We start from the raw sequence: 85,541 nt of genomic DNA on the forward strand, positions 1-85,541 counted from the left end.
AAGAAGATCGTGAAATACGATGCACCATCCAGCATAGCTGATTCATCCAGTGACTCGGAGATAGAATCCAAGAATTGCAAGAAGATGTATACTGCGATGATATCCGTACCTAGATAAAGCAGAATTGGTGCAAAACGCGTATCAACCAGGTGCAGGAAGTCGATAATCTTAAAAGTAGCTACTTGTGTAGTTACGCTTGGAATCAGGGTTGCAAGCAGGAAAGCGCCCATGAGCAGCTTGCTTCCGCGGAATTTGAAGCGACTTAAGATGAACGCGATCATGGAACCGATCAGGGTTGCGCCTACAATGGATACAATAACGATGATGACGGTATTCGCGAAGCCTAGCAGCATTTTGCCATCAACGAAGGCTTTCTTATAGTTAGCAAAATTCAGCCAATCCGTTGGGGGCTGCAGCGGGCTTGAACTCGCATACTCTTGCCCTGATTTGAGAGAAGCGAACAAAACGACCACGATAGGAATAAGGACGACGATAGCAGCTATAATCAAGGAGAGGTACTTAAATATGCTTGCAGTCGTGTATTTGAGTTTGTACATATTTAAGCCTCCTTCTTGGATAGCATGTTCTGAAGCACCGTTACAATAACCACGATGAAGAGCAGTACTACCGCCATTGCGGATGCAAGTCCAAGCTTGCTGTATTTAAATGCTACGTCGACAGTCTGGATTACGAACGTGTTACTTCCGTTGGATCCGCCTGTCATAATGTATGGAATATCGAAGGCGCTGATCGCACCACTAATGCCGAGAATTAGGTTAAGCTGAACGATACGCTTGATGCTTGGAATAATAATGTGGCGGAATTGATGCCATTTATTTGCTCCGTCGATATCGGACGCTTCATAGACATCTTTACCTACTGAAGAGATTGCCCCAAGGAAGATAATGAAGTTGAAGCCCATGTATCTCCAGACCGAAGCTCCAGCAAGTGAGATGTTGATAATATTCGGATTCAGCAGCCATCCTTGTGAGAGACTACTTAGACCAAGGAAATTCAGAATCGTATCCAGTGTTCCATCCGGTTTGAAGAAGAAGAGAAAGATAAATCCAATGGCAACCCCATTAAGCAGTGAAGGGAAGAATAGAACGCCTTTGAAAAAATTCTTGCCGCGCACCTTGAAGCTTAGTATGGTCGCGAAATATAATGCCAGGCCCATTTGTACAAAAGTTGCTACAAAGTAGTACAAGCTGACTTTAAATACAGTGAAATACTTCGGATCTGTGAAGATCGTTTTGTAGTTCTTGAAGCCGACCCACTTATAGTGGTCGCTATATCCATTCCAGTTCGTAAAGCTGTATTTGAACATGTTGATAACCGGCAAGTAAGCAAACGTAAATAGTAGAACAACCGGTATCAGGGAGAAGGCTATAATAATTATTTTTCTCTGATTTTTATAGCTCATATTCTTAAACACCACTCACACCTCCAATAGTCCCTGCGTCCCTATAAGGTAGAGAAGGAAAACGAACACGCAGCTCGTTTTCCTCATCTCCTCATGAGAAGCTATTTCTCTTAATTCCTCTTATTCACTAGCAACAGATGCACGTGATGCTTTCCATCTATCATTCAGATCTTTCATAATGTCATCGAAGGATTCCTTCTTGTTACCAATAGCCGCTTCGATGATACGTTTCTTGAAGTCAGGCTGCCAGAGACCAATTTCGGAGTCCTTGTCGATTTTGTCTACAAGACCTTCTTGACCTGCTTTAGCAGGAGTCTGGAACTTGAATTCAACGCCTGTACCTTCGAATTGCTTAAGAACCTCAGGAAGCTCGGCGCCAACAGCAGGGCTCATACCGCCACCCGCACCTTCAGTTGTTGGATATCCGGACTTGTTAATGAACCAGTCAACCCATGCTTTAGCCGCTTCCTTGTTGCTGCTCTTAGAGCTGACACCAACGGTATAGTCATCCGAAAGTGGAACGATAACTTTCTCCGCATTGGTTGGGAAAGGCATAAATCCGATATCATCAGGAGTCTTGCTGAGTGCTTTTACTTGTCCTACAGCCCAAGATCCAAGAACCATGGTACCGATTTTGCCGTTAGCCAAATCAGCCTTGGAGGATTCCCAATCTGTTGTTGTCGGGTCTTTCTCGATCAAGCCTTTTTGAGCCGCATCGAACATTACTTTGTATAGCTCATAGTGTGGTTGACCTTTAACAAAGTTGTCGTCGGTGTTCGGCTGAGTCACGTTAACATAGTCAACATTACCAGCAACCGTTGTCAGAGCTGCTTCCCATTGAGTCAAAGTCCAGCCAGCCGCATAGTTAGTGTAAAGTGGAACTGCAGCGCCTTTGTCTTTGATCTTCTGTAGAGCTGCCAGGAATTGATCAGGAGTTTTCGGAACTTCTGTCACTCCTGCATCAGCGAATACTTTCTTGTTGTAGACAAGACCGGAATAGTTGATCGCTGTTGGAATCCCGTATACTTTCCCGTCCACTGTTCTTTCTTCAAGACCGGTATACTGCTTACTCAGATCCTCGAAGTTACCAAGCGGTTCGAAGAATTGTGGCAGGTCAGCTAGTGGAACACTGGTTGGCAGCAGAAGCACATCACCGTAATCGGAAGAGTTCATACGAACTTTGATTTGACCTTCGTAGTCAGAGAGTGCCTGGAATTTAACATTGATATTCGGGTACTCTTGTTTGAATTTCGTAGCGTAATCCTTGAATACAGTATCCACGATATCTGTTTTTTGCGTGATTACTGTAATGTCCCCTTTAATGTCTTTGCCTGTTGCAGTAGTTCCGGTTGTACCGGCGTTTGAGTTGCTAGGTTCCTCAGTCTTGGCGGACGAACAACCTACCATTGCGAAAACCAGGAGAGCCGACATAAGTCCCAATAACATTTTACGTCTTTTCACTTTATGAAACCCCTTTCCTTAACCTTGATAAAGTTATCGTTTAAGTTACGACTTGATCTTACAATGATACCGCTTTCTCGTCAATCCATTTTTTTAGGTTTTTTGTTAGGTCCTTTAAAAAAATGAAAAAACCCTTGTAAATAAAGGGTCAATGCTCATCCACATTTATGCCGTGAAATTGTTCTCTGGTATACTCTCATGTAAAAATATACCTATATTTATGATCTCTCCTTTCATTGACAAGGGAATTAAGGTTCTTTAAAATTAAGTAATAAGTTAACGGTAAACATTATTAAGCAAATTAGCACACAACAAATTAAATTATTAACTTTATATGAAGCATTATTAGATAAACAAGGATGGATTATCCTTTATATTTAACAAGTAAGCTAGTATACTAAAGAATGGTTACTTACACGGTTCTTGAATTTGAATACAGGAGTGATTAGGTGGTGATTGAATGAAGAACAATGTTACCATGCGGGATATAGCCTCCAAGCTCGGTGTAAGCAGTGTTACGGTCTCCAAAGCCTTAGGGGATAAAGATGGGGTTAGCGAGGAACTAAAGGCTAAGATCAAGCAGGTTGCAGCCGAGATGAACTATCGGTACAATACAGCGGCTAGGTCGATGAAGGAGGGTCTCTCTTACAATATTGGTGTCATCATTCCTTCACGATTTGTAGGGCTGGCTCAATCCTTTTACCTGAGAGTGTACCAGCAGATTTCCAGTCTGCTTGACAGTTACGGTTACTATGGCATTCTGAACATATTAACGAACGAGGATGAGGAGCAGCTTATTCCCCCAAGAATATATTCCGAGAAGAAGGTTGACGGCATCATCGTCCTTGGCCAGATTAGCAAAGAGTACATTGAAGTTATTGAAAGCATGGACCTGCCCAAAATCTTCACTGATTTCTATGACGAGCACTCGGATATTGACTCTGTTATTACGGATAACTTCTATGGTTCCTACGAAATAACCAATTACTTGATCCATAATGGACACAATAATATCGCTTATGTCGGGAATCTGCATTCCACCAGCAGTATCCAAGACCGCTTTCTGGGCTACTACAAATCCCTGCTTGAGCATAATATTCCATTAAATAACAAATACATTATTAATGACCGGGATGAACGCGGAAGATATATTGACTTTGAACTCCCCGATCCGTTCCCTTCAGCCTTCGTCTGCAACTGCGACCAGGTCGCCTATTTGTTAACCGAGAAGCTGAAGTCAATGGGTTACAACATTCCATCTGACTGTTCTGTGGTAGGGTTCGATAATGATATTTTTGCCACATTAACGGTTCCGCCTTTAACTACGGTTGAAGTCGATATTGAACAGATGGCGACTACCTCAGTGAATTCGATTATGCAAAAGGTGAACAATCCGAACAAGCGGTTCGGTCGTGTGCTTGTTCAAGGCAAGATCGTGTACCGTGAATCGGTCAGCTCATTGGGCGAGAATCATGGTGAGAAAGCTCAATCTATAGTTGTATAGAGAAGCCTTGTTAGTAAAAGTAGAATCAACATAAACAACCGGCCTTGGTCCTGTATTTAATGGACCGAGGCCATTTGTTTGTGCTGGATGTCCGCTTGATGCTGAATAGTGGACAATAGGCATCATATTTTGTCGTGAGCCTCCAAAGGCTCATCAGAGCACCTACTTCCGCTCTTGGGATGGACATACTGAAGAAGGAGCTGTCTCCCGCAAGTAGAGTAACTACTTCGAAGACAGCTCCTGATGGTCAAATTCCTATCTCACCGCTACTCGAGGTCTACACGATTAATTTGCAGGTTCTGTTGGGCTAGCCGCAGCACCAACAAGGTTAACTTCGTCTACATAGACGACCGAATCTCCCGTTCCGGTAAAGTTCTCAAACTTGAGACCCATGGATTTGATCTGATTCAGATCCGTCACCTTATCAAGCGACAGCGTTATTGTGGCAAATCCGGAATCATCCACATCTACCATCCCACTGTCGAACCAAGCCCAGGCGCTGCCTGTCTTAATATACAGACGTGCCTTGGCCGTGCCGGCAGACAGCTTCACCTTGAGGGTAATAGCTTTAAGACCTGTCAAGTCAAGAGCAGTGTCATTTTTGATCTCAAATGAGGTTCCACTAAGCTTGAACGTGGATTGCAGAGCCTTGTCTCCATGTGTATACACATCGGAAGTAACAGTTGGTGCTCCTGCGCTGGCATTATTCTGATCAATAACCCACCCTTGGGTATCTGTCTCGAAATCATACAATATTCCTGGTGCATGGGCCGAGCTGTCTGACCCGCTGCCTCCATTAGAAAGCGCTGGAGCGTTCCCATCATATACAGCCTTGATGTCATCGAAATACATGGTGCTCGTACCTTTATATCCGCTAACCGAATTCGTGTAAATGGAGAACTTGCTTACCTTTTTCAATTTAGCCTTAGTTAAAGTACCCACTGTACCATGTACAGGCACAAAATCAGCAAAATTCATCTTCTCCAGATGACCTGTATCGGTTGCAGTATCTGGGTAAAACTCATAAGTCCCCCCATCTACACTGATCTGGATAACCAGCTTCTGTCCTTTGCCATCCGGCTTTATCCAAGCCTGCAGCTGATTGAATCCTGACCAATCCACTTCATTCAGCGTTTTGGACACCCCGGCATACGTCTGTGATCCAAGGGTGTACTCATAGGCGACCCCGTAGTTGCCATTTTGCTTGTTGTTGGTTACAAGAGCTACCTTTGCACCATCACCTTGAGAGATGTACTTCGCAGCTGCAGAGGCAGATACTCCTCCATACCCTTCAAAGTCATCCACAACTGCTGGATCAGAGGTTGGTTCCTGATATACACTGTACAGCCCAAGATCATCCACATAGATAGAGCCAGAACCGTTAAGTCCGCTTCCGACTAAGGAGAACGCTAGTTTTTCGGCTTTTTCTGATATTTCTGGATCAGTAATATCAATCGATACCGGGTACACATAATATTGTCCATCCTGAGTCTTAGCCAATTCAGATAACTTCTTCGCGGTTGAATCCATGCCGAACTTACCTTTATCTGAGTAATTAGGCGGCAGTTGGACAACAGCCCGCATACTCGCTTCCGCATTGCCTTCTCCAAGGCTGACTGGGATATAGGCATTGAACTTCACTCGTCTTACAAGCGTTGGAATACTGCTGCCCAGATTAGTAAGCTCCAGCTTCAGTTCCTGCCATGTGTCGGCTTGTTCCAGATCAGTAACGCCTAGTTTGAGCGCTCCATTACCATTATACTCAGCCTGAGCTGTGGTCAGCCCAATCGAAGCAGCATCACCCTTCAGCCCCGACCAGGTTCCATTGTTCTGAATGCCATTAATATCCGCATCAAAAGTATACTGCTTCAGCAAGGCTTCTTCGACTTTAACAAATACCGTATTCGTCTGACTAAGCTCAGGTTGAAGAAGACCTTGTGCATCATATACATGTACGGTAAATGTCGCTGTCTTGCCATTGAGAGAAGCGTCCGGTGTCCAATCAGCGGTATAATACTTTTCCACGCTGTCCCATACCATTGGGATTTCGGTAGTTGAATCCCCTACACTGTAAGTGACCTTGGAAGGCTGCTCATTCAGCACTCTTGCCCGGATCTTCGTAGTACTCGATTTTACGCTAGAGCCGTTAACTGGTGACGCAATATGCATGAACGGCTTCTCGGTACTCACATTCACCGTTCTAGCAGGCACGTTCTTGATTTCTTTGGCAAATGCAGTATAAGGATCCTCGTAGAATTTGATAAAGTCAGGAAGGAGCTCATGACTGCCTAGACTACCCGCATCTTTGTAAGGCACGAACAGATTTCCGTTCAAATTAAAGTTCGCCCATGTCAGCATATAAGCAATCCTCTTCGCATCCGGATCATTCTTAATCGCATTCAGAAGCTTGGTGAACCACTCCAAATCTCCATTTCCCGTTGTCTTCATCCCGCTCGGGCTGTAACCGAACTCAGAGAATGTAGCAATTTTGCCCTTGGAATCCGCAAGCTTCGAGATCATGGCCAGGTCGCTAACCAGCCCTTTCAGGAAGCCTTCAGTGCCCGGCGTCGCTTGATTATCGTACTGATCCATACCCAGAATATCTACATAGTCATCCCCCGGATAGGTCTCCAGGTATTTGGATGCAGACCCGCTAAAGGTACCGTTCGGTGAATATACATAGAGCAGATTGTGAACATCTCTAATATCGCGTAGATATTCAACTGTATATCTGAAGATCTCCACATATTCACTCTTGGTTGTGGTCATATTTCCCCACCAGAACCATCCGCCACTCTGTTCATGGAACGGACGGAACAGGATTGGAATCAGCTTATCATTATCATCCTTCAGATTAATGGCGAGGTCAGCAACCTGATCCAGGTAAGCATTGAACTCATCATTCTTATCTCCGCCCGGCAAGATATGCTCGACAACACTGCCCTTAGTATCGTTGAAGCTTCCGCCCGTTACAAAATTCGGCATATGCGCACTAAGTGTTATAATTCCGTTCTTTGCATGAGCCTTCTTCATCAGATCAGCCAAGTTCTCCCGGCTCTTAACAAGATCGCCTTCAACACCCGGCTTCTCTTTCCCTTCCAGGCTAAGCGTATCCCATCCATATACAGCCGGCATGTCACCTACCGAGTTCAAGACATCCGACTTCTCGCCGGAGATGGTGGCCTCATTGAAAGAAAGCCCTACATCAGTGGAGTGCTGGTGTCCGAAGAGCACCTGCTTTCCACGGGTATCCGACAAATAAGTGAACAAAGAACGTGTAGTATCTGAAGCCTGGGCATCTACCAGATCCAGGGTATTCAGAACAGGCCCACTTCCCCCTCCATTATTGCCACCATTATTGCCACCATTGTTGCCACCAGTCCCTGGAGCTGTACCGCTTACACCTCCGGAAGTTCCTCCGCTGCCAGCCACCACCTGACCATTATTGATGCTAAAGTTTCCAATCACGCCTGGCTTTCCGTTCACTACTACATTACTGGCCTGAAGTGTCGACTCCGTAATCGTTCCTTTGGAATCAATCGTACTGCCTGCAGCCGTGTTCAAGACTTCAAGCTTCTTGATGGTCGTTCCGCTGTCCGCGGTCAGATTCAAAGCTTGATTAGCAACAACGTGATCAATGGCAGTGCCTGCTTTGAGCTCCAGCTTGGACTTACTACTTGCAATTAACTGCCCAATTGTACTTGTGCCTGTAGCGAGCACTCTTACACTGCCTTCCTTACGATTTACTTCAACATTGCCGAGTTTGGAGTTATGTACAACAACCGTATGATCTCCCCCACCGGCAACAAATGTTGTTCCTTGCACCGTTACGTTATCGAGTGTAACTTCACCATCGGCAATCCCGGATGCTAAATATAAATTCCCGCTAATCGTCGTATCCTTTAAGGTTATTCCCTCATGGTTAATAACCACATTTCCTTGAATGCTGCCGCCTTGAACAGTTCCGGGAGCCGAATAATATCCTGCGACAAGCTTGTCTATTAGCGTAACCAGCTCGGCCCGGGTGATTGGAGCATGCGGCTTGAACGACCCATCCGGGTAACCGTTTACAACTTTAGTTAAAGCATCAACTGATTCTTTGGCATAGGCAGCAATATCTTGTTGATCGCTAAAAGATGCCGGATTCGCACCCTTGAGCACAAATGCCCGAGCCAGCAAGGTTACAGCATCCTGCCGTGTGATCTGAGTATTCGCTCGGGCTTTATTGTTCTCAAAGCCTTGATAATATCCGGCTTTCTTCGCGATGGACAGGACATCCGAATACCAGGCATCTGCGGATACATCCGAGAAGGACACGCCTGATTTCTCATAATAGCCGAACACCTTGTTAAGGATAGTTGCAAATTCAGCTCTGGTGATAGGCTGATCCGGGCGGAACCCGCCATCTTGATAACCACGGACCAAGCCGTTTGATTTCCACTTCTCGATACTCGCATTAGCCCAGTGTGTACTGGATACTGATGATACGGCAGTTCCATTTCCTGAAGCGGCATAAGCTGAGCCCGAAGTTGACAGCATAGAGACAACCAGAAGAGCTACAGTGGATGCGGATAACATTTTCCCTTTCTTCACGAACATACCCCTTTCAATACGATCCATTAAGTTAACGGTAAACTTACGAAGATTTTATATTGACAGCGCTTACTAGTCAACAACGGAATTAAAAATTAGTTAATTTTTCACAATTTCCGTAAAACAACCTCGTTTCAGCGCTTCGATATGAATTGACATAAAGATTTTAGGCATTTAGAATTAAGTTATTAAAGTTATCGTTTACTTTACTTTCAGGAGGTGTGATTTCTTTTGCAAAAACTCAAACAAGAAGTATCTCAAGAATTGCACGAACACATCCTGCCCTTCTGGTCTGCTTGTATCGATGAGTCCCATGGCGGATTCTATGGCGAAGTGAATTACGAACTTCAAAGCAATAAGGAGGCAGACAAAGGGGGAATTGCCACTTCCAGAATTCTGTGGGCTTTCTCTTCTGCTTACGTCATCACGGGGAACGAGAAGTACCTTCCTTATGCCACACATGCTTATAAATTCCTGCGGGACAAGGTTATTGACTCAGAATTCCGCGGTTTGTACTGGATGGTCGATTATAAGGGAGACCCTACAGACACCAGAAAGCACGTCTATACCCAATCTTTCGGTATCTATGCTCTTAGTGAATATTACAAAGCCTCCAAAGATCCGGAAGCACTTGAGCTTGCCAAAGAACTCTTCCTCTTGATCGAGGATATCGGCTTTGACAAAGAGATTAATGCCTACAAAGAAGAATTCGACCGGAAGTGGACAGAAACTCCAAATGAGATGCTCAGTGAAAATGGGGTTATGGCCGACATCACGATGAACACGCATATTCACGTTTTGGAAGCGTATACGAATCTCTTCAAAGTCTGGCCGGATGCCCGGGTAAGAGCTGCGCTTGAGAACTTGCTTGAGATCCTCTACTCCAAGATCTATAATGCCAAGACCAAGTATCTGGGCGTGTTCTTCGATAAACAGTGGAACTCCCTCATTGATCTCAAGTCATTTGGCCATGACATTGAAGCCAGCTGGCTGATCGATCAGACACTTAGAGCGCTCGGCCTTGAGAAGCCTGAATATATTCAAATGGTGGTCGATATTGCTTACAATATCGCGGACCATGCCATGCAGGAAGACGGCTCCATGATGAACGAACAAGAGAACGATCATCTGGACAAGACACGCATATGGTGGGTTCAGGCAGAAGCTATCGTAGGCTTCTACAATGCCTATGAGCGGACCCAGGATCCAAGGTTCCTGGAGCTTGCGGACAACCTCTGGACTTATATCAAGAACAATCTGATTGATAAGCGCACAGGTGGAGAATGGTACTGGTCTATCGCGCCGGATGGGACACCAACACCAAGAGAAATTAACGGCGCGTGGAAATGTCCATACCATAACGGCAGATTTTGCCTCGAAATTATCGAAAGGGTGAACTAATACAATGATACATCCCAAATACAAAGAGGTTCTTGCCAAGCAGGAACAATTAATTACCCGCAAGAACGAACTGAATGAAGAATTCTACAACGGAGTATATGACCGTTATAAGTACCCTGTGATTACCCGTCACCATGTACCTGTTCACTGGAGATTTGATCTGAACCAAGAGACTAATCCCCACTTCATGGAGAGACTTGGAATTAACGCTACGCTGAATCCAGGCGCTATTTATTTTGAAGGTAAATATTATCTGGTTGTCAGAACTGAAGGTCTTGACCGTAAATCGATCTTCGCCTTGGCCGTCAGCGACAACGGGATTGATAACTTCCGCTTTATCGATACTCCGCTGACATGGGAAGATATCGATGCAGCCGAGACGAACATGTATGACATGCGTCTGGTCCTGCATGAAGATGGATGGATCTATGGCATCTACTGTTCTGAGAGCAAAGATCCGGAAGCCGCTCCATTTGATACTTCAAGTGCTGTTGCCCAAGCCGGCTTTGTCAGAACGAGAGACCTCAAGACTTGGGAGCGTCTGCCGAATATCCAGACTAAGTCTCCACAGCAGCGTAACGTTGTGCTTCACCCTGAGTTCGTGGATGGTAAATATGCCTTCTATACTCGTCCACAAGATGGATTCATCTCTACAGGCTCTGGTGGCGGTATCGCATTTGGACTCTGTGATGATGTTCTGAATCCGGTCATCGATCGAGAGGATATTATTGATGAGCGCAGATATCATACCGTATATGAAGTGAAGAACGGTCAAGGTCCAGCTCCGATCAAGACCGACAAAGGCTGGATTCATGTCGCTCACGGTGTGCGGAATACGGCTGCAGGCCTGCGTTATGTACTGTATACCTTCGCTACAAGTCTTGAAGATCCAACGAAGATTATTGCGAAGCCAGGCGGACACTTCATTGCTCCTTATGATGATGAGCGTGTCGGCGATGTATCGAACGTAATCTTCTGCAACGGGGCTGTGGTGAACGAGAATAACGATGTGTTCATCTATTATGCATCCAGTGACACACGTATCCATATTGCGACTACAACTATTGAGAAGCTGATCGACTATACCTTTAATACCCCTGAGGATCCTTACCGTTCTCTTGATAATGCCCTTCAGCGGAAGAGCTTGATTGAACGCAACGAAGCCTTGCTGAACAACAACTAATTGAAATAACAAAAAAGCAATTGAGGGTCCTCCCTTCAATTGCTTTTTTATGTGCTGGTCCACAGTATGAGAAAGCCTCACATCTTACTGCTTGTCGCATAACTCAAGACTTAATTCTTAGTTACTGGAAGATGTCCCAGCCGCTCATACCAAGGCACTTATCCCTAATCCCTATTGTCTTCCCATCCATCCTCAGTCCTCAGTATAGCTAGCCGTTCGCTCCTGTACTCTTGGACAGCAGACTGTTAAGCTCCTTCATGAACATATTGATATCCTTGAACTGACGGTACACCGAGGCAAAACGGACATAAGCGACTTCATCGACGGGATAGAGCTGCTCCATCACCAGCTCGCCAATATAACGGCTCTCCACCTCGGCGTTGGCGGTATGACGGAGTGACCTTTCCACTTCCGATACCATAGTCTCAAGCTGCTCGACTGAGACAGGACGCTTCTCACAGGCACGGATTAATCCGCGCAGCATCTTATCCCTGCTGAATTCTTCCCGGCTTCCATCCTTCTTGACTACAATCAGTGGAGTCTCTTCCACCATCTCGAATGTAGTAAAGCGGCGGCTGCACTGCTCGCATTCTCTTCTACGACGAATAGAGCGATTATCATTGGCAGGCCTCGAATCCAGCACCTTTGTCCCCAAATAATCGCAATAAGGACACTTCAAATGAACACTTCCTTCTTCTCTAATATTCCCATAATATTCATGCTGATTGCAGTAATGAGATTGCAAGTCACGAGACATAATAGTTGTACCAACCGGAGGGAGGTGAACAACAATGGCTCAAAACAACAACAGCAGCAGCAATAATCTGGTTGTAAGACAAGCTTCTGGAGCTCTTGAACAAATGAAATACGAAGTTGCTCAAGAACTGGGTATTTCTTTCCCACAAGACGGTTATGCAGGTAACCTGACTTCCTATGAGAACGGTTCAATCGGGGGTACGATTACTAAACGTCTGGTGACTCTTGCTGAACAACAACTGGCTGGACAATTCCGCCAATAGTACTCTTCTTAAGATGAGCATTCGGGCAGGGGAACCTGCCCGGGTGCTCTTTTTCACTCATGCTGCGCAAGTCTCCTAGAACTCCTTATAAATGCTTACATACTGCTCGTAGTAATGGGTAACCCGCTGAACATAATGCCGGGTCTCCCCAAAAGGAATGTCTTTGGAGGTGTCAAGATGGCCATCCCACTTTCCACTCTTCAGCCAGCTCCTCACCTTCGTCGGGCCCGCATTATAAGCTGCAATGACCGCGATCTGATTGCCGTCGAATTGTTCGTACAACGACTTCAGGTACCAGCTTCCAATCTGTATATTTTTATCCGGCTCTTTCTTCAGGCTATCAAGCGAGACATCTTCAAAATTTGCTTTGTCGATGACCCACTGCGCTGTGTCCGGCATAATTTGCATAACTCCGAGCGCCCCTTTGTGCGACTCCTGATTGGCCTTGTAATTCGTCTCTACACGGATAATAGCCGCAATCATGAATGGATCAATCTGATTCTCCTGGGCATATGCCCTGATCTCGTCTTTGTAGTGAATAGGATAGAACAGCTTTAGCCATCCACTATTGAAGAAGACAAGCAACGTGAACCCCAGGAACAATAAAAGCAAGACTCTCTTCTTACGCAGCCACTTCATAGCAAGCCTTTACGAAGCAAGTATTCATCAATCTGCCGCTCAGTATACTCGATCCCCATACTATTATCAATCACGACATCAGCCTGCTTCCGCTTCTCTTCGATATCCATTTGCGCCGCGATTCGGGCCGAGGCTTCTTCCTCCGTGAGTCCATTCCTGCTCATTAACCGGCTTAGCTGCAGAGCCCGGGGGATATAGACAACCATAATCTCCTCAAAGGAAGATCCCTGACCCGTCTCATAGAGAAGCGGAATATCCGAGACAACAAGGCGATCCGGGTATTCCTGTTCATAAGCGGCAGCCCGCTTGCGCATCTCCGCACGAATAGCAGGATGGGTAATGCCTTCTAGAACCTTTCTCTCCTCTTGGTGTGTAAAAATATGCTCTCCCAGCTTCTTCCGGTCCAATGTCCCATCAGGCAGAAGCATAGCTTGTCCGAAGTGTGCGATGACGGCTTCCAGTACGGGATGGCCGGGCATCATCACCTCTCTGGCTACGACGTCCGCATCGATCAGCAGCGCTCCCCGCTTCACAAGCATTTGCGAGACCGTACTTTTCCCGGTTGCAATTCCACCGGTCAGTCCGATATTCATTTCTTCACCTCATTATTGCTTCTTCTTATCCTTCTTGATCTCGATCAGCTGACAGCTTGGACAATAATGCGTTCCCCGTCCCCCAACAACAGACTTCTCGACAGGAGTGCCGCATACTACGCATGGCGCTGCCTTGCGCCCATATATCCGGAGCGAATGCTGGAACATGCCCATCTCTCCTTGTCCATTTACATAAGACTTGATGGATGAACCGCCTGCTTCCACCGCCTCACTCAAAGTGAGCACGATGGCCTCATACAGACGGATGAGCTCCTCCTGATTCAGATCATTACACAGTCTCTCGGGATGAATACCTGCCCGGAACAGAGCCTCATCCACATAGATATTCCCCAGCCCAACCACATATTCCTGATTCAGCAGAGCCGGCTTGATCTTGGTCTTACGGGATGCAATAACCTGCTTGAATGCTTCATAGGTAAAAGACTCATCCAAAGGCTCCAGTCCAAGCTTAAGCAGCGGCTTCAGCCCAAATTCTTCGCCAGGAGCGAACAAATGCATCGTACCGAACTGCCGAACATCCCTATAACGGAGCTCGGTCCCATCTGTGAAATGGAAGATCACATGAGTATGCTTCTCCACAGGCTCACCATGGTTATATACCCCGTACCTGCCTTCCATCCTCAGATGGGAGACAAGTACAAGCCCGTCCATAATGATGCGGAGAAATTTGCCTCTTCGTCCAACTTCCACTATAGTGTGGCCTTGAAGTTCAAGCCTGAACTGCTCTATATCATCAGGTCTCTGGATAATCCTTGGCAGAGAGACCGTAACGTCATGAATAGTCTTGCCTGTAATCAGCTGACTAAGTGTTCTTCTGACTGTTTCTACTTCCGGCAATTCCGGCATCCTCAATCACCTCGGGTATTTCCTGATTGTTAGGGTACATCCATCCTGTATCTGCGGCTGTTACTTCGCTTCATACCAGTTAAGCCCACTGCTCACTTCAGCTTTAAGCGGAACAGACAAAGACAGCGCCTTCTCCATCGTCTCCGGAACCAGCTTGGTCATGATCTCCAGCTCATCTTCCGGCACTTCGAACACAAGCTCATCGTGTACCTGCAGAAGCATGCGGCTCTTCAGCTTATGTTCTCTTAAGGTATCACTCATCAAGACCATAGCCAGCTTGATAATATCCGCCGCAGTTCCCTGAATCGGGGTATTCATCGCTGTACGCTCGGCGAATGAACGCAGGTTGAAATTCGAAGCATTAATCTCCGGCAGATACCGGCGGCGTTCCAGCAAAGTCTTAACATATCCGTCGCGCTTCGCTTCCTTGACGATATCGTCCATATACCGGCGAACCCCTTGGAATACCTCAAAATACTGGTCAATGAACTTGGCCGCTTCTTTGCGTGTAATGTTCAGATTCTGGGATAGGCCATAGTCGCTGATTCCATACACGATTCCGAAATTAACAGCTTTCGCGGAACGGCGCATATCCGAATCCACCTGATCGGCGGGCACACCGAACACATCGCTGGCCGTCTTCGTATGAATGTCCATGTCATTCACGAACGCTTCCTTCAGCCGTTCATCACCTGAGATATCCGCCAGAACACGGAGCTCGATCTGGGAATAGTCTGCCGCCAGAATATGCCATCCGGACTCGGAAGGAACGAACACCTTCCGGATCTTGCGTCCTTCTTCCATTCGGATCGGGATATTCTGCAGATTCGGGTATTGGCTGCTTAGCCGTCCCGTAGCCGCAATGGTCTGACGGTAATACGTATGGACCTTGCCCGTCTCCGGGCGGATCTCTTTGAGCAGACCTTCCACATAAGTCGACTGGAGCTTGGTTAACTGGCGGTATTCCAGGATCGACTGCACAATATCGTGATAGGGCGCGAGCTTCTCCAGCACTTCAGCATCCGTAGAGTATCCCGTCTTGGTCTTCTTGATTACCGGAAGTCCAAGCTTGTCGAATAGAATTTCACCCAGCTGCTTGGGCGAGTTAATATTGAATTCCATACCGGCCAGCTCATAGATATGCTGAGCCAGTCTGCGGATCTGGATCTCGAACTCTTTGCCAAGCTCCTGAAGGTCTTCACGGTTCACGGCGATGCCCTGCTTCTCCATGTCTGCTAGAATACGGGACAGGGGCATCTCAAGCTCATAGAACAGACGGTTCATCTCGTTCTTCTCCAGCTCCTGCTCCTGAAGCGGAATAAGCTTCTGGGCGGCTGCCGATTTATGAGCTAAATGAAGGCTCAGCACCCCGGTATCGGGCACCTTGTATTTCGCTCCCTTGCCGAACACTTCATCATCCGGAGCCAGGAAGGATAATTCATACTTGGACGCCAACCCGCTTAGCGTCTGGTTGTTCTCGGTTGGATCCAGGAGATAGGCTGCAAGCTGAATGTCAAATGCCGCTCCCTCAAAAGCGATCCCCTGCCAGTGAAGAGCCAGGTCGATCCTGTGAAGATCATAGCCCTTCTTGGGAGCCTGGGCATCCGCAAGCCACTGCCGGACAGGCTCGCCCGCCTGCTGCTTCAGCAGTTCAAAGGGAATATAGTAATGGTTCTCCTTGGATGATAGAACAAGTCCGATGATATCCGCATGATGAGGATTATCCCCGCGAGTCTCGACATGAAGCACTTCAATCTCTCCGAGCTTGGCAGCAAGCGCGTCAACCCCATCCACATCAACCACCGTGACGTCAATGGGCTCGGCCGTCTGTGCCTGACCTGAACTTCCTTCGCCCGGGTTCGGACCCGCCGCATAGGATAGGCGCTCAATCAAGGATTTGAACTCGAGCTTCCTCAGCATCGGAGCCGCCTTTTCTTCCTGAATCCCGCCGAATACCATGTCATCCCACAGATGCTCAAGCGGCACCTCGCGGAAGATCGTGGCAAGCCGCTTACTCATACGCGCATCTTCAGCGTGGTTAATGAGGTTCTCCTTCTGCTTGCCCTTTAGTTCATCCGTACGTGCAAGCACCTCTTCCACAGAGCCGAATTGATGAAGCAGCTTAAGCGCCGTCTTCTCGCCAATACCCGGTACACCGGGAATATTATCTGAAGTATCCCCCATAAGCCCTTTGAGATCCACAATCTGAGCTGGAGTGAGGCCATAGCGCTCCTGAATCTCCTGTACGCCGTAAGGCTCCACTTCGGAGACCCCTTTGCGCGTTAATGAGACCTTGACGTTGTCCGAGACGAGCTGCAGCATGTCCTTATCTCCAGTGACAACAATAACCTGGCGTCCTGATTCATCTGCCTGTCTGCTCACCGTGCCGATAATATCATCCGCTTCGTAGCCCTTAAGCTCAAACCGGGTTATTCCGAAGCTATCGAGCAGCTCCTTAAGTATAGGGAATTGTTCAGAGAGCTCTGGAGGTGTCTTCTCCCGGCCTCCTTTATATTCTTGGTAGCCTTCATGCCGGAAAGTCTCTTTCCCCGCATCGAAAGCCACCATGATATGTGTGGGCTGTTCCTCCTGAATCAAACGCAGGAGCATATTCGTGAAACCGTACACGGCATTCGTATGCATTCCACTGGAATTCGTAAGCGGAGGCATCGCGAAGAACGCCCGGTAAATAATGCTGTTGCCATCAATCAGAATCAATTTCTCCATACTGCACCTCGTTCCTTTGTACTACTGTCTAACTCTTATGATAACACAAGGGCTGTCCTATTAAGAAATTAAAAAGAGCGCCAGATTTCTCCGGCGCTTCACGAGTATAAGATTCTATTATTGATTAAGATCCGGACGCTGCCCTGTAGCGAGATATACAGCGCTCTCCCCAATGTTGGTGGCATGGTCGGCAATACGCTCGATGTAGCGGCCAACCAGAGTCAGCAGCATCGCCTGCTGCACATTGTCCGGATTTGCCGTCATAAAGGCATACAAATCACGGATGATCTGACTGTACAAATGGTCGATTTCATCGTCATCCTGAGCCATTTTGTAAGCTAGATCCGTATTCTCATCCAGGTAAGATTCCAAGGATTCCGCTACCATAATGCCCGCAAGCTCCGCCATCCGCGGAATATCAACCAGAGGCTTAATCAATTCCTGACCGCCGATTCGCAGCGTTACTTTGGCAATGTCAACCGACAGATCGCCCATACGCTCCAGATCGCTTGAGATCTTGAACGCCACAATAATCCGGCGCAGATCCTTGGCAACCGGCTGCTGGGTAACAATCAGACGGGAACCGATCTCCATAATCTGCTCTTCCATAAGATTGAGCTCGGCATCCCTCTTAATAATGACCTCCGCCTTAGCGATATTCGAGGTCTGAAGTGTGTCAATAGCCCCTTGGAGCGCCTCCTGCACGTGGTCACCCATCGCGCGGAGCAAGTTCCGCAGCTCCTCCAGGTTTTGATCAAATTCTTTTCTACGTATCATGAACTAGAATGCCTCCTTCTACTTAACCAAAACGACCGGAAATATAATCCTCTGTTCTGGAATCCTGCGGGGTTGAGAACAGCTTCTGGGTATCGTCTGCCTCAACAACTTCCCCATTAAGGAAGAACACGGTTCTCCCTGAAATCCGGGCTGCCTGATGCATGTTATGCGTAACCATGACAATGGTATACCTGTCTTTCAGCTCTTGCACCAATTCTTCTATCTTCAGCGTCGATATCGGATCGAGCGCAGATGTAGCCTCATCCATAAGCAGGATGTCAGGCTGGACAGCCAATGCCCTGGCGATGCACAGACGCTGCTGCTGTCCACCCGACAGACTTAGTGCGGAGCGCTTCAGGAAATCCTTAACTTCGTCCCAAAGCACGGCCTGTCGAAGACTTTGCTCCACGATCTCGTCAAGCTCTGACTTGCTGCGAATCCCGTGCAGACGCGGGCCGTAGGCAATATTATCATAAATTGATTTCGGGAAAGGATTCGGCTGCTGAAATACCATTCCAACCCGCTTGCGCAGGGCTTCAACGTGAACATCATCACTATAAATATCGGTTCCGCCAATCTTCACGGCGCCTTCGATCCGGGTACCAGCGATCATATCATTCATCCGGTTAAGGGTACGCAGCAAGGTGGATTTCCCGCAGCCTGACGGTCCAATAAAGGCCGTGATTGCTTTCTCCGGTATGTCCATGGATACATCCTTAAGCGCATGATAAGAATCATAGTACAAATTCAACTTGTCAATATTGATGATCGCTTCCATGTCTCTTCTCCTTCAATTAACACCTTTATGGATGGAACTAATGATGATGTGATCCATTTCTATAGTTCATTCCATACAGCTAATAAGATAAAAGAAGCCCGCAGGCTTCAGTACTCAAGCATACATGCTGTTACTTATGAACATACATGTTGATCTTACCTTTTTTGTGTAAAGGTGAATGTACACTATTGTAAACGCAGTGTAAAATATCCTGCCAACTGTGAACGATGTCACCCGCCCTAGCCGCGTATTGTCATAGGATTAGCAGCGCTCTTGAGCTCTACCAGCCGTTCAAGCTCTTTCATGACAAGCCCGGCCCTGTGAGCGGCTTCATCCGATGATTCATGCATATCCCGTCCACGAAGCTCGGCGCTCTGTACTGCTTCAACCAGGGATTCAAAGGTGGTATCGGCTTCGGCCACCCGTCCCTGGCTGCCCTCCACTTCCGCTGCCGAGGAAGCTGCCATGCTCGCAGTCTCGCTCACCATTTCGCTAATTATCTGCAGCGTACTGCCGATTTCTTCCGAGAACTGCTTCGTCTGCGCCGAGAGATTACGCACCTCATTCGCAACTACCGCAAATCCGCGTCCATGCTCCCCGGCATGGGAAGCTTCAATGGTCGCATTCATAGCAAGCATACCACTGCGATCCGCAAGTTCCCGGATACTCCTGGTTACCTCGGAAATCTTGGCAGTCCGCTGCAGCAGCTCCTTCACCTGCTTCTCTTGGTTATTCGTGATGCTCAATACGCGGTGGAACGAGTCGCGAACCTGCTGCAGCTCCGATCTCCCGGCTCTGACCAGACGGCTCATCGTCTCAGCCTCGCGCAGACTCCGTTCCGCTGCTTCCGACACCGCATGAACAGACCGTTCTATGCGCCCAAGCAGGTCATGACTCTTCCGGATTGTGATGACCCTTGTCTTATCCGCTTTTTGCTGCAGGCTTCTGGACATCATCATCAGATCCTGAATGGTTAGCACTCCCCTCACCTTACCTTCATCGGTGAGGATCATGCACGCATAGAAGTGGGAAGTATTACGGCTTAACGCGGCATCAATTAGCCGCTTGGTCGCCTCGGTAATCTCACGGACCAAGGGCTCCCGCTCTGCGAATCGGATGGCAGCCTTCTCATAGAACAAGTCGGATGCGAACCGCCCGGCGAATAACCGGTAGAAGGCATCTCGCATGATCAGAGCACAGGTATCTCCCTGTCCTGCCTGATCATCCGCAAGGATAATGCAAGGAATCTCTTCATCCTCCTGGAATCTTCGCAGAACTTCACCGCAGATTTCCCGAGAATCCATTATCGGGACCTCCCGGCAGTATAGATCTGCGGCCACCTTGAATTCGCTGGTGACAGCGGTCTCGGCTGCTGCAAATTCGGCAGCTCCTTCAGTATCCATATTCATATGTACAGGCCCAACGTCTACCCTAACCGGTCTCTCAAGGACGGCAGAGGCTTGATTACTCACGGACTTCACTCCTATGACTATATTCCTATACTCAGAAATATAGGATAGTACTGTTCGAAGAGTGTTAACCTAACCCTGCCACTTTGTAAAATGCGTACATGCATAAAAAAACCACCATTTTTATCCAAAATGATGGGCAATTCTCTTCTTATTCACAACCAGCTTGTAACCGACCCCACGGATCGAATCGATATGAACAGACTGGGGGTCAAGCTCAAGCTTCTTACGAAGCGAGCTTACATGCACATCCACCGTGCGCTGTCCTCCGATATAGTCGAAGCCCCATACCGCATTCATCAAGTCGTCCCTGGTCATCACCACACCCGGCTTTCTGGCCAGATACAGGAGCACCTCGAATTCCTTGGGCCGAAGCGTAATATGCTCCCCTCCCAGGGTAACCTCATATTTCTCCGGATAGATTGCCAGTTCGCCAAGACTGATCTGCGACTCAGGCTGAAGCTGGGGCTTATCCCGCTCATCCTGCCCGGTGGATCGTCTAAGAACGGCTGCGACACGGGCTAATAGCTCAGCCACGCCGAAGGGCTTGGTAATATAATCATCCGCCCCTGACTTAAGTCCCTGAACAACTTCTTCTTCCGCATTCTTGGCTGTCAGGATGACGATAGGTGTCTTCACACCCTCGCTCCGCAGCTTGGACATAATCTCGAATCCGTTCATTCCGGGCAGCATCAAATCCAGCAGAATCAGATCAAATTCTGATTTGAGCGCAGCATCGCAGCCGGTCTGTCCATGCTCTTCCACAGTAACTTCATATCCCTCATTAGAGAGGTTATAAGACAATAATCTGGATAAGGTCGGCTCATCCTCAATAACCAATAGTCTATGTGTCATATATACCCTTAGTACCCCCATTTTTTCAAATCGGAATAAATGTTCACCATTTGTTGACTTGTCTCAGCATATCACGAGAGTGTTAACGGCGTGTAAAATAGATAACTTTCTTCTTATACTACTCTACATTATGCAGCAGAGGTAAATCCAGGATGAATACCGTTCCCTCTCCCACCTTGCTCTCGACCCGGATGGTTCCATGATGAAGCTCGACCAGATGCTTCACAATCGACAGGCCAAGTCCTGTTCCACCTGAGCTGCGCGAACGGGCCTTATCCACCCGGTAGAAGCGTTCGAATATCCTTGGCAGGTCTTTCTTCGGTATGCCGATTCCGGTATCACTGATGACAAAGCGGATCTTCTCCTCCTCGCCGGATGACTCCAGGCTTTCGACCGTAACTTTCACCCTGCCTCCGTCCAAAGTGTAACTGATCGCATTGGACAGCAGGTTCATGAATACTTGCCGCAGGCGGTCCTCATCCGCCTCCATGAACAACTCTTCAGGAACCTCAAGCTGCATAGTAATAGATTTCCTCGCCGCCGAGGACTGCAGAACTTCAAAGATACTCTCCAGCAGGCTATGCACATGGACAGGCGAATACTCCAGCGGAACCCGTCTGGATTCGATCTTGGACAATTCCAGAATATCACCAATCAGCCGGTTAAGCCGGTCTCCTTCATCAAATATGATCTGAAGGAAGGAACGGCTGGTCTCCTCATCCTTGACCCCGCCTGACAGAAGCGTCTCGGCGAAGCCTTTGACCGCGGCGACCGGCGTCTTAAGCTCGTGGGATACATTTGCGACGAATTCACTCCGCATTACTTCCAGCTTGCGGATCTCCGTCACATCCCTAAGCAGGAACAGCATTCCGTGGTAAGATCCATCATCCTCGAACATAGGCACGCTATCAAAATGAAGGATCTTCTCTTCCGGATCATAAATCGTCCGTTCCTCACTCATTTGTTCCATGCGGGTAATCCCTTCATCCATGAACCGGGTCAGCTCATAACTTCGCTTGATTTCGTGATATAGCTTACCCAGCATATGCGTATCTTTGAGACGCAGTATCCGCTCGGCCTCCCGGTTCACAAGCGCAATTCTTCCATTCGTATCCACCATAAGGATCCCGCCGGTCATATTGGACAGCACGCTCTGCAGCAGGTCTTCGTTGTCACGAATACGCTTTAGCTGGAGCTGAAGGCTGTCGGCCATGCCATTGATGGCACTTCCGAGCTGCCCGATCTCATCGTGACGCTGGATATCCACACGGGCATCATAATCAAGCTTGGAGATCCGGTGAGCTACTGTCGTAATATGCTCAATGGGTCTCGTAAGACCCTTGGCAACCCGGTAACTGACCAAGGCCGCAGCCAGGAAGAGCACCGCAAGTCCCCCGATTGTCAACGCCCAGCCTTTCCACAGACCTTCCTCCACCGTCTTAAGGCTCATAGACAGCCTAATATAGCCGTCAAATCCCTGCTTGGACACCACATGCCTGGCAACGTACAGCATATTCTCATGCATTGTGTTACTATAGCGGATGGATGTTCCTGTACTCTCGTGCTCTATCGCAGATATGATCTCTTCACGGTTGCTATGATTACTCATTTTGGAAGGATCGCTTTCCGAGTCGCCAATAACTTTTCCATCCAGGCTTATAAAGGTAACCCTTGAGTCCGTAAGCTTATCAAGCTCTTGCGCCTTACTGGTATAGTAGGCCATTACACCTGAGTCGCCATCCACCTTAGGCAGTTCAAGAGTACTTGATATCAAATTTATTTCCCGGGCCATATTGCCCTCAAGCACAGTAAGGTGGGAATCCTTGAACACTTGGGCCATGATCAATCCCGCGGCGAGCATCGATATCCCCACAAGCCCCATTAGAATCAGGGTTAAACGCATTCGAAAAGTTTTCATGATTTCTTCCTTTTATGTAATTTGGTAGGATTGCTGCGCAGAACTTGCTTCAGTCTGTCAGATTTCGTTAACATTGTTAGTATTATAATAACACAATGTAATCGCAGTATTATCTCACCCGCATCCCATTTTATTAAGTTCATATTAATACTTCCGGAAAGAGGTCTAGTTCATGAATTATCACTTTTCAGCTTACATGTACAGACTGCGGGCCATCCACCGCTGGAGTCTGATGCGAAGCACCTCCACAGAGAATGTCGCCGAGCATTCCTACCATGTGGCAATCCTGGCCCATCTCCTGTGTGAAATTGCCAACCAGCTCTACGGCAAGCATCTTCAAGCTGACCGAGCGGCCACGCTGGCCCTGTTCCATGACGCCACAGAAGTATTCACAGGAGATATTCCCACCCCTGTGAAGCACCATAATCCGAGGCTCCTCTCCAATTTTAGAGAAATGGAAGCCATCGCCGCTGAGCGCCTTGCCTCCATGATCCCTGAGCCGCTTAAGCCGATATATGCACCTCTGCTCGATCCTGCTTCTGAGACCGACCAAGAGCTCCGCAAGTATGTAAAAGCCGCTGACAGCCTGGATGCGTACTTAAAATGCGCCTGGGAGGTTGCCTCGGGCAATCGCGAGTTTGCTGCTGCCAAAGATCAGCTTCAGAGCAAGCTTGAGAGCCTGGATATGCCGGAAGTCTCCTACTTCCTGGAACACTTGGCCCCAAGCTTTGAGTTAACCCTGGACGAGCTCTCTGAAGACTCCGCAGATTAATCCAACATCATTACAAACATGCACATAAAAAGGCGGTATCTGAGTCTACAGACAACAGATACCGCCTAATTGATCTTACCCGTTCACAATCTCGCCGCCATTCACATGAATGACTTGTCCGCTGATATAGGAAGAATCCTCGGAAGCCAGGAATACATAGCTCGCAGCCAGCTCTTCCGGCTGACCCGGACGCTGCATCGGCGAATCCGCGCCGAACTGCTTCACCTTCTCTTCATCGAACGTTGATGGAATCAACGGGGTCCAGATTGGGCCAGGGGCAACCGCATTGACTCGGATCCCCTTCTTGCCGACCAGATTCATCGAGAGTGCGCGCGTGAAGCTGACGATAGCTCCCTTAGTCGACGAATAATCCAGCAGCGTTGGGTTTCCTTTATAAGCCGTTACGGAAGCCGTGTTAATGATGGTGCTGCCCTTCTTAAGATGAGGCATTGCCGCCTTGGTCAAGTAGAACATCGCAAAAATATTTGTACGGAACGTACGCTCCAGCTGCTCTGAAGTAATATCCTCGATATTCTCCTGCGGGTGCTGTTCCCCCGCATTATTGACTAGAATATCCAGTCGCCCCAGCTCGCTGACCGTCTTCTGGACAGCCTCCTGAGCGAAGGCTTCATCGCCGATATCTCCAGGAATAAGCAGGACCTTGCGTCCGGTCTTCTCCACCTCATCCTTGGTCTTCTTGGCATCATCATGCTCATTCAAATATACAATCGCTACATCAGCGCCTTCTTTGGCATATGCGAGTGCAACGGCGCGTCCAATTCCGCTGTCGCCTCCCGTGATGAGCGCTACCTTATCTTTCAGCTTGCCGGCAGGCAAGTAGTTACCCTCATACTGCGGAAGTGGATTCATTTGCTCCTCAATACCCGGTCTCTGGGTCTGGTGCTGTGGTGGCAATGTCTGCTTAGGCTGTTGATTACTATCTGACATGAATAAGCTCTCCTTCCTTGGGCTAAAGTGGATTCATGGCCACGTCTATATGGAATGAACCATTGCAGTTCAATTCATATAGAATGCCAAGAATGCCATAGGCATTATACCTATAGATACTTACCACCAACCCGCTTGCGGCAAACATCACCTGGAGAAAGCCGAAAGACTGAACTAAATAAGCCGCCTCAATAATTGCTGCCAATAAGCAAGGGTGAGCTAAGACTTATTTTAGAATTCAATATTATAACGTTCAAAGAACCAGCTGTCATCGAACCTCCGGTTAGTCATGTACTTCTCTCTATCCGAAAATGCCCCCGAATCTTTAATTTCAGACTCCCAGCCCGCAGTTACTGCGTTTCTGCCCACGGTCTCCCATGTCTTCCGCAATCTCTCTTCGTTAAAATGTAATACAGCCATTCTAAGCAGATGATACCCACTGTAATCAGCTGGAGGAACATAGGGGAATATCGTGCGCTCAACCAATAATATACGGAGGCCTGGATTAATTCGGCAGCAATATCCGAATAACCTCATCCGCAAGGAGAATTCCGCTGCAATCGCAGAACCCTCCCTGAAGCCTCTGTCAAAGCCCCGCAGGCTGCGAAAGCTCTCCAGCTCGGCAGCTATACATTCCCATGGCATAACGGCGGCATCATAGGGTGAGGGCAAATCATACATCCAGCTCGCACGGAATTCCGGCAGACACAGCCATTGTCCATAACCCACTTGTCCCGACGGGTCCTTCAACCTGGATATCCCGGGACTGGAGCAGTTCACATCACCGTTAAGGATGGGTGCAATTAATGCCTCGATCCAGTAATCCTCGAAATACAGATGACCGGCGCAAAATATACCCACCTGCCCTTTAGCCATCTCCGCTCCCCGGTTACGGGCCTCAGCCGGCCCAACGCTATAAGTCTTAATATAATGAATTGGGACCGGCATACGGTACCCGAACAGGAACTCGCAACAGCTGTCTATCGATCCGTCATCCACGATAATGACCTCATAGGGAAGAGCAGTCTTCGAGACCTTCAGTGACTCCAGCGTGGTTAATAGATTAATTCCTTCATTTCTGACCGCAATTATAATCGACACCATGGGCTGATCCGTGGTCATAACGTTTATCCCCTCTTACTTTGGTCATACTTGAAGCATTGCTATCTCATTCTCATTTCCATAATAAACCAAATAAAACTATAAGTAAATATTTATAAAACTGTCAGTATATTAAGTTTGCCTCTCATATTATCTACTTTTATACTAGGAGGGGTTCTATGAACTATGATTCGCTCGGCAAAAGACTGCGGCAGGAGCGCCGCAAGATGCATTGGACTCAAGAGAAGCTGGCAGAGAGAGTCGATGTCTCTGACGCATACATAGGACAAATTGAACGAGGCGAGCGAAGCCTGTCGCTGGACACGCTTATCAGACTGGCTAATGAACTTGGTGTCACTGTTGATTATCTGCTTCACGATTCTATAGAGATCACAGAGGACCAATTCGTGAACCAGCTTCGCCAGATTATGATGAACCGATCTCCTAAAGAGAAACAAATGGCTCTCGATATGATTAAGCTCATGTTCACGCATCTGGATGATCTTTCGAGAACAGAGGAGTAGCATACCAAGCAGTCCTCTTCAGAAGAATGTGTTCGATTCTTCTGAAGAGGGCTGTCTGATTCTCTGGAGGCACTAACCAAAAGCTAAAAAAGCTGTATCCCCGAAATCCGGAGATACAGCTTTATGTATAGTTGAACTTAGATTACGTAGCGGAAGACCATGAAGTACACAATAACAACAATCACCACTGCAAGGACAGAGCTGAGTGTACGGACCTTCCCGATATGTTCGGTTACTTCGTTCTTGGCGCGAATTCCCTCTACAGCCAGGCGAAGGGGCTTGCCGATAATTCCACTAAGCGCTCCTGCCGCAAGGAAGAGCACAAATACAACAACCATCCAGGGTACTGAATACTCCCCTTTACTGATCAGATAACCTCCTGTAATGAACTGCAGGATCAGTCCGTACTGACCGAAGCGGTTAAGCGTTCTTACTGCAGAGACAGTTCCTTCCTGAGCGGAGAGAGACAGACTGCCAAGACGTCCCAGAACAAAAGGCAGCAGAATGTAGAAGCCCAGTGCCAAGGATCCGAGTACGTGTAAAAAAATCATTGCGTTTGTCACAACTGTACCACCTTTCATAAATTAGATTAATTATAATCTATTATATCCATAATTCAGAGCAAAGAAAAGGGAAGCCTGGTTACAGGCACAGTATTGCGCTGACTCGAGTGCCAATGGATACCTAATCACAAGAAAAAACGGCCTCTACCCTGCTATCTCTGCAGGTAAAGGCCGTCTCTTCCAGCGGCTCGCAATTAGACTAGCCTTGAACAACCTTAATGACACTCCGCACCGATTCAGCGGATTGATCAAGCGCTGCCTTCTCTTCGGCTGTTAATTCAAGCTCAAACAATCTTTCAACTCCGTTACCGCCCAGTACAGCGGGAACCCCAAGGAACAAGTCATGATACCCATACTCACCTTCAAGCAGTGTGATAACCGGGATAATGCGTTTCTTATCCTTCAAGACAGCTTCTGCCATCTGGACAAGCGATGCCGCAGGTGCATAATACGCACTGCCGTTCCCGAGCAGGCTTACGATTTCTCCCCCGCCTACACGTGTACGCTGAACAATCGCATTAATACGGTCTGGCGGGATCAGGGTATCGATAGGAATTCCACCTACGCTGGAATAGCGGACCAGCGGCACCATATCATCACCGTGCCCACCCAGAACGAAGCCGCGGACATCTTCTACAGATACGTTAAGCTCCTGAGCTATAAAGGTGCAGTACCTCGCCGTATCCAGCACTCCCGATTGACCGATTACACGATTCTTGGGGAAGCCAAGTGCCTGGTACGCCGCGTAAGTCATCGCATCAACCGGGTTGCTCAAGATCATTACGATAGAATCAGGGCAGTATTTCTTCACATTCTCACAGACGGAAGCTACAATCCCCGCATTCGTACTCACCAGATCATCCCGGCTCATACCCGGCTTACGGGCTATGCCAGCCGTAATAATCACGATGTCAGAGCCCGCGGCGTCCTCATAACTGGAAGTACCTGTAATCTTGCTGTCGAAGCCCTGAACCGGGCTTGCTTCAAGCATATCCAGAGCCTTGCCTTTGGTCGGGTTCTCAAGCTGCGGAATGTCCAGCAGGACAACATCGCCAAGTTCCTTTTGCGCAAGCATCAGAGCTGTAGTCGCACCGGTGAAACCGGCACCCACAACCGTAATTTTTTTGCGTTGGATTCCCACTATGGACAGCCTCCTACATGTTACTAATAACTTGATCCGCGAACTCCGAGCACTTCACTTCTGTAGCGCCTTCCATCAGGCGGGCAAAGTCATAAGTAACGGTCTTGTTATTAATAGAGGTCTCAAGCCCTTTGTAGATCAGGTCTGCGGCTTCCTGCCATCCCAAATGCTCAAGCAGCATAACGCCGGACAGAATAACCGAACCCGGGTTAACTACGTCAAGATCAGCATATTTAGGCGCTGTTCCATGGGTAGCTTCGAAGATCGCATGGCCTGTCAGATAGTTGATGTTCGCGCCCGGGGCGATACCGATACCGCCTACTTGAGCTGCCAGGGCATCAGACAGATAGTCCCCGTTCAGGTTAAGGGTTGCAATGACATCAAAGTCAGTCGGACGGGTCAGAACCTGCTGCAGGGCAATGTCGGCAATCGCATCCTTGATGAGGATCTTGCCTGCATCGAGAGCTTCCTTCTGTGCCGCATTCGCCGCGTCCGCACCGGATTGCTCCTTGATCTGGTCGTACTGTGCCCAAGTGAACACTTTATCACCGAACTCCTGCTCAGCTACTTCATAACCCCAGTTCTTGAAGGCACCTTCTGTGAACTTCATGATATTGCCTTTGTGAACAAGCGTTACGCTCTTGCGTCCATGATCAATGGCATATTGAACTGCTGCGCGGACAAGGCGCTTCGAGCCTTCTTCAGATACAGGCTTGATGCCGATACCGGAAGTCTCCGGGAAGCGGATCTTCTTCACGCCCATCTCATTCTGCAGGAAGGAGAGAACCTTCTTCACTTCCTCAGTACCTTCCTGGTACTCAATACCCGCATAGATGTCCTCTGTGTTCTCACGGAAGATAACCATGTCAACCAGCTCCGGACGCTTCACCGGAGACGGCACACCGTCAAAGTAGCGGACAGGACGAAGACATACGTACAGGTCCAGCTCTTGACGCAGCGCCACGTTAAGAGAGCGGATTCCTCCGCCGATTGGCGTAGTCAAAGGTCCTTTGATGGCTACGATATATTCACGAATCGCGGTTAGCGTGTCGGCCGGAAGCCACTCGCCATATGTATTGAACGCTTTCTCGCCCGCGAACACTTCATACCAGGCAATTTTCTTCTCTCCGCTGTAAGCTTTCTCTACAGCTGCATCAAGAACACGAACGGATGCTTTCCAGATGTCGCGGCCTGTGCCGTCACCTTCGATAAACGGGATAATTGGACGGTTCGGCACCTGCAGCTTTCCGTTCTGAATTTCAATTTTATCACCTTCGGTAGGCAGGCTGTATTTCTCAAAGTTAGGCATAATTACATGTTCCTCCTTAACGATTATAGGTTCCGTCTCCGGTATTCAGACATGAAGAGGGGGACCACCGCTAAAGCTGCCGGCTCCCACCTCTTCCGCTTATTCTATCATAACTTGCCAGACTATCTTAATTCAATCGGGATATATCTCTGATTATATAGGCCCGTGTACTCCGCGCGTGGACGAATAATCCGGTTATTGTCCAGCTGCTCCACGATGTGGGCTGTCCATCCGGACAGACGGCTGATTGCAAAGATCGGTGTGAACAAATCTTTCTCAATTCCCAGCATGGTGTATACAGAGGCAGAGTAGAAATCAACATTCGGCTTCAGGCCCTTTTGCGAGGTGACCAGGGATTCAATCTTCACCGACATCTCATAGAGCGTGGAGTCTCCCTTCAGCTCACTAAGCTCTCTGGACATTTTCTGCAGATGCTTGGCACGCGGGTCGCCATTTTTGTATACGCGGTGACCGAAGCCCATAATCTTATCTTTGTTATCCAGCTTCTGCTGGATATATTCCTCTGTCTTATCCAAGGAGCCAATCTCCGAAAGCATATGCATCACCGCTTCATTGGCACCCCCGTGCAGAGGCCCCTTCAAGGTCCCGATTGCCGAGGTCACACCGGAGTATATATCCGATAGCGTTGCCACGGTAACCCGTGCGGAGAAAGTAGACGCGTTAAGCTCGTGATCCGCATGCAGAACCAAGGCTTGATCCAAAGCCTTAACCGCAACAGAATCCGGCTCTTCGCCAGACAGCATGTACAGGAAGTTGTACGCCAGGCTTACACCCTGCTTGGGCGCAATGGGCTCTTTCCCTTTACGGATACGGTCAAAGGCCGCGATCAGTGTCGGTATTTGAGCTTGCAGCCGGATTGCCTTGTCCTGAGTGGATTCATGACTGATATCCCCTGCCGTCTCGTCATATAGAGCCAGTGCGGATACACCCGTGCGAAGTGCAGCCATGGTGTTCGCATGGCGAGGATACAGTTTGAGCTGTTCCATTACCTCGGAAGGGATGGCCGCATATTCGCTAAGCTGCTGCTGAAGTGCGCCAAGCTCAGACTGCGTCGGCAGCTTGCCGTACCAAAGCAAATAAGCCACTTCTTCAAAAATGGCATGTTCAGCTAGCTCATCGATATTAATTCCACGGTAAGCCAGTACGCCGTCTTCGATAGAGCTGATAGAAGAAGCCGCAGCCACAATACCTTCCAGGCCTTTGGTAGCTGTCATAGTACATCTCTCCTTTATGGGGCATATTAAGCCGTAAATAGCCAATGTAAACATTTACATTTTAAAATATTATAAGATTACGATGTGCAATGGACCCTGTTACACCAGATGAAACCTTATTTCATCATACTGGATTTTAGGGAGCAAGGGAACAACTTAAAGTCCTGACTCTGAATTAAATTGTTTTATCGCAACAATAAAGATTTTTTTGTAAGCGATTACATCATTGTTGGATCGTCCTTCTATTGCCATTGGGCGGTCTTTTCCTGCATACTATAACATAATTAATAGATAAGAATGAAAGGCTGGCCTCAGGCCTTCGTGTTCATTCGCAGAGTAGTCAACCCTACTTGAAGGAGAATGATTTCTTGGACAATATTATACTCAAAAGGTTACTTCGGGGGATCTGGGTTATTGCGGCTCTCGTTCTAATCGGACTAGCATTCTATTGGCTCATTCCGCTGGTATATCCCTTCCTGATTGCCTGGCTGATCGCCTATGCGATGAACCCATTTATCCGCTTTCTGCAAAAGAGAGTCAAGATGCCAAAGTGGCTGGCGGTCACACTCGGCCTTCTGGTCTATTTTGGCGGGGCCTTCATTATCCTCTCCGCGGTAGTGACCCGTTCGGTGAAAGAACTGATTCACCTTACCCAGTCATTCGATCTGCATATCGAGAAGTGGAAATCTTTCTTTATCAATTGGGCTCAAAGCGATGGAATCCAGAATATTATTGGAGAGATCAACAAGTTCATTCGGAACAATCCAGATTACCAGCATACCATTAACCAGAACATTAACCGGACCACAGAGACGATCAGTTCCATGGTGACCCGGATTGTCTCCGGATTCCTGAACGGGATTGTGAACCTGCTGACATCCCTGCCTAACCTGGGTGTGATCCTGATCGTGGTCATGCTGGCTACCTTCTTCATCAGCAAGAACTGGGAACGGCATATGCGAACCATGACAGGCTGGGTTCCTCTTCCGTTCCGCAAAACAGCCAAGGATGTATGGGGAGATCTTCAGAAGGCGCTGTTCGGTTACCTGCGTGCCCAATTCATCATGATCTCGATCACCGCTGCCATTGTCCTCATCGGGCTGCTGATTCTCGGAGTAGACTCCGCATTCACCTTTGCCTTGTTAATTGGCTTTGTCGATCTTCTCCCTTATCTTGGCGTGGGAACAATTATGGTCCCCTGGCTTACATACGCCTATCTCTCGGGAGATATCCGACTTGGGATCGGTCTGTCTATACTTTATGGTATTATCCTGGTTGCCCGTCAGTTAATCGAGCCAAAAGTATTGGCCAGCAGTGTGGGACTTGATCCCCTGCCTACGCTGATTGGCATGTTCGTGGGTCTCAAGCTCTTCGGAGTTCTCGGCCTGATTATCGGCCCCGTCGCCTTCGTTGTGATTTCGGCGGTGAACCGAGCCAATGTATTCAGGGATCTGAGGAACTATATTGTCAATGGCCGGCTTCACTGAGACCTTTTCATCAAGATGCCGCACAAATGGAACTATCCTTGGTGAGCCCTTCCTTTGTGCAGGCATTCAGCTTGTTACTAGGGGGGCTCCGAGAACTAAGGCTGCTCCCCTCGCTGCTGGTTCTAAATTTCTATAAAACACAAAGAAACCGTCCCCTGATAGAATGGAAGCACCACCAACCATCTATGAAAGGAACGGTTTCTTTCTTATTTGGAGCAGTTGCTCTTCTTAACGCCGGAAAAATGTTATCGAGCCATCCTTCATTTTTTTGGCGACCCATTTAACTAGAAATACTTTGTAGATAGGCCGGGTTAAGGGGAACACCATTGTGAAACCGATGGCATCCGTCACAAATCCGGGAATGAGCAACAGCAGCCCTCCGAGTAATATGCATAGTCCATCCACAACCGTACGGCCAGGAACCTGGCCATTATTCATCTGTCCTTTAACCGACTCCAGAACCTTACGGCCTTCAAATTGAACCATAAGCCCACCGATTATAGAGGTCGCCACGGTTAGAAAGATCGTCTTGCCAACCCCGATCCGCCCGCCTACTAGGGAATACACCCAGAACTCAACAAATACGATCACTAAAATCCATAAGAATGCCCATTTACGCATGAGATTGCCCCTTCTCCTGAAAGCCAGACTTCTTACATGAGTTATACCCATCTATTGAAGCTTACGCCCTTGTTAATATGCTATCAAGAGCATTGTACAGGTTCGGCAGCTTTTTATCCAGCCGCACCGGCTTCCAGTCCAGATCGACCCATACGTGGCTTGTAGAGCCTGTTACGAGCAATTCACCGGGCAGCTGATCCGAATCCCCGATTATTTCGCCTGAGCCATTCCCAGCGTTCCGGAAGCGTCTTATTTCATAAGCGTACCCCAGCCGGAGCGGGGAGAAAGAAGTGACTCTCGTGAAGACGGAAATCTGATCATCATAATGTGCAGGAAGCTTGAACTGCAGATTCGCATCAATAACCGGGAGCAGAACACCTTCCTGCTCAATGGCTCTGTAGTCATATCCCAGCTGGCGGATCATCTCGGTCCTTCCAATCTCGAACCAGCCCAGATAGTTGCTGTGGTAGACAACTGACATCTGATCCGTCTCCTGATACCGTACCCGAAGCTCTGCCTTGAACCAGCGGCTGCTTTTATCCGCGCCTCGATGTTGTGTGCCCATTTCGCTCTCCTATCTGATTGTTCTCAGGTTTAGTTCCATATCCCCACTATAACAAAAAGCAATGGTTCGCCGCTGCCGGTTGCTCCATTGCTTTGTGTATGTTCCCAATTTAATTAGGGATTAGCCTTGAATTTGACTGATTTTCACCAAGTTGGTTGAACCGGAACGACCCAGTGGAACACCCGCAGTAATAACTACCAGGTCTCCCTCTTTAACAAGGCCAGATTCAACTCCACCTTGCATAGCATAGCCAAACATCTCGTCTGTAGATGAGGCTTGTGTGCCTTTAACCGGGGTAACGCCCCATGCAAGTGCAAGACGACGCATAGTCTGGTCAACGGTAGTTACCGCAATAATTGGCGATTTCGGACGATACTTGGATACCATACGTGCTGTATATCCAGTCTCTGTGGAAGTGATGATCGCCTTCGCGTTCAGATCAAGAGCGGAATTCGCCACAGCCTGGCTGATCGCTTCCGTCACCGTAGTTTGTTGAGCATGGCTCTGCTTCTCGAAAATCTCGCGATATTTCAAAGCAGATTCTGCTTTCTCAGCAATACGGGACATGGTCAGCACAGATTCAACCGGATATTTACCAGCAGCCGTCTCACCTGACAACATAATTGCATCCGTACCATCAAAGATCGCATTCGCCACGTCACTCGCTTCCGCGCGTGTTGGTCTCGGGTTGCGCTGCATGGAATCCAGCATTTGGGTTGCTGTAATTACAGGCTTGCCTACACGATTACATTTCTCGATCATGGTCTTCTGAGCCAGAGGCACATCTTCCGCTGGGATCTCAACACCAAGGTCACCACGGGCTACCATCAGTCCGTCGGACACTTCCAATATTTCATCCAAGTTATCGACACCCTGCTGGTTCTCGATTTTGGAGATGATTTGAATATATGTGGCGTTGTGCTTCTCAAGAAGCTCACGAATTTCAAGAACGTCACTGGCTTTACGTACAAAGGAAGCAGCGATAAAGTCGATACCTTGCTCAATACCGAAAACGATGTCATTCGCATCCTTCTCAGTAATACCCGGCAGAGAGATATGTACGCCCGGTACATTGACACCCTTCTTGCTCTTGATGGTTCCGCCATTGACAATGCGGCATTTGATCTCAGTGCCTTGAATGTCTACAACGGTAAGGCCGATCAGACCATCATCGATCAAAATAGTGGACCCTACTTCAACGTCATTTGGAAGTTCACTGTAAGTTACTGAGATGCGATCCTTGTCTCCAAGAATTTCTTCAGTAGTCAAAGTGATGAACTCATCTTGTACCAATTCAATCGGCTCAACAGCCAATTTACCGGTACGGATTTCTGGACCTTTGGTATCAAGCAGGATGGCAACAGACTTTCCAAGCTCTTCGCTGGCTTGACGAATAGTCTTAATCCGGTTGCCGTGCTCTTCAAAATCTCCGTGGGAGAAGTTGAGACGGGCCACGTTCATACCCGCAAGAATCAGTTTCTTCGTGTTCTCCAAAGACTCACTGGAAGGACCGATAGTACATACAATTTTCGTTTTACGCATTTGGGTTTCCTCCGTTTTAGGGTTTCTCTCTTTATCTTCTTTTTCCAACAATTAAATCTACTACATAATTGATAATTTGTATAGGAACTTTGTCATATTAATCATTACCCAGCTGGACAAAATCTATAATAAGTTTAGCTTTATTTCTTTGCTATGCCAAATTTCCCGATTTTGCGGAATTTCTGGTAGCGCTCTTCGCGGAGCTCGTCCGCTGTCTTGGCTCTCAATTCGTCAAGATGACGTACAATTGAAGCTTTGATGCTGTCCGCAGCAGCCTCATAATCCTTATGGGCACCGCCCTTTGGTTCAGGCACAATTTCTTCAATCACTTCCATCTCAAGCAGATCCTTCGCTGTAATCTTCATGGCTTCTGCTGCCTGATCGGCCTTGGACGCGTCCTTCCACAGAATAGATGCGGCTCCATTAGGAGAGATCGCGGAATAGATGGCATTCTCAAGCATCAACACGCGGTTCCCTACACCCAGAGCGAGCGCGCCTCCGCTTCCCCCTTCACCAATCACCACACAGATGACAGGCACGCGAAGGGACGCCATGTCCCGCAGGTTGCGGGCGATCGCTTCGGACTGGCCTCTCTCTTCTGCCGTAATTCCGGGATAAGCCCCTTTGGTGTCAATAAAGGTAATAATCGGACGACCGAATTTCTCAGCCTGCTGCATCAGACGCAGCGCTTTGCGGAACCCTTCCGGGTGCGGACTGCCAAAGAAACGGGCAATGTTATCTTTGGTGTCCTTCCCGCGCTGTTGACCGAGAACGGTGACAGGCGTGTCATTCAGCTTGGCAATACCGCCTACAATGGCAAGGTCATCCCCGAATATCCGGTCTCCATGAAGCTCAATGAAATCGGTGAAGATCAATTGAATGAAGTCAAGTGAAGTCGGACGCTGATGATTTCTGGCCAGATGCATCTTCTGGGAAGGGGAAATCGCACTGTAAATTCCCTCTTCGAGCTCCCGGTACCGTTCTTCCAGGCGAGTGATCTCATCGCTGAAATCAATTCCCTTCTCGTCCCCGAACTGCTTCAGCTCGTCAATCTTCTTGCGCATCTCCACAAGAGGCGTTTCAAAGGGCATTTCTCCCGCCACCTATACTCCTCCTTTCACATTGTGCAGCTCCAGCAGCTTGGCTAGTGTGCTCTTCATTTCCTTGCGGTGCACAACCAGGTCAAGCTGGCCGTGCTGAAGGTTGAATTCCGCTGTCTGGAAGTCATCCGGCAGCTTCTGGCGAATGGTCTGCTCAATAACGATCCGGCCGGCAAAACCAAACACGGCCCCCGGCTCGGCGATGATGATATCTCCAAGCATAGCAAAGCTGGCGGAAACGCCTCCGGTTGTCGGATCCGTAATCACCGAAATATACAGACCGCCCTGCTCATTGAACCGGGACAGCGCCGCGCTTGTCTTGGCCATCTGCATGAGGCTGAGTATGCTCTCCTGCATCCGGGCCCCGCCCGAAGTGGAGAAAATAATAAGCGGAAGTCGGCTCTCTGTCGCAGCTTCAATAGCCCGGGTAATCTTCTCCCCAACAACAGAACCCATACTTCCGGTGAAAAAGTCAAAGCTCATTACAGCCACAACAACAGGCAGTTCCGAGATCGTGCCCTGTCCGGTCACTACGGCTTCGCGCAGTCCTGACTTCAGGGTCTGCTGCTCCAGCTTCGTTGCATATCCCGGGAACCCGAGCGGGTCCTCTGACACCAGATCTTCATCGTATTCCACAAAGCTGCCTTCATCGAGAACGTATTGAATCCGTTCCATGGCGTTCAGGCGCATATGATAGCCACAGTTAGGACACACCTTGAGATTCTTGTCCAGCTCTTTGCTGTACTGAATAACTCCGCAGCTGCCGCATTTATTCATCAGCCCTTCAGGAATTTCACGTCTCGGGCGTTCTCCTTGATCTGCAGCCGTGTCACGACCTAGTCTTTCTGACGGAAGGGTCGCGTACTTCCTCTTTTTCTGGAATAAGTCTTTAAACACCACTACACCTCTCCAGCCATTAATTTGCTCTGCCGCATCTTGCACAGTAAATCCTATATAGCATCATCCTGCCTCACCCTAATCTCATGGACGCAAGATGGAATTGAGTACTTCTTGCACTTCTTCAAGTTCCCCGGAAGGTACCAGAATTTCAAACTGCTGTTTGGATAAATTGACAGGACGTGTTTGGACAAGAAAGCCTTCTTCCATAAGCTTGTGTTTAATCCTTTCCGCAATCTTCGCGGTAGGCGCAATATACATTACTGTCCACATGTCCTCTTCCAAAGCCCCCTAGCGTTCAGTTTTGAGCCCGTATAATAGAGTAATGATAACATAATCTTCAATTTTCCCGCAACAGAGGGGTACAGCGGCTGAGCCCGGTATAAGGGTCCAGGCTCCACCACCCATACAGCTGCACGAGCCATTCTATGCCGGCTTGGCCGGGATATATTCCTTAAGCACAGCCTGATCCGCAGCCTGCATACAGGCGCTACACTCCCCGCCCCTACCTCACTCTTACGGTCTGCGGACCGAGCAGCTGCTCAATCTCTCCGAAGAGCTCAGGCGAAGGCTTGATCTTGTAGCGATCGCTCAGCGCAAGCAGCTTCTGTGAGCTCTCATAGAACAGCACCGTGGCCATAGGCCCCGGGTGCTGCTGGAGCAGCTCCTTGAGCTGCTCCAGCATGGCCGCGTGCTCCGCCGCGGCCGCAATCTTGATGAAGACCCGCTGCCCCGCAGGGGTCTTCCCGGAGCTGCCCGGCGCCTGCGCGGCGGCGCCGGGAGAACCTGCCGCGGCCGCGCTGCTGCGCTGCGGCTGCGGAGGTTCAGGGCGCCGCGCGGGCTGCGCCGCGGCGCTTGCGCGCGCGGACGCCGGGGCCTTGCCCGGCGTCCGCGCGCCCTGCTGGGCGCGGGCCCGCTGGCTGCGCCGGAGCTGCTCGAGCGCCTCCTCGCCCAGCGGGGCGATCTCGTCAGCGAGCAGCTTGAAGCCCTCGTCCTGCTGCTGCACGGTGGCGCGCAGGGCAAGCAGAGCGCCCTTCTCAATCAGGGCGCGGCTGCGGCTCCACACCTCCGGGAACAGCACGACCTCGCAGCGCTCGATCTGGTCTTCAAGCTCCATGAAGGCCATCGCTTTGCCCTGCTTGGTCGTGATGGTCTTGACCGATACGACCATGCCCGCAACGACTGTCTTGCTCTCATCAGGCGCTTCCACGAGGTTCATCAGCCGGTCGACGCCGTCCGCGTCCAGCAGATGATCATAATCATCCAGCGGATGGCCTGACAGATACAAGCCCAGCAGCTCACGCTCGAAGTCCAGCTGCTGCACAATGCTGAATTTCGGAATATCGGGATACTCAATATCCCAGTTCGGCGTCTCCACGAAATCGAACAGCTGGATCTGCAGATCATCCCGTTCTTTGCGCCATTTGAGCGCGGCTTCTACAGTCTCATCCAGCATCGCAAGCAGCTGGGCCCGGTGACCTGGCAGGGCATCGAAGGCGCCGCCCTGGATCAGGGATTCAATAACGCGCTTGTTGCATACCCTCAGGTCTACCCGGCGGCAGAAATCAAGCAGGCTGTCAAAAGGACGTTCCTTACGGACACGCAGAATACTTTCCATAGCCTGGGTGCCCACATTCTTGATGGCCGCGAGTCCGAACCGGATAACTCCATGCCCTCCAGGCTCTTCCGCAGGCTGCGGGGTGAACAGCACCCCGCTGTAGTTCACATCCGGAGGCAGCACCTTGATGCTCATTCTCCGGCATTCGACGATATACTCAGCCACCTTCCTGTGGCTGCCCATCACCGCGGTAAGCATGGATGCCATGAGATGAACGGGATAATGAGCCTTCAGATAGGCAGTCTGGAAAGCAAGCACTCCATAAGCGGCCGCATGGGCGCGCGGGAAGCCATAGTCCGCGAACCGGACAATCATATCGTAGACCGCATTGGCATCCTCCGGCTTGTAGCCCATCTTCAGACTGCCGGAGACAAAGTGCTCCCGCTGCTCGTCCAGCACTTCACGTTTCTTCTTCGAGACAGCCCTGCGGAGCAGGTCCGCTTCCCCGAGAGAGAAGCCCGCCATAGAAGAGGCGATCTTCATAATCTGCTCCTGGTATACGATAATCCCGTACGTATCGGCAAGCAGCGGCTCCAGATCCGGATGCGGATACTCCACCTCCACAAGGCCGTGCTTGCCGCCAATATACTTGGGGATGAACTCCATGGGACCCGGGCGGTACAGGGCCAGGACCGAAATAACATCTTCAAATTCCGATGGCTTCAGCTCTCTCAGCACCCGCCGCATCCCGGCGGACTCCAGCTGGAACACTCCGGTTGTCTCTCCGCGGCCAAGCAGCTCATAAGTCAGGGGATCATGATCCGGAATGAGGTGGAAATCCAGCTGTTCACCGGTCTGCTCCTGAATCCAGCGCAGACAGCGCTCAATAATGGACAACGTCCGGAGACCCAGAAAATCCATCTTCAGAAGCCCGATTGATTCCAGACTCTCCATTGAATACTGGGTCAGCGCCGTTGTCTCACTGCCTTCCTGCAGCGGGACGGCGTCCGTCAAGGGATCACGTGAAATCACGACACCCGCCGCATGAGTTGAGGCATGACGCGGCATGCCTTCCACCTTCTTGGCCATATCCAGAAGACCTCTCACCCGGGGCTGCGATTCGTACATTGCTTTCAGGTCGGGACTCATCTCCAGAGCGCGCTGAATGCTGATACCCAGATTTCCGGGAATCAGCTTGGCCGCCTTGTCGACCTCCCCGAACGGAACGTTCAGAGCTCTGCCCACGTCTCTGACCGCCGCGCGGGCTGCCATCGTACCGAAGGTAATAATCTGGGCCACATGTCCCGTACCATACTTGTCCACAACGTAGGCAATGACCTCGTCCCGGCGTTCGTCACTGAAGTCAATATCAATATCCGGCATGGTTATCCGCTCCGGGTTAAGAAAACGTTCGAAGAGCAGATGATACTTCATCGGATCCACATCTGTAATCTTGAGGACATAAGCCACCAGACTGCCTGCGGAGGATCCGCGGCCCGGACCGGTAGCGATGCCGTTACGGTGCGCGTAGGCGATGAAATCCCACACAATCAGGAAGTAATCCGAGAATCCCATGCTTTCAATTACACCAAGCTCATATTCGAGCCGCTCCTCAAGCTCTCTTTTCAGCCCGGCATCGGTCCATCGCTCTGAATGGCGATAGCGGGCGGACAGACCTTCTTGACAAAGTTCAGCCAAGTAACTCCCGGCTGATCTCCCTTCCGGGATTGGACGGTAAGCGGGAAGAATGTGACGCCCGAATTCAAGCTCAAGCTCGCATTTCTCTGCGATAACGGAAGTGTTCCTGATCGCTTCCGGGATATGCGGGAACAAAGCCTGCATGCCTTGGGAATCCTTCAGATACAGCTGGTCCGTAGGAATCTTGAACCGTTCTTCGTCATCCACCGACTTTCCTGTACCAATACAGATGAGCACGTCCTGGACCTCGGCATCCTTCTTCTCCAGATAATGGACGTCATTCGTCGCAACCAGCTGGACGCCCGTGTCTTCCGCCAGCTGCACCAGCAGTGGATTGACCTTCTTCTGTTCAGTCAGTCCATGATCCTGAAGCTCTAGATAGAAGTCGTCGCCGAAGGCAGATTTATAGCGAAGGGCGGCCCTTTTGGCCTCCTCGTATCTTCCATGCAGCAGGTGCTGGGGGACTTCTCCGCCAAGACAAGCGCTTAGCGCAATGATTCCCTCGCTGTATTCACTAAGAACCTCCCAATCGATTCTAGGTTTGTAATGGAAGCCTTCCAGATGGCCAATCGAGACCAGCTTCATCAGGTTCTTGTAACCTGTCATATTCTTGGCAAGCAGGATCAGATGATAGATGGGCTGATCCTTGCGGCTGCCCCGCTCCTTACGGGAGCCTGCCGTGAAGTATACCTCACATCCCAGGATCGGCTTGATCCCATTTGCCTTGCATAATTTATAAAAGGGCACAGCCCCATACATCACGCCATGATCGGTCAGCGCAAGTGCCTTCATTCCGAAGCCTGCTGCCGTCTTGACCAGATCTTCCACTCTGGCCGCGCCATCCAGCAGACTATATTCACTATGCACATGCAGGTGAACAAAATTGTCCATACGCAGGTTTCCTTCCTCCGTCACATCAGGCGGGTTCTCTTTTCTTCTCAAAAAAATAATATTTATAATCAATATTTTATCATAGACGGCTTCGAAGCGCCCATACAATGGTAAGGGAACTGCCGGACAAGCGAAGCTCTACCAAGAGCTCTGAACATGGATAAGAAAGCGGGGCGTATAGGCGTGAGTACTTTTATTAGTAAAGCACTGCTGGACTTTTTTATAGCATTCGGAATTGTGCTTGGCGGATCGCTGTTAGGGGGCATCGGAGCCGTTGTCTCGCTTCAGCCGCCCACTCAGACGATGCTGGATGTATCGGACCGGATCAAGATTTGGGCGCTGGCCGCGGCGATCGGCGGAACCATTGACCCGATGAGAGTCATTGAGAGTAACTTTTTTGACGGGAATCTATCTCCGGTAATCAAGCAGATTCTCTTCCTGCTGTTTGCTTTTATCGGGGCCCATCTGGGATCTGAGCTTGTGAAATGGGTCTGCGGCGGGGGGAAAGGATGAGGGCTGGATGAGCGGGAAGCCGAATGAACGTGTCCGGACCTTTGCCAGGATGACCTCTGTTTTTATCATCGGAATGGTGGTTGGCGCGGTCATCTATAACAGCATTTTTCACCTAAGCTACAACCAGCTGTGGATTGAGAACAAGGATCTCCAGATCGAATTGAGCCAGTCTCTGGATGAACTGAAGACGATGAAGAAATTCAGCAAGCGCCAGACGGTGATCAAGTCTATCAAAATCCGGGTGGAGGATGGCGAGCATCCACTTGATCCGGTGGCGGCCAAAGGGATCGTCCAGAAGCTGCAGCAGGAGCTGCAGGTCCTACGCGGACGGAGCATGTATGAGATTGACACAGACGCCAAGATGGCAAGAACCTTTCTTAACCGCAAAATCTATATGGTTCGCGACAAGGAATATGCCGTGCAGATCAAAACCATGCTGGTCAGCGAAGGCATTCTCCAGATCTGGATTGAGGTGAAGCCGCATATCCGTATCTAGCAGTATTCCAACATCTCTAGTTCATCCCCCGATCATTCATGTTACAATCAATACAGAATGTCCACTTATAAAGGAGCTGCTCTACGACATGATTGAGGTTATTGAATACATTCTCTATGCTGTACTGATCGTTGCTTGTGTATGTTCTGTCTATTTCAGCTTTCGCTCCCGGCGCTCTACAGAGCCGAATGTACGGGGCCTGAATGCGGCTAAGAACAATGTCAGCATGGGCGTGATGCTTATTGTGCTGTCGGTCATCCAGATGTTCATGTTCACAGGCTCCACCCTGCGGGTAGTCATTGGAGCCTTGTTCATGGTGCTTGGCGCGTTCAATATTTTTGCGGGACTGCGCAATATCAGTGCCTACACCCGCAGATCTTCCTAGAGCTTACGCATGGTCAATAGACTGGAGCGTCATCACCGCCTTGGCGACCAGACTGTCCTGATGGGTCATGGCGATCTCCAGCTTGCATGCCCGCCGGCTCACCTCAAGAACAACGGGAGAGATAACAACCGGGTTCTCAATCTGAACCGGCCGGATGAAATAGGTCGTCATGTTGTCTACAATATGGTCATTCCCGCTTACATCCTTCGCCGCACTAAGTCCAGCTTGACTCAGCAGCGCCGTTAACACGCCTTGCGAGATGGTCCCCAGATCCGTGGACATTTGGGGTGTGATCATCCCGTGGAAAAATAACCGTCCATCCTCTCCCCGCTCTTCAGCGAATCCATTCCACATTAAGTGCTCAAAGGTCTCGCCAAGCTGAGGCTGATTGCGCGCATCACGCATCGCCTGCAGCACTTCCTTCCGGGTGACGGAGGAGATCAGCTTGCGGTTACGGTCCACGATCGGCAGGAAGTCGATCCCTTCCCACATCATAATCTGTGCGGCTGAGGCGAGTGAAGTCTGCATGCCTGCTGTTATAGGGTGCCGGGTGAGCAGCTTCTCAATACTTGATTCGCCGGGCATATCTTCCACATCCTTGCGGCTGATAATGCCGATAACCCGGTTCCACTCATCCACAACAGGAAATCTCTGATAGCCAGTCTCCTTGGCCAGCTCTTCGAAATCAGACACGTTGCTGTTCACCTTCAGCGTGCTGACTCTGACTCTGGAGGAGATAATATCCTCGACGAGCATAATCTTTTTCTTAATCAGACGGTCAAAGATCGCTCTGTTAATCATGGAGGCTACCGTGAACGTGTCGTGCCTGGAAGAGATAATCGGCAGCGACAGCTGATCAGCCAGCTGCTTCACCTCGCGGCTGGTCCCGAAGCCGCCGGTGATAAGCACTCCTGCTCCCTGCTCCAAAGCGAGGAAGTGCGCATCCTCCCGGTTCCCCACGATGAGCAGGCTGCCCGCGTCGATATAACGGGCCATGGCGTCAATCTTCATGGCGCCGATCACGTATTTATGAAGCGTCTTCTGCAGTCCCTGCTCCGCGCCTCCGAGCACATGGCCCTCCACAATATCCACCACGTCGCCGAACGAGAGCTGTTCCGAGATATTCCGGGGCTTCTTCTCCACCCGGACCGTCCCGATCCGCTCCTTGGTAATCACGATCCCCAGATTCTCGGCTTCCTTCACAGCCCGGTAAGCTGTGCCCTCGCTCACCCCGAGATGCTTGGCCAGCTTGCGAACCGAGATTTTGGTCCCGATCTTAAGTCCTTCTATATGCTGAAGCAGCTGCTCATGCTTGGTAATTGACTCTTCATGCCCTTCCAACTGTTATACCCTCCGATCAAATCTGTACTATTCTGTATCTATTATACAACGTTATTTTATAAAATACACACCGCTGTGCGTGTACAAAAAAATGACTCCGTAAGAAGTCACCTATGAACTCTGCTGGAAATATCCCGAATTCACGCCAGCACCGCTTTTGTGGAACAACAGGCTGCTATCAATATATACTAGATACGTATGCTTACAGCGGTGGCATACATAGCGAAGACATAGAGAAATTATATCAAGTCAAATCATCATCGGATGCCAATAAATCCGTCAGCCTACTTACAGAACCACTTAATTGGAGGTTATAAAAGATGCGTAGAATCAAGAAAAATATTGCCATAGCAGTTTGTGCGGCTGTCGTACTCACTGCCGGCTTATCAGCCACAAGCATTTCCACTGCCGATGAACTTAGCAATAAAGAAATATTGGCAGATCTCAAGCAGGCAGAAGCGGCTGTCAAATCCAAGTTAGAAGCTATGCCAGCTCAGACACCTGAAGACATCAACGCGGCCGTTGAGCAGGGACGCAAAGTAAAGGAAGCGGGTTTGGAAGCTGCAGCTCTGGAGTCCACAATTAATCCCGTAGATTCCAGAATTCAGCTTGAGGAGGATCTAAGAGCCCTGAAAGATGTTCTGGCTACCAAAGGGTACTATGCAACCCTGAGTAATGATCCGAAGTACGGTGAAGAGTACGCCAAAGCCGCTGAGATTCTTGCGGGGAAAAAGATTAAGTTGGCCCAAATAGAAAAGGACCTCAAAGAAAATAAAAATCCCGTTGATCAGCTCATTAAAGAATACGAGGAGCTTAGAGCTCAAAGGGAATTAAACATTAACAATTAACTTTTTTTATTAGTATCAAAAAGAACCCTGCGAAGGGTGAAGTGCACCCCTTAGAATAGACATTGGAAAAACCCCTGGTTATTCCGATGAATTCTAAGGGGTGCATTTTTATGGCGATTAAAGGACAGAAACTCAAACAGTATTCGGAAGAATTAAAGTTAGAGGCGATTCGGCTTCACGTTGAGGAGAAATGGACATATCGGGAAATCAACGAACATCTGGGCATTCAGGACAAAGATCGAATGAAGCGGTGGATGCGAAAATACCGGGAACTAGGTGAGTATGGCCTGTTAGATCAGCGGGGAAGGCGGAAAGAATATATCGATCAAGACCGGTATGTCCAAAAGCTCAAGCGGGAGAATGACATGTTAAAAAAGTGCTTGGAAATCTGGATGCAGGAGGCAAGGAAGAACGCTTTAAGCTCATCGAGAAAGCGGCAACTCTAGGGAAAATTGCAGACTTATGCCAACTCTTTGGCGTCTCCAAAAGCGGTTACTATGCCTATTTGAAGCGAAAGGGAAACGACCGCGACGCCGAAGCCAAACAACAAATCCGTAAAGTCTACAAGCGTTACGAAGGAAAATACGGGTACCGCCAGCTCCAATTGTTCTTGTGGAAGGATGACGGCATTTGGATGAACCACAAGAAGGTATTGCGTCTTATGCAAAAACTCGGCATTCAGGCCAGTATTCGCCGTAAACGCCGGGTAAGCCCTGCGTACCAAACTGGGGAACGAGTAGCAGAGAACTTACTGAAGCGAGACTTTACAGCGGAAAAACCAAACCAGAAATGGGTGACGGATGTGACCCAATACCGTGTAGGTGAACGCTGGCTGTATCTTTCAGCAATAAAAGATCTGTTCAACAACGAAATTGTTGCCTACCAGCTGAGCGAACGTAACGACAATGAGTTGGTTCTACAGACGTTTGCCAAAGCATTTGCCAAGCAAAAAGACGTGACCGGATTGGTCGTTCACAGCGACCAGGGATTCCAGTACACGTCTCATGCTTACCACGACATGCTGCCAAAGGTTGGCGCCCAAATCAGCATGTCACGCCGGGGCAATTGTCTAGACAACGCCTCTATGGAGAGCTTCTTCTCGCATCTCAAAACGGAAGGACTCTATCCTTATGATATCCGAAAAATGGCTGAGGCACAAAGAAGAATCGAGAAATACATACGATTTTACAACCGAAGACGACCACAGCGTAAATTAGATAAACTGACGCCGGTAGACTACCGACGCCAGTTTGCAGCCTAGGTGTTTTTTTAATGTCTACTAAATGGGGTCTTGACCAGGGCTCTTTTTGGTACAGGCTGGTTCAGTTCACCGGATCGAGCCGTCTTGCTTACAACCCTTGACTTTCTTCCTTCTCCCGCGGCCATTTCCGCTGCCATTCCATCAGCTTCGCCTTGCGGACCTGATCCAGCGCCCGCTGCTTCTCGGCATCCACACCCAGAATGAAATGCAGATGGGCACCAATCACCAGAAAGGCGAACGCGGCCCAGACCATGCCGAATATGGACACCCAGCCCGCATCCGGTTTGAATGAAATCATAGGCAGGGCATAGAGAAGCATCCCCAAGGCGACCATCAGATACAACACATTCTTCCACTTGTTCTGTCTCATCATTACAGCAGCATCTCCTTCGTCTCTTAATCTATATTTCTACTCTATGAAGGAGATGTCCGAAATATGAGACTAGCTGCACAAAAAAATTACATGTGAGCGCCGTACAAATGCTGCAGGCTGTCAGCGATAATCTTGTTAACATCCTGGATAATCACGCTCAGACGACGTTCCGCATCGAACAAGCGGCGGATATTCAGGTTGAGACTGAGCACCTCGAACTGCTTCTCCATGTTCTCCATCTCTTCAGGCGAAGGCATATCGCCAGACATCATCCGCTGCTGAAGCTCATTCTGACGGTTACGGAACTCATCAAGCATCCGCTTGCTCTCCGGATCAGCATCAATAAGCTTAACTGCCGCAGTAATCTCCTGTACTTCCTGGCTGTCCTTCAGAGCTTGTGCCAATTCGTGTGCCTTATCGTAAATATTCATCTGTTCATTCCTCCTGATTGGTCTCTAATTCTCAACTTCGTCTTACATAAGTCGTATAAATGCAAAACAGTTCGTCCTTGGAAAAAGGCGCAATCACCAAGGGATATATGTCCTCATATAGTGAATTACATGCATTCCGCAGAACCCCTTCTCCGGCAGAATGAATGAAGCATATTCCATACATTCTGTACATTCATCTAGTTGCGGTTGGAAGGAGATCCACTTCATGTCCTCCAAAAAAGTATTGGTACAGATCATGAATCCAGGCCTGCTGGACGAAGATACCATAATCCTAGGGGAAATGATGGTTAGGCGGTGGAAAATCCCAACAAACCGTTATCTTCAGCTTTCCTTCGGATCGTTCAAGCAGGGCGTCAAAGTTCTATCTCTCCCCAGGTATGCCGGTATCCGAATCAGCCAAGGGCTGGCGTATAGAATGGGCATCTTCTCAAAGCCTGCCCTGCAGCTAACCTTCAAGCGCAGTGCTTCGCTGCTGCGGCTCGGACCGCTCATCGGCGTACTGATCAGCCGGGATTATCCAGATTCACCCGAGAGACCCTTTGGTTCAATCACGATGTTCTGCCGGGAAATGATCCATGCCTGCAAGAAGCAGGGGGCCTATGCTTACTTCTTCACCACAGATCACATCGGACCCGACCCGGATCATATCAAGGGCTGGGTATACAGTGACGGCTGGCGCCAGGCGGAGCTTCCCGCAGCCGATGTCTTCTACAATCGGTTAACCTCCCGCAAGCTCGAGAACAAACCTAGCGTACAGCATTTCTTGAAAGAAGTAAAATCCCGTTACGGCAGCCACTTTTTCAATGAAAAGTTTCTGGACAAAACCGAAGTCTTCGATGCATTGAAGACCGATCCGGCCTTGCTGCGTTATCTTCCAGAGTCTCACTTGTTCCGCAATTACGCCATGCTGAAGAGTATGTGCAGCCGTTACCCCGCCGTATTCCTTAAGCCGATTAGAGGCAGTCTTGGCAAAGGAATTATCCGGATCTCCAGAAATCCTGAAGGAACCTATCAGACACTAGCAACCCAGGTCGGAGGAACGCGCAGACAGAACTTCGAATCGCTGTCGAAGCTCTTCTCCTCGCTCTCCGGCAAGATGAAGACCACCCGCTATCAGATACAGCAAGGGCTTACGCTCATCAATCTGACAGGTAGACCGGTTGACTTCAGGGCGCTGGTTCAGAAGAACCGGCTTGGCAATTGGGAGATTACTTCCATTGTTGCCCGGATCGCGGGGAACCAGCACTATGTGTCCAATCTTGCCCGGGGAGGTACATTAAGCACCGTCAAAGAAGCGGTTGCCAAAACATCACTTCCGGCAGACATCAAAGCGAAAGCCGGCGTCCGTCTGAAGAAGGCCGCTCTGGATATTGCCGCAGGGATTGAAGCCCACATCCCCGCTCATTTCGGAGAACTCGGAATCGATCTGGCCATGGATACAGCCGGGAAGGTCTGGCTGCTTGAAGTCAATTCCAAACCATCCAAGAATGACAACACTCCGCTTGCCAGCGGTAAAGTTCGGCCATCTGTCAAGCGGATGATTGATTATGCCACCTATCTGTCCAGCTCTTAAGGGAGGGAACCTGTTATGAAGCAGCTGTTCACTCCAGCAGCAAGCAGCATGACCAGCATGATGGGTGTGATGGTGTCCGCGAAGCCGAATCTGTCACCCCCTTTTGGCGAGACTGCTTTCTGCCGCAGGCTTACCCTGGCTGGAGCCCGTCATCACTTAAAGGTCTATGTATTTACCGAGGAAGGAATCCTTGACAGCGGACCGGGCATCGAAGGGTATCAGTACATCAGAGGGAATTGGCTGAGCGGTTCTTTTCCAGTGCCCGACATCATATATGACCGGGTAAGCCACCGGGATCCCTGCCAGCTTCAGCTCACACGCCAAAGGCTGGACCGACTGACCGAAGACGGCCGGCCGCTGCAGTATCTGGCCAGAGGCTTATCCGGGAAATGGAATGTCTACCAAAGCCTGAAGCGCCAAGAGAGCTTCCTGCCGCATCTCCCCAGAACGGCCAAGTATAGCAGCTCCATTCAGCTTGCAAGATGGCTGCTTCAGCATAATAACGAGGTGTTTCTCAAGCCACACAGCGGAACACATGGCAAGCTGACCCTGCATGTGCGTCTCGTGAACGAACATCAACATCTGATGCTGACAGGCAGGGACAGGAATAATGTTCTATTTCATAAGCATTTTCAAGATTGGGAGACAGGCGCGGCCTGGATCGACCGTTTCATAGGGAAGCGTACCTTTATCATCCAGCCTTACTTGCAGCTGACCAGCACGGATGGCAGACCCTTTGATGTGCGTGTCTTGATGCAGAAGAACGAATCCGGCCGCTGGAGCTTAACCGGCATGGCAGTGCGGCTGGGTGAGCAGGACTCAGTAACTTCCAATCTGCATGGGGGCGGAACAGCGGTGCAGGCAGACCGTTATTTGACCCGGGAATTCGGGGAGTCCGCGTCTGCCTCCATACTCGGTACACTCCGGCGTCTGTCCGCTGACATTCCCGAATATTTGGAGAGCTGCTTCGGCCGTCTGGCTGAGCTAGGCATTGACTTCGGGATCGACCGGGAGAGCCGCGTATGGATTATCGAAGTGAACTCCAAACCCGGACGTTCCGCTTTTTTTCAAATCGGGGACCAGATGAGCGCCTTCAAATCGATAGAAAATCCGATTTTGTACGCCCGCTATCTATGGCTCCGGCAACTTAGGAGGGTAAATTCATGAGCATGACCTTTTGTAATGTTCATTTCACGCAGCAGCCCCAAAAGATTGTCTACGTCTCTGGCGCATTGATGAAGAGCCTTAAGCTATCGGGCAAAAAGTCAGTGAAGCTCAGACTCGGGGGCGAACGCATTCCGGCTCTCGTTAAGCCGATTAACAAACAGGGGAATCACCTGTACCTTGCTTCAGGCGTAAGAAAGGGGATTAAGGTGCCGATGTCGGGCGGGGTCTTTCTCCGCAATCTGGATGCCGGGGAAGTCCAGCTTGGGCCGCTTATCGGCATACTGTCAGACGGCAGCAGCTCGCTGATCAACCCTTTTGGCTCACGAACCGGGTTCATCAAGCAGCTGCTGCGTGAAGGCAGCAATCAGTCTTACATTTTCGCCTTCACCCCACGTGATATTGATTGGCAGGATGAGACCGTCAACGGTTATTTCCTAACCGAGACAGATCGGTTCACGAGGAGACGGGTGCCGCTGCCTGATGTGGTCTACAACCGTCTCCCGAGCAGACGGGCCGAGACAACCTCTCCGATCAACCAGCTGAGGGAGCGGTTCATCCGCAAGAGAATCCCCTTCTTCAATTGGAGCTTCTTCAACAAATCAGATATCTACCGTCTGCTCGAGAACGATCCTTTGGCTGCCCAGCACATCCCCGAGTCTCATATGAATCCGGCTCCCGAACAGATCAAGGATATGCTGGACCGGCATTCCTTCGTGTATTATAAGCCTTCGGCTGGAAGTCTCGGAAAAGGAATATACAGGTTATCTTATGTACCCAAACGAGGGTATTATGCCCGCTACCGCAATACGAAGGGAAATGTCCTGCAGCGTTTCGCCACTTTTGGCAGCCTGATCAAGACCCTGCAGAGCCGGCACGGCCGCACACTGCGCAGTTATGTGGTTCAGCAGGGAATCCGCCTCATCGAGATTGATGCCTGCCCGCTCGATTTTCGTTTTCATATGCACAAGAACGGCAAGAATCAGTGGGTTGTCGTTGGCATTGGCGCCAAGAAAGCCGGGAAAGGCAGTGTAACCACCCATCTCAAGAATGGGGGATCCCTGCTCACACCCCAGCAGGCACTTAGCCGTGTGTTCGGTCCTAAAGGCGAGGAGGTGCTGAACAAGGCCAAGAAGACCGCCATTACGATAGCCGAGGCCATCGAGAGCCGCGACCAGCATTTAATTGGCGAGATCGGTTTTGACTTCGGTATTGATAAAGACGAGAACATCTGGATGTTCGAAGCCAACGCGAAGCCTGGACGCTCGATCTTCCGTCATCCTCTGCTCCGGGCAGAAGGCAAAGCTTCGGTTGAGCACATTCTGGAACACTGCTTGTACTTAAGCAAATTCCGCCGGAGGGAAGGCGTATGATTGGCTGGCCGCAGCAGGAACATACACCGATCCTCGCTATTCTAACGAGCTACGACAAATACAAGCGATTCCAGGGCAACCGCAAGAACTTCCGTGATATCGTCAAGACAGGCAAGGATCTGGATATCCCCGTTTTTGTCGTGACGACAAAAGATCTGAAGCTATCCGGCAATAAGGTGCTCGGTTATACCTTTATACAGGAGAAGAAGCTCTGGGAAGAGCAGTGGTTCCCTCTTCCGAATGTCATCTATAACCGGATCCCGCAGCGCAAGAACGAAGAGAAGCCAGCGGTCCGCAGAAAAATAGAAGCCTGTCTCGCCCACCCCGATATTCATCTGTTCAATCCGTTCTTCTTCAATAAGTGGGAGCTGTTCGCCTGGCTGAGGAAATCTCCCTCAACCAAGTCGTTCATTCCTGCCACCAAGAAGCTGACCGGGTACAGGTCTCTATCAAGCATGATCCGGAGCTATCCGAATCTGTATCTCAAGCCTGTGAGCGGCAAGGCAGGCAAGGGCATTATGAGACTGAAATATGTGGATAATGAACCGAGTCCCCTGCAGCTGACCATCCAGTCTCCCCGCAAAATAATGGTGATCAAATCCTCCTCTCTCTCCGTAATCTGGAGAAGAATCAGCAGCGAGATCGGGCTGACCAACTATATTGTCCAGGAAGGAATCGAGCTGGTGTCCCATAATGGACGGCAGTTCGACCTTCGCGTCCTCGTACAGAAGAACGGCAAAGGGCAGTGGCTTGTCACCGGAATCGGAGCGAGGCAGGCAGGTCACCGGAGAATTACAACCCATGTGCCTCAAGGCGGGAGCGTCGAAGATCCTGAAGAGCTGCTGACGCTTGTCTTCGGCCGTGAGCTTACACCGGGTATGATGAACCGGGTCAAGTCAGGCGCCCTGCTTATGGCGCGGCAGATCGAGCGTGGAGCGGGTCATGTGCTTGGTGAGATGTCGCTGGATCTCGGCGTGGATATGGACGGCAAGATCTGGTTCTTCGAGGCGAATGCCAAACCGATGAAATTTGATGAGCCTCATATCCGCAAGAAATCGCTGGAGCGTATTTTTCAATACAGCCAGTATCTCGTCAAGCAATCCAATAATTCTTAAGAGGATAACGATTATGGAGATTACATTAGTAGTGCCGGATCAGGTTAACTCCTGGAGCCGGATGCACAGCTCCATTCTGGGCTTTATACGGAAGTACGGAGGCCAGCGGATTACCAGGGACGCCTACCGGCAGATTCAAAAGCTCACCCCGGTTACTCTTCGGCAGCCGGGGTGCGCACTGTTCATCGCAACGGTCCACACCGAGGATGGCACCCGCCTTGCGGGGCTGTCCCTGGTCGCTGGTTACGGCGATCAAGCCGGCATTGTAGTCGTCCATCCCCTTTACCGGGGCCGGCATATCGGGACCAAGCTGCTTCAGGCGCAGCAGCTCCAGATGGGCAGGCTCAGCTGCCGGGTGGCTCTGGATAATCCCTCAAGCCTCAAAATGTGCTTCAATGCCGGGCTCTCTGCCAGAAGAATGGTCCTGGGACCAACAGGCAAGCCGACTTTGGTGCTTGAGGATGATCTGAGGTATGCACATGGTGCGGCGCCAGCACCCACAACTTGATCTGAAGAAGGTGAGCTTAGTTGTCACAACCTACCTTAGGCATCTTAACTTTATATCTTAATGAGAAGAAGCATCTGGAGGAGCGGCCGGTCTATCAGCGGATGATAGCCGAAGGCCGGAAGCTTGGGCTCGATGTCTTCGTCTTCACTCCTTCGGATGTTCATCAGAGCAAAGATTTAATCCACGCCATGATCTATGACCCCAAGAGCCGGAAATGGACCAGGGCTTGGCGCAAATTTCCACATCTTATCTTTGACCGGTGCCGCATTCAGAAGAGCAGGAGATTTGAACAGCTGAAGCAGTTCAGGTCCAAATACGGCCATCTCCACTTTCTTAACCGGCCGCTCCGCGACAAATGGACGATTCATCAGGTCTTGTCGAAGAAGCCGGATTTTCGTGAGCATTTGCCGGCTACCGTCCTGTTCAATGATCTTAGTGATGTACACAGGCTGATTAAGCGATGCAATCCCATCTACCTTAAGCCGATCAATGGCACAGGCGGACGTGGAATCTTGAAGATCGAGAAGCTTGGCACCAAGCTATACCAGATTCAGGGACGAAATCCACAGAGAAGGATCATCACCCCCCAGAAGCTGCATCCCTCCCGTCTGGGTCCCTACTTGCTTAATTGGAGGGCACGCAGCCGGTATATCATCCAGGAAGGAATCCGTATTCAGCTGCCTAACGGAAGGGTTCACGATTACCGGGTTCTGGTGCAGAAGAACGGCTTGGGGGAGTGGGAGGTGACAGGCGGGGCAGCACGTGTTGGCATCCAGCGCAGCGTCACGTCCAACATTCATGGCGGCGGGCACGCCGTGCCCATGAACACCCAGCTTGCGGTCTGGTTCCCTTCGGAAGAACGTCGAAGCGGGATTCGCCAGGAGACGGATCAGCTCTGTCTGGCTATTGCCAAATACCTGGAAGACACCTATGATGCCCTGTGTGAGCTGGCTCTCGATATCGCTATTGATAAGCAGGGACGTATCTATGTGCTCGAAGTGAATCCCAAGCCGGCCCGTGAAGTCTTTGCTCTCTCAGGGGATATGGAGGCTTACCGCAACGCCATCACCAGACCCCTGGAGTACGCGCTTTGGCAGTACAATAATAAGTACGGCAAACAGACCGCCGCTGAATAGCGAGGGTCTGTTCGCCGTCAAGTTATAAATTCGCTATATTCCTCTATACGGAATGCTCGTATAAATCCAGCAGTTCACCAAAAGATCTGATGATCGTATCAGAACCATCCAGCTCTTTGTCATCACAGAAGCCCGCATAAGCGCAGCCAATGACGGTTAAGCCGTTCTCCTTGCCCGCCTTCACATCCGAGGAGCGGTCTCCAACCATCCAGGCCTTCTTAAGTCCATGTTGACGAAGCAGCAGCTCAACCAGGTGGACCTTGGACGCCGTCTGATATTCCCCTGCACTGTATATCTGTTCGAATAAAGGCATGATCTGATGCGCATCAGCTACACCTTTTACATAAGGCTCCAGACCATTGCTTGCTACAAAGAGCCGCACCCCCTGCTCCCTCAGGCTTCTCAAGGTATCGGCTACGCCACCATACAGCTCTGTAGGGTCCTCTTTGAGCCCTTTCATCTCGTTCTCCAGGAACAGCTCATCCGCTCTCTGCCGCACGGATTCATCATGATCGGGCAGCACTCTGGCCCATATCTCATCCATAACCATGCCTACACTGTCGATCAAACGTGACACCGGAGGCTCTTCCCCTTCGTACAATCCCTGCCTGCGAAGTTCTTCGAACATTCGATGGTAAGCGGGAACGAGCAGAGTCTCGGTCTTGAACAGCGTTCCATCCATATCAAAGATCATCGCTTCCGGCTTGTTCAGTCGTCTGGTTATCTCCATGGTATAGTCCCTTCGCTTATGGAATGAATAAAGTTCCCTTCTGTATCATCCCATGTATGTAATCTATGTCCAGCCCCTATGATAACCGACCTGTTTGCTCTGTTGCAAATTAAGCCCGGGAACCAGCTTAATCAAGTTCACGATCCATTTATGGTATAATATGTAATAATATAAAGGAGGTAGTTATGAGTAACGTATGGAAGATAATTATCGCTCTGCTGCTCAGTAACATTATAAAGAATCTTACCTATGGCCAACTTGATTTTTTCCAGTACAACACGGAGAAGAATTTCTATGCATTTGAGAATATTGTTAAATTCCTGGTTAACTATGGACTTTCTATTCTTATTATTTTGATTATCTACACGATTCTAAGCAAGCTCTTCCCTAAGAAAGCAGATAAGTAAGCTGGCTGTCATACAAACAAAGTGATCCGCATCGTTGCGAATCACTTGCTGTTAGTCAACTGAACGTTACAATGAGATTATGAAGTTTAAAGATCAGATCCTGATTCCCAGGGTCTTTTGATAATGATTTTATTACATCGCCTAATTCCATCAGTTGGTCTTGTGTAATACTTACTCCCGAAACATCTATATTTCTAAGTATTTGTTCCAGAAGCATAATACAGAATGGAGTGTCACACCATTTTGCTGATTATTGTAGCTGCTTAGGCTGGTAATTGCGACTAGTTTAGATGTTGCCTCTCGTATGAGAAGTAGAGACAAATTAAAAGAAGCGACATCTACCTTGGAAAGATTGTGTTCCAACGTAGCTAGATTTGATTTCACCCCATCATCGATTTTCATCTGTAATGAATTTAGCTTATGACTGTTTTGATAATTTAAGATGACAAAAATCAAACTAACTACTAACGATACAATTAGTATTACATTAGATAAATGTTTTTTTATCACGATTGCTCCCTTACTTAGAGAATACTTGAGTCTCTTTATTTGGATTATATCTATACAAAACTATTTACATCTTATTTGCTTGTATTTTCTACTCATTCATAATTACCCGTAAATATGCGGATATATTAGGCTTTGCAATTCACTTTACACAAAAAGAAACCGCCCTATACAGAATGGAAATTCCATCCCAGTGCGGTTTCTGTTCCTAATTCATGGATTTTTGCTGCTTGCTGGTAATAATGCCTTGTTATACTGCACTTGCCTGCACTATTAAAAAATCGTCTTCTTATCCCGCTCATCCTTCAGGATCTCCACCGCTTCGCGAAACCGGAGCGAGTGGATGATCTCGCGCTCCCGCAGGAACTTCAGGCCGTCCTGCAGATCGACATCGTCGGTCATATCGATCAGCCATTGGTATGTAGCGCGGGCCTTCTCTTCTGCGGCGATATCTTCATACAGGTCGGCGATGGGGTCGCCCTTGGCCTGGATATAGGCCGCTGTCCATGGCACACCGGCCGCATTCTGATAGAAGAGGGCGTGATCATGAGCGACATAATATTCGCCCAGCCCCTGCGCATCCATCTGTTCCACGGTAGCATCCTTAGTGAGCTTATAGATCATCGTCGCGATCATCTCAAGATGGGCGAATTCTTCTGTGCCGATATCGTTAAGCACCCCAATGACCTTATCAGGGATAGTATACCGCTGATTCAAATAGCGCAGCGCAGCAGAGAGCTCGCCATCCGCTCCCCCATACTGCTCAAGCAGATATTTTGCCATCCGCGGATCACACTTGCTTACCCGCACGGGATACTGCAGCTTCTTCTCATATACCCACATGGTGCACATGACCTCCTTCAGCTTGAACTCTCACTGTCTATAACAGCACAGGATTACTTGTATAGCTCAGATCAGCTGGATGCCTGCATTAGCAAGAGAGGCAGGTGTTATACCTGCCACGGCCAGGGACTCTCCGACCATTGCCATGGATATTTGGAATACGCGCGGCCAAAGTTCTGAAGCGGTCCGTACAGTCTTTGGAAGTGTTCGGCGAGCTGGGTTCTTTCCTGAGTCAGAACATTGAACTGCTGAATGGCCTGCAGGTCGTTCGGGTGTGTATCCAGGAACAGATTCAGCTCCACAAGAACAAAATCGAGAGCTTGAAGCTTCTCAAGCAGCTCATAGTACTGCGGATCACACACTGGATTTTCAGGTGCGCTCATGTTCTCACCGTCCTTTTCCCCACTTGGATTCATACGGGCTATACAGGGCTGGCCATAAGGTGCCATGCAGAAGAGCCTCTCTTGGACTGAACTGAGGCAGGTTCGGCGGCTGGAACTGTATAAACAGATGCGGCGGAGTGGAATAAGTTTTGCAGGCAATCGGCGGACACGGATCACATGGACCTATGAAAGGGTGCCAGGCAACTTCCTGTGGGTGTATCATACGTTTTCCTCCTTTATCCAAAAATCCATATTCCAAGACGAAATCCATATCAAACCAAAAGTCCTTCCTTTTTTAACATATGTCATGCGCCCAGATTATGAACCTTTACTTCCCGGTAAAATAAAAAAACTCCTCTCGGAACGAATCTTCGTTCCAAAAGGAGTCCTGCATGTACATCCAGGATCACTGGTCCATCTCTTGCTCTGGATTCTCTTCATTCTCTGGTACCTTCACAATCTGGCGGATCTGGATGCGGGTAATTCTAAGACGGGTCGCTTCGGCTACCTCAAATACTACACGGCCTACCTGTATCTTCTTCCCTTTAACCGGAGCTCCCTCCAGTTCCTTGAAGAGCCAGCCTCCGATGGAATCCACCTCATCATCTTCAATCTCGATGCCGGTTAGGTCATTCACTTCCTCCAGCAGAGTTCTTCCGTCTACCGAATAGCTGCCATCAGGCAGCAGCTCGATCTCCGGACGCTCATCCTCGAATTCATCATGAAGATCTCCAACGATCTCTTCAAGAATCTCCTCCGCTGTCAGAAGACCTGCAGTCCCGCCATACTCGTCTACAACCAGGGTAAGCTGGGAGTGCTTCTTCTGCATAAGTCTCAGCACCTGGCTGATCTCCATGGATTCAGGAACATTGATGATTGGACGAATCAGCTGCTCCAGATTGTTCCCATGCCCATGTTCGGGGAGAAGTATATCTGTAATATGCACAAATCCAATGATCTGATCCTTGTCCTCCACAGCAACAGGATACCTGGAGTGCTTGGTTTCACTGACAATCTTCATGTTCTCTTCCCAGGACAGATTCGTATAAAGGCAGTCCATATCCGTACGTGGGAGCATGATCTCCCGTGCAAGCATGTCCGAGAAGTCGAAGATATTATCCATCAGCTTGATCTCGTCCTTGTCGATCACTCCGCTCTTCGCACTCTGATTCATCAGAATTCGAATCTCTTCTTCGGAGTGGGCAGCCTCTTCACTCGCAGGCTCAATCCCTGCCAGTCTAAGCAGTCCGTTGGCGGCTGAATTCAGAAGCCAGATAACCGGCAAGAAGAGCTTATAGAAATACAGCAGCGGTGCCGACAACCAGAGCGAGGTCGATTCGGTCTTCTGAATGGCAAGTGATTTAGGAGCAAGCTCACCAAGCACGATATGTAGAAACGTAATAATACAGAAACCAATCGCAACCGATACGGTAGTCACTAAAGTACTATCCGTGACGCCCATGTTATACATCAGAGGTTCTATTAGTAATTCCGAGATAGCCGGTTCCCCTACCCAGCCTAGACCCAGGGAAGCCAGGGTAATGCCTAGCTGGGTGGCTGAAAGGTACGCATCCAGCTTCTTGTTCACCCGCAGCGCATAATTGGCACGCCGGTTCCCTTCGCTCACCAGCTGTGTCAGGCGCGATTGCCTCATCTTCACCAGCGAGAACTCAGCTGCTACAAACACTCCGTTTAAGAACACCAGAACAAACACCAAAAGTAAATTTAGAATTAGCTTTCCAGCCTCAATATCATGATGCAATATCAACGCCCCGTTTCTATAGTGTGATTGCTGAGCGCGATTTGAAATCGATATCTTTATAATACATATCCTTCACAAGCAGATTCGGACCACAGCATCCCGCAGCCGCACAATGGCAATTGACCGTTTTATTAAGCGGATGAGTATGAAGCCACTTGTTAAAAATCTGATCAAGACTCTCATTATCCACATTGCCAAATGAAGGGATGGCTGCAAAGTCTGTCACGAATACATCTCCTGTGAACATGTTTACATTGACACGATTTCTTCCATCCGGATCATTCCGGACAGTTACATTCGGCTCATGACCAAGACGCTGAATCAGCCTCTGCTCCGGTTCACTTGGGCTGCAGGCGAAGAATGGCAGTGTTCCGAAGAGCATCCAGGTCTCGGGATCCCGTGCGTCGAGCAGGGATTCGATTGCTTTGCGCATATCTTCCAAAGTCAACAGAGGAAGTCCCTCGGCGAAATCAGCCGCATACATTGGATGTACCTCATGTCTTTTACAGCCCATCTCCAGAATCATCCGGTGAATCTCTGGCAGCTTGTGGTGGGTCCGGTAATTAATCATCGTCTCAGCGGAGACGAACATCCCTGCCTGACTGAGCCTGAGGGCGTTCTCCATCATGGTCTCATACATCCGCTCAGCCACTTCCCGTCTGACGGCATGCCCGCTGCGCGCGAAGCAGATTTCATGGAAATCATCCACACCCGTATAGTTGAACGAGATATGCATGACATCCAGATAAGGAAGCAACTTCTCATAGCGCCCGTAATCAAGGGTCAAATTGGAATTAATCTGGGATTTGATTCCCCGTTCTTTGGCATAGCGGAGCAGTGGAATAATCTTCTCCTCCACAGTCTGCTTGCGGAAGCTCGGCTCCCCACCTGTAATGCTGATTGTCTTGAGGTGCTCCACTTCATCCAGTCTCTTCAGCAGAAGGGACAGCGGAATCTGCTCCGGCTCCACCATGACCAGACTGTCGCCCACGGCACAGTGCTCGCACCGCATATTACAGAGATTTGTGATTGTCATCTCCACACTCGTCAGCACGTGATGACCATATTGATTCAGGGATAGAATCGGATCCCAAGGATCATTACCCGGATGAATGACGTTCTGTGGATCTTGTGGAAAGTTAACTATACTCATCATTTACACACCTTATTTCTTTTATTAACCTATATGGAATGAACGTAACATCATTCTCTGTTGATCTTAATCATATCATGATCTTATTCAGCACGCACGGCACTGCAGCACAAAGCCCGTCCTTGAAGGACGGGCTCTTCCCCGTGAATATGTAATCAGGCATATGCAAGTTCCGGTTCTGTACCTTCCACGTAGGTGATCACAACAGACAGCTTGACGGCTAAATTCACTTCATACGGCACCTTGATCTCTTCCCCTTCAGGTCCCAGGAAGACCCGAATCACCGGACGCTGAGGAACCTCGTGATTAATTCTGACTACCACTCCCCGCTCCCCGGAACTAAGACCCACAGTAATTCCCAAAGGGTAAATAGCGACATGATCCCGGAATACTTCCAGCTTCTCCTTCTCATACAATGTGCCGCAGCCCGCATACAGCATTTCGGTGGCTTGATGAGGAAGCAGGGCAGACCGATAGATCCGGTGAGTCGTCATGGCATCATATGAATCCGCAATGGCGATCCAGCGTGCGTACTCGTGAATCTCATTCTCCCTGACGCCTCTAGGGTAGCCGCTGCCATTAATCCGCTCATGATGCTGAAGGGCGCAGTGGGCGGCAACAAGAGGAACTCCCGGCTCATCCTTGAGCATCCTGAATCCGATCTCGGTATGCTGCTTCATTTGATCAAACTCATAATCCGTAAGCTTATCCGGCTTCATAAGGATGGAAGTGGGAATCTTTGTTTTGCCGATATCGTGCAGCAATGCGCCCATTCCAAGCACAGCGAGGGCATTATTGCTGTAGCCATGAATTTTACCCAGCAGTAAGGTATAGACACATACATTCAAGGAATGTCGATATAGATAATGGTCGGTGCTGTTGATATTCACCATCATAATCATGATATCTTCCCTAGAGGATAGATCCGCAAGAATTGACTCTACCACTTTGAGAAAAGACTTGCCCAGGAAGGGATAAACTCTCCCTTTGATTGATGATTCCGTTACTCTACGGAAATTGGTTCGGATCTCCTGCATAGCCCGGCGCCGGGTCTCCTCCGAGATCATTTCAGGAATCTCCACGTCTTCAGTCAGCCGGTCTGCAATATACACCTGATTCAGGCCCAGTTCCTTCAAACGCCGAATTAGACCTTCCGTTAATTCAGCATTCTCCGAGAGGAGGATTAGGCCTTCATCGTTGTATATTTTTTTGCCAAGCCTCATCCCTGGCCGAAGCGAGGTAGTAGATATTAGCCGCAAGCGGGTCACTCCATCTCTTAAGCGATTTTACTCCAATGTCAGGCCCCTTGCTTCCCCCGGAGGGAGTAATGAGAGACTAACCATTAACGCATGATAAAAATCCAGAATAACGCAGCAAGCACAAAGCGGTAGTAAGCAAAGTGTCTTAGCTTTATTTTTTGCAGAAGCTTAAGGAAGGTTACAACTACGGCATAAGCAACGATAAAGGAGACAATGAAGCCTAGAATAAAGTAACCCAGCGTGCTTCCGGTAATATACTTGTAGGAATCAAGCAGCTCATACCCTGACGCGGTACACATCATAGGAATTGCGATCAGGAATGAGAAGTCTGCAGCTGCCTTATAGCTTGTTCCGCTGAGCATGCCTCCGGCAATGGTGGAGCCTGAACGCGAGAATCCAGGCCATAGAATGGAGATACACTGAAAGAATCCAATCAACAGCGCCTGACCATAAGACAGGTGGTCAATCTCTTTGACCGTTACACGTGCTTTGTTATTCCCGAACCACTCTGCAAAAATCATAAATACCCCGCCGGCAACCAGTGCCCACAGTACGGTGCTTGTACTGAACAATTCTTTAATCTGGTGCCTGAATATGAATCCGATGGCAAGACCTGGCAGACACCCCAGTATGACATGTATCAAATTAAGCTTACGCGTAGGGGCCTGGGACTTGAACAGCGGCATATCCTTCTTAAGTCCAAACAGGTTAAGGATTCGTTCACGATACACAATAGCGATAGCAAGAATAGCGCCTAGCTGAATAATGATCTCGAACGTCTTCATCTCCGGCGATTGGTCATCATAACCCATCAGCTTAGCTGTCAGAATCATGTGCCCTGTAGAGGAGACTGGGATGAATTCCGTTAAGCCTTCTACAATCCCCAGAATAATTGCCACAATCAAACTCATAATACTCCTCCTTATTATATCGGGTGAACGTCCTAATTATTTTACCTCGTCCTGAATGGATGCCCATCTATACATAAAACTGCTGTCCACCGCCCCCGGCTCCTGCAGCTCTGTCCGGAGCAGATCCCTGATGAATTCCGGCAGCATATATATTTTGTCAGTTCCCAGTGTCAGCCGTTCATACCCAATGCCGAATGTGAACATATCCAGAGTGCCTACCCAGTATTCTTCTTCCGGTTCCAGCGGTACCCCGGCCAGGTTCACTTGGACGATTCTATGATAGGGCTTGGCCAACGGATTATACAGAATCTCCAGACCATCAACACATAAATTCCCGAGCACCTTTCCGCGGAATCCATACCCATAGATGTTTTTATTATAAATTTCAGGCAGCAGCGACTGTTCAAGGCTATATAGAATATGTTCACCGCGAAGGCGCATTCGAACGGGGTTAATCGGGGAAGGACAGCGTGCATGCAGCATTCCTGCACTGATCTCCCCTGAGGGTAGACTGTCCAGAAGCTGCCCGGAATTAACAAGCGAGAGCGCACAGCCCGTAAATCTTCTTACGGCTTGAGCAAGCAGGTTCCCAAATGGAGACTCGCCGGCATACTGAATGGGAAGCTCCCGTGTGGTAATGGCTACAGTCTGTCCCAGCCTCTCCTGTGCACGTTCGCCATGAATGCCTATGGCTGCGCTAACCTCTGAATTCTCCCGTCCCGGTTCTACGGGCAGGCAGCTGCCTGACATGAGATGGAGCCTGCCACTCCTGGGTTCGGGCATCAAGGTGATCTTGCCTAGGTAATGTCCGAACTTCTCCGCACCGGCAAGGTAGGCATTATTAATTTTTAGCGGCTCTTCCAGCAGATGATGGGTATGACCCCCAAGGATAAGATCCAGGCCCTCGATCTGCCCGGCCAGTTCTTTGTCGGTATGAATTCCCAAGTGTGACAGCAGCACGATGAAATCCATCTTGGGTTTCAAGATCTCTACCTGCTCCGCAATCTCAGCTGCCGCATCCAGCACATCCCAGCCTAGGATGCTGTAAAATTCCGTATAAGGGGCTGTAGCCCCAATTACCCCGATCCTGAAGCCTGCCTTATGAAGCACCGTATGCTTCTTCATCCACACTGGCGCTTGCCCTGTGGCCCGCTCTTTCACATTGCAGCACACTATGGGACAGGTCAGACCCGCATAGGCCTGTTCGAGCAGCTCGGGTGTAAAAGTAAGCCCTTCATTATTCCCGATCGTCACCGCATCGTATCCCATTAAATTAAGCACATCCACATTGGCTTGTCCCATCGAACCTTCGGTTTCTACCGCCATACGGTCCATATGATCCCCAATATCGAACAGTAAAAATTCTCCTTCGCCAGTACGCTCCTCATTGATCATGGAGGAAATCCGGGCCATTACGCCAAAATGACTATGTAAATCGTTAGTGTGAAGTATAGTTAATTTGTTCTGCTGCGATTCCGGCGGCATGAACGCCCCTCCTTTGTTCTGATCTTGCTTCAATACCTTAGTAACCTATATCTATGATATATTAAAAGGGTTTAGAAAGCATTCCGAGGTGATAATCGTGCATATAACAATAAAATTATTCGCCGGTCTTGTTGACCGAATAGGTTCTTCTCAAATCGCGCTGGATCTCACAGGAGAAGCTATAACCGCTTCTGATCTCAAGAACCAGCTGGCTAATGCCTATCCTGCAGCCAAGGAGCTTATTGCTGTATCCTTCGTAGCTGTCAATCAAGAGTATGCTGCTCCTGAGCATCCTATTACCCCCGCAGATGAGATCGCCATGATTCCTCCTGTCTCGGGAGGTGATGGCATGGAGTCCGCGGACACTCATACTTCCGGAGACGGACTATATGTGATTACCGGAAGTCCGCTATCCGTTGATGAAGTGACTTCCAAAGTCATCACTGCTAACCACGGAGCAACATTGTCATTTGTCGGCACCACCCGGGAAATGACAGGAGAGCAGCGAACGGTCCACCTAGAATATGAAGCTTATATTCCTATGGCGTTGTCCGGACTTCAGTCCATCGGGAGGGAGATCGAGTCGAAATGGGCCGGGACAAGGTGCGCAATCAGTCACCGTATCGGTCATGTAGGGATTGCCGAGACCAGCGTAATTATCGCCGTATCTTCCCCGCACCGCGACATATGCTACGAGGCAAGCCGTTATGCGATTGAGCGTCTTAAGCAAGTGGTCCCAATCTGGAAAAAGGAAATATGGGAAGATGGTTCCGAGTGGAAAGGACATCAACAGGGACCTTGGAATCCCATCTCCCCCTTATAGGCACCCATCAGGGTGTCTTTTAGCCTATTAAACTTGTTGTCAATCCAAATATTCCCTGTTAAAATGAATAGAAATAAGGTCGAATGAGGGGGAAGTTTATGCGTCGCCACGTGATGGAGCTGGCTCCGGGTGATCGGATAGAGAGTGATATTTTTAATAATAATGGGGTATTCGTACTTAAGAAAGGTACCGTACTCTCCGATGAGTCCATTGTAAAGCTCGTACAGCATAGTATTGATTATGTTGATGTTGAGCTGTCTGTCACTGAAGAGCCTTCCTTCACTAAGGAAGACAAGATAGAGCTTCAATTCAATGATGCCATTGATGCCTTCGAGAGTATTTTTCTGGAGGCGCTGGCCACCGGCAAGTTCGATGAGAACGATGTGGATGACCTACTGAGTCCGCTCATGCAGGATCTAACTTCTAAGAAGGACGTTGTCTCTCTACTTCTCATGCTGGACAAGAAGGATAACTATACCTATAACCACTCCATGCAGGTAGGTATGTTGTCTTATTATATTGCTATATGGCTGGATTATCCTCATGAAGAAGCCTATAGAGCAGGCAAAGCCGGCTTCCTGCATGATATCGGCAAGTGCATGATTCCACCTGAGATCTTGAACAAGCCTGCCAAGCTCACCGAAGAAGAATATGAAGAGATCAAACGCCATACTACATATGGACATGAGATCATTCGTAATTCCACCAAAGATGAAATCTCTGCACTTGTTGCCATTCAGCATCATGAGCGCGAAGACGGGAGCGGGTATCCGAATGGCCTGACCAGCTCAGAGATTCACCCATTTGCCAAGATCACAGCGGTTGCCGATGTATACAGTGCCATGACCTCTAACCGGGTATATCAGAACAAGCAAGAACTCATTACGGTGCTGCACGAACTGTACAGACTAAGCTTTGGCAAATTCAGCCCCGAGCCAACCCAAGCCTTCATCCGCCATATGCTGCCTAACTTTATCGGCAAGCGTGTACGTCTCTCCTCCGGAGAATTTGGCTCCATCGTCATGACCAATCCTTCCGACTTCTTCCGCCCGCTCGTGAAGACAGATACAAGGTTCGCGGATCTCTCCCGTGAGACGCACATTGATATTCAGGAAGTCTTAGTGTAACAGCAGTTAATTGTACTCGGTATATTTTCCAATAATATGTTAGCTGTGCAGCTGCATAAGTATAAAACACGTGTCCGAATGCCCGGATGCGTGTGTTTTCGTTTTCCAAAATTTCTTGAATAGTAAATCCATTCTTCAATAGTCAAAACAATCAACACTACGAATAAAAACACATAAAAATAGAACAGTCTAATAGTATGCCTTAATCAAAAAAACAACAAATTACTTTTCATAGATGTTCCATAACCATATTCAAGAGATCCTGACGACTTCATGTCGTCCCATCTTTCGCTCTTAGATTTCATTGTTATAACCTTCCTGTCTAAGAAGAGTAGTTAAAGTGGTATATATAACACCTCTCCAGACTGGAGCCTAAGGTTGAGCCCCCTGAAAATTTCCTCTTCTACAGCTTCCCTTTGTGTAACTTCTGTTGGATCTAGAGTAATCTCTCCTTCTACTAACAGGCTTTCATGTGACCCTATAGTTAAATTGACTGTATTATCTTGTGGTCTTCTTACTTTTCTGCTCATCTTATTAGTCAGTACTGGTTCAACCTGAGTAATATGCATCTCTTTCCTTCCCTTATTTTCAAGTGATACTGAATAGCCTAAATGCTCGATGTATTGCTGATCTTTTGAAGTAATTACCTTGGTAGTTACACTGTTACTTATTATTCCTTCTTGTTCCCTTGAAGAGCAGGCTGTCAACAATAAAAAAACAATTAAATAAATTATCTTCATCCTCCGCATAGACAACCTCCAGTCAAAACATTATTAATTTTATACCATATATTTCATTAAATATAAATCATAACCTTTACCTATACTTAGTGGAAAAGAAAAACCCGTGTCCCACAGGCTTAGTCACGCAAGCGTGAAAGTCTGTGGGACACGGGTTATAGTTAGGCACAGAAAAGGCAAATCCTTATATAATAAGGCTTAACCAATACTGCCTTCCATCTCGAATTTTATGAGACGATTCATTTCCACCGCATATTCCATCGGTAGTTCTTTGGTGAATGGCTCAATGAAGCCCATGACGATCATCTGAGTCGCTTCAGCTTCAGTCAGACCGCGGCTCATCAGGTAGAAGAGCTGCTCTTCGGATACCTTCGATACGGTGGCTTCATGCTCAAGCACAATGTTATCGTTCATGATTTCGTTATAAGGAATTGTATCTGAAGTCGATTCGTTATCCAGGATCAGTGTATCACACTTGATATTGGATTTGGCGCCCTCAGCTTGGCGTCCGAAGGAAGCCAGACCACGGTAAGTTACTTTACCACCGTGCTTACTGATGGACTTCGAGACAATGGTAGATGTCGTGTCAGGAGCAAGGTGAATCATTTTGGCACCCGCATCCTGATGCTGATTTTTACCTGCTACAGCAATTGAGAGCACGCTGCCTTTAGCGCCGCGGCCTTTAAGAACTACTGCAGGGTATTTCATAGTCAGCTTGGAACCAATGTTACCGTCAACCCATTCCATGGTCGCATTCTCTTCAGCTACCGCACGTTTTGTAACCAAGTTATAAATGTTAGGTGCCCAGTTCTGAATCGTAGTGTAGCGAACGCGTGCATTCTTCTTACAGATGATCTCTACAACTGCGCTATGCAGCGAGTTCGTGCTGTAAATTGGAGCTGTACAGCCTTCTACATAGTGTACGAAGCTGTCCTCATCTGCAATGATCAAGGTACGCTCGAACTGGCCCATGTTCTCGGAATTGATACGGAAGTAAGCCTGAAGCGGAACTTCACATTTCACGCCTTTAGGAACATAGATGAAGCTTCCTCCAGACCAGACCGCACTGTTCAGAGCAGCGAACTTGTTGTCAGCTGGCGGGATAACGGTTCCGAAATATTCACGGAAGATCTCCGGGTGCTCGCGAAGTGCTGTATCGGTATCCGTGAAGATTACACCTTGGTCTTCAAGATCCTTCTGCATGCTGTGGTAGACTACCTCAGACTCATATTGAGCGGATACGCCCGCAAGGAACTTCTGTTCAGCTTCAGGAATACCCAGCTTGTCGAAGGTTTCTTTGATCTCGGAAGGAACTTCCTCCCAAGTCTTTCCTTGCTTCTCCGAAGGGCGAACATAATACTGGATATCGTTGAAATCAAGATCATCCAAATCTCCGCCCCAACGCGGCATAGGCATTTTCTCGAACTGTTTCAAGGATTTCAGACGGAAGTCCAGCATCCATTCCGGCTCGTTCTTGATACGGGAAATCTCAGTGACGATTTCAGGGGTCAGTCCTTTACCAGACTGAAATACCGCCTTATGCTCGTCACGGAAGCCATATTTGTACTCTTCCAAATCCGGGGCTTTTTTGGCCATTGTAATTACCTCCTATAGGTTTGTGAGCTATATCTTAAACGTTGTGGTCGATACCTTTACGCAGAGCGTTCCAGGCGAGTGTGGCACATTTGATACGGGCCGGGAATTTATTCACACCGGACAAGGCTTCCAAATCCTCATAATCATCAAAAGACACGTCTTCACCCTTCATCAGGGAAGAGAACCTGTCTGCGATATCCATAGCCTCATCAAGCTTCTTCCCCTTAACGGCTTCCGTCATCATAGAGGCTGAAGACATGCTGATTGAACAGCCTTCACCCGTGAACCGGGCATCCTCTACAACATTGCCCGCAAGCTTAAGCTGCAGGGAGATCCGGTCTCCGCAGGTGGGATTGTTGAGATCCACAGTAACTGTATTCTCATCGAACTGCCCACGGTTACGCGGATTCTTGTAATGGTCCATGATGACACGCCGGTAGAGATCATCAAGTTGGCTCATGCGAAATACTCCTTTGTCTGAACCAGAGCGGATGCCAGCCGGTCTATATCTTGTTCTGTGTTGTACAAGTACAGACTGGCTCTGGCCGTAGAGCTCACATTCAACCAGCGCATCAGCGGCTGGCAGCAGTGATGGCCTGCACGAACAGCCACACCGAACGAGTCCAGTACCGTGGCAACGTCATGAGGGTGCACATCCAGCAAGTTGAAAGTAACTACACCAATATGCCGCTCATTAGGTCCATAGATATTGATTCCATCGATCTCGGAAAGACGGTCCATAGCATAACCAGCCAGTGTTCTCTCGTGGCGTTCAATTTCATCCATGCCGATCTCCTGAAGGAAATCGATAGCCGCTCCAAGACCTACCGCTCCAGCTATAATTGGAGTACCGCCTTCAAATCTGGCGGGCACATCCTTCCATGTGGACTCATACAGTCCAACATCGTCAATCATTTCACCGCCGAATTCAATCGGACTCATCGAGTCCAGCAGCGCCTTCTTGCCATATAGAGCACCGATACCGGTAGGTCCGCACATTTTGTGCCCGGATAGGGTGTAAAAGTCACAGTCTAGTTCCTGAACATCTACTTTCAAATGAGGCGTGCTCTGCGCGCCGTCCACCACAATTACTGCGCCGTGACGATGTGCAATGTCGGCAATTTGCTTAATCGGATGCACAACACCCATTACATTGGAGACATAAGCAATCGCCACAATTTTGGTCGCAGATGTAATCGTTGCCTCGGCAGCTTCCACGGTAACCGTCCCATCCTGCTCAAGCGGGATGAATTTGAGTGTAGCTCCTGTCCGCAGCGCAAGCTGCTGCCAGGGGATGAAGTTACTGTGATGCTCCATTTGGGTTATTACAATTTCGTCCCCTTCTTTTAGGACAGAAGATCCGTAGGATGAAGCCACCAGATTCAGCGCGGTGGTCGTTCCACGTGTGAACACAATCTCTTCTGCCCGTTTCGCCCCAATGAATTTGGCAACCTTCTCACGGGCACCTTCATAAGCATCGGTAGCGCGGCTTCCCAGCGTGTGTACACCGCGGTGAACATTCGAGTTATCCCATTCATAGTAATGCTTAATCGCATCAATCACAGCCCGCGGCTTCTGTGAAGTAGCCGCACTGTCCAAATATACAAGCGGATGGCCGTTGATCTCTTGGTTCAGGATTGGGAACTGTTCCTTGATCCACTGGCTGTTCATTGTCCGAGCTTCCTCTCAACCAAGCTTTGCAGTTGGTTCTGCAGCTGCTCCAATGGAATGTCAGAGACAACCGGAGCAAGGAACCCATATATAATCAATCGCTCAGCCTGAGCTTTGGAAATACCGCGGGACATCAGATAATAGATTTGTTCTGCGTTCACTTGTCCGACGGAAGCAGCATGACCGGCAGTTACATCGTCCTCATCAATAAGCAGAATGGGGTTAGCGTCCCCGCGCGCTTTAGGGCTGAGCATCAATACTTTCTCGGTCTGCTCCCCGTTCGCTTTGGTCGCACCCTTTTCAATTTTGGTAATTCCGTTAATGATGGCCGTGGCTTCCTCACGCATAACCGCACGGGTAATCATCTGGCTGTCGGAGCTTTTACCGAAATGAACCGCTTTGGTGGTCAGATTCAGCTTCTGCGAGCCCGAACCTACGGCAATGACTTTAGCATCAGAAGTTGAGCCATTTCCTTTGAGCACACTGAGTGTCTCGCTCATGGCGTCCCCGGCGTTCATTTCACCGATAATCCACTCGATGCTTCCGTCGTTCTCCACCACCGCGCGGCGGTAAGTCAGATCCGTAATTTGTCCAGCCAGGTGATGGACAGAAGCGAATTGTACTTTAGCCCCCGGCTTCACGAACACTTCCGCTGCGCCGTTATGAACAATCGCTTCGTTCAGATCACCAGAAATGTAATTGTCCACGTAAGTCACGCGGCTGTTACTGTCCGCCACAATCAGAACGTGAGGGGTGAAGGATGAGCTTGCGTCATCAATCAAGAATACGGCTTGAAGTGGAACCTCAACCTCTACATTCTTAGGCACATACAAGAACACGCCGCCGTTCCATAGAGCCGCATGCAGAGCGGTCAGTTGATTCTCCTCAGCCGGGATGGCTGTGAACAAATACTGTTTGACCAGATCTCCATGCTCACGTACAGCAGTCTCCAGGTCTGTGAAAATAACCCCTTGAGCTGTCAGCTCAGGTGAGAGCTTAGTGAATACCACGCCTGAATTGCGCTGTACAATCAAATTGCTGTGCTCATTAATTTCAACAAGGCTGGACAAGCTCTCAGGCAGCTCTTCAGACGTCTGAGCGCCTTGACGAAGCTTGCCGTAGTTATCCAGTGTCCAACGATCCAATCTTGTCTTCTCCAGTTTAGGCAGTTCAAGTCCAGCTGCCAGCTCCAAAGCTTTTGAACGGATTTCGGTTACCCATGCAGGCTCACCGCTCGACTTTGAGAATGCCGCCAAGGCTTCGTGATTCACCGGAAGAATGGTTTGTGTAGTCATTTCTTCTCCTCCTTCCTGCTTACGCCTCTTGACCAACAGTCTCGTCTTCAATACCCAGCTCTTCTTTAACCCAATCGTAGCCTTCCTTCTCCAGGCGCTCTGCAAGCTCAGGTCCGCCGGATTTCACAATGCGTCCCTGCATCATCACGTGTACGTAATCAGGAGTGATGTAGTTAAGGAGACGTTGATAGTGGGTAATAATCAAGAAACCACGCTCTTCACTGCGCATTGTATTTACACCATTAGCTACGATACGAAGTGCGTCGATGTCCAGACCGGAGTCGATCTCATCCAGAACAACCAGCTTCGGATCAAGCAGCAGCATTTGCAGAATCTCGTTCCGCTTCTTCTCTCCGCCGGAGAAGCCTTCGTTCAGATAACGGTGTGCAAATTCAGGATTCATTTCAAGCTCCTTCATTTTGCCTTCCATTTGACGGATAAACTTGATAAGGGAGACTTCGTTGCCTTCTCCGCGGCGCGCATTGATGGCACTGCGCAGGAAGTCAGAGTTAGTCACACCCGCAATCTCACTTGGATACTGCATAGCCAGGAACAATCCGGCACGTGCGCGCTCATCCACTTCCATTTCAAGTACATCCTCACCGTTCAAAGTTACTTTACCGTCCGTAACCTCATATTTAGGATGTCCCATCAAGGCAGAAGCCAACGTACTTTTACCAGTACCGTTCGGACCCATAATGGCGTGGATTTCACCACCTTTTATGTCAAGGTTGATCCCCTTCAGGATTTCCTTACCCTCGATTGTTGCCTTCAAGCCTTCAATAGTAAATTGTGTAGCCATGTTTAGATGCTCCCTCCATTTGATCGATAACATAACAGTGTGTTCCACGTATATATTCATCGGGACGTCTCCCTCACTGCCTGCAATTATACCATAATGAGTATCTAATTAGAATTATTCTAAATGATTCTCATTGATTCTCATTTCATTTTACCCTACTTCAAAAGGTTTATCAATCGGACCCGGCTTCCCTACTTCGCCCAAAAGTGCTCTTTTCCCCCGCCAGCCAACAGTCTTCACGTTAAATCGATACCTAAAAAAGGAACAGGCCTGACTGTATTCAGTCAAGCCTGACAAATTCCGCTCGGCAATCGCATGCTCGCTCTTGCCTTATATTCACACTTCCCATTTGTAATAAATGGTCTTAACGGTGCAAAGCTCAAAGACTCATCCATGTTCTGAAGTAGGCTCTAGGCTGCAGTTATGGAGAGGAGCCTGCGCTTTCCACCTCGTCTGTTCTTAGCCCAGATAAGAACGAAGCATCCACATATGCTTCTCCAGCTCTCCCTTGAACCCGGTCAGAAGGTCGCTTGTAGCCTCGTCTTCAGCCTGATCCGCCAGTTCAATACCTTCCGTGAAGGATTCAGACAATGTGGCAAAGTCCTCGATCAGATTCTGCACCATGGCATTCGGATCTTCTTTCCCGGTCGCTTCCTGAATGGTAGCAAGGTCAAGATATTCCTTCAGTGTAGCCGCAGGGCTGCCTTTAATCGCGAGCAAACGCTCAGCAATCTCATCCATTTTCAGAGCAACTTCATTATACAGCTCTTCGAATTTGACATGCAGCGTGAAGAAATTGTTCCCTTTTACATACCAGTGGTAATTATGAATCTTCACATACAACACATTTAAGTTAGCTATCTGCTGATTAAGGACTTGTTCCAATCCTGATGTTTTAGTTTTGCTGTTGGATTTTGCATCGGCTTTTGCCATGTTCATTCCCTCACTTTTCATTTCAGAATTAGATTGTATGATCATTCCGCCGGGTCAATCCCGTGAATGATAGTTATCTTGTCCAGAACGTTACCGCTCCATGACTACATTTTACCCTTTCCCGTTCAGTGCGAAACAACCCGTATTTTCTCAAAAAAAGATACAAAAAGGATTACTTTTCCGATATACTAACTTAAAGAAATTTGTTCCATATCTATCGAATGAACTAAAGGCTGCGTAATTAGTTAGTTCATTCCATAATCATCGATGAATAAATGTGTCTGCGGAGGTGTAACACTGATGTCCGAATATCATCCCCTGTCTCTTGAAGAGGCAGTCGCTTTAGCTAGAACTATTCCCGGCCATTTCCGTCAGGATGCAGATCTGTCTGTAGAGGAAATTGGTGACGGCAATTTAAACCTGGTGTTCCGTGTTACTGATGCTTCTGAAGGAAAAGGACTTATAATCAAACAAGCTCTTCCTTATGCCAAAGTCGTCGGCGAATCCTGGCCTCTTAGCCTGGATCGTGCACGAATTGAGCGTGAAGCGCTGGAGATCCAGCATGCGTATGTTCCGGACCTGGTCCCGGCTATTTACGCCTATGACAATGATCTGGCGATTACGGTCATGGAAGATTTAAGTGATCATACGATTATGCGCAAAGGATTAATTGAAGGACAGGAATACCCTCAATTTGCCAGACATATCGGTCGATTTATGGCCTCGACGCTGTTCTATACTTCGGATTTGGGAATGAACCAGCAAGCTAAGAAGGAGCAGCTGGGCCGGTTCATCAATCCGGATCTGTGCAAGATTACAGAAGACCTTATCTTCGAAGATCCTTACCGCGATTCTCCTAATAATAACTTCAGCGAAGACATTCGCCCAAATGCCGAAGCACTTTGGCACGATGATGAACTGCGGCTTGAGATCGCTCTGCTTCGGGAGAAGTTTCTGACTCATGCGGAGGCTCTGCTTCACGGAGATCTGCATACAGGCAGTATATTTGCTACCCGGGAATCTACGAAAGTCATCGATCCCGAATTCGCATATTATGGACCGATGGGCTTTGATATCGGGGCCGTCATTGCCAATCTGCTGCTGAATTTCGCTGCCCAGCCTGGCTGGAGCGGAAGCGTGGAAGAAGTTAATGCCCGCCGGCATCGTCTGCTAATCATGATTGAAGGAGTATGGCAGCATTTCGAGACTCACTTCCGTGACCTTTGGAATCGTGATCTTGTTGATGTAACGGCTAGGACACCTGGCTATCAGGATATGTATGTCCAGAAGGTTCTTCGGGATGCCATCGGATTTGCAGGGGCCAAGATGATACGCCGTATTGTCGGTCTCTCCCATGTAGCTGATATTGATACGATTGCAAATGAAGAGATCCGGCATCAAGCCAAAGTAACTGCGCTGGGGATCGGCACCGCACTCGTTAAGCGCGGCCGGTTCGCTGGCTCAATTGATGAAATTACAGGTATCGCGAGACGAGCGGCCAAAGAAGAAGAGGTAACGGTATGAGCTCAAATAAGGAAATAAACAGTTCTCTGCTTCAAAGCTCAGAGAATAACGGTCCTCTTGTGAGCCTTCGGTGGGAGGAAGACCGGCTCTTCCTGCTTGATCAGCGTCTGCTCCCCGAGCAGATTGAGTTCCTGGAGCTCACCACACCTGAAGAGATATGGGACGCTATCGCTTCCATGAAGGTTAGAGGGGCCCCGGCAATCGGGATATCCGCTGCCTATGGAGTGGTCCTTGCAGCCAAAGCCTATACCGGAGAATCTTCCGGCTGGCTCCCGCACGTCACCCAGGCTGCCGAATATTTGGCAACATCCAGACCCACGGCAGTGAACCTATTCTGGGCCTTGAATAGAATGAAGGATAGAGCCGCGCGCCTTGCCGAGGAGCAACCAGAGCTGGAGACCCGTAATTTAGGGTTGACCGCCGAGGCTATACTCATTCATCAGGAGGATGAAGAAGTATGCCGCCTGATCGGAGAGCATGCCCTTCCTTTATTTGAGAGTGGAATGGGTGTGCTTACGCACTGCAATGCCGGCGGTCTTGCCACAGCTAAATATGGCACTGCTCTAGCTCCCTTCTATCTGGCCAAAGAACGCGGCATCCCCCTCAAGGTATTTGCCGATGAGACACGCCCTGTACTTCAGGGAGCCAGACTAACTGCCTTTGAACTTCAGCAGGCAGGCATTGATGTAACCTTATTAACCGATAACATGGCCGCTGTGGTTATGTCCAAAGGCTGGATTCAGGCGGTGATTGTGGGTACGGACCGGGTTGCAGCCAATGGAGACGTTGCGAACAAGATTGGAACGTATGGGGTAGCTGTTCTGGCGAAAGCCCATGGAATCCCATTCTATGTAGCTTCACCCTTATCGACGATAGACTTGTCTACTGCTACGGGTGAGGATATTCCGATTGAAGAGCGTCCGGAGAGTGAAATTACGGAGAGCTTCGGCAAGCGCACGGCTCCGGTCGGTGTAAAGGTGTTCAATCCGGCGTTTGACGTGACACCACATGAGTATGTTACAGCGATCATTACGGAGAAGGGGATTGTCCGTCCTCCTTTCAATAAAAATCTTCCTGCACTCTTTAATAAATAACGGATTGCATGAAATTGGTAGAATGCAGTGCAGTCAAGGACTATGCTCCTTCATAATTTAATGGTATGATTTAAGAAAAAGCAGGATATGAAGGGGCCTATGACCAACACAAAACATGACGAGCAACTTGCCTACTTGTTTAATGTCGATATTTTAATTAAAGATAAATCCAATGCTATGGCTCTCCAGGCTTTACTCCAGCTGCTTAATTCCGGCGATCTTGTAGACTACCGGATTAAGTCAGGCGTAGAACTGGGAGAAATCATTGAAGCTACGTTAAGCGCCAAGAGACAGGCCATGATTGCCAAGGCTTTCCGTCATCAGGCAGATGAGCAGGCTGCCAAGGCACAAGTCAAAGAAGAGCCTAACGTTCAGCCAGCCAAGCCTTCAGAAGCGGGTTCCGGAACAGCAGCCAACAGTTCTATTGGGAACATGAGCGATGAGGCCATCCAATCCTGGATTCAAAGCTACGTGTCCAACAATAAGCTGGTCCGGCTCTCGGTCGAACGGAACCGGGAGCGGATCGCCATTCCGTGCCGCATCTTGAACTATGCTCCTGATACCCGAACCATGAATGTCTATCATGTGGATGAGAAGCAGGTGTATAACTTCAGGCTCAGTGAGATTATTGATTTCGTGGATGCCTGAGATCAGTAACGAGACTGCTTCACAACAAATAAGGCGTTTTTCGGTATTCCGCCGAAAAACGCCTTTTGTTCATTTTTTCTTCGAGAAAGCTTCCAGGGCCAGCAGCAGCCAACCCGCAATAAAGGCGACTCCCCCGAAAGGGGTAATAGCACCCAAATACTTGAGACCGCTGATACTTAATACATACAAGCTGCCTGAGAACAATACGATTCCAATTATCATAAGACGTGCAGCCCATACCAGCCTGGCTGACACTCCCCAACTGCCTGCCGCAAGAGCAATAAGGATAATCCCTATAGCATGAATCATATGATAATGAACACCTGTCTCATAGGTAGAGGTATGAACCCCCAGCACCTTCTCAAGGGCATGAGCGCCAAAAGCTCCAACCGCAACTCCTAACAACAGCAGAAGTGCTCCGATTCCAACATACTTGCGATGCATGACTTATTCAGCTCCTCTATACCTTAATTCATACTCATTCTGCTGTTAATCTTATCGCATTATAAGCTCATTTTGCTACAAAAACCTAGGCCATTCACAAAGTCTTCTTGATTTTTTCTTGAAATTATGAAAAATTAATACGAGATTATGTTGTAAGTCATCTAAAAAGGAGATAAGTTAATGGAATCCAATGCAAACCATCTGAATCCCCCACTTGATCCAAATACCAAGCATTCCGGGCCTGGAATTGCCTCATTTGTAGTTAGCCTTCTAGCGCTGATTGCATATATTGCTGCAGTTGCGATCGTTCTGGATACGTCCAGAGGTCTGATTATCAGTGGAGTTCCCGTTACTAACGAGATAATTATGAATCATGCTGGATTTATGGTGGCCGGATTAATTGTATTGGCTGCAATTATTCTCACCCTTACGGGTTCCGTTCTGGGTATAATAGGGTTAGCCCTTAAGAACCGCAAGAAGCTGTTTGCCATTCTTGGAGTTATCATTTGCGCCATACCTCCTATTTTCATGCTAATCCTATTCTTTGTTCGCACGAGCCAACTGTAAGTATAGACTGCCTTATAGTCAGAAAGGTGAATACTATGGGAAAAATAAAGATTTTTACCGACAGCACTGCAGATCTTCCCTCCGATCTGGTAGCCAAATATAACATTGGAGTTATTCCATTGTATGTTGTATTCAATAGTGAGACATTCAGGGACGGAATTGATCTAACACCGCCCGGCTTATACTCCAAAGTTACTCAGACTGGGAAGCTGCCTAAGACAGCCGCACCGTCCCCTGCCGACTTCATCTCTGCCTTTTCACCTTATGTCGATGCAGGTGACCAGATCATTTACATAAGCCTTTCTTCTGAACTCTCTTCTACGTATCAGAATGCGGTTATCGCCTCAGGAGAGTTCCCGGATGGAAGTATCCATGTCTTCGATTCATTGAATCTATCCAACGGAATTGGAATCCAGGTTCTTAAAGCCGCAAGAGCTGCTGAAGCAGGACAATCTGCCGAGCAGATCCTATCTTTGCTTGAGTCCATCAGGCCCAATGTGGATACCGAATTCGTAATCGACTCATTAGAGTACTTGTACAAAGGCGGCCGATGCTCAGGCATGCAGAATCTGGTTGGCAGCCTCCTAAAGATCCGTCCAGTAATCAAGGTTCAGCAGGGAAAAATGACACCAGCCTATAAAGTCCGCGGAAGCCGCGACAAGGCGCTTGATCAAATGGTTACGAATGCTCTGTCCAATATGGACAGCATGGACAAGGATACGCTCTTTGTCGTGCACACTATGGCAGAACAAGATGCTATCGCCATGAGTCAATTAATCAAAGAACGAACTGGCGTTCATGAGGTGCTGCTTAGCGATGCAGGATGTGTAATTTGCAGTCACTGCGGCCCTAAGACCATTGGAATCATCTATTTAAACAAGACTCAAGCATAATAGAACAAGCTCCCTACAAGGCACCAACTGCCTTATAGGGAGCTTATTATTTTTACAGGCTACTTCCGTCTTTCGGCAAGCACACTGCCCCATTCTATCAACTTTGCTTTAATGTCCTGAAGCTTGAATGGCTTTCTAAGATAGTCTTCCATTCCGCTGTCCAGACCAAGCTGTACATCCTCATGGTTAACCTGTGCAGCCAATGCGATAATAACAGGCCTCTCGCCCTCAGGAACCACCTGGCGGATAATCTTGGCGGCCTTAGCTCCATCCATAACCGGCATCTTGATATCCATAAATATCAAGTCATATGGATTGCGGCTTACTGCCTCAACCACCTCAACACCGTTATGGGCAACATCTGCTTTGATCCCCAGACGCCCAAGCATCTGGACAAAGATTTGACCATTTACAGGATGATCTTCAGCAATCAGCACTTTCAGATCCTTGTACTGGATCCAGTTCATAGACCCGGGATCCTCAATGTGGGTGCTGAGCTCTCTCAAATCTCCCTCACATGCTTTCTTCTGCAAAGTTAATTCCTCATCATGACTAATCAGAGTGAAGCGAAATGTGGAACCGATCCCTTCCTGGCTTTCCGCTGAAATAGAACCGCCCATAAGCTCAACCATTCTTTTGCAAATGGCCAGTCCGAGTCCGGTTCCCCCATATTTGCGGTTAATGACCGGGTGCAGCTGGGAGAAGGTCAGGAACAATTGGTCAAGCTTGTCTTCCGCAATGCCTATTCCCGTGTCCGTTACCCTAAATTCAAGCACCATGGAAGAAGAACCCGTGACAGAGACCGGATGAACAGAGATGGTTATGCGGCCTGTCTCTGTGAATTTCAGGGCATTGCTGACAAGATTAATCAGGATCTGCCTTAAGCGGGCGGAATCACTTCGAATTCTTGCAGGAATTTCGGGATCAATCCAAGAAGTAAGGCTGATATTCTTCTCCATTGCCGCTGGGGTGAATAGATCAATTACGCTGGATACGGAGGCAGATAGATCGAACCAGCCGTAATCCAGTACCATTTTCCCAGCTTCAACTTTGCTGAAATCCAGAACATCATTAAGAATCTTTAGAAGCGCTCGTCCGCTCTCGGAGATGATATCAGCATACTCCCGCTGCTCTTCCTGAAGCTGTGTCTCCAGCAGCAGATCCGTCATTCCAATAATGCCGTTCAATGGAGTCCGGATTTCGTGACTCATCATGGCCAGAAATTCCGACTTGGCTCTCGTTGCCCGTTCTGCCGATTCCTTCGCTCTAATGATCTCCCGTTCATTCGTCACATCGTTGAACACCACCACCACACCCACAATCTGATCACGGTCATACAACGGGGCCGCACGGTAATTCACAAGGAAGCTTGAACCGTCTTTCCTCCAGAACACCTCTTCATGAACCGAACGGGCTCTTCCGTCCCTGAACGTCTGATGAATCAGACACTCATCAACAGGATAAGGACTTCCGTCACTTCGGGAATGATGGATTAAATGATGGTTATCGGTGCCTATGAACTCGGCTATATTGTAACCCAGCATTCTGGAAGCAGCCGGATTGATGAATATGGTTTTTCCCTCTTCATCAAGTCCATATATCCCTTCAGATACCGAATTCAGAATCAAGGAATGCTGATAACTCAGCTTCTCAATCTGTTCGGTATACCGCTTACGCTCCGTAATATCCGTAGCAATTCCGTAGACTCCCACGATGTTCTGATCCACAATAATGGGAACATTCGTCACATTAAGCTCTACAGGGGTACCATTCTTATGAATAATGGTTGTTTCGTAAGACTGAGGTTCCCCTTTCATGGATAGTTCAAAATAACGAACCGTCTTGTTTATTTCAGCACTGCTAATAATTTGTTTGAAATTCATACCCAGCAGTTCTTCCTTACTGTAGCCCGACAAGGCTTCCAGGTTGGAATTCAGCGTTACATAGTTCCCGTGCAGATCAAAGGAATATACAGCAGAGGGACTATACTCGAAGAGTGACTTATAGCGCTGCTGACTCTCCTGAAGGCGTCGCTCATTATTTTTCCGCTCAGTAATATCACGGGATACGGCCACGATTTCAAGTATTTCCCCAGTCCGATCATCAAACGTATACCGGCCTGTGCTTTCAAACCAGATGTATTCTCCGTCCTTGCGCCTAATGCGATAAGTAACCGTATATTCTGACGAATATTGCAGCTGTACCGACAAGTAATCTTGGACAATCTTTATATCATCAGGGTGGAAATAATCAAAAGCACTGGTTCCGACAAGCTCTCCAGGTTCGTAACCAAGCAAGGTAATACTAGCAGGAGAAGCATACGAGTAGGTATTCCCTGCATCCGCTTTATGCTTGGATATTAAATCAAGCGAATTCTCGGAGATGATTCTGTACTGCTTCTCGCTCTCCCGAAGTCTATTCTCCATCTGGTTGCGTTCTGTAATGTCCTGTACGATGCCGAACAGCCTTTTGACCCGGCCTTTTTTATCGAACTCTATATCTGTCTGGCTGAATAGAACTTTATTCTTCTCTGTATCTCCGCATCCAAGCACCCTGAATTCTAATTCAAAGGATTGTGCGCCCTGGGAAGAAGCAGCCTCTAAGGCTTCGGTAATCAGCAATTTGTCATCAGGATGAATAACCTTCAGCCATTCATCGAACGGAGAAGAGAACTGCCCGAAATCTTGACCGTAGATCCTCTTGAACTCTTGAGAGCATGTGAACCGTTCTTGATCCACATCCCATTCCCAGGAGCCAATATGAGCAATCCCTTGAGCACGGGCCAGACTCTGTTCACTTCGCCGTAAATGCTCTTCAGCCATCATCCGAGGTGTAATATTACGGGTAATGATGAGTAGCTTGTCTGCTTGAGTACTGGAACCCTGCACTTTCTGTATACTGGCTTCAACCCACACCTCATGTCCATCGGCATGACGGAGTTTTCCCGTAAGTATACCTGAAGAGGCAATCAGATCCTTATTCTCCCATGTCCCTTCACCTGCGAACAGCTCCTTAAGCTGCGTCCCGACAAGCTCCTCAGGTGTGTAGCCCACAATCTCATAAATAGCCGGAGAGATGGACAGGCAATTCCCTTCCATAGTAGCAAAAGCAATGACATCCTTGGCATCATTCGTAATCACTTGATACAACTTCTCGGATTCCATTAGACGCCGCTGCATTTCTTTTGTTAAAGTGACATCTTTAAATATAGAATGTACACCTACAATGTCTTCTCCAGCCTTGATCGGCACGTAGGTAATATCCAAATCAAGAACCTGGCCATCCATCCGGGTGAAATTCAATTCAAAGCTGCTTGTCTTCCCTTGAAGTGCCTCGTTCAAGTAATAACTTCTCAAGGCTTCGTCTTCCTTGGTGAACAGATCATGTGCAGGTGTACGGTTAAATTGCTCCAGTGTGTATCCAGTCACTCTTCGAGCAGCTGGATTCGCCTTAATATACTGACCATTCACATCCATTACACAAATGGCATCGGGATGATTCTCATATAGGGACTCATAAGTGCTCCCTTCCGCAATTAGCTGCTTCAACAGCTCGTTCTTATGACTCATCAAGGCCGACTTCCTTTCTATGCATGGATAAAGCGAAATCTTCATGAAATGAAGTAAAGAGATTAGCGAGGGTTGGATTAACTGTGTATATCTTAATGATGAAGCAACCTCGGCCTTCATCTTATTGGATTAACAAATTAGTTTAATTCTAACCTATATCTTAGGATACTTACTAGCAACCTCCACTGAGAATTCCAGGAATTAGTCTGTATAACGAAAAAGGATGTTATGATTGAATCATCATAACATCCTTGCTCACTCAAAGCGGGTGATGGGAATCGAACCCACGCTATTAGCTTGGAAGGCTAAAGTTCTACCATTGAACTACACCCGCAAAATTTATGGTCGGGACGACACGATTTGAACATGCGACCCCCTGGTCCCAAACCAGGTGCTCTACCAAGCTGAGCTACGTCCCGTAATACCAATACTCTACACCAATTACAAAATCACAATCGGGACGACACGATTTGAACATGCGACCCCCTGGTCCCAAACCAGGTGCTCTACCAAGCTGAGCTACGTCCCGTGATTAAAAAAATGGAGCGGACGACGGGAATCGAACCCGCGACCCTCGCCTTGGCAAGGCGATGCTCTACCGCTGAGCCACGTCCGCAAATGGTGCGCGTGGAGGGACTTGAACCCCCACGTCAAAGACGCTAGATCCTAAGTCTAGTGCGTCTGCCAATTCCGCCACACGCGCACAAGTAACACTGTTCACCCTGATATCAAGGTAAATGGTGAGCCATGAAGGACTCGAACCTTCGACACCCTGATTAAAAGTCAGGTGCTCTACCAACTGAGCTAATGGCTCAAAATGTTTACCGGGGTCCCCGAAAAGTATTAGGAATCTCCATCAAAGCTTTCGCTTCACCTTTTGGGGTAATAATGGCTGGGGATATAGGATTCGAACCTATGGGTGACGGAGTCAAAGTCCGTTGCCTTACCGCTTGGCTAATCCCCAACGTAAGTAGCAGTAATAAGAAAGTAAATGGGGCGATCGAGGGGACTTGAACCCCCGAGTGCCGGAGCCACAGACCGGTGCGTTAACCACTTCGCCACGACCGCCATATTACATTCTAAGAAAAACTGGTGGAGGCTGATGGATTCGAACCACCGAACTCGTAGAGAGCAGATTTACAGTCTGCCGTGTTTAGCCACTTCACTAAGCCTCCAAAATGGTGCCGGCGAGAGGACTTGAACCCCCAACCTACTGATTACAAGTCAGTTGCTCTACCAGTTGAGCTACACCGGCAAGGTGTAAAAAAATCAATAAGACAATGGCGGAGCCGACGGGATTCGAACCCGCGGTCTCCTGCGTGACAGGCAGGCATGTTAGGCCTCTACACCACGGCTCCACACTTTGATGAATCCCATATTATTCATTGGGATTAATTGCGGGGGCAGGATTTGAACCTGCGGCCTTCGGGTTATGAGCCCGACGAGCTACCGGGCTGCTCCACCCCGCGTCAGTAGTACAATATGGTGGAGGCTGAGGGGATCGAACCCCCGACCCTCTGCTTGTAAGGCAGATGCTCTCCCAGCTGAGCTAAGCCTCCATAAATATAAGATGAAGTGATTGAAGCTGTTTAATGAAAGTGGTGACCCGTAGGGGATACTCGTTCTTCAAACGAGACTGCGATGTATTCCTACCGAAGCCTATGCTTCGACGAACCCTGATGGGTTCTCATCCCCACTTGAAGCTGTTTAATGAAAGTGGTGACCCGTAGGGGATTCGAACCCCTGTTACCTCCGTGAAAGGGAGGTGTCTTAACCCCTTGACCAACGGGCCTTGCTCAAAAATGTATACACATGGCGGAGAAAGAGGGATTCGAACCCTCGAGACGCTTGTGACGCCTACACGATTTCCAATCGTGCTCCTTCGGCCAGCTCGGACACTTCTCCATATAAGGTTGTTGTTTTTGAAAGTGCTGATTAACTCAGCACTTTCAAAAACGGTACTCCCCGAACAGGACTCGAACCTGTGACAACTCGATTAACAGTCGAGTGCTCTACCAACTGAGCTATCAGGGAATATGGTGGAGCCAAGCGGGATCGAACCGCTGACCTCCTGCTTGCAAGGCAGGCGCTCTCCCAGCTGAGCTATGGCCCCATGATGATATGATGTAACAAGATGGTGGGCCTTAGTGGACTCGAACCACCGACCTCACCCTTATCAGGGGTGCGCTCTAACCAGCTGAGCTAAAGGCCCTTATATGTAGCCGTCTTACTCCGGCACAAAAACCCCGATTGGGGTATCGCTTGGCGGCGTCCTACTCTCCCAGGACCCTGCGGTCCAAGTACCATTGGCGCTGGAGGGCTTAACGGTCGTGTTCGGGATGGGTACGCGTGGAACCCCTCCGCCATCGCCACCAAACGGAATTCTCTTCAGGCTTGATCACCTGAAAACTAGATACGAAACGAATTGTGCGTGTTAGATTGTATTGCTTCCGAAGTTACCCTTCGTGAAGCTGTGTTGGATAAGCCCTCGACCGATTAGTACTGGTCAGCTCCATGCATTGCTGCACTTCCACCCCCAGCCTATCTACCTCGTCGTCTTCAAGGGGTCTTACTAATTGGGAAATCTCATCTTGAGGGGGGCTTCACGCTTAGATGCTTTCAGCGCTTATCCCTTCCGCACGTAGCTACCCAGCTGTGCTCCTGGCGGAACAACTGGTGCACCAGCGGTGCGTCCATCCCGGTCCTCTCGTACTAAGGACAGCTCCTCTCAAATTTCCTACGCCCACGACAGATAGGGACCGAACTGTCTCACGACGTTCTGAACCCAGCTCGCGTACCGCTTTAATGGGCGAACAGCCCAACCCTTGGGACCTACTTCAGCCCCAGGATGCGATGAGCCGACATCGAGGTGCCAAACCTCCCCGTCGATGTGGACTCTTGGGGGAGATAAGCCTGTTATCCCCAGGGTAGCTTTTATCCGTTGAGCGATGGCCCTTCCATGCGGTACCACCGGATCACTAAGCCCGACTTTCGTCCCTGCTCGACTTGTCAGTCTCGCAGTCAAGCTCCCTTATGCCTTTGCACTCTTCGAATGATTTCCAACCATTCTGAGGGAACCTTGGGGCGCCTCCGTTACTCTTTAGGAGGCGACCGCCCCAGTCAAACTGCCCACCTGACACTGTCCCCATACCGGATTACGGTACCAGGTTAGAACTCCGATACGATCAGGGTGGTATCCCAACGTTGCCTCCACCGAAGCTGGCGCTCCGGCTTCCTAGGCTCCCACCTATCCTGTACAAATCGTACCCAAGTCCAATATCAAGCTGCAGTAAAGCTCCATGGGGTCTTTCCGTCTTGTCGCGGGTAACCTGCATCTTCACAGGTATTAAAATTTCACCGGATCTCTCGTTGAGACAGCGCCCAAGTCGTTACGCCATTCGTGCGGGTCAGAATTTACCTGACAAGGAATTTCGCTACCTTAGGACCGTTATAGTTACGGCCGCCGTTTACTGGGGCTTCGGTTCATAGCTTCGGGTTACCCCTAACCACTCCCCTTAACCTTCCAGCACCGGGCAGGCGTCAGCCCGTATACTTCGCCTTACGGCTTCGCACAGACCTGTGTTTTTGCTAAACAGTCGCTTGGGCCTTTTCACTGCGGCCCCCTCGTGCTATTCACACTACCGGGGCACCCCTTCTCCCGAAGTTACGGGGTCATTTTGCCGAGTTCCTTAACGAGAGTTCTTCCGCGCGCCTTAGAATTCTCTTCTCGCCTACCTGTGTCGGTTTGCGGTACGGGCACCTTCTCCTGACTAGAGGCTTTTCTTGGCAGTGTGAGATCATGACCTTCGCTACTGTAATTTTCGCTCCCCATCACAGCCCAGCCTTACGGTGTGCGGATTTGCCTACACACCAGCCTCACTGCTTGGACGGACATCCATCAGTCCGCGTCACTACCCTGCTGCGTCACCCCATCGCTCATAACGGATTACGGTGGTACAGGAATCTGGGCCTGTTGTCCTTCGACTACGCCTTTCGGCCTCGCCTTAGGTCCCGACTTACCCTGAGCGGACGAACCTTCCTCAGGAACCCTTAGGCTTTCGGCGGATCAGATTCTCACTGATCTTTTCGTTACTCATACCGGCATTCTCACTTGTATGCTGTCCAGCGCTCCTTACGGTACACCTTCAACCTACATACAACGCTCCCCTACCCCTGATACAATGTATCAAGCCATAGCTTCGGTGGTGTGTTTAGCCCCGTTACATTTTCGGCGCAGAGTCACTCGACCAGTGAGCTATTACGCACTCTTTAAATGGTGGCTGCTTCTAAGCCAACATCCTGGTTGTCTGTGCAACTCCACATCCTTTCCCACTTAACACACACTTGGGGACCTTAGCTGATGGTCTGGGCTGTTTCCCTTTTGACAATGGATCTTAGCACTCACTGTCTGACTCCCGGACAGAAGTTGATGGCATTCGGAGTTTGACTGAGCTTGGTAACCCTTGGCGGGCCCCGCACCCAATCAGTGCTCTACCTCCATAACTCTATATTCCGAGGCTAGCCCTAAAGCTATTTCGGGGAGAACCAGCTATCTCCGAGTTCGATTGGAATTTCTCCGCTACCCCCACCTCATCCCCGCATTTTTCAACATACGTGGGTTCGGGCCTCCAGTGCGTGTTACCGCACCTTCACCCTGGACAGGGGTAGATCACACGGT

The 85,541-nt window shown here is 49.0% G+C and carries 75 protein-coding genes, 18 tRNA genes and 2 rRNA genes (2 of these 95 cut by a window edge); 27 read left to right on the plus strand and 68 right to left on the minus strand.

Features of this window, described 5'->3' with window-relative positions:
- The 3 genes from LDO05_RS13580 to LDO05_RS13590 form a co-directional block, all read right to left on the minus strand.
- Positions 1 to 557 carry the 5' portion of a carbohydrate ABC transporter permease gene (locus LDO05_RS13580; protein ID WP_251375920.1) on the minus strand. It extends 277 nt beyond the left edge of the window, so only the first 557 of its 834 coding nucleotides appear in the window; it begins with the start codon at positions 555 to 557; its stop codon lies off the left edge, out of view.
- Between the two features lie 2 nt (positions 558 to 559).
- Complete coding sequence (locus LDO05_RS13585; protein WP_481856994.1) at positions 560 to 1,423, minus strand: carbohydrate ABC transporter permease; 864 nt, start codon at positions 1,421 to 1,423, stop codon at positions 560 to 562.
- A gap of 120 nt (positions 1,424 to 1,543) precedes the next feature.
- Positions 1,544 to 2,884 (minus strand): ABC transporter substrate-binding protein, encoded by a 1,341-nt coding sequence (locus LDO05_RS13590; protein ID WP_251375923.1) that lies wholly within the window; start codon positions 2,882 to 2,884, stop codon positions 1,544 to 1,546.
- A gap of 460 nt (positions 2,885 to 3,344) precedes the next feature.
- Between LDO05_RS13590 and LDO05_RS13595 the strand changes: the two genes are divergently transcribed.
- Positions 3,345 to 4,388: a substrate-binding domain-containing protein gene (locus LDO05_RS13595; protein WP_251375925.1), complete on the plus strand. Its 1,044-nt coding sequence runs from the start codon at positions 3,345 to 3,347 to the stop codon at positions 4,386 to 4,388.
- Positions 4,389 to 4,673: 285 nt separating this feature from the next.
- On the opposite strand, the gene LDO05_RS13600 is transcribed toward LDO05_RS13595, so the two are convergent.
- Positions 4,674 to 8,981, minus strand: a complete 4,308-nt coding sequence (locus LDO05_RS13600) for a glycosyl hydrolase (RefSeq protein ID WP_251375926.1) — start codon at positions 8,979 to 8,981, stop codon at positions 4,674 to 4,676.
- A gap of 231 nt (positions 8,982 to 9,212) precedes the next feature.
- Here LDO05_RS13600 and LDO05_RS13605 point away from each other — a divergent pair, with 231 nt between their 5' ends.
- A complete protein-coding gene (locus LDO05_RS13605) occupies positions 9,213 to 10,382 on the plus strand; it encodes an AGE family epimerase/isomerase (RefSeq protein ID WP_251375927.1) in 1,170 nt (389 codons plus the stop codon).
- Between the two features lie 4 nt (positions 10,383 to 10,386).
- Positions 10,387 to 11,565 carry a glycoside hydrolase family 130 protein gene (locus LDO05_RS13610; protein WP_251375928.1) on the plus strand — a complete coding sequence of 393 codons (1,179 nt, stop codon included), beginning with the start codon at positions 10,387 to 10,389 and terminating at the stop codon, positions 11,563 to 11,565.
- A gap of 208 nt (positions 11,566 to 11,773) precedes the next feature.
- On the opposite strand, the gene nrdR is transcribed toward LDO05_RS13610, so the two are convergent.
- The gene (gene nrdR, locus LDO05_RS13615) at positions 11,774 to 12,244 is read right to left on the minus strand and encodes a transcriptional regulator NrdR (protein WP_251375930.1); all 471 of its coding nucleotides are present in this window, start codon (positions 12,242 to 12,244) and stop codon (positions 11,774 to 11,776) included.
- A 112-nt stretch (positions 12,245 to 12,356) separates the two neighbouring features.
- Here nrdR and LDO05_RS13620 point away from each other — a divergent pair, with 112 nt between their 5' ends.
- Positions 12,357 to 12,584 (plus strand): alpha/beta-type small acid-soluble spore protein, encoded by a 228-nt coding sequence (locus LDO05_RS13620; RefSeq protein WP_251375932.1) that lies wholly within the window; start codon positions 12,357 to 12,359, stop codon positions 12,582 to 12,584.
- A 75-nt stretch (positions 12,585 to 12,659) separates the two neighbouring features.
- On the opposite strand, the gene LDO05_RS13625 is transcribed toward LDO05_RS13620, so the two are convergent.
- From LDO05_RS13625 to pnpS, 9 genes are all read right to left on the minus strand, one after another.
- Positions 12,660 to 13,223 carry a lytic transglycosylase domain-containing protein gene (locus LDO05_RS13625; RefSeq protein WP_251375933.1) on the minus strand — a complete coding sequence of 188 codons (564 nt, stop codon included), beginning with the start codon at positions 13,221 to 13,223 and terminating at the stop codon, positions 12,660 to 12,662.
- Positions 13,220 to 13,816 (minus strand): dephospho-CoA kinase, encoded by a 597-nt coding sequence (gene coaE, locus LDO05_RS13630; RefSeq protein WP_251375935.1) that lies wholly within the window; start codon positions 13,814 to 13,816, stop codon positions 13,220 to 13,222. Before coaE ends, LDO05_RS13625 begins: the two co-directional genes overlap by 4 nt.
- Before the next feature lie 12 nt (positions 13,817 to 13,828).
- Positions 13,829 to 14,683: a DNA-formamidopyrimidine glycosylase gene (gene mutM / locus LDO05_RS13635; protein ID WP_251375937.1), complete on the minus strand. Its 855-nt coding sequence runs from the start codon at positions 14,681 to 14,683 to the stop codon at positions 13,829 to 13,831.
- Positions 14,684 to 14,743: 60 nt separating this feature from the next.
- Positions 14,744 to 17,410: a DNA polymerase I gene (gene polA / locus LDO05_RS13640; protein WP_251375939.1), complete on the minus strand. Its 2,667-nt coding sequence runs from the start codon at positions 17,408 to 17,410 to the stop codon at positions 14,744 to 14,746.
- A gap of 117 nt (positions 17,411 to 17,527) precedes the next feature.
- A complete protein-coding gene (gene phoU, locus LDO05_RS13645; RefSeq protein WP_251375941.1) occupies positions 17,528 to 18,187 on the minus strand; it encodes a phosphate signaling complex protein PhoU in 660 nt (219 codons plus the stop codon).
- Between the two features lie 22 nt (positions 18,188 to 18,209).
- Positions 18,210 to 18,965 (minus strand): phosphate ABC transporter ATP-binding protein PstB, encoded by a 756-nt coding sequence (gene pstB / locus LDO05_RS13650; RefSeq protein ID WP_251375943.1) that lies wholly within the window; start codon positions 18,963 to 18,965, stop codon positions 18,210 to 18,212.
- Between the two features lie 239 nt (positions 18,966 to 19,204).
- Complete coding sequence (locus LDO05_RS13655) at positions 19,205 to 20,437, minus strand: methyl-accepting chemotaxis protein (protein WP_251375944.1); 1,233 nt, start codon at positions 20,435 to 20,437, stop codon at positions 19,205 to 19,207.
- 120 nt (positions 20,438 to 20,557) lie between these two features.
- A complete protein-coding gene (locus LDO05_RS13660; protein ID WP_251375945.1) occupies positions 20,558 to 21,289 on the minus strand; it encodes a response regulator transcription factor in 732 nt (243 codons plus the stop codon).
- A 118-nt stretch (positions 21,290 to 21,407) separates the two neighbouring features.
- On the minus strand, positions 21,408 to 23,207 hold the full coding sequence (gene pnpS, locus LDO05_RS13665) for a two-component system histidine kinase PnpS (protein WP_251375946.1): 1,800 nt from the start codon (positions 23,205 to 23,207) through the stop codon (positions 21,408 to 21,410).
- A gap of 172 nt (positions 23,208 to 23,379) precedes the next feature.
- Between pnpS and yfbR the strand changes: the two genes are divergently transcribed.
- Positions 23,380 to 23,979: a 5'-deoxynucleotidase gene (yfbR, locus tag LDO05_RS13670; RefSeq protein WP_251375947.1), complete on the plus strand. Its 600-nt coding sequence runs from the start codon at positions 23,380 to 23,382 to the stop codon at positions 23,977 to 23,979.
- Positions 23,980 to 24,054: 75 nt separating this feature from the next.
- Here the strand turns inward: yfbR and LDO05_RS13675 are convergent, their stop codons facing one another.
- Together LDO05_RS13675 and LDO05_RS13680 are read right to left on the minus strand one after the other, a co-directional pair.
- Positions 24,055 to 24,927, minus strand: coding sequence for an SDR family oxidoreductase (locus tag LDO05_RS13675; RefSeq protein ID WP_251375948.1), 873 nt, complete (start codon positions 24,925 to 24,927; stop codon positions 24,055 to 24,057).
- Positions 24,928 to 25,158: 231 nt separating this feature from the next.
- Entirely contained in the window at positions 25,159 to 26,049 is an 891-nt protein-coding gene (locus LDO05_RS13680) for a glycosyltransferase family 2 protein (protein WP_251375949.1), read from the minus strand.
- Between the two features lie 158 nt (positions 26,050 to 26,207).
- On the opposite strand from LDO05_RS13680, the gene LDO05_RS13685 reads away from it, so the two are divergent.
- A complete protein-coding gene (locus LDO05_RS13685) occupies positions 26,208 to 26,552 on the plus strand; it encodes a helix-turn-helix domain-containing protein (protein ID WP_251375950.1) in 345 nt (114 codons plus the stop codon).
- A 137-nt stretch (positions 26,553 to 26,689) separates the two neighbouring features.
- Here LDO05_RS13685 and LDO05_RS13690 read toward each other — a convergent pair whose 3' ends face one another.
- From LDO05_RS13690 to LDO05_RS13705, 4 genes are all read right to left on the minus strand, one after another.
- Positions 26,690 to 27,103, minus strand: coding sequence for a hypothetical protein (locus LDO05_RS13690; protein WP_251378729.1), 414 nt, complete (start codon positions 27,101 to 27,103; stop codon positions 26,690 to 26,692).
- A 211-nt stretch (positions 27,104 to 27,314) separates the two neighbouring features.
- Positions 27,315 to 28,256 carry a malate dehydrogenase gene (gene mdh, locus LDO05_RS13695; protein ID WP_251375951.1) on the minus strand — a complete coding sequence of 314 codons (942 nt, stop codon included), beginning with the start codon at positions 28,254 to 28,256 and terminating at the stop codon, positions 27,315 to 27,317.
- Between the two features lie 13 nt (positions 28,257 to 28,269).
- A complete protein-coding gene (gene icd / locus LDO05_RS13700) occupies positions 28,270 to 29,565 on the minus strand; it encodes an NADP-dependent isocitrate dehydrogenase (RefSeq protein ID WP_251375952.1) in 1,296 nt (431 codons plus the stop codon).
- A 122-nt stretch (positions 29,566 to 29,687) separates the two neighbouring features.
- Positions 29,688 to 30,800: a citrate/2-methylcitrate synthase gene (locus tag LDO05_RS13705; RefSeq protein WP_251375953.1), complete on the minus strand. Its 1,113-nt coding sequence runs from the start codon at positions 30,798 to 30,800 to the stop codon at positions 29,688 to 29,690.
- 368 nt (positions 30,801 to 31,168) lie between these two features.
- On the opposite strand from LDO05_RS13705, the gene ytvI reads away from it, so the two are divergent.
- Positions 31,169 to 32,287, plus strand: a complete 1,119-nt coding sequence (gene ytvI, locus LDO05_RS13710) for a sporulation integral membrane protein YtvI (protein WP_251375954.1) — start codon at positions 31,169 to 31,171, stop codon at positions 32,285 to 32,287.
- A 228-nt stretch (positions 32,288 to 32,515) separates the two neighbouring features.
- On the opposite strand, the gene LDO05_RS13715 is transcribed toward ytvI, so the two are convergent.
- The 7 genes from LDO05_RS13715 to LDO05_RS13745 all read right to left on the minus strand — a co-directional run bounded on the left by LDO05_RS13715 (position 32,516) and on the right by LDO05_RS13745 (position 41,159).
- Positions 32,516 to 32,908, minus strand: a complete 393-nt coding sequence (locus tag LDO05_RS13715; RefSeq protein ID WP_251375955.1) for an FxsA family protein — start codon at positions 32,906 to 32,908, stop codon at positions 32,516 to 32,518.
- A 61-nt stretch (positions 32,909 to 32,969) separates the two neighbouring features.
- On the minus strand, positions 32,970 to 33,473 hold the full coding sequence (locus LDO05_RS13720) for an acyl-CoA thioesterase (protein ID WP_251375956.1): 504 nt from the start codon (positions 33,471 to 33,473) through the stop codon (positions 32,970 to 32,972).
- A 120-nt stretch (positions 33,474 to 33,593) separates the two neighbouring features.
- Positions 33,594 to 35,015, minus strand: a complete 1,422-nt coding sequence (pyk, locus tag LDO05_RS13725; protein ID WP_251375957.1) for a pyruvate kinase — start codon at positions 35,013 to 35,015, stop codon at positions 33,594 to 33,596.
- A gap of 140 nt (positions 35,016 to 35,155) precedes the next feature.
- Positions 35,156 to 36,118 (minus strand): acetyl-CoA carboxylase carboxyltransferase subunit alpha, encoded by a 963-nt coding sequence (locus tag LDO05_RS13730; protein ID WP_251375958.1) that lies wholly within the window; start codon positions 36,116 to 36,118, stop codon positions 35,156 to 35,158.
- Positions 36,119 to 37,012 (minus strand): acetyl-CoA carboxylase, carboxyltransferase subunit beta, encoded by an 894-nt coding sequence (gene accD, locus LDO05_RS13735; protein WP_251375959.1) that lies wholly within the window; start codon positions 37,010 to 37,012, stop codon positions 36,119 to 36,121. It abuts the gene before it with no gap.
- An 84-nt stretch (positions 37,013 to 37,096) separates the two neighbouring features.
- Positions 37,097 to 37,285 carry a glutamate decarboxylase gene (locus LDO05_RS13740; RefSeq protein ID WP_251375960.1) on the minus strand — a complete coding sequence of 63 codons (189 nt, stop codon included), beginning with the start codon at positions 37,283 to 37,285 and terminating at the stop codon, positions 37,097 to 37,099.
- Between the two features lie 232 nt (positions 37,286 to 37,517).
- Positions 37,518 to 41,159, minus strand: coding sequence for a DNA polymerase III subunit alpha (locus tag LDO05_RS13745; RefSeq protein ID WP_251375961.1), 3,642 nt, complete (start codon positions 41,157 to 41,159; stop codon positions 37,518 to 37,520).
- Positions 41,160 to 41,342: 183 nt separating this feature from the next.
- Here LDO05_RS13745 and LDO05_RS13750 point away from each other — a divergent pair, with 183 nt between their 5' ends.
- From LDO05_RS13750 to LDO05_RS13760, 3 genes are all read left to right on the plus strand, one after another.
- Positions 41,343 to 41,672 (plus strand): YtrH family sporulation protein, encoded by a 330-nt coding sequence (locus tag LDO05_RS13750; protein ID WP_127199908.1) that lies wholly within the window; start codon positions 41,343 to 41,345, stop codon positions 41,670 to 41,672.
- Between the two features lie 7 nt (positions 41,673 to 41,679).
- The gene (locus LDO05_RS13755) at positions 41,680 to 42,168 is read left to right on the plus strand and encodes a sporulation membrane protein YtrI (RefSeq protein WP_251375962.1); all 489 of its coding nucleotides are present in this window, start codon (positions 41,680 to 41,682) and stop codon (positions 42,166 to 42,168) included.
- 88 nt (positions 42,169 to 42,256) lie between these two features.
- On the plus strand, positions 42,257 to 42,553 hold the full coding sequence (locus LDO05_RS13760; RefSeq protein ID WP_251375963.1) for a YtpI family protein: 297 nt from the start codon (positions 42,257 to 42,259) through the stop codon (positions 42,551 to 42,553).
- 3 nt (positions 42,554 to 42,556) lie between these two features.
- On the opposite strand, the gene LDO05_RS13765 is transcribed toward LDO05_RS13760, so the two are convergent.
- On the minus strand, positions 42,557 to 43,894 hold the full coding sequence (locus tag LDO05_RS13765; protein WP_251375964.1) for a DRTGG domain-containing protein: 1,338 nt from the start codon (positions 43,892 to 43,894) through the stop codon (positions 42,557 to 42,559).
- A 320-nt stretch (positions 43,895 to 44,214) separates the two neighbouring features.
- On the opposite strand from LDO05_RS13765, the gene LDO05_RS13770 reads away from it, so the two are divergent.
- The 3 genes from LDO05_RS13770 (at position 44,215) to LDO05_RS13780 (ending at position 46,003) form a co-directional block, all read left to right on the plus strand.
- A complete protein-coding gene (locus LDO05_RS13770) occupies positions 44,215 to 44,742 on the plus strand; it encodes a hypothetical protein (RefSeq protein WP_251375965.1) in 528 nt (175 codons plus the stop codon).
- 110 nt (positions 44,743 to 44,852) lie between these two features.
- Complete coding sequence (locus LDO05_RS13775) at positions 44,853 to 45,188, plus strand: transposase (RefSeq protein ID WP_251375966.1); 336 nt, start codon at positions 44,853 to 44,855, stop codon at positions 45,186 to 45,188.
- Positions 45,119 to 46,003 (plus strand): IS3 family transposase, encoded by an 885-nt coding sequence (locus LDO05_RS13780; RefSeq protein WP_251375967.1) that lies wholly within the window; start codon positions 45,119 to 45,121, stop codon positions 46,001 to 46,003. Before LDO05_RS13775 ends, LDO05_RS13780 begins: the two co-directional genes overlap by 70 nt.
- An 88-nt stretch (positions 46,004 to 46,091) precedes the next feature.
- Here the strand turns inward: LDO05_RS13780 and LDO05_RS13785 are convergent, their stop codons facing one another.
- Positions 46,092 to 46,376, minus strand: a complete 285-nt coding sequence (locus LDO05_RS13785) for a hypothetical protein (protein WP_251375968.1) — start codon at positions 46,374 to 46,376, stop codon at positions 46,092 to 46,094.
- Positions 46,377 to 46,462: 86 nt separating this feature from the next.
- Entirely contained in the window at positions 46,463 to 46,807 is a 345-nt protein-coding gene (locus LDO05_RS13790) for a YlbF/YmcA family competence regulator (protein ID WP_251375969.1), read from the minus strand.
- Between the two features lie 226 nt (positions 46,808 to 47,033).
- Between LDO05_RS13790 and LDO05_RS13795 the strand changes: the two genes are divergently transcribed.
- From LDO05_RS13795 to LDO05_RS13820, 6 genes are read left to right on the plus strand one after another with little or no spacing between them, the layout of a single operon-like run.
- Positions 47,034 to 48,401 carry a YheC/YheD family endospore coat-associated protein gene (locus tag LDO05_RS13795; protein WP_251375970.1) on the plus strand — a complete coding sequence of 456 codons (1,368 nt, stop codon included), beginning with the start codon at positions 47,034 to 47,036 and terminating at the stop codon, positions 48,399 to 48,401.
- 15 nt (positions 48,402 to 48,416) lie between these two features.
- Positions 48,417 to 49,568 carry a YheC/YheD family endospore coat-associated protein gene (locus tag LDO05_RS13800; RefSeq protein WP_251375971.1) on the plus strand — a complete coding sequence of 384 codons (1,152 nt, stop codon included), beginning with the start codon at positions 48,417 to 48,419 and terminating at the stop codon, positions 49,566 to 49,568.
- Entirely contained in the window at positions 49,565 to 50,938 is a 1,374-nt protein-coding gene (locus LDO05_RS13805; protein ID WP_251375972.1) for a YheC/YheD family endospore coat-associated protein, read from the plus strand. Before LDO05_RS13800 ends, LDO05_RS13805 begins: the two co-directional genes overlap by 4 nt.
- Positions 50,935 to 52,053: a YheC/YheD family endospore coat-associated protein gene (locus LDO05_RS13810; RefSeq protein ID WP_251375974.1), complete on the plus strand. Its 1,119-nt coding sequence runs from the start codon at positions 50,935 to 50,937 to the stop codon at positions 52,051 to 52,053. Before LDO05_RS13805 ends, LDO05_RS13810 begins: the two co-directional genes overlap by 4 nt.
- 13 nt (positions 52,054 to 52,066) lie before the next feature.
- Entirely contained in the window at positions 52,067 to 52,561 is a 495-nt protein-coding gene (locus LDO05_RS13815) for a GNAT family N-acetyltransferase (protein WP_251375975.1), read from the plus strand.
- A 20-nt stretch (positions 52,562 to 52,581) separates the two neighbouring features.
- Positions 52,582 to 53,697: a YheC/YheD family endospore coat-associated protein gene (locus LDO05_RS13820; protein ID WP_251375976.1), complete on the plus strand. Its 1,116-nt coding sequence runs from the start codon at positions 52,582 to 52,584 to the stop codon at positions 53,695 to 53,697.
- Positions 53,698 to 53,740: 43 nt separating this feature from the next.
- On the opposite strand, the gene LDO05_RS13825 is transcribed toward LDO05_RS13820, so the two are convergent.
- Positions 53,741 to 54,427 (minus strand): HAD family hydrolase, encoded by a 687-nt coding sequence (locus LDO05_RS13825; protein ID WP_251375979.1) that lies wholly within the window; start codon positions 54,425 to 54,427, stop codon positions 53,741 to 53,743.
- Between the two features lie 185 nt (positions 54,428 to 54,612).
- Here LDO05_RS13825 and LDO05_RS13830 point away from each other — a divergent pair, with 185 nt between their 5' ends.
- Positions 54,613 to 54,834, plus strand: coding sequence for a hypothetical protein (locus LDO05_RS13830; protein ID WP_251375980.1), 222 nt, complete (start codon positions 54,613 to 54,615; stop codon positions 54,832 to 54,834).
- Between the two features lie 780 nt (positions 54,835 to 55,614).
- On the opposite strand, the gene LDO05_RS13835 is transcribed toward LDO05_RS13830, so the two are convergent.
- The 8 genes from LDO05_RS13835 to LDO05_RS13870 form a co-directional block, all read right to left on the minus strand.
- On the minus strand, positions 55,615 to 56,184 hold the full coding sequence (locus tag LDO05_RS13835; RefSeq protein WP_251375981.1) for a manganese catalase family protein: 570 nt from the start codon (positions 56,182 to 56,184) through the stop codon (positions 55,615 to 55,617).
- Between the two features lie 107 nt (positions 56,185 to 56,291).
- On the minus strand, positions 56,292 to 56,567 hold the full coding sequence (locus tag LDO05_RS13840; protein ID WP_251375982.1) for a spore coat protein CotJB: 276 nt from the start codon (positions 56,565 to 56,567) through the stop codon (positions 56,292 to 56,294).
- 4 nt (positions 56,568 to 56,571) lie between these two features.
- A complete protein-coding gene (locus tag LDO05_RS13845; RefSeq protein ID WP_251375983.1) occupies positions 56,572 to 56,790 on the minus strand; it encodes a spore coat associated protein CotJA in 219 nt (72 codons plus the stop codon).
- 183 nt (positions 56,791 to 56,973) lie between these two features.
- Complete coding sequence (locus LDO05_RS13850; protein WP_481856995.1) at positions 56,974 to 58,335, minus strand: hemolysin family protein; 1,362 nt, start codon at positions 58,333 to 58,335, stop codon at positions 56,974 to 56,976.
- A gap of 10 nt (positions 58,336 to 58,345) precedes the next feature.
- On the minus strand, positions 58,346 to 59,482 hold the full coding sequence (gene yfkAB / locus LDO05_RS13855) for a radical SAM/CxCxxxxC motif protein YfkAB (protein ID WP_251378730.1): 1,137 nt from the start codon (positions 59,480 to 59,482) through the stop codon (positions 58,346 to 58,348).
- Positions 59,483 to 59,637: 155 nt separating this feature from the next.
- Positions 59,638 to 60,741 (minus strand): HD-GYP domain-containing protein, encoded by a 1,104-nt coding sequence (locus LDO05_RS13860; RefSeq protein ID WP_251375985.1) that lies wholly within the window; start codon positions 60,739 to 60,741, stop codon positions 59,638 to 59,640.
- A gap of 83 nt (positions 60,742 to 60,824) precedes the next feature.
- Positions 60,825 to 61,652 (minus strand): undecaprenyl-diphosphate phosphatase, encoded by an 828-nt coding sequence (locus tag LDO05_RS13865; RefSeq protein ID WP_276575513.1) that lies wholly within the window; start codon positions 61,650 to 61,652, stop codon positions 60,825 to 60,827.
- Between the two features lie 36 nt (positions 61,653 to 61,688).
- The gene (locus tag LDO05_RS13870; protein ID WP_251375986.1) at positions 61,689 to 63,137 is read right to left on the minus strand and encodes a bifunctional metallophosphatase/5'-nucleotidase; all 1,449 of its coding nucleotides are present in this window, start codon (positions 63,135 to 63,137) and stop codon (positions 61,689 to 61,691) included.
- 97 nt (positions 63,138 to 63,234) lie between these two features.
- Here LDO05_RS13870 and LDO05_RS13875 point away from each other — a divergent pair, with 97 nt between their 5' ends.
- Positions 63,235 to 63,960 (plus strand): molybdenum cofactor biosynthesis protein, encoded by a 726-nt coding sequence (locus LDO05_RS13875; RefSeq protein ID WP_251375987.1) that lies wholly within the window; start codon positions 63,235 to 63,237, stop codon positions 63,958 to 63,960.
- Between the two features lie 98 nt (positions 63,961 to 64,058).
- Positions 64,059 to 65,087, plus strand: a complete 1,029-nt coding sequence (locus tag LDO05_RS13880; RefSeq protein ID WP_251375988.1) for an HD-GYP domain-containing protein — start codon at positions 64,059 to 64,061, stop codon at positions 65,085 to 65,087.
- Positions 65,088 to 65,422: 335 nt separating this feature from the next.
- Here the strand turns inward: LDO05_RS13880 and LDO05_RS13885 are convergent, their stop codons facing one another.
- From LDO05_RS13885 to LDO05_RS13915, 7 genes are all read right to left on the minus strand, one after another.
- Positions 65,423 to 65,836 carry a hypothetical protein gene (locus LDO05_RS13885; protein ID WP_251375989.1) on the minus strand — a complete coding sequence of 138 codons (414 nt, stop codon included), beginning with the start codon at positions 65,834 to 65,836 and terminating at the stop codon, positions 65,423 to 65,425.
- A 189-nt stretch (positions 65,837 to 66,025) separates the two neighbouring features.
- Positions 66,026 to 67,423: a Fe-S cluster assembly protein SufB gene (gene sufB, locus LDO05_RS13890; protein WP_251375990.1), complete on the minus strand. Its 1,398-nt coding sequence runs from the start codon at positions 67,421 to 67,423 to the stop codon at positions 66,026 to 66,028.
- Positions 67,424 to 67,457: 34 nt separating this feature from the next.
- The gene (gene sufU / locus LDO05_RS13895; RefSeq protein ID WP_251375991.1) at positions 67,458 to 67,883 is read right to left on the minus strand and encodes a Fe-S cluster assembly sulfur transfer protein SufU; all 426 of its coding nucleotides are present in this window, start codon (positions 67,881 to 67,883) and stop codon (positions 67,458 to 67,460) included.
- Positions 67,880 to 69,094, minus strand: coding sequence for a cysteine desulfurase (locus LDO05_RS13900; protein ID WP_251375992.1), 1,215 nt, complete (start codon positions 69,092 to 69,094; stop codon positions 67,880 to 67,882). The genes sufU and LDO05_RS13900 overlap by 4 nt, the downstream gene beginning before the upstream one ends.
- Positions 69,091 to 70,389, minus strand: a complete 1,299-nt coding sequence (gene sufD, locus LDO05_RS13905; RefSeq protein ID WP_251375993.1) for a Fe-S cluster assembly protein SufD — start codon at positions 70,387 to 70,389, stop codon at positions 69,091 to 69,093. The genes LDO05_RS13900 and sufD overlap by 4 nt, the downstream gene beginning before the upstream one ends.
- Before the next feature lie 19 nt (positions 70,390 to 70,408).
- Positions 70,409 to 71,191, minus strand: a complete 783-nt coding sequence (gene sufC, locus LDO05_RS13910; RefSeq protein WP_251375994.1) for a Fe-S cluster assembly ATPase SufC — start codon at positions 71,189 to 71,191, stop codon at positions 70,409 to 70,411.
- A gap of 459 nt (positions 71,192 to 71,650) precedes the next feature.
- Positions 71,651 to 72,124 carry a Dps family protein gene (locus LDO05_RS13915; RefSeq protein ID WP_251375995.1) on the minus strand — a complete coding sequence of 158 codons (474 nt, stop codon included), beginning with the start codon at positions 72,122 to 72,124 and terminating at the stop codon, positions 71,651 to 71,653.
- A 300-nt stretch (positions 72,125 to 72,424) separates the two neighbouring features.
- Between LDO05_RS13915 and mtnK the strand changes: the two genes are divergently transcribed.
- The 3 genes from mtnK to LDO05_RS13930 all read left to right on the plus strand — a co-directional run bounded on the left by mtnK (position 72,425) and on the right by LDO05_RS13930 (position 75,390).
- Entirely contained in the window at positions 72,425 to 73,648 is a 1,224-nt protein-coding gene (mtnK, locus tag LDO05_RS13920) for an S-methyl-5-thioribose kinase (RefSeq protein ID WP_251375996.1), read from the plus strand.
- A complete protein-coding gene (gene mtnA, locus LDO05_RS13925; protein WP_251375997.1) occupies positions 73,645 to 74,742 on the plus strand; it encodes an S-methyl-5-thioribose-1-phosphate isomerase in 1,098 nt (365 codons plus the stop codon). Before mtnK ends, mtnA begins: the two co-directional genes overlap by 4 nt.
- A 99-nt stretch (positions 74,743 to 74,841) precedes the next feature.
- Complete coding sequence (locus LDO05_RS13930; RefSeq protein ID WP_251375998.1) at positions 74,842 to 75,390, plus strand: hypothetical protein; 549 nt, start codon at positions 74,842 to 74,844, stop codon at positions 75,388 to 75,390.
- A 69-nt stretch (positions 75,391 to 75,459) separates the two neighbouring features.
- Here LDO05_RS13930 and LDO05_RS13935 read toward each other — a convergent pair whose 3' ends face one another.
- A complete protein-coding gene (locus LDO05_RS13935; protein ID WP_251375999.1) occupies positions 75,460 to 75,834 on the minus strand; it encodes a DUF423 domain-containing protein in 375 nt (124 codons plus the stop codon).
- Positions 75,835 to 76,014: 180 nt separating this feature from the next.
- Between LDO05_RS13935 and LDO05_RS13940 the strand changes: the two genes are divergently transcribed.
- Both LDO05_RS13940 and LDO05_RS13945 read left to right on the plus strand, forming a co-directional pair.
- Positions 76,015 to 76,401, plus strand: a complete 387-nt coding sequence (locus LDO05_RS13940; RefSeq protein ID WP_251376000.1) for a hypothetical protein — start codon at positions 76,015 to 76,017, stop codon at positions 76,399 to 76,401.
- Positions 76,402 to 76,436: 35 nt separating this feature from the next.
- Positions 76,437 to 77,294 carry a DegV family protein gene (locus LDO05_RS13945; RefSeq protein ID WP_251376001.1) on the plus strand — a complete coding sequence of 286 codons (858 nt, stop codon included), beginning with the start codon at positions 76,437 to 76,439 and terminating at the stop codon, positions 77,292 to 77,294.
- 59 nt (positions 77,295 to 77,353) lie between these two features.
- Here the strand turns inward: LDO05_RS13945 and LDO05_RS13950 are convergent, their stop codons facing one another.
- From LDO05_RS13950 to LDO05_RS14050, 21 genes are all read right to left on the minus strand, one after another.
- On the minus strand, positions 77,354 to 80,863 hold the full coding sequence (locus LDO05_RS13950) for a PAS domain S-box protein (RefSeq protein WP_251376002.1): 3,510 nt from the start codon (positions 80,861 to 80,863) through the stop codon (positions 77,354 to 77,356).
- Positions 80,864 to 81,126: 263 nt separating this feature from the next.
- Positions 81,127 to 81,197 (minus strand) — tRNA-Gly (locus tag LDO05_RS13955).
- An 8-nt stretch (positions 81,198 to 81,205) separates the two neighbouring features.
- Positions 81,206 to 81,282, minus strand: a tRNA-Pro gene (locus LDO05_RS13960).
- A 36-nt stretch (positions 81,283 to 81,318) separates the two neighbouring features.
- Positions 81,319 to 81,392 (minus strand) — tRNA-Pro (locus LDO05_RS13965).
- A 12-nt stretch (positions 81,393 to 81,404) separates the two neighbouring features.
- Positions 81,405 to 81,479, minus strand: a tRNA-Gly gene (locus LDO05_RS13970).
- Positions 81,480 to 81,482: 3 nt separating this feature from the next.
- A tRNA-Leu gene (locus tag LDO05_RS13975) sits at positions 81,483 to 81,566 on the minus strand.
- 35 nt (positions 81,567 to 81,601) lie between these two features.
- Positions 81,602 to 81,677, minus strand: a tRNA-Lys gene (locus tag LDO05_RS13980).
- A gap of 75 nt (positions 81,678 to 81,752) precedes the next feature.
- Positions 81,753 to 81,827, minus strand: a tRNA-Gln gene (locus LDO05_RS13985).
- 28 nt (positions 81,828 to 81,855) lie between these two features.
- Positions 81,856 to 81,931 (minus strand) — tRNA-His (locus LDO05_RS13990).
- 22 nt (positions 81,932 to 81,953) lie between these two features.
- A tRNA-Tyr gene (locus LDO05_RS13995) sits at positions 81,954 to 82,038 on the minus strand.
- Positions 82,039 to 82,042: 4 nt separating this feature from the next.
- Positions 82,043 to 82,118: transfer RNA gene (locus LDO05_RS14000), tRNA-Thr, on the minus strand.
- A 26-nt stretch (positions 82,119 to 82,144) separates the two neighbouring features.
- Positions 82,145 to 82,221: transfer RNA gene (locus tag LDO05_RS14005), tRNA-Asp, on the minus strand.
- A 37-nt stretch (positions 82,222 to 82,258) separates the two neighbouring features.
- A tRNA-Met gene (locus tag LDO05_RS14010) sits at positions 82,259 to 82,332 on the minus strand.
- 14 nt (positions 82,333 to 82,346) lie between these two features.
- Positions 82,347 to 82,422: transfer RNA gene (locus LDO05_RS14015), tRNA-Val, on the minus strand.
- 158 nt (positions 82,423 to 82,580) lie between these two features.
- Positions 82,581 to 82,655, minus strand: a tRNA-Glu gene (locus tag LDO05_RS14020).
- A 21-nt stretch (positions 82,656 to 82,676) separates the two neighbouring features.
- Positions 82,677 to 82,768, minus strand: a tRNA-Ser gene (locus LDO05_RS14025).
- 56 nt (positions 82,769 to 82,824) lie between these two features.
- Positions 82,825 to 82,897 (minus strand) — tRNA-Asn (locus LDO05_RS14030).
- 3 nt (positions 82,898 to 82,900) lie between these two features.
- Positions 82,901 to 82,976, minus strand: a tRNA-Ala gene (locus LDO05_RS14035).
- A 22-nt stretch (positions 82,977 to 82,998) separates the two neighbouring features.
- Positions 82,999 to 83,075 (minus strand) — tRNA-Ile (locus tag LDO05_RS14040).
- A 48-nt stretch (positions 83,076 to 83,123) separates the two neighbouring features.
- Positions 83,124 to 83,240, minus strand: a 5S ribosomal RNA gene (rrf, locus tag LDO05_RS14045).
- A 99-nt stretch (positions 83,241 to 83,339) separates the two neighbouring features.
- Positions 83,340 to 85,541 (minus strand): 23S ribosomal RNA (locus LDO05_RS14050); it runs 727 nt beyond the window's last position.

It is taken from the genome of Paenibacillus sp. YPG26 (assembly GCF_023704175.1).
Lineage (GTDB): Bacteria > Bacillota > Bacilli > Paenibacillales > Paenibacillaceae > Fontibacillus.

Bases quoted from the DNA above. Each gene is read 5' to 3' on its own strand.
- LDO05_RS13585 (WP_481856994.1), bottom strand. From the start codon at position 1,423: ATGAGCTATAAAAATCAGAGAAAAATAATTATTATAGCCTTCTCCCTG.
- LDO05_RS13595 (WP_251375925.1), top strand. From the start codon at position 3,345: ATGAAGAACAATGTTACCATGCGGGATATAGCCTCCAAGCTCGGTGTA.
- LDO05_RS13610 (WP_251375928.1), top strand. From the start codon at position 10,387: ATGATACATCCCAAATACAAAGAGGTTCTTGCCAAGCAGGAACAATTA.
- LDO05_RS13620 (WP_251375932.1), top strand. From the start codon at position 12,357: ATGGCTCAAAACAACAACAGCAGCAGCAATAATCTGGTTGTAAGACAA.
- LDO05_RS13625 (WP_251375933.1), bottom strand. From the start codon at position 13,223: ATGAAGTGGCTGCGTAAGAAGAGAGTCTTGCTTTTATTGTTCCTGGGG.
- coaE (WP_251375935.1), bottom strand. From the start codon at position 13,816: ATGAATATCGGACTGACCGGTGGAATTGCAACCGGGAAAAGTACGGTC.
- mutM (WP_251375937.1), bottom strand. From the start codon at position 14,683: ATGCCGGAATTGCCGGAAGTAGAAACAGTCAGAAGAACACTTAGTCAG.
- polA (WP_251375939.1), bottom strand. From the start codon at position 17,410: ATGGAGAAATTGATTCTGATTGATGGCAACAGCATTATTTACCGGGCG.
- phoU (WP_251375941.1), bottom strand. From the start codon at position 18,187: ATGATACGTAGAAAAGAATTTGATCAAAACCTGGAGGAGCTGCGGAAC.
- pstB (WP_251375943.1), bottom strand. From the start codon at position 18,965: ATGGAAGCGATCATCAATATTGACAAGTTGAATTTGTACTATGATTCT.
- LDO05_RS13660 (WP_251375945.1), bottom strand. From the start codon at position 21,289: ATGACACATAGACTATTGGTTATTGAGGATGAGCCGACCTTATCCAGA.
- pnpS (WP_251375946.1), bottom strand. From the start codon at position 23,207: ATGAAAACTTTTCGAATGCGTTTAACCCTGATTCTAATGGGGCTTGTG.
- yfbR (WP_251375947.1), top strand. From the start codon at position 23,380: ATGAATTATCACTTTTCAGCTTACATGTACAGACTGCGGGCCATCCAC.
- LDO05_RS13675 (WP_251375948.1), bottom strand. From the start codon at position 24,927: ATGTCAGATAGTAATCAACAGCCTAAGCAGACATTGCCACCACAGCAC.
- LDO05_RS13680 (WP_251375949.1), bottom strand. From the start codon at position 26,049: ATGACCACGGATCAGCCCATGGTGTCGATTATAATTGCGGTCAGAAAT.
- LDO05_RS13685 (WP_251375950.1), top strand. From the start codon at position 26,208: ATGAACTATGATTCGCTCGGCAAAAGACTGCGGCAGGAGCGCCGCAAG.
- LDO05_RS13690 (WP_251378729.1), bottom strand. From the start codon at position 27,103: ATGATTTTTTTACACGTACTCGGATCCTTGGCACTGGGCTTCTACATT.
- icd (WP_251375952.1), bottom strand. From the start codon at position 29,565: ATGCCTAACTTTGAGAAATACAGCCTGCCTACCGAAGGTGATAAAATT.
- LDO05_RS13705 (WP_251375953.1), bottom strand. From the start codon at position 30,800: ATGACAGCTACCAAAGGCCTGGAAGGTATTGTGGCTGCGGCTTCTTCT.
- LDO05_RS13715 (WP_251375955.1), bottom strand. From the start codon at position 32,908: ATGCGTAAATGGGCATTCTTATGGATTTTAGTGATCGTATTTGTTGAG.
- LDO05_RS13720 (WP_251375956.1), bottom strand. From the start codon at position 33,473: ATGGGCACACAACATCGAGGCGCGGATAAAAGCAGCCGCTGGTTCAAG.
- pyk (WP_251375957.1), bottom strand. From the start codon at position 35,015: ATGCGTAAAACGAAAATTGTATGTACTATCGGTCCTTCCAGTGAGTCT.
- LDO05_RS13740 (WP_251375960.1), bottom strand. From the start codon at position 37,285: ATGTGGACAGTAATGTATATTGCGCCTACCGCGAAGATTGCGGAAAGG.
- LDO05_RS13745 (WP_251375961.1), bottom strand. From the start codon at position 41,159: ATGGACAATTTTGTTCACCTGCATGTGCATAGTGAATATAGTCTGCTG.
- LDO05_RS13755 (WP_251375962.1), top strand. From the start codon at position 41,680: ATGAGCGGGAAGCCGAATGAACGTGTCCGGACCTTTGCCAGGATGACC.
- LDO05_RS13760 (WP_251375963.1), top strand. From the start codon at position 42,257: ATGATTGAGGTTATTGAATACATTCTCTATGCTGTACTGATCGTTGCT.
- LDO05_RS13770 (WP_251375965.1), top strand. From the start codon at position 44,215: ATGCGTAGAATCAAGAAAAATATTGCCATAGCAGTTTGTGCGGCTGTC.
- LDO05_RS13775 (WP_251375966.1), top strand. From the start codon at position 44,853: ATGGCGATTAAAGGACAGAAACTCAAACAGTATTCGGAAGAATTAAAG.
- LDO05_RS13785 (WP_251375968.1), bottom strand. From the start codon at position 46,376: ATGATGAGACAGAACAAGTGGAAGAATGTGTTGTATCTGATGGTCGCC.
- LDO05_RS13790 (WP_251375969.1), bottom strand. From the start codon at position 46,807: ATGAATATTTACGATAAGGCACACGAATTGGCACAAGCTCTGAAGGAC.
- LDO05_RS13795 (WP_251375970.1), top strand. From the start codon at position 47,034: ATGTCCTCCAAAAAAGTATTGGTACAGATCATGAATCCAGGCCTGCTG.
- LDO05_RS13800 (WP_251375971.1), top strand. From the start codon at position 48,417: ATGAAGCAGCTGTTCACTCCAGCAGCAAGCAGCATGACCAGCATGATG.
- LDO05_RS13805 (WP_251375972.1), top strand. From the start codon at position 49,565: ATGAGCATGACCTTTTGTAATGTTCATTTCACGCAGCAGCCCCAAAAG.
- LDO05_RS13810 (WP_251375974.1), top strand. From the start codon at position 50,935: ATGATTGGCTGGCCGCAGCAGGAACATACACCGATCCTCGCTATTCTA.
- LDO05_RS13815 (WP_251375975.1), top strand. From the start codon at position 52,067: ATGGAGATTACATTAGTAGTGCCGGATCAGGTTAACTCCTGGAGCCGG.
- LDO05_RS13825 (WP_251375979.1), bottom strand. From the start codon at position 54,427: ATGGAGATAACCAGACGACTGAACAAGCCGGAAGCGATGATCTTTGAT.
- LDO05_RS13830 (WP_251375980.1), top strand. From the start codon at position 54,613: ATGAGTAACGTATGGAAGATAATTATCGCTCTGCTGCTCAGTAACATT.
- LDO05_RS13835 (WP_251375981.1), bottom strand. From the start codon at position 56,184: ATGTGGGTATATGAGAAGAAGCTGCAGTATCCCGTGCGGGTAAGCAAG.
- LDO05_RS13840 (WP_251375982.1), bottom strand. From the start codon at position 56,567: ATGAGCGCACCTGAAAATCCAGTGTGTGATCCGCAGTACTATGAGCTG.
- LDO05_RS13845 (WP_251375983.1), bottom strand. From the start codon at position 56,790: ATGATACACCCACAGGAAGTTGCCTGGCACCCTTTCATAGGTCCATGT.
- yfkAB (WP_251378730.1), bottom strand. From the start codon at position 59,482: ATGAGTATAGTTAACTTTCCACAAGATCCACAGAACGTCATTCATCCG.
- LDO05_RS13865 (WP_276575513.1), bottom strand. From the start codon at position 61,652: ATGAGTTTGATTGTGGCAATTATTCTGGGGATTGTAGAAGGCTTAACG.
- LDO05_RS13870 (WP_251375986.1), bottom strand. From the start codon at position 63,137: ATGCCGCCGGAATCGCAGCAGAACAAATTAACTATACTTCACACTAAC.
- LDO05_RS13880 (WP_251375988.1), top strand. From the start codon at position 64,059: ATGCGTCGCCACGTGATGGAGCTGGCTCCGGGTGATCGGATAGAGAGT.
- LDO05_RS13885 (WP_251375989.1), bottom strand. From the start codon at position 65,836: ATGCGGAGGATGAAGATAATTTATTTAATTGTTTTTTTATTGTTGACA.
- sufB (WP_251375990.1), bottom strand. From the start codon at position 67,423: ATGGCCAAAAAAGCCCCGGATTTGGAAGAGTACAAATATGGCTTCCGT.
- sufU (WP_251375991.1), bottom strand. From the start codon at position 67,883: ATGAGCCAACTTGATGATCTCTACCGGCGTGTCATCATGGACCATTAC.
- LDO05_RS13900 (WP_251375992.1), bottom strand. From the start codon at position 69,094: ATGAACAGCCAGTGGATCAAGGAACAGTTCCCAATCCTGAACCAAGAG.
- sufD (WP_251375993.1), bottom strand. From the start codon at position 70,389: ATGACTACACAAACCATTCTTCCGGTGAATCACGAAGCCTTGGCGGCA.
- sufC (WP_251375994.1), bottom strand. From the start codon at position 71,191: ATGGCTACACAATTTACTATTGAAGGCTTGAAGGCAACAATCGAGGGT.
- LDO05_RS13915 (WP_251375995.1), bottom strand. From the start codon at position 72,124: ATGGCAAAAGCCGATGCAAAATCCAACAGCAAAACTAAAACATCAGGA.
- mtnK (WP_251375996.1), top strand. From the start codon at position 72,425: ATGTCCGAATATCATCCCCTGTCTCTTGAAGAGGCAGTCGCTTTAGCT.
- mtnA (WP_251375997.1), top strand. From the start codon at position 73,645: ATGAGCTCAAATAAGGAAATAAACAGTTCTCTGCTTCAAAGCTCAGAG.
- LDO05_RS13930 (WP_251375998.1), top strand. From the start codon at position 74,842: ATGACCAACACAAAACATGACGAGCAACTTGCCTACTTGTTTAATGTC.
- LDO05_RS13935 (WP_251375999.1), bottom strand. From the start codon at position 75,834: ATGCATCGCAAGTATGTTGGAATCGGAGCACTTCTGCTGTTGTTAGGA.
- LDO05_RS13940 (WP_251376000.1), top strand. From the start codon at position 76,015: ATGGAATCCAATGCAAACCATCTGAATCCCCCACTTGATCCAAATACC.
- LDO05_RS13945 (WP_251376001.1), top strand. From the start codon at position 76,437: ATGGGAAAAATAAAGATTTTTACCGACAGCACTGCAGATCTTCCCTCC.
- LDO05_RS13950 (WP_251376002.1), bottom strand. From the start codon at position 80,863: ATGAGTCATAAGAACGAGCTGTTGAAGCAGCTAATTGCGGAAGGGAGC.